The organism is Arthrobacter sp. TJ-178 (assembly GCF_058269275.1).
Window position 1 is genome coordinate 166,417 of sequence record NZ_JBZCNK010000005.1, and the last position, 115,343, is coordinate 281,759.

Genomic DNA, 115,343 nt, shown 5'->3' on the forward strand with positions numbered 1-115,343 from the left:
TTCGCCAGATCGACACCCGTGAACAGCATCGCGTGGGTCATCGCGGAATCCCGGTACCGCACCCGGTCTTCCTTCGTGGAGACCATGTCCACTCCGTAGACCCCGGAATAGTCGAAGAGGTCCCCCGCCCACACTCCGTCCTTGCCGGACATCTGCGGTGAGACGTCGCAGCCGAACCACACCGGCTCTCCCCCGGCGATCGCTGCTGCCGTCAGCTCCCGCATAACGGCAATATCGGCATTGAGGTAGAGCACCGGATCTCCGCCGAGCACATTGCCCAGATGAGCCACAGTCAGCGGGGTGTTTTTGGGATGCTCCGGACGCGGATCATCGACCAGGCAGACGTATTCGTCCAGAGCAATTTCGGTAAACTCCGTGAGGAATTCCTGCGGAGTGAAGGATCCGGCATTGTGATATTCCTTGTTGTCATCATTCCAGGCCCATTCAAATTCCTGCGGCGGCGTACCCAGATGAATGGTCAGGATGGCATGGAAATCCTTCAGGATCCGCTCCTTGTGGGCGGCCACCTCAACAGGTCCTGCGCCCGAGGCAGCAACGTCGCGCAAAACCCGCGCTTCCTTGCGCAGATAGCTCCTCAGCGACTGGTTCATGGCGGAGGTGTTCGAGGATGACTCCGTCTCGGGCATGACCTCCTTCGGCACCACGCCGTGCTTCTTGAACACGCTGACTGCCATGTTCCACTGCCCGCCGTCGTTCATGACGTCCCCCAGCAGAAAGGACAGCAGCCGGTCATCCGGGCTTCGGTCCGTGAGCGTGATCATGTCCTCCAGGAAGCTGTTGGCCCGCTCCAGCTTGTCCCAATACATGGCGTGGTTCTGGCTGAATTCAAAGTTCTTGACCGACAGCTTCTTCCGGGCGTCTGCGCGAAGAAGGTTCAGTGCCGCAAAGAGCCAGCAGCGGCCGCTCTTCTTCTGGTCCGCCGCATCCCAGTCGTCCAGCCGGTGGGACATGGTCTTGGTAACCGTGAGCAGGCGGCTCCGGTTCAGGGCCACGTCATTGACCGGGACAGCTGTCACCGCGTTCTGCGCGCGTACCTGCCGCGGATCCGAGGTAAAGCCCTTGCTGAGTGCCTCCACGAATTCCGGGTTCAGCTTCCGTTCCCGTTCCTGTTCCACTTTCGGGGCCTGATGCTCTTTTGCGGTGGCGTTAATCGACAAGGTATTTGCTCGCTTCCACGTTCGGGACAGCCGTTCCAACAGCGGCAGGCACCGAGTATACGTTTTGAATATTTCGATCAACAAGGACTTTCCGAAATTCCTTTTCCGTCAACCGATTTTCAAAACCCCCCTAATCTTTTACTGCACAAGATTCAGGGGCCTCTTGCGGCTGGAGGTGCTGGCAGCATCTGCAGTGTCCGGGGTAGGACTAAGCTGTCCGCATGACTGCAACAATCGTGGTGCTGACCGAAGAGTCCCTCAACGACGTGGACATCTCCAACCTGCGGTATCTGATCCAGGACAACCCGGCCCGGTTCGAGGTCCTGGTGCCGGCTGATACCGGACGCAATCTGCTGGTCGATATCCTGGACAACCTGAGCATGCTGGATTTCTCCGCAGCGCTTCGCAACCTGACCGGTGAAAAGCCCACAAAGGACCAGGAAACCAAGGCCGCGGAAGTGGAGCTGGCCGAATCGCTGAAGCTGCTCGCGTCGTCGGGCCTGGACGCCACCGGCTCAGTGACCGGAGAGGACCCGGTCCGGGCCGTGGTCACCGCAGCCAAAGCCTCCAACGCGCAGCAGGTGGTGGTCATCACCATGCCGCACGCGGTGGAAGATACCTTCCGCACCGACTGGGCGAACGAGGCGCAGGACCGTCTGGGAGTGCCGGTGCTGCATCTCTACTCCGGTTCGGGATTTATTGGCGACTCTTAAGCGTTGACGCGAATATGACTGAAGACACCACCGGCACCGTGCCCGTACAAAAGACCGACGATCAATGGCGTGAGGAACTGACCCCCGAGGAATATCAGGTCCTGCGCAAGGCCGGAACCGAACGCCCCTACACCGGCGAATACTGGGATACCAAGACTGCCGGCGTGTACCAGTGCCGCGCCTGCGGCAGTGAACTGTTTACCTCCAGCGAGAAATTCGACTCGCACTGCGGCTGGCCGTCCTTCTTCGCCCCGCTGTCCGAAGGCAAGGTCCGCTACCTTCATGACCGCAGCATGGGGATGGACCGGATTGAGGTCCGCTGCGCGAACTGCGACTCTCACATGGGCCACCTTTTTGAGGGCGAAGGCTTTGATACGCCCACGGATCAGCGCTTCTGCATCAACTCCGTGTCCGTGAAGCTGGTTCCCGCGGATTCCGCTTCCGGCGACAACGCCAAGTAGCACGGTGGAACACGGCGTCTTCCGGGGAGAGCTGGTGCCCTCCCCGGAAGTGTCCGATGAGGCGATCGACAGCTACCGCCTGCTCAGCGCCGATATTGCCTCCGGCGTGGCTGTTGTCTCCACCCGGCTGCGCGGAAGAGACTACGCGGCCACCGTGAGCGGCTTCCTTTCGGTTTCCTACGACCCGCCAACGCTGCTGGTCAGCCTGTACGCCGAGTCACGGATCGCTGAGGCCGTGGTGGACAGCGGCACGTGGGCGCTGAGCCTGCTCTCCGCCCGCCAGCGGGGCACAGCAAACTGGCTGGCCAGCCCCGGGTCTCCGCTGGAAGGTCTGCTCAGCCAGGTGGATTACGGCCGCGGCCCCGTCACCGGCGCGGCCGTCATCGAGGGCTGCATTGCCTGGTTTGAAGTCCGCACCACCCAGGTGACGACGGCGGCCACCCATCAGTTGGTGGTGGGTGAAGTGGTGGCGATGGGCCGCCGCGCCTCGGCCGACGACGACGCCGACCCGCTGGTGCACTTCGCCTCGGCTTACGGACGTCTCGCCTAGCATTTCCGTTCTTTCGCACCGCTTCGTTTCAGAACCCGTCCGTTCAGACCGGACCATTCCCACCGATGCCAGGCCCGGATGCGCTGTACCTCTTCAGTGCATCCGGGCCTTTTTGCATGTCACCGATGGACCCCGGGCCTGCGCCATTGTTTCCCTGCAGGGCCCACCCTAACCTCGGATAACAGGCAACCACGGGGGATGCATCGGAAGAGTGCCGTACTTTGCGGGCTCTTCTCCAACCCGGACACGCGCCTGAACCGGGCCGCATCAGGAGATCATCATGGGAACAGAGCAGTACCACGAGCCGCCGTCTGAACTTCCCGCCGAAACCAGGACTTTTGCGCGGATGTGCGCCAGCCTGAGCGAAGAGGCCGAGGCCATCGGCTGGTATGTGCAGCGCATGGCAGTAGAGCCAGACGCGGAATCACGGGCCATCATGCATGACTCCCTGGGCGAAGAATTCAAGCATTTCAGCATGGAACTTGAGTTCCTGCTGCGAAGGACACCGCTGTGGCGGGAAATTGCCCGCGGCATCCTCTTTACCGACGGGGACATCGTCCAGCACGGCGAAGCGTCAGAGGCTCAAGCCACAGAAGACAGCACCGGGGGTTCCGGCGCACAAACCGGCGGCTAAGTCCGCAACATCCGCACAACTGCTTCCCGGGAGGTGCCCTGATGGCACGCAACAGCTTGCTGGACCGGTTCCGTCCTGTGGGTGCCCCGGGGCCGGCCGGACCAGCCGGAGTTCCGGCCACGGACAATCAGGGCCCTGAGGCGGAACTCGTCCCGGTCTTTGAGGCGCTGGATCCCACTGTCCGGGAAACCGAAGCACTGACAACAGACGCGGTGAGGCGGGCAGTGCAGAGTGTAAAACAGGCCCGCGAGGAGGCGGCAGCCATGGTGGAAAAGGCCCGCATGGAATCCGGAGCAGTGCGCGCAGAGGCTGCCGCCGCCGTCGCCCGGGAAGCCGCGGCTGCTGATGAGGAGATGCTCCAGCGGGCCCGTGAAGAAGCGGACGAAATCAAGCGGCGGGGAGAATCACGGGTGCCGCAGCTGGCAGCGGTGATTGTGGCCGACTTGGTGCGGAACCTGCTCAGCTCCGCGTCAGGTGCAGGGGCGGAGAACAGCACCGAATGACTCACGGGGAACAGCCAGTGAAAGGTACCTGCACATGAGGAATGTTCGGCGATGAGATCCGACTGGGTAGCGGCATCAGTGCGTGCGCGCTCGATGGCTCAGCGCCGGGCCGGAGCAGGAACCTGCCGGATTGTCGCCGCAGCCCCCAATCTGCAGGCCGGCCTCGAGCGGCTTTCCGAGAGCGCGTACAGCGACGAGCTGCGCGCGGCACGGACACTGCCGGAAGCGAACCTTGCCACCCGGCGAACGGTGCTGTGGCAGCTGCGCGTCATGGCGGGCTGGCTTCCCGCCGGCGGAGCACGGCTGGTCCGCGCCGCGGCAGCAGCATTCGAGGCGGACAACATCCTTGCCCTGGATCTGCTTCTGCGCCGTGGCCAGCAGGCGCCGGACGCGGGTCCATCTGCCGGCGACCGGCATGCTGCCGCAGCAAATCGGGACCAGCAGTTCTTTGATCTCGGCGGGCTGGCCACAGCGTGGCCGCGGCTCCGGACGGCAGGCTCCGAGCAGGACCTTCGGCTGATCCTCTCGGCGTCGCCCTGGGGCGATCCCGGGACGGAAGCCGCCCTGGCGGACGTGCTGACCGTTGTCTGGCTCCGGCGACTTGCCGCCGAAGCCGCTGAAGTCCGGCCCTGGGCAGCCTCGGCCGGAGCACTGCTCTGTGCCCGCCTGGTCCTGGTGAACAGGACGGCCCCGGACCAGCGGCTGCTGACTCTGCTGCGCCCGCTGATCGGAACCGGGTGGACGGGCGCTGATACCCCCGAGGCCCTGCGCGCTTCCCTGCCGCCGGCAGCAGCCCGGGTGTTGGAACCAGTGGCAGACCCCATGGACCTGTGGCGGGCTGAGGCGGCTCTGGCCACGCGCGTGGAGACGGACGGTTTTCACCTGCTCCGTGCCGGGCTGCCGGGGCCCGACGTCGTGCTGGGCGCCATGGCGGTACTGGCAGTGGACGCCTGGCGGGTGAGGGCCGCGCTCGCTGCCGCAGCCGTGAATGCCGGATCCAGTGAGGTGCTCAATGCCGTGGCGTGAAACCCTTAGCCCTGTGCGGATGGAACGCATTGCCCTGGTGGCGCCGCTGGAGGCACAGCACAGCATGCTGGTTGATGTGGCGCGCACCGATGCAGTGGAACTTGACCTGCCGTACGAGGCGGGAACAGGCCCGGAGGAGATCGACCGGGCAGCGGAAGCCGCCGTCGTCCACGGCCCTGTGGCCGCCCTGGTGGGCTGGTCACCGTCCCGCGAACTGCCCCAACTGCAGGCGGCGCTGGAACCGCACGGAGCCTCCGCCGTCGTGCTCCGGCGCCCGCGCGGCGTGCAGCCGCCCACCCTGCTGACCGGCGACGACAGAAAACGCCGCCAGGTGCCGGTGCTGTCCCGCCTGCTCGTGGACACCTACACCACCGTTCCGTACGCGGATCTGGACCCGGCCAGGATTGCCGGCGTCGCCTACGTGGTGATGTTCGGCGTGATGTTCGGCGACGCCGGGCAGGGAGCCCTGCTGGTGATTGCCGGACTGCTGATCCGGTTCCTGAAGGTGCCGTGGCTGGAACGGTTCCGCCGGACCTGGCTGTTCATTACCGGGGCCGGGGTGGCCGCCGTCTTCTTCGGCTTCCTCTACGGTGAGTTTTTCGGACCCACCGGCGTGATCCCGGTGCTGTGGCTGGAGCCCCTGGAAGAACCGATCCCGCTGATGATCGCGGCCGTGGTGCTGGGCGCGGTCCTGCTGGCCGGCTCCTACACTCTGGGCACCATCAACCGGGTCCGTGAGGGCGGCTGGGCCTACGCACTGTACGCCCGCTCCGGCCTGGCCGGAGCACTGTTGTTCGCTGCGGTGGGCCTGCTGGCATGGGGGCTGCTGGCTTCCAATGCAGGCATCCTCGTCATCGCGGCCGTGGCCGCACTGATTGCCCTGGTGCTCATGTTCATCGGCCTCTTCACCGAGTCCGGAGGCGGAGCCACGGGCGGGCTGCAGGCCAGCGTCGAACTGGTGGACTCCGTGGTGCAGCTCGGCTCCAACTTGGTGTCCTTCGCCCGCCTGGCGGCCTTTGGCCTTACGCACGCCGCCCTCCTGATGGTGGTATGGCAGGCGACCACAGCTCTCTGGGCACCGGACTGGCGGGCGGTTTTGGCCATCCTGGTTTTCATCGTCGGCAACATTCTCACCTTCGCGTTGGAAGGACTGGTGGCCGGCATCCAGGCTCTGCGGCTGGAGTATTACGAGCTGTTCTCCCGCGTGTTCCAGGAAGAGGGCCGACGTTTCCAGCCATGGCATCCCGACACCGGCGAACAGCCGCGGACGCCCCTCCCGGCGGCCTCCGCCCAACCGTTACAGGCACAGCAAGCTTCCCCGTCTCCGGCTGAAAGGCACCTCCCATGAATCCCTGGTTTGCCGGCCTTCCGCTGGTCCTCGTCCTCGTTATCGCGCTGATGGCCGGAGCGGTGATGCTGATGCGCCGCAACAGGCGCACCGGCATCAAGGCGCTGCTCGGCGTGAACGCACTGCTGATGGCCGGAGCGCTGGCCCTGTTCGCGGCCGCGTTGAATGCCGCCCCGGCCTCCGCAGGGGTGGGCGACGGCGGCGCCGCATCCACCGCCGTCGCTGCGGCCACTGAGGGAAGCGACAGCAGCGGTGCCGCGCTGATCGGGGCCGCGATCGCCGTCGCCGGCTCCTCGATTGGTGCCGCCATTGCAGTGGCCTACACCGGCTCCGCTGCTCTGGCCGCCATGAGTGAACGGCCCGAGATCTTCGGCCGGGCGATGGTGGTGGTGGGTCTGGCCGAAGGCATCGCCATCTACGGGCTGATCATTTCCATCATCCTGATTGGGCAGGCATGACCAGCCCCGGCACCGTGGCCGCACTCGGCGAACCGGCGCTGCTTCAGGGATTTCAGCTGGCCGGCGCCGTCCTGTATCCGGCGTCTGACGCCGTCCAGGTGCGTGCCGCGTGGCGCAGCCTGCCGGACACCGTGGCGGCAGTAATCCTGACACCGGCGGCCGCGGGCGTGCTCACCGCGGAACGCGATGACCCGGCAGCACCCCTGTCAGCGGTGCTGCCCTGATGAGCCGGTTGCCAGCGGGGTCGGATGCCGCTCTGGAACCGGTGCGTTACGCCCTGCGCCGCGGTGCCGAAATGCAGGCCCGGGGCGACGCCGACGACGCGCGGCGGCAAAGCGCCGAGATTCTCGCCTCGGCCCGGGCCGAGGCAGAACAAATCCGGCAGGAAGCTGTGCGTCAGGGCAGCGAGGCAGCACGCACTGAAGCGGCCGGGCGATCGGCACGCATCCGCCGGCAGGCACGCCGCACTGTCCTGGCACAGCAGGAAGCGCTGCGCACCGAACTCATCCGCAGCGTCATGGAACAAGCCGGCCAGCTGCGCAGCGACCCCCGCTATCCCCAGATGCTCCGGCTCCTGACGGAGCGGGCGGACGCGATCCTGGGGCCGCTGGCTTCGGTGACGGAAAGCTACAAGGGCGGTGTGACCGGATCGGCCGGTTCACGGCATTTGGACCTGTCGCTGCCGGCGCTGGCTGAACAGGCCCTGGAGAACCGTGCCGGGGAGGTGAGCCGGTTATGGACCGACGAGTGAGCGCCTCGGGCAGCAGCTCCGCTTCCGGCAACAGTTCCGCATCCGGCACGGGGACCATCACGCGGGTCAGCGGCCCCCTTGTGGAGGTCACCGGGCTGCCGGGTCTTTCCATGCTGGAAGTTGTTGCCGTGGGGCCTGACCGGATTTCCGCCCAGGCCGTTGCCATCAACGGTGCGGATGCCACCCTTCAGGCGTACGAGTACACCGGCGGACTCAAAGCCGGTGACCCCGTGGAGCGCACCGGACGCCAGCTCTCCGGTCTGCTGGGCCCGGGGCTGCTGGGGACGGTGTTTGACGGTTTGCTCCGGCCGCTGTCCTCCGCACCCCTGTGGCTGACCCAGGATCGCCAGGCCTCCGCAGAAGATCCAACGGTGCTGGGAACCGAATGGGGGTTCACGCCGTCGGTCTCCGTGGGCGACACGGTGCAGCCGGGGCAGGTTCTGGGCACAGTGCCGGCCGCGGGGACGGTGGAGTTCCGGGTCCTGCTGCCGCCGAACATTGGAGGGGAAGTTCAGTGGCTGGCCGACGGCCCGGTGCGTCCGCTGGATCCCGTGGCCCGGGTGGGCGGAGTGGACGTGCCGCTCGCACAGCAGTGGCCCGTGCACAGCCCGCGGCCCTTCGGCGAGCGCCTGAGCGAGGCCGTGCCCCTGCAGACGGGCCAGCGCGTGCTCGATCTGCTCTTTCCCCTCCCCCGGGGTTCCGCAGCTGCCGTGCCGGGCGGCTTCGGAACGGGCAAGACCCTGACCCTGCAGCAGATCGCCAAATGGTCCGACGCCGATGTCATTGTCTATGTGGGCTGCGGCGAGCGCGGCAACGAGATGGCGGACGTGCTGGACGGGCTCTCCGACCTGGAGGACCCCCGGACCGGCGGGAAGCTCATAGACCGGACAGTGATCATTGCCAACACGTCCAACATGCCCATGATGGCGCGTGAAGCCTCCATTGCCACCGGGGTCACGGTAGCCGAGTTCTTCCGGGACATGGGGTACGACGCCGTGGTCATTGCGGACTCCACCTCCCGCTGGGCCGAAGCGCTGCGCGAGTTCGCCAACCGCAACGGAGATCTCCCCGCCGAAGAAGGCTATCCCGCCTCCCTGGCCAGTGAGCTTGCGGCGTTCTACGAGCGGGCGGCGCGGGTGCGCACCCTGGGCGGGGCGACGGCGTCGGTCACCGTCATTGGTGCGGTCTCCCCTCCCGGCGGAGACATGAGCGAACCGGTGACCACAGACACCCAGCGCTTTGTGCGTTCCCTCTGGGTGCTGGACCGTGATCTGGCCTACTCCCGGCACTACCCTGCCGTCAGCTGGCGCGGTTCCTTCTCCCGGGATGCGGAGGCACTGGCCCTCTGGCACGCAGCACACGGGGATCCGCTCTGGGCCCAGCGGCGTGCCTCCGCCACCCTGCTGCTTTCCGAGGCGGACCGGCTGACCGCGCTGGCCGACATCATCGGCACCACGTCCCTGCCCGGGCATGAGCAGATGGTGCTGCTGGGCGGGCGCCTGATACGCGACGGTGTCCTGCTGCAGAACGCCCTCAGCCCCAATGACGGCTACTCCTCCGCCGAAAAGGGCTCCGCCCTGCTGCAGATTGTGCTGGAGGTGGTGGACGTCTGCCAGGCCCTGGTGGCGCGCGGGGTGCCGCCTGCCGACGTCGAACGCGTTGACTTCACCCCGATTTTGAGGCTGCGTGAGGACACCGGTCCCACCGATGCCGACGGCGTCGTGGCGCGGGGACGCGCGTTCCTGCGCGAACTGCAGCAGCTGGACGGGCCGGCAGAAACGGCCGCGAACTCACCTGGAGGCGCACATGGCGGAACCTGACGGCACTGCAGTCCCCCGGGTGGGCCACAGCGGCGTGCGAGAACTGCGCGGGCCCCTGCTGGTCCTGGGCGACGCCGCCGGAGTGGGCTGGGACGAGTTCGCCGCCGTTTCCGTGGCAGGGCAGCCGGACCGCCACGGGCTGGTGCTGGAAGTGGACGGGGATGAGACCACGCTGCAGATCCTGGAAGGCACCGAGGGCATGTCGCTGGGCGGCATCGAGGTCCGTTTCTCCGGGCGGCCGCTGGCAGTTCCCACCGGCACCGGCTGGCTGGGCAGGGTGTGCAACGGACGCGGTGAGCCGCTCGACGGCGGGCCGCCGGTTACCGCGGAGACCTCGGCCCCCGTGGGCGGCTGGCCGTTGAACCCGGTGTTCCGTGAACCGCCCAAGGATCCGGTCATCACGGGGGTCTCCGCGATCGATGCCCTGACCACGCTGGTGCGCGGACAAAAGCTCCCCATCTTCTCCGTGCCGGGCCTGCCGCACCTGACCCTGGCCACGCAGATCGCCGCCCAGGCGGCCACCTCCGCGGGCCGGGCGTTCCGCGTGGTGTTCGCCGCCATGGGCATGACGCACGCGGACATCGCCTTCATCCGCGACCGGCTGGAGGAACGCTCCGCTGCCGGGGAGCTGGTGCTGCTGCTGAATGCAGCGGATGATCCCGTGATCGAACGCATCCTTACTCCCCGGATTGCCCTGACCGTGGCCGAGTCCCTGGCCTACGACCATGACTCCGACGTATTGGTGATCATGTCGGACATGACCAGCTACGCCGAAGCCGTCCGTGAAGTCTCCGCCGCACGCCGGGAAATCCCTGCCCGCCGGGGTTATCCGGGGTATCTGTACAGCGACCTGGCCACGCTGTATGAGCGCTGCGGCCGGGTGCAGGGCCGGGAAGGTTCCGTCACCATTGTGCCGGTGCTGACCATGCCGGCCGGGGACATCACTCATCCCGTTCCGGACCTCACCGGATACATCACCGAAGGGCAGATTGTGCTGGAACCGGACATCGATGCGCGCGGCATTTATCCTCCGGTCGATGAGCTCTCCTCCCTGTCCCGCCTGATGCGCAGCGGTGCCGGAAAGGGCCGCACCCGGGAAGACCATCTGGACGTCGCGGCGCAGATCCTCTCCGCCATGGCCCGCGCAAGATCTGCAGCGGAACTGGCGGAGCTGGTGGGAACGGCGGCACTGAGTGAAACCGACAATGCCTACATCAAGTTCCGCAACGTGGTGGAGCACGACCTGCTGAACCAGGGCCGGGACGAGCTGCGGACCTTCGAGGAAACCATGGACCGGGCCTGGCGGGCGCTGTCGCTGCTGCCGCGCCGGGAACTGAACATGCTGTCCAACGAGTTCCTGGACAAGTACCTGCCCGGTCCCGAGGGTGATGCCCGGTGAGCGCGGACGCGTCGTGAGCGGGTTCCGCAGCAGCGGCAGCCGGGCGGACAAGGCCGACATTGAACGCCGCCTGGCCACCGCCACCCGCGGAGCTGAACTGCTGGACCGCAAACAGCGCATCCTGCAGCGCGCCATTGAAGGGCTGCAGGGCGAGGCCGACGCCGCGCGGCTGGCCTGGCAGGAGCAGGCAGCCCTGGCGGCGGTGTGGCTGCAGCGGGCTGCCGGGCTCGACGGCTCGGACCGGATCAGTGAAGCCGCACCGGATACGCCCGCAACCGTACAGGTGCAATGGGGAGGGGCCATGGGCATTTCCTATCCCCAGGGTGCTGAATGCGTCCTGCCCGCTGCCGCACCGACGGGCGGAAGTTCAGCCCTCGCCTACGCCGGCGCCACGCATCGGGACGCCCTGCAGGCAGCCGTGGCGGCGGCGAGCGCCGAACGGGCCCTGCAACTGGTGACCCGTGAACTGGTGGCCACCCGCACCCGGCAGCGCGCCGTGGAGAACAGGTGGATTCCGCTGCTTCACGAACAGCTGGCGGAGATTGGCCGGAAGATCGCGGAACAGGAGCTGGAGGAGAGCCTGCGGCTGCGCTGGTCAGCCGGGCTGATCTGATTATTGTGCTGATCCGGCTTTCCTCATTCAGGTAACCGCCAGCAGCCGGTCCATTTGTCTGCACCCCGCTCTCACCCGACAAACCGTTGGTGCTGAACCTCTGGGGTAGATTGCGACCATGTCCTCCCTCCGACGAGCGTCCTTCCCGGACCGCTCCGTGACCTCCCGCCGGCTCCTGCTGGCCGGAGCGGCCGTCACAGTAGTGGGCGCAGGACTCTGGGCACGCGTCGCCCTTGCCGGATCCGCCGGAGATGCCGCGGGCGGAATCCTGTACGCGGTGCTGATCTACCTTCTGCTGGCATTTGCGGCACCCCGGGCTCGCTGCTCTGCAGTGGCCGCTGCCGCCGTCGTGCTCTGCGTCCTGGTCGAGCTGTTCCAGCTCACCCCCTGGCCCGCGCAGTGGGCCCTTGAGTGGCCGCCGCTGCGTCTGGTGTTCGGAACAACGTTCAACCCCTGGGATCTGCCCGCCTACGCGGCCGGCGTTGCCGCGGCCTGGTGTGCCGATTCGGCGGTGCAGCTCATTGCAAACAGAAGATTGGCGGGAACGGTTCCGGGTGTTCGGATTTCCGGCTCCAAATCGGAACAGTAATCCTCAACGACCTCCGGCGCCATGTTGGCCCTGAGAATTCGTCTTTTAGTGAGCCATCCTCCAAAACTGCTCCGGCGTTATGGCAGGTTGAGCGCATCGCATGGCGCGGTGCACTCACCGTTTGCGAATGCGATGGCATCACTCGCAAAGGGGATAATCGAATGCATTTCAAACGCTCAGCGTTATTAATTTGCGTCACCTCATTATCAGGCGCCCTGCTCACCTCCGGACATGCACCGGTGACATCTGCCGTGCCACGGACCGTAGCCGGTGTGACATCCCTGTCGGATACCTCCGCGGATGAGCTGAAGAGGACCTTGGAGGAAGCCCCCACCAGCATCCAGGACACCTCGGTCCGGGCAACGGCTGCGAAGGTCCAGGACCTCAGGACGCCGTTCGAGATCAGCAACGGCGCGGCATGGACGTCAGTGGCTGAAGCCCGGAAGTTCAACCAGCAGCTCGACGACAGCAGTCCACGGGTCAAGGTGGAACGGATCGGAACCTCGGGGGCCAAACAGCCGATTCAAATGGTGTCAGTCGGATATCCGGAGCCCAAACCCGTTTCCGAGGCCGCTAAAGGATCCGTGATTCTCTTCAACTGCTCCATTCACGGTGATGAGCCTTCCGGCAGGGAAGGCTGCATGCAGCTGGCACGGGACATGTCTACTACGACAAATCCTTCCTGGATCCGCCTGCTGAAAGAAACCACGGTGCTGTTCACCACCATTAATCCTGACGGGTGGCAGGCCGACACCCGCGGCAATGCTGCCGGTGTTGATATCAACCGCGATTTCCTTGCACTCTCCACACCCGAAGCCCGCGCCCTGGCCAAGGTCATGCGTGACTGGAAGCCGGATGTCCTCAATGACCTGCACGAATTCGGCCCAAGGGAGTTTTATGACTCACAGGTGCTGGCGTTGTGGCCGCGCAACCGCAACGTGGATCCGCAGATTCACGATCTCTCCAAGACCATGGTGAATGACTATTCCCTGGCGCAGGTCGCATCCGACGGCTACACCACGGGCATCTACGGACAACTGGTCAAGGACGGTGTTCCCTTCCAGCAGATCGCCGGCGACGGGCAGGGCAGGATCCTCCGCAACTACGCTGGTCTCCGGCACATCACGGGCCAGTTGACCGAAACCGCCAGCGATGCTGTGACCCCGGAGGAAGAAAGCGACGTGACGCTGCTCAACCGGCGCCGCGTGGCGGGTCAGTATGACAGTGCCGTGGGCTCGGTCTCCATGCTCATCGAGAACCGGCAGACCCTGGCGCAGGCATCAGTCGATGCCGCGAGCAAGGCTGCCCAGGCCGGTGCCGAACGCTCCGGTGTTGTGTACTTCGACGGCCAGGATGACATGCTGCCCACCACCCCTGACGGTGCAGAGCCCCACCCGATGTGCGGTTACCAGCTCTCCGCCACTCAGTTGACGGATCTGCGGCCGGTTCTGGAACTGCACGGCATTACGTGGAAGAGAAACAGGGACGGAGCCATTGTCACCATGGCCCAGCCCGCCAAGACTCTCATTCCGCTGATCTTTGATGCGCGTGCACCGTTCAACGTCAGCGAAGCCACCCCGCTGGACACCTGCCCCTAAAGGAGAACGCGTCAAGAAGATCGGATTCTCCGGACAGGACCACGCCGGAAAGGGAGACCGTCATCGGTGATGGCGGTCTCCCTTTCTGCCATGCGGGTGCCATGCCGGCTCTCGGACCGGTCCGGTGATGGCACGACGCTCTCACTCGTAGCGCGTGCCCATCGCCGTCCGAACCTCATCCAGGGTTTGCTCGGCCACCTGATTGGCCCGATCATTGCCCTGCTGCAGAATCTTCCCGATGAAACCCGGGTCTTTGGCCAGCTCAGCCCGCCGCTCGCGGTGGCCGGCAAGGAAGCCGTTGACCGCCTCCGTTGTTCTTTTCTTGAGCGCCCCGCTGCCGGCGTCCCCGATGCTTTCCGCCACCTCCTCCGGCGTCTGCCCCAGACACAGGGCTGCAGTGGAGAGCAGGGCTGACACTCCGGGACGCGACGCGGGGTCAAAACTGATGCGGCGCTCCGAATCAGTGGGAGTTCGGCGAATGACCTGCGCTGTTTCGTCAGCAGACATCCCCAGCGAAATCGCGTTGCCGTAGCTTTTGGACATCTTGCGCCCGTCCAGCCCCGGCACCTCGGGAGCAGAGGTGATCAAAGCCTCCGGCTCCGGAAAAACCCTGCCGTACCGTTCGTTGAAGCGGCGCGCAATGACGCGCGTCATTTCAACGTGCGGCAGGTTGTCCTTCCCCACCGGCACCAGGTTTCCTTTGCAGAACAGAATGTCCGCAGCCTGATGCACGGGATAGGTCAGCAGGAGCCCGCTCAGCGCCCGCCCGGAGGCAGCCAGCTCCGACTTCACCGTGGGATTGCGGTGCAGCTCTGCTTCAGTGACCAGGCTGAGGAACGGCAGCATCAGCTGGTTCAGTGCCGGAACCGACGAATGGGTGAAGATCGTCGTCCGGTCCGGATCCATCCCGGCGGCAAGATAATCGAGAACGGCACTGTAGACGTACTCGCGCACCCGCGGCAGGGAATCGCGGTCCGTAATCACCTGATAGTCGGCAAGCACCAGAAAGGCTTCCACCCCGGCGCGCTGGAGCCTGATCCGCTCCACGATGCTTCCGAAAAAGTGACCGAGATGCAGGAAGCCGGTGGGGCGTTCACCGGTGAGGACCCGATAGTCCCGGGGCGATTGCAGGATGGTCTGCGAAAGCTGTCGGGAACGCTGTTCCGCAGCGGCAAATGAATTCATGGCTATTCCTCTAACTGAGCGTGGAGGGCTGCACAGCGCTGCGGACAGCGGAGAAGGAACGCGTCGCGGGCTGCCGTGCAGCCCGCGGACATGATGAATGAACCGGCTGCCTAGTGCAGCCGCCACCAGCTCATGGGGCAAAGGTTCATGCGCCCCATACTAACCCCGGCCGGAGAATCTGCCCTACAGCCGGAAGCTCTCATCGAGGCGTTCAATGATGGTGACGTTGGCCTGGCCGCCGCCTTCGCACATGGTCTGCAAACCGTAGCGTCCACCGGTGCGCTCGAGTTCATGCAGCAGGGTGGTCATGATCCGCGCACCGGTGGCACCAATGGGATGCCCCAGGGAAATACCGCCGCCGTTGACGTTGACCTTGTCCAGGTCCACATCGAGTTCGCGCTGCCAGGCCAGCACCACGGAGGCGAAGGCTTCGTTGATTTCCAGCAGGTCAATGTCGTCCAGGCTGATGCCTGTCCTGCCCAGGGCGTGCCGCGTGGCTTCGATGGGCGCGCTGAGCATCATGATGGGGTCGTCGCCGCGGGCCGAGATGGAATGGATGCGTGCCCGCGGCTTGAGGCCGTACCGGCGCACAGCGTCCTCGGACGCGAGCAGCAGCACCGCAGCGGCGTCCGAAATCTGCGACGACGTGGCAGCGGTGAGACGGCCGCCGTCGGACAGCGGAGCCAGGGACTCGATCTTGGCGCGGTTCGGTTCCCGCGGGCCTTCGTCCGCGCTGAGGCCGTTCAGCGGCAGGATCTCCCGGTCAAAGCGGCCCTGGGCCTGGGCGGCGAGCGCCCGGACATGGGATTCGACGGCGAAGTCCTCCATCTCGGAGCGGGTCAGGCCCCACTTGTCCACCATCATTTCCGCCCCGATGAACTGGGAGACCTGCTGGTCCCCGTAGCGCTCGGCCCAGCCGGCGGACCCGGCGAAGGGATTCGGGAACCCGAGCTCGCGGGCAGCGGTGTTGGCGTAGCCGATGGGAATTGAGGACATGCTCTGCACTCCGCCGGCCAGGACCAGATCGCTGGTGCCGCTCATGACGGCCTGCGCGGCATAGGACACCGCCTGCTGTCCGGAACCGCACTGGCGCTCCACCGTGGTGCCGGGAACCCGTTCGGACAGCCCGGCCGCCAGCCAGGAGGTGCGCGCAATATCCATGGCCTGCGGACCCACCTGGTCGATGGCGCCGAGGATGACCTCGTCAAACTCCGCTGAATCGATTCCGGTGCGCCGGACGGTCTCGGCAATCACATGGGCGGCCATGTCGGCCGGGTGAATGGTGCTCAAACCGCCGTTGCGCCGGCCCACCGGGGTGCGCACTGCGTCGATAATGAATGCTTCAGCCATGGAACAGGCCTTTCGTCGTCGTAAGAGCTGCTGCTTTCCCCCCACAGTAAAGGACGACGGCGACGGCGGCACCCGACTGCCGGTATGCGCGCCGGCAAGCTGCCGCGAGCTGCGCCGTCGGGCCCCGGCCCCGCACCGGCTAGAATGGAAAGGCTGCCATCACTGGCAGCACCGCCGCGAGTGTCCAACCCCCGCGGCCACCTACCCACCACACGTGAAAGCAGCGGAGTGTCCTTACAGGTTCAGCCCACCGTCAGCGCCACCACCAGCCCGGCCGGCAAATCGGCGAATCAGGCCATCGCCCGGGAGTCCTCCCGGCGACGCACCTTTGCGGTGATCTCACACCCCGACGCCGGTAAGTCCACGCTCACCGAAGCGCTGGCCCTGCACGCCCGCGTAATCGGCACCGCCGGTGCCACCAACGGCAAGGAAAACCGCCGCGAGACGGTTTCCGACTGGATGCAGATGGAAAAGGACCGCGGCATCTCGATCAGCTCGACGGCCCTGCAGTTCGCGTACCGCGACACTGTAATCAACCTGCTGGACACTCCGGGCCACGCCGACTTCTCCGAGGACACCTACCGTGTGCTGGCCGCCGTTGACTGCGCCGTCATGCTGGTGGATGCAGCCAAGGGCCTGGAAACCCAGACCATGAAGCTCTTCGAGGTGTGCCGCGCCCGCAACCTGCCGATCATCACCGTGATCAACAAGTGGGACCGTCCCGGACTGGATCCGCTGGCCCTGATGGATGAGATCACCGAACGCACCGGGCTCACCCCCATGCCGCTGACCTGGGCCGTGGGCATCGCCGGGGATTTCCGCGGTGTCTGGGACCTGCAGAAGGACGAATACGTCCACTTTGAACGGCAGAACTCCGGCGCCTCCCTGGCCAAGGAAGAACACCTCAGCCCCGAAGACGCCCTCGCCCGCGAAGGCGACGTGTGGGAAGACTCCCTGGGCGAAGCCGAGCTGGTCATCGACGGCCGCGAGTTTGACCGCGATGCGTTCCTGGCCGCCAAGGCCACTCCCATCCTGTTCTCCTCCGCCGCACTGAACTTCGGCGTGAAGCAAATCCTGGACGCACTGGTGGATCTGGCGCCCTCCGCCGGACCGCGCGAAGACAAGGACGGCGGACTCCGCCCGGTCGAGGCCCCGTTCTCCGGGTTCGTCTTCAAGGTCCAGGCCGGCATGAACAAGGCCCACCGCGACCACGTTGCCTTCATCCGTGTCTGCTCCGGCATCTTTGAGCGCGGAATGGTGGTCACGCATTCCAACACCGGCAAGACCTTCGCCACCAAGTACGCCCAGCACCTGTTCGGCCGTGAACGCGAAGTGATCGACCAGGCCTACCCGGGCGACGTCGTCGGGCTGGTAAACGCTTCGGCCCTGCGCGTGGGCGACAGTCTGTACGTTGAGGAGCCGGTGGAGTACCCGCCCATTCCGTTCTTCAGCCCGGAACACTTCCGCGTGGCCCGGTCCAAGGACCCCAGCCGCTACAAGCAGTTCCGGCGCGGGATCGACCAGCTGGAGCACGAAGGCATCATCCAGGTGCTGCGCTCGGACCGGCGCGGAGATCAGGCTCCGGTGCTGGCCGCCGTCGGCCCGATGCAGTTCGAGGTGGTGGAGGACCGCATGACGCAGGACTTCAACGCCCCCATGCGCTACGAGCAGCTCTCCTACTCGCTGGCACGGCTCACCACGCCTGACGCAGCGGAGATCCTCTCCAACGTGCACGGCGCCGAAGTGCTGCAGCGCACCGACGGTGCGTTCCTGGCGCTGTTCAACGACGTCTGGGCACTGCGGCGCGTGGAAAAGAACCACCCCGAAGTGTCGCTGAGCGTCATCGGCACCGAATCCCCCAACAGCCGGAGCTACTAGGGCGTGTTGCTAAACGTGGCCTGATTGCTTTTCCATAGCATGAGCCCATGGACAAGGTTGTTTGGTGGGAAGTCGAGACGACCGATCCGGAGCTCTTTCAGGAGTTTCATGCGGCGCTGTCAGGTTGGTCTTTTGAGCCTGCCTTCGGGGACACCGAGTTGGGTGCGGACTACTGGATCATCAAGGCAGGCGATCGCGGAATCGGTGGGCTTCAACGGGCCGAACCGGCGGCATCTCCTCCGTCTGCAGGACCACGATTGTATGTGGCTGTCGATGATCTTGAGTCAGCACTCGACCGTGTTGCTGCGCTCGGCGGCCTGATAGAGCGATCCCGGGTTGCTTTGGGTGCCGACGATCGGTGGTTCGGCATTTTTCGAGATCCAACCGGGGTGTCCTTCGGCATGTGGACCGAGCACGCCAGACGGCCGTGAGACATGGTGTCGCGTGAGGTGATGTCTGACGAAGTGTGGGCTGTGACCGGCGTGCCGCACCAAAACGGACCGCCCCGTATAGGCTCGCTGACGAAAGCGACATACGAGCCGGCGGAGGACGCAATGAGACAGATAAAGCAGCTCGCGGGAACCGTGCTCTTCGTGGTGGCGCTGGCCGGTGCCCTCACTGGGTGCAGCGCCGACGGCGACCTCGAGTTCAGCAACGAGGGCCCTGAGGCCGTGACGGTCTCCACCGGGGACCAGGAATTCACCGTCGATGCCGACGGCGGAGTGGTGATCCTGGATTACGGCTGCAGCGAGGATGACATCAGCGTTCAGTTCCCTTCCGGCCAGGAGACTGTCCTCAGCGAACGGGTGTGTCCGGGGCAGCAGGTTGTCATCGGGGACGGCACGGTTGATCTGCAGCCCTCTTCCTCCTCCTAATACGCCTGTGACCCGCAGCACACGTTACGGTCACGGCCCTGACCGGGAACCCCGAGCATAAGGAATGCTTACCTCTACCCCGAAACAGCGTAAGCGTTAGTTTTTCGTGAGTATGCTCTTCGCAATACTTCACTGCCGCTCCACTGCTTCGGGGCGGCCTCCCTCTGGAAGGTCGCAGCCATGTCTGTCCACGCGTTCCCCTCGCTTTCCCGCCCGGATTTTGCCGCCGTTCCCGCCGGCACTGCACCGGAAACCTCCGAGGCCTGGCAGGCGCTAAAGCAGGCCGCCACCGACCTGCAGCCGCTGCAGAACAAGAACGGCTCGGTCGACCCGGAAAACCGCAGTGCAGCGGAAGATTTCATTTCCGTCATTGCCGCCGCCGTCCAGGCTCTGGCTCCCGCTTTTGAGCACGACGCCGAATACCTCCGCCTGCTGGTCAGCGACCTTGAGCGCTGGGTTGCCGACGGACTGGGCGAACCGGATTTCCTGGACTCCCTGCTCGCATTCTCCCCGCAGCTGGACCGCACGGACGGACTGCAGCACCTGGTCCTGTTCCCGATGTACACGCAGAACGGTTCCACCAACCGCTACGTGGAAGCCGTGCTGATCGAAGTGGTATGGCCGGAGTTCGTCAGCGAGCTGGAAGCCGGCGAGTACTCCAACAAGCTTTTTGTCCCGATCCGGTTCCTCGATTTCACCCCCGGCTATGACACCAACTCCGCCGTGCTGTTCCCCGAAACCGTGGCCGTCCGCGAAACCCCCAGCTTCACCTGGGGCGCCATCTTTGCCGACCGCGAGGCTGCCCGGTTCCGACGCGTGCTGCGTGCCGCAGCGGAGATCACCTCCCTGCAGCTGCCCGAGGACGCCGCCGCCCTGCTGGATGACCAGAAACTGGCCCAGGACACCTTTGTCATGTGGGATCTCATCCATGACCGCACCCACATGCGCGGCGATCTTCCCTTTGATCCGTTCATGATCAAGCAGCGCATGCCGTACTTCCTCTACTCCCTGGAGGAACTGCGTTGCGACCTCACTGCTTTCCGTGAAGCCGTGAAGATCGAAAAGGACGAGGACGCTTCCCCCGAAGCTCGCAAACATGCCACGCTGGTCCAGTACGCGGTGATTTTTGACCGGATCTTCCGGTTCGCCATTACAGGCAGCCGGGTGCGCAACTATGACGGCCTCGGCGGCCAGCTCCTGTTCGCCTGGATGCACCAGAACCACGTCCTGCACTGGACCGACGGCAAGCTGAGCATCGACTGGGAAGACGTGGCCGACGTCGTTGTCCGCCTGGGTGCAAACATTGAGGAACTGTACTGGCGCTCCATCGACCGGCCGAAGACCGCCCACTGGTTTGCCGCCTACGATCTGGTGTCCGCCACACTGACGCCCAACCCGGCCTCCGTTTGGGCCAAGGGCCCGGACGCCCTGCCGCTGGACGGCCCGCCGCGCGGGCTCACCGACCAGGTCCTGGACGACGAATTTCCGCTGTCCATGTTCTACGAAGCGCTGTCCAAGAAGATGGCTCCGGTCATCGAGTCCACCTCGGGAATTACAGGGAGTTCAAAGTAAATGAGCACTGAGCCGGCCGCAGGATCTGTTACCGCGTCCTCCGTCCGCGGACGCACCGTCCTCGTGGCCGGCGCCGCCTCGCCCTCCGGCGTGGCGGTCTGCAAGGCACTGGAAGCCGCCGGGGCCAAGGTGGTGGCAGTGGGCCGCGACGCCGCCCGGCTGGAAAACACCCTCTTCGACCTGTTCGACGCGGACCTTCGCACCTGCGATCTGTCCCGTCCCGGCGACGTGGACGCACTGTCTCAGGATCTGCAGGAGATGTACGGCGGCATCGACGGCCTGATCCATCTGGTGGGCGGCTGGCGCGGCGGCGGCGGCATCACCGGACAGAAGGAAGATGACTGGGACTTCCTGCAGACCAACATCCTGCAGACGCTGCGCAACGTCAGCCGCAGCTTTTATGACCAGCTGGCCGCGTCCGACGACGGCCGGCTGGCCATTGTGTCCTCCACCGCCGTGGAATCCCCCACCGCCGGCGGTGCCGGATATGCGGCAGCCAAGGCCGCGGCCGAGGCCTGGGTCCAGGCCATCGCGCAGGGGTTCCGCCGGGCCCAGTCCGGCGCCAAGGAGAACCCGCAGCCGCAGCACTCGGCCGCCGTCGTGTTTGTGGTCAAAGCCCTCGTGGACGACTCCATGCGCGCGGCCGAGCCGGACCGGGACTTCAGCACCTACACCGACGTACAGACCCTGGCCGATGCCGCCGTCGGCCTCTTTGGCCAGGATGCCGCGCAGCTGAACGGACAGCGCATCTCGCTGGTTCCGCAGCGCTGAGCTGCACTGGCTGCGCCGGACCGCCTGCACACTCCGGCACTGCCCGGACAAAACCGAACACCCCGTAAGAGATACTGGACACTGTGACCAACATTTCCCCCCTGCATGACATATCCATCCGCGCGTTTGCCTCCGACAACTACTCCGGAGTGCACCCCGAAATCCTGGATGCGCTGACCGCCGCCAACCAGGGCCACCAGGTGGCCTACGGCGAAGACGTGTACACGGCCAAGCTGCGCGAGGTCCTGTCCGCGCACTTCGGCAGCCAGATGCGTGCCTTCCCGGTCTTCAACGGCACCGGCGCCAACGTCACCGCCCTGCAGTCCCTGCTGCCGCGCTGGGGTGCCGTCATCTGCGCCTCCACCGCCCACATCAACGTGGACGAGAACGGTGCACCGGAGCGGATCGGCGGCATGAAGCTGCTGCAGATCCCCGCCGCGGACGGCAAGCTGACGCCCGAGCTGATCGACCAGGAGGCCTGGGGTTGGGGAGATGAGCACCGCGCCCAGCCGCTGGCCGTGTCCATCACCCAGTCCACGGAGCTCGGCACCCTGTACACCGTGGAGGAAATTACCGCCATCGCGGAGCACTGCCACAAGCACGGCATGCTCCTGCACATGGACGGCGCCCGGCTGGGCAACGCCGCTGCGGCGCTCGGCGTGGGCATGGGTGCGATGACCACCGACGCCGGCGTAGACATCCTGTCCCTGGGCGGCACCAAGAACGGCATGATGTACGGCGAGTGCATTGTCTCGCTGAATCCGGAGGCCTCCCCCGGCCTGGATTACCTGCGCAAGATGAACATGCAGCTGGCCTCCAAGATGCGTTTCATTTCCGCCCAGTTCGTCACCCTGTATGAGAACGACCTGTGGCTGCGCTCGGCCTCGCATGCCAACGCGATGGCGCAGCGGCTGCGTGCGGCCGTGGAGAAGATCGACGGCGTGGAGCTCACCCAGCCCACCGAGTCCAACGCCGTGTTCGCGAAGCTCCCGGCAGGAGTTGCCGACCGCCTGCGCACCGCCTTCCGCTTCTACGACTGGGACCAGGCCACGGGTGAGGTGCGCTGGATGTGCACCTTTGACACGTCCGAAGCCGACGTCGACGCCTTCGCCGAAGCAATTGCCCGCGAGGTTGCTGCGGATCCCGACGTTCCAGGGGACTCGTGACACAGCTAATGCCGGTCCTGAGGTCTGGCGAACTAAACTTAGACTTTCACGACACTGCCGATACTGAGCTACAAATACGAAGTTTCAGACTACTCGTCGATCTCTAAGTCTATCGTCCTACTAAAACGCTGAAGTGATCCCAGACCAGAAAGACAGGCCACGTGCTTACACCCCCCAAACAAAGTGGGAAAAGACTGACTGTTATAGTACAAAACCGGGAATTTTTGCCTGCGCAAAACCAAACGTACCCTTGTCTTGTCCTCATCGTCGACAAATGGGACGATTTCGGATACAAAACGCTCTTTGACGCAACTCTACATTTGTCATTTGGTCAGTCCGTCGATCTTGGCGGAGTAAAAATCCTCCATTACGACTATCCGAATGAGCCTTTTACTACACGGCTGCCTAGCACCTTTAATCAACTAGGCGTAGAGTTTTGCTCGCTAGGAACGCTTGACTATTATGAGAAACTGAACGATCTCAGCAAGGAAACTCGCGACCTTTATCTTCGGTCAATGAATGACGTCGTTTTCGATCAAGCCATCAGGGACCGTTTTTCTGATAGGCCTGGATTTGAGGAGTCTCTACTTCGGAGCTCGTCTGCAGCCGCAGCACTTGCGAATGCATCCATTTTGATATCACCCGGTGATCCAGTAGATCAGGAACTCGGACTAACGTATGTGACGCCTGATGGAGCCTCACTTCCACTACACTTCACAAGCAGCCCTATTGTGCCCGGCCGTATAAACGCAGTGATCGGATACAACGGTGTCGGAAAGACAACAGTACTAGCGAATATTGCTCAAATTGCTGCTTCAACGCTTAAGCGCCGCGATGAAAAGGAAATCTCCGAGACATACGGACGCTTCGTTGGTAGCCTACAAAGGTTTCCAACCACTATTGCTGTGTCATACAGCGCCTTTGACACATTCAGAGTTCCACCGATTGGCTTTCGTGAACCGACGGAAGACGACACAAACGAGGAACCCTTTGGATACTTCTATTGCGGCCTTCGACGACATGATGACCCTTCTTCACCTAATGAACTAAAGTCTGAAACGGAGCGGCTAAGCGAACTTCGTGAGGCAATCTCACTCATTACAACGAGCGCCAGGAACGAAGCTTTGGATGAGGCTCTTGAGCCGCTTCTCAATGAGCCGTCATTCCGGAGGTCGGGGACAGACTTTTCGTTCCAAGACAGTTCTTGGGAAGAGAATTTCAGATTGTTAAGTAGTGGCCACCAGATCGCGCTGGCTATGATCGTGCAGCTGGTCACCCACATGAGGATAGGCTCATTAGCGCTTATAGATGAACCTGAATCCCACCTTCACCCGCCGCTACTTGCAGCTCTAATGAAGGGCATAGGAGTGGCTCTAGACAAGACATCATCGTTCGCGGTAATTGCGACCCACTCTCCAGTGGTTATCCAAGAAGTACCAAAGTCTTGTGTCCACGTCCTGAGGCGAATCGATACTGTAAGGAGATTTGAAAAACCCGTTCGGGAGACATATGGAGAAAACTTGGAGATTCTTACCTCTGAGGTATTCAACTTGGACAATATGGAAAGCTCCTATGAAGGGGTACTTCAAGCCATGGCTTCGAACATGACCCTAGCTACGATTGAAGACTTGTTTCCCGACGGCTTGAGCGGACAAGCACGCGCGATTTTGATGCAAGAGGGCATTCAGTTCTAATGCTATCGAAGACACCGCAGCCTGCATATGACTCAGAGGCCCTATTTCTGTCGATGTTCCCCACGGCCGACAATGTCGACCTAGCGAATCTCAGAAGCGTGGAGAGGCGGATTTTAGCTGCGTACCGCACATACGATGCTCAACAGGGAAGCAGTGCAAGTATTCTGCCAATGTCTAATATTAGTCAAGGTCTAGAAGATGCATTGACACGATGTTTCAATCGTCTCGGGAATAAAGGTATAAATCCCTCGAACGTGCGCCAATTACTCATTGACGCTGTACCCGTTTGCCCTTATTGCGGCTTTGGCGAGAGTGCCGAACTGGACCATGTTCTTCCGCGTTCGGTTTGGCCTGAATTCATGATCCATATAAGCAACTTGGTGCCCATATGCGGTAAGTGCAATAAGCATAAACTGAATCGTAGTTTTCTCACTTCCGGATGGTCGTACCGTCATCCTTATTTCAGCCGTGAACTGCCAGACAGATTCTTATTCGTTGACGCCATCATTACAGGTTCTAATGTAAAGTACGAGTTTTCAGTGCAAGATCCTTCAGGAATGCACCCCTTTACTTTATTGGAAGTCAGTTCCGCCTTCGAGTCTTTTCATTTGGATGAGCGTTTTAGTAGGCGGAGTATCCAGCTATTAAGCGGCCGTTCCCAGAAAATTAAATCATTGCATTTTACGTTGGGACCCAAGGGGGTTTCAAAATATTTCATGAGCGAAGGTTATTCGATCGCTCAATCGCGGGGAGTAAATTATTGGGAGGCGGCACTGTATATCGATTTATCTAAGAACGAGGAATATTGTGACTTTGGCTCGTGGCAATGACTTGCTAGGATTAAGATATTGCAGTGTCAGGCCATCAGTTGTAGAACTCTCGAGCTAGTAAGTAAGGCTCTACTGGATGAGTCATCCAGCACCTCATCCTCGTGTTGAGGAGGGACTCTTACAGCCCGATATAGTCAGTCTGTGTACCATTAGGTCGCCAGTGACTCTATCGCCCTTGCCCTGGCCTACTCAGTCGCGCACGCACGCACATATTTGCCGTGCTAGCGGCTGACACGGGGCTCCCGGTCTTCACGCATAAATATGTACAGCGCTGCAGTGAGACGCAATTAAAGGCTACCCAAAGCCTATGGCACCGAATCCTCCGAGGCGACTGGAGTCTTCCCCAAAGACAGACCCCGAGGCCTACGCTGGACAGGTAACGAATGGGTCACGGCGGCGAGCCCGTCCCGTGGTCTGAACCGCGCGCCCGTAGTCTGCGAAGGTGAGTGCAATCGGTGACTTATCACAAGTACCCCCAGACTTCCTGAAAGCCCTCGGTTCCCTGCGGCGTGCACGGTGCCGCCCGGAGCTGCATCTGAACGAGATTCCGGCTCCGGCCCGGCTGGCGCCGTTTGCCGTGTCGCTCGGTGCGGAGATCCTGGCGAGCGGACCGCTTGCGCGCGATGAAGGACTCGGCCACGGCCCGTCCGGGATCGTGATTCCGGAGCAGACCGAGCTGGCCACCGGCCGCTTTATCCTCCTGCACGACCCCGAAGGCTCCCCCGTTTGGAACGGCACTTTCCGGATCGTCACCTATATCCGCGCCGAACTTGAACCGGACATGGGCAACGATGAACTGCTGGGCTCTGTGGCGTGGACCTGGCTTGTGGACGCCCTGCAGGAACACAACGCCGGATACTCCCATGCCGGCGGAACTGCCACCCGCATCCTCTCCGAAAGCTACGGGACCCTGGCCGGCCGCGGAGACGCCATCGACATTGAGCTGCGTGCCTCCTGGACCCCGGATTCGGCTGATGTGCAGGCACATTTGGAGGCCTGGTCGGACATGGTCTGCACCTTCGCCGGACTGCCTCCCCTGCCCGACGGCGTCACTCCCCTCCCGCGGGTACGCCGAAGCTAACCCTGTGCACCCCAACTCCGGCACCAAACCGGTGCCCAACCCCGCGCAGAACGCCGCCCGCAGGCACCGACTGTCAGCACGGCTCTGCCGGACTCGATAGACTGGACTCCTTATGACCGCGCAGATACCCGGCTCCGCCACGCACACCTCTTCCGCTGACCAAACCGCCGACCCGAACGCCGAGCCCGTTGCGCTCCCGCTGCTGGAGGCACCGAAAGACGGGGTGCCGCTGGTCATCGATACTCCCCGCGGACTGGAACGGGCCGCCAAGGCACTTGCCTCCGGAACCGGCCCTGCCGCCGTCGACGCCGAACGCGCCTCCGGTTTCCGCTACGGCCAGCGGGCCTTCCTGGTCCAGATCCGCCGCGAAGGTTCAGGCACCTGGCTGATTGACCCGGAACCGTTCGACAACCTGGACATCATCAACGATGCGTTGAAGGGCGTGGAATGGATCCTGCACGCAGCCACCCAGGACCTTCCCTGCCTGTCCGAACTGGGCATGTGGCCGGACAAACTCTTCGACACGGAACTCGCCGCACGCCTGGCGGGCCTGCCGCGCGTGGGCCTGGCCGCCGTCATCGAAAACCTGCTCGGCTTCACCCTGGCCAAGGAACACTCGGCCGCCGACTGGTCCACCCGCCCGCTGCCCGAGCCGTGGCTGCGCTACGCCGCCCTGGACGTTGAGGTCCTCGCGGAGCTTCGGGTGGAACTGATCAAGGTGCTCGACGACGCCGGGAAGCTCGCCTTCGCCGAAGAGGAGTTCGAAGCGATCCGCACCGCACCGCCGTCGGCCCCGCGCGTGGACCCGTGGCGACGCACCAGCGGGATGCACCAGCTGCGTGACCGGCGCCAGCTCGCCGCCGTCCGCGAACTGTGGACTGAACGCGAACACCTGGCGGAAAACCGCGACACTGCGCCGGGACGGCTCATTCCTGATTCCGCGATCGTCGCTGCCGCACGGGCCATGCCCACCACGGTTCCGCAGCTGCTGGGCACTCCGGGCTTCCACGGCCGCGCCGCGCAGAAGGAAGCACCGCGCTGGATGCGCTGCATATCGGCGGCCCGGTCCACGAGCGACCTGCCGCCCCTGCATATCCCCACCCACGCCCCGCCGCCTCCGCGGGTCTGGGCCAAGAACGATCCGGCCGCCGCAGCCCGCCTGCAGACGGCCAAGCCGCGTCTGGCCGCACTTGCGGAGAAGCTGAATCTGCCCATCGAGAATCTCCTGACCCCCGACACCCTCCGCCGGGTCGCCTGGCGTCCCCCGGCTCAGATCAATCTGGAGTCCATCAGCGCGGCGCTGCGTGATCTTGGTGCCCGTGAATGGCAGATCGAGCAGACGGCTGCCGTGCTCGCCGTCGCGTTCCTGGATCCGGATCCGCTGGTGGAGAAGGAAAAGGACGCCGCCGCGTCCCGCTAAGGCTGTCGGTCGTCGTGGACCGCTTCAGTGCGGCCGCGGCGAACAAACCGTCAAAGTCTGCGGCCAGGGACTCGGCGGGCAGGTCCACGGCCACCGGAAGGTCCGGCTGGATTCCGCTGAAGTCCACGGCAGTTCCCCAGTCATTGGCCTGGGAGGACAAGCGAATTTCCAGCCCGCTGGCCGGCAAAATGTACGGTCCGGCATTGCCGTAATCGATGATGCCGTAGCTGGGCGCACCCACGAGGGCAGCGCCGAAAGATGCCCGCAGCATCAGCGCCGCGGATTCTCCCGATGACCCGGTGCCGCCGTCGATCATTACCATCATCCGGCCGTCCCATCCCGCGGTGCCGGCCGCTCCCGGATCCCCGGTGCCGTCGTCGCCGTTCCAGGGCGTTTCCGCACTGTCACTGATCCTGATTTCGTCGTCGCGAGCAGGCGGAGCGGACCCCTGCCGGAGGGCATCGGGAACCCCGTGTCCGGTGAGCCGCAGCCACACCAAGTGATTCCAAAAGATGAGCGGCGTGCCGTCCATCAGCGTCATCCCGCGTTCCCTGCAGACCGGAGCGGACTGCCGCGCATACGGCGCCAGCCAGGACTGGACATAGGAGTCGTCGCCACCCCCGTTCCCCCTCAGATCAACGAGGATTTTCGCGTGGCTGAAATCTTCAGCATGGTTCGCAGCCCCGGCCAGCAGTTCCTGCTCTGCTCCGTCGGATCCATCCAGGCTTCGGGCCCGGATGATCCTGACACCCATACTGGTCCATGCCTCCCAGGCCGGACCGGGGTCAGAGCCCTGCTGCGCTTTCCGGGCCGAATGGGCACCCGCACTGTGGCGGACATGCAGGTGTCCGTCCTGCAGGGCAAGGGCGAGGTCCCGGCCAAGGGTTCCGGCACATCCGGCGCGGGTGGACGGACGGGTCTCCCGCAGATAGCTGACCCAGCGGTCCACCACCTCGTCGGTGAGCCGTCTTTTCGCCGGATCCAGCACCACGGCCATGTGCCTCTTCGCCAGCAGGTCCCGGAGTTCAGCTGCGTCACGGAGGTAGTCCTGCCAGCAAGCCGGCGTGTCCGGTCCGTCAGCCGTGTCCTGCAGGCGGCGGATCAGTTCAGGGCTAGCGGGGTCCAGCATCCACGGCAGGCCCGATTTGTTGGCCGGGAGGTATCCGGTCCCCCGGCCGGGCGGTCTTCCAGGCGCGGTGGTCTTGGTCGTGCTGTCCGCTGGCGCGCTGCCGTTCCGTGTTACGTTCCCCATGACAGAGAACTATGGCAGAAGAGTCCGCGCAGGCGCATGACGACGCAGCGCGGGTACCTATACCGCCAGCCCGTCAGGCTGACCGAGCCGCCGCTAGGCTGGGGCCATGGAACTTGAATACTCCGACGGATCAGACCTGCCCCTTGCCGCCGTCGTGCGGCTTTATGATGCGGTGGGCTGGAGCGCGTACACCGAAGACCCGCCGAAGCTGGCCGCTGCCCTCGCCGGTTCCACGCTGCTGGCCGTGGCCCGCGACGGGAACGATCTGGCGGGTCTGGCCCGGGTTATCTCTGATGGTCATTCCATCTGTTATCTCCAGGATGTCCTGGTTGATCCGCGGTACCAGCGCACCGGGCTCGGCAGGAGTCTCGTCGAGCTCGTTTTGGCGCCCTATGCGCATGTGCGGCAGAAAGTCCTGCTGACGGATACCGAGCCGGGGCAAAAGGCCTTTTACGAATCTCTCGGCTACCGGCAGGCGGGCGGAGACGCCGACGACGGCGGGCTGCCGCTGCGGGCGTTTGTCCGCTTCGATGCGTGAAACATGGCAGGAGGAACCGGGGCAGGGGACGACCCGGTGATGGTGCGGCCCTCCGACCTTGCAGGCCTGCGCAAGGCGCGCGCCTCCGAATTCCAGTTCCGCTTCAGCTCTGTCTGGCGGGCCGTAAAACGGCTCTCGGCCAAGTTGACAGAGAGAAGCCGAAGCGGGCTGAGATCCACTGCCCGCTTCGGCTTCGCTGCTATGTTCCGGTGTTTTCTTCCGGTGTTACTCGAAGACCGGCACGCCGTTGCGCACCAGCTGCCAGTTGTTTTCCGCGAAGTCCGCGGGGTTAACCGATCCCTGGGCCACCACGTAGTCGATGAGCAGCTGACGGATTTCCGTCTGCTGGTTCACGAGCACCGGAGCGCCGGCGATGTAGGGGAAGTTTCCGCCGCCGGACTGCCGGTAGTTGTTGGTGGCCACGGCGAACCGCTGGGCCGGGTCCAGCGGAGCCCCGTTGAAGCTGAGGTTCTGAATGCGCTGCCCTACCGGCTTGGAGATGTCGATGTCATAGGACACTCCGGACATGATGTCGTAGTTGTAGTCCGGGGTTCCGTCGGCGTTGGTCAGCGTCTCGGGATCCACCGGGGCTCCCGGTGCGGTCTGGACGAAGTACTTGGCCGAGTACTCCAGGTACTCCCGAACCTGGGCTCCGGTCATTTCCACTCCGAAGAGCGTATTCGGGAACACGTACAGTCCGGCAAGGTCGCGGATCGTGACCGGGCCGGCGGGGATTTCCGCGGTGCGGCTGAAGGGCGCGGCAATGGACAGCACCGGCAGGTCCGCGTTGGGTCCGCCGTCGAGCGCGCGGTCCACCGCCTGAGCCTGCACGTAATTCACGAAGTCCATCACCGCGGTGTCGCGGTAGCGGGATTCACGCGCGGGCATGGTTTCGGTGGCAGTGCCAACGGGGGTGTTGACGTAATCGATGACACGCTGGTGCTGTTCGGCCACCAGCTTGGAGATTTTCGGATCGGCAACTGCCGTGTTGGCGTTGAGCAGGGACGACGACGCCGCCGTCACGTCCCACTGGCCGCGCACCTTGGTCAGTTCAAAGTCCATCACGGACAGGCGCATGCCCCAGTTCAGCGGCTCGGTGAGCAGCACCTGCTCGCCCGTGGTTTTGTTGGTGACAAAGCGCTCCGGTATTTCCTGATGGGCATGTCCCACCAGGATGGCGTCAATGCCGGGGACTGTTTCGGCCAGCTGCGTGGACGCGTTTTCCAGGGGCAGCTCACTCCCATAGGACGAGGTTCCGGAGGTTCCCGAATGGGAACTGACCACCACAACGTCGGCGCCGCGGGCCTTCATTTCCGGCACGTATTTCTGTGCCTGCTCAACAATTCCGGGGAAGACAAGCTTGCCCTCCACATTGTTCTTGTCCCAAATGGCCACACCGGGGTTCGTCACTCCGAGGATGCCAACCTTGACGGGCTTGTTGCCCTTGGTTTTGACCGTTTTGATGATGTACGGAGTAAATGCGGGCTTGCCCGACTTTGCATCAACCGCGTTGGCACCGAGCAGCGGGAAGTTCAGCTGCTTTTCAAATCCGCGGAGCATGTCCAGCCCGTAGTTGAATTCGTGGTTCCCCAGCGCGGCAGCGTCATAGTCCATGGCATTCATGGCCGCCGCCATGGGGTGGATTTCGCCGGTCTCGGTGATCGGCTCCGTGTTGGCAAAGTAATCAGTCAGTGAGGTGCCCTGAATCGTATCCCCGGCATCAATCAGGAGGGTGGATTCCCGCCCGCGGTCGGCGCGGACGGAATTCACCAGGGTGGAGATCTTGGCGAGGCCCACGTCATTGTGTGCGGCGTCGTCGTATTCGCCGTCCTTGAAGTAATCCCAGTTCTCCACGTACCCATGCAGATCAGAGGTGCCCAGCACGGTGACGCTGGTCTTTTGATCCTTGCCTGCATGCTCCGGCGGCGCCGCTGCCGCAGGGGTCATGGAAACAAGTGAAACTGCCACGGCGGCGGTGACTGCGGTGGCAGCACCCCGGCGTCGGGCGGATGAAAACAGCAATGTAAACAACTCCTAGTAGTACGTATAAAAGTCCCCCTAGGCACCCTTACAGGTTAAAGGACAATTCCAACAGAGGCGCGTGCCAAATGACGATGATTTTTGCGGAAATTACTTCCAAAGACACCCCGGGTTTCACGGTTTGGTTCTCCGGACATACTTTTATTCCACCTCACTTCACACCCGTTCTAAGGGGACCAATTGGTTAAGAAACACGGCAATGCCCGGCAGGCGGCCATACTGGCCGTCAGCGGAGCCCTTCTTCTTTCTCCGGCGACGGCCGCTTTCGCGGCTCCGTCCGCTCCGCCGCCGGCACCTGAAAACAGCAGCTCCTTCGGAGCCCCGGGAGCCAACGGCACCGCTGCCAAGGCCGATGACCGCACGGACACCGCCGAGGAACAGCGGCGCACGCTCAACCAGCAGGCGGTGGAAAAGGTGGTGCGTGGCGAAGCTCCCGTGCAGCAGCGCGGCGGCTCGAAGTCCGTCCAGGTGGCACCCGGGCAGTGGGCCCAGTACGGGCTGGAGGACAGCGACCAGATCCTGTCCTTCCTCATTGATTTCGGCACCCAGGTGGACCCGCGCTTCCCTGCCTCCACACCCGGTCCGGTGCACAACCAGATCCCGGAGCCGAACCGCAGCGTGGACAACTCCACAAACTGGCTGCCCGATTTCAGCCGTGACCACTACCAGGACATGTTCTTTGACACCGAGGGCGAGTCGCTGAAGACCCTCTATGAAGAGATGTCCAGCGGACGCTACACGGTGGACGGCGATGTCAGCGAGTGGGTGACGGTCCCCTACAACTCCGCCAGCTACGGCCAGACCGAAAGCCAGGCGGACATGACCCGCTTTGTCCAGGACGCTGCGGACGCCTGGTACGACGCACAGCTGGCCTCCGGCAAGTCAGCCGCCGACATCGACACGTATCTGGCCGGTTTCGACAAGTGGGACCGCTACGACTACAACAACAACGGAAACTTCGATGAGCCTGACGGCTACATCGACCACTTCCAAGCCATCCATGCCGGCGAAGGTGAAGAAGCCGGCGCACCGGAATCGACCATCTGGTCACACCGCTGGTCCGTGGGCCAGGCCGGCCGGGGCACGCAGGGCCCGGCCGCCAACCCCTTCGGCGGCATCCGCATCGGCGACTCCCAGGTGTGGATCCGGGATTACACCACCGAGCCCGAGAACGGCGGCCTGGGTGTCTTTGCCCACGAGTACGGCCATGACCTCGGCCTGCCCGATCTCTACGACACGGCCGGCGGAGACAACGGCACCGGCTTCTGGACTCTCATGAGCTCCGGTTCCTGGCTTGGCCGCGGCACCGGTTCCATCGGGACCACCCCCAACCACATGGGCGCCTGGGAGAAACTGCAGCTGGGCTGGCTGGACTATGACGTAGCCACCGCCGGCGTGAAATCCACGCACATGCTTGGCCCGTCCTACCACGCCACCAAGAAGCAGCAGGCCCTCGTGGTCAATTTGCCCAAGGACGCCCAGGGCAACGGCCGGTATTACCTCGCGGAGAACCGTCAGTACGTCGGATACGACGCCACGCTGCAGACCGGACCGTACAACTTCGGCTGGGCACTGAGCTCTCCGGACCGGGTGGAGCACTTCCCGTACCAGAACGGCCTGCTCGTGACGTACTGGAACGCCGGACAGCGCAACAACAACACCAGCCAGCACCCCGGCGCCGGACTGGTCCTTCCTGTCGACGCCCGCCCGCAGGCCCTGAAGTGGTCCGACGGCGTGGTTGCCCGCAACCGCTTCCAGAGTTTCGACGCCACGTTCGGCAAGGAAGCCACTGATCCGCTGAGCCTGCACCGGGAGACCGCGGCCGGCATGACCACCCTCAATGTTCCGTCGCGTCCCGGCGTTGCCGTCTTCAACGACAGCAACCCCAATGCCTACTACGACCCCGCCAACCCGCAGGGCAGTGTTCGGGTAGCCGGGTCCGGCACCAGCATCGAGGTTATTCAGAGCAATTCCAAGGGCATGATGACCGTCAAGGTCAAGTAGCACCACACCCCGGGGGCCATCAGCAGAGGCCCTGAACCGGAAGCCCGGGCGGCAGGTGTCGGAGAGCAGATCTCCGGCACCTGCCGCTTTTTCATGGAGCAGTTCCGGTTCCCGGCGCCGGCAGGCCGCCCTCCCACCGTTCCTCGCCGTCGTCGTCCATCCGCCCGGTGGGACTGAGGCCGAGCTTCCGCGCCACGGCGGCCGAGGCCCGGTTCCCCGGATGAATAGAGGCCGCCGCGGACCCGCCTGTGCGCGGTGCCAGCCAGAGCAGCATGGCCCTGGCTGCCTCGGTGGCAATTCCCTTGCCCTGGTGCGCCTCGCCCACCACCCAGGCGATGTACGACGTCGGTCCCGCGGCCTCCGTGACCACGGTGGCCTGCACAAAACCTACCGCTGTGCCCGTTTCCCGGATGATCCAGTTCAGCCACGTCTCGCCGCTGTCCCTGGACGCGCCCACGCACTGGGAGGCGTAGCGGCCGGACAATTCCTCCACTGTTGGGGCCCGGCCTCCGATGTACCGGTAGATGCCCGTTCCGGCCAGCACTGCGGTCATCTCTTCTGCGTGATGAACGCCCAGCGGTTCCAGCGTCAGACGGGGTGTGGTGATGAGCCCGGCCCTCAGGGCTGGATCCGCGCCGGTCAAAGGATCCGCTGGAACAGCAGGTGGTCCTGCCATTGCCCGGCAATCTTCAGGTACTGCGGCGCCAGGCCGATCCGCTCGAAACCGGACTTCTCCAGAATCCGCTGGGACGCGGCGTTTTGCAGCAGCGTGGCCGCCTGGATGCGGTGCAGGCCCAGGATTTCCCGCGCAGTCTCGACGACGGCGGCCACTGCTGCGGTGCCCACACCCCGTCCGGCGCAGCCCTCGTCAATCCAGTAGCCGAGATTGGCTGACTGGAAAGGTCCGCGGACAATCCCGGTCAGGGTAATGGTGCCGATGATCCGCCCACCCTCGGAAAGGATCATCGGCACCTCGCTGCCCGCCTGATGCAGGGCCAGCTTGGCGTCGATCACGGCCTGCTGGCCTGCCTCGGTAAAGAAGGAGTCCGGCCGCACCGGCTCCCACGGCGCCAGATAATCCCGGTTGCGCCGGTAGGTGGTCGCGAGCCGGTCAGCGTCATCGGGGCTCAGTACGGTGAGCGTGATGCTGTCCAGCAGCGTGGCGGCGGGGAAGTCCTGCGAGTTGGTAAGCACGCCACAGCCTACCCCGGCGCTTGCCTGCCGACCCGGCAAGTTGCTTACTGACCCGGCAAGCTACCGCAGCGTCTGCAGGGCAGCGGTCAGGTAGGGAGCGGTCCGGCTGGCTTCGCAGGCGGCCACCTCGGCGGGGGTGCCCGCACAGATGATGCGGCCGCCGTCGTCGCCGCCGGACGGTCCCATGTCGATCACCCAGTCCGCCGCGGCGACCACGTTCATGGAATGCTCCACCACCACCACGGTGTTGCCCGCGTCCACCAGCCGGTTGAGCTGCGCGAGCAGCAGGCGCACATCCTGGGGATGCAGACCGGTGGTCGGCTCATCGAGCAGGTACAGGGTGTGTCCGCGGCGGGCACGCTGCAGCTCGGTGGCCAGCTTGATGCGCTGGGCCTCGCCGCCGGAGAGTTCGGTGGCGGGCTGGCCCAGGCGCAGGTAGCCCAGACCGACGTCGAGCAGGGTCTGCAGGCTCCGCGACGCCGCCGGGACGTCCGCGAGGAATTCCGCAGCTGTTTCCACCCGCATGCCCAGCACGTCGGCGATGTTCTTGCCGCGGTAGGTCACTTCCAGGGTTTCCTCGTTGTAGCGCGCACCGTGGCACTGCGGGCAGGGGCCGTAGGTGCCGGGCAGGAACAGCAGTTCGACGGCGAGGAAGCCTTCACCCTGACAGGTGGGGCAACGTCCGCTGGCCACGTTGAAGGAGAAACGGCCTGCGGTGTAGCCGCGGGCCTTGGCCTCGTCGGTGCCGGCGTAGAGCTTGCGCACGGCGTCGAACAGCCCGGTGTAGGTGGCCAGGTTGGAGCGCGGCGTGCGGCCGATGGGACGCTGGTCCACCCTGACCAGGCGGTCCAGGTGCTCCAGCCCGGCGATGTCGCGCACCGTGGCACCGGGATCGACGTCGTCCTGCGTTTCCACGTCCGGGTCTTCCTCCCGTTCTGCTGCCGTGGCGGCGGAACCGTTGACGTGCACGCCCACGGTTTCGGCCAGCACCTGGCTGACCAGGGTCGACTTGCCGGAGCCGGAAACACCGGTGACGGCAGTGAGGACACCGAGCGGAATTTCGGCGTCGAGTTCGCGCAGGTTGTGCCGGCTGATGCCCTTGAGGTTCAGCCACTGCTCGGGCGTGCGGCCTGCGGACGCCGGCTCCTCCGCCTCACGGAACAGGAACGGACGGGTGGCGCTTTCCTCCACCTGCGCCAGACCCTCCACGGGACCGCTGTAGAGCACGGTGCCGCCGCCGTCGCCGGCCTGCGGACCAACGTCCACGATCCACTCGGCGCTGCGGACCACATCCATGTTGTGCTCGACGACGAACACCGAGTTCCCGGCATCCTTCAGTTCCTGCAGGACGGCCAGCAGCGGCTCGGCATCGGCCGGATGCAAACCCGCGGAGGGCTCGTCCAGGACGTAGATGACGCCGAACAGGCCCGACCGGAGCTGGGTGGCGATGCGCAGGCGCTGCATCTCACCGGGCGACAGGGTGGGCGTGGACCGGGACAGGCTCAGGTACCCCAGGCCCAGGTCGATGAGGATCTTAAGCCGCGACAGCAGGTCGCGGGTGATGGTGACGGCAACCTCGGTGTCCTCGTTGGACGCCGCTGCACGCGAGGCCGTTCCCGCGGACTTCAGCTCCGCCGTCGGCCGGATGATTTCCGCCAGTTCGCTCAGGGTGGCGCCGTTCAGCTCGGCGATGTTCCGCCCGGCGAACGTTACGGCGAGCGCTTCGGGACGCAGCCCGGCACCGCCGCAGACCGGGCACGGTCCGGAGACCATGAATTCGAGCACGCGCTTGCGCATCTGCTCGCTGCCGGAGTCGGCCAGGGTGTGCATGACGTACGACTTTGCACTCCAGAACCGGCCCTTATACGGCTTGGCCACGCGGTCCCGCTGCGGGGTAATCATCACCACGGGCTGTTCCTCGGTGAACAGGATCCAGTCGCGGTCCTTTTTCGGCAGGTCTTTCCACGGCACGTCGACGTCGTAGCCCAGCTGGATGAGGATATCGCGCAGGTTTTTGCCCTGCCAGGCGCCGGGCCACGCAGCGATGGCCCCGTCCCGGATGGTCAGGTCCGGGTTCGGCACCAGCGAATCCTCGGTCACCGTGTGGGCAATCCCCAGACCCGAGCACTCCCGGCAGGCGCCGGCCGCAGTGTTGGGCGAGAACGCGTCCGAGTCCAGGCTGCCCGGCTTCGCATCCGCCGGGTAGGTTCCTCCGCGGGAGAAGAGCATGCGCATGGAGTTGGAGAGTGTGGTCAGGGTGCCCACCGTGGAACGGGAGCTGGGGGTGCCGCGGCGCTGTTGGAGCGCGACGGCGGGAGGCAGCCCGGTAATTTCCTCCACCTTGGGCGTGTGGCCCTGGGCGAGCAGGCGCCGCGCGTAGGGCGCGACCGACTCGAAGTAACGGCGCTGGGCCTCCGCGTAAATGGTGCCGAACGCCAGCGAGGACTTGCCTGAGCCGGACACCCCCGTGAAGGCGACAATCGCATCGCGGGGAATGTCGACGTCGACGTTGCGCAGGTTGTTTTCCTGCGCGCCGCGCACACGGACCATGCCGCTGGCGCTCACGTCGGTGCTGACAGCTTGGGCAGTTTTCGGGGAGGAATCAGCAGTACTCATCGGTTTAAGCCTACCGAGGAGACGGCCGCGGGACTAAACGATCAGCAGGCTTTCCGCCTAGAGCGTCACGCCGTCCGGCAGCTGCACGGTTTCGCCGGGGCCGGCGTCTCGGGTGAATCCTTCGTGCACATACCGGGCTCAAAGAGCGGTCCCGGAGATCCTTCGTGCACATACCGGGCCCATAGAGCAGGCCCGCAGATCCTCCGTGCAGATACCTGGTTCAAAATCGTCAAACAGCCGCGTTTGAGCCCCTGATCTGCACGAAGGATTTCGGCACGTCCCGTTATCTGCCCGAAGGATCCGGACCACAGATTCGGGCCTCCAAGTTCGGATCCTGGATCAGCCAAGACCCCAGCCCAAGTATCGGCAGGTTAGCCCTGGACGGTGAGTGTGTCGGGCAATTGCACGCCGTCCGGCAGCTCAGGGGCTTCGAACTTCTGCCGCTCGCACTCATCGCGGAGCAGCGGATAGGTATCTGCGATGAGGTCCAGGATGCGGTTGCGGACCACAAGGTACGCCTCCCCCACGCCGACAACTCCCTTGAATTCCTTCAGCTCCTCCTCGTAGGAGGTCTGCTTGTGCCGCAGGTAATTCACGGTCAGCCGGTCCAGCCGAGCCTTGGAGGTGTTCCGGCTGGCCGGGGACTGGCTGCGGCGGAGCCGGCTGTTGAAGTGCGCAATAGCCTTGTCCTGCATCTCCTGCCACGGCTCCGGCACGATGCTCAGCTCCAGCGCCTCCGCTGCGGCAACGGCTTCCTTCTTCTTCACCAGGGCACGGGTGCGGGCGGCAATCTGCCGGGTCCGTGATGCTTCCCGGGCTTTTTGATATTCGGGAGTGGCTTCGATGGCCTCCACCCGTTCCAGCGCGTACAGCTTCATCGGAGCAGCCTTGCGGGAAAACGGGTTGCGGGCAGTCTGGTCCGGTTCGGGCAGGAAGGTCTTGATCTGCGTGTCCGTCCAGCCCCGGTCCTTTTTCAGGTCGTTGGCAATCAGCAGCCCTTCGCTGTTGGCCGGCTTGGGCCTCGGCGGATGGTGTTTTCCTCGGGACAATGCAGACTCCACAATTCTGAACGTGCGCGGGGGGGGACCCATCCATTCTAGGGATTGCGTTCACCGCACCGAAAACGGGGAAAGCGACGACGACGGCGGATACGGCGTCCGTGCCATGAGAATGCGCTCGGGGCTGTCCGCCGTGACCGGGGACCCGTCCCAGTTGCCCCAGGACCGTTCCATCTGCAGACCGGCGGCAGCGAGTCCCCCAAAGATGGCGGCGTCGTCCGGAAAGCGGAGTGTCTCCCGTGTGGTGAAGGTCCGGCCGCCGATGGTCCATTCATCAACATGGGTGGCACGGTCCCCGGCCATTGTGGTGCGCTGACGAACCGATCCGCCGCCAATCGGCCGGGGCTCGTCATCATTCCACTCACGCCATGCTTCGGCGGCAGCGTTCCTCACCTCGAAGACGAGCCGACCGCCCGGCACGAGGGCCCGGGCGATCTGCTGCAGGACTTCGATCCAGGCGCGGTCATCAAGGAAATACTGGGCCACGTGTCCGGTCATAAAGACCAGATCGAACGCTGCACCGGGCAGGTCCGCTGCCGTGCCGTGAATCCAATCCACCCGGTCGGCAAGCGGCTGCCGGCGGGCGACGTCGAGCATGGTTTGCTGCGGTTCCACTCCGAAGATCCTGATTCCGGGCACTGCTCCCGGCGAAGGGGCCGCCGCCCTCGCCCCGGAGCCGGCCAGCAAACTGCAGAACAGCCCGGTTCCGGCGCCGACGTCGGCCACCGAGGCAGGCATCAGCTCCCGGGCCAGAGCGAGGTAAAAGGGAAGGTCGGCGCGGTCCTGCGTGTCGGCGTCGTACCGCTGAGCGAGCTCCGGCCGGGCGTAGTAGTTCTCCTCCATCGCCGTCACTCCCCCGTTTGTTTGGCTCCTACAGTTCCCGGGATCGTATCAGCGGCTGCAAACCTGGCCTGCGTTAAGGAGATCCGCCGGCCACCCGGAGGGGCAGCCGGCGGAACCGGTAGTTGAAGGAAGGGATCAGTGCCGGACGCTACACAGTGGTGGCGTCCCGCACCTCGCCCACGAGTTCCTCGATGATGTCCTCCAGGAACAGGACACCGGTGGTGTTGCCTTCGGCGTCGAACACCCGTGCCACGTGGGCGCCGCTGCGGCGCATGGTGGCCAGGGCATCCTCGAGCTCGCTGCCGACAAAGGCGGACGCCAGCCGGCGGATGCGCTTGGCGGGCACCGGGGCGGCGAACTTCTCCGGTTTGGTCAGGTCCATGACGTCCTTGAGGTGCAGGTAGCCGCTGGGGTCGCCGTTGTCGTCCGTGAGGATGTAGCGGGAGTAGCCGTGGCGGCTCACCGCCTCCTGAATGTCCGCGGGCGTGGCGGTTTCCGGCAGGAGCACCATCCGGTCGATGGGCACTTCAACATCGGCAACGGTCTTGCTGGTGAATTCGAAGGCCGCGCTCAGGGTGCCGCTGGCGTCGGCCAGCATTCCCTCGCGGGTGGACTGCTCCACAATGGTGGCCACTTCATCCATGGTGTAGGCGCTGGTCGCCTCATCCTTGGGCTCCACCTTGAACAGGCGCAGGACGCTGTTGGCAATCCCGTTCAGTGACCAGATCACCGGTTTGAAAATCCGGGCCACCATCACCAGCGGCGGGGCCAGCAGCAGGGCGGCGCGGGTGGGAACGGAGAAGGAGATGTTCTTGGGGACCATCTCGCCGATGACCACGTGCAGGAATGTCACCAACAGCAGCGCCACCACAAACGCAATGATGCCAATCGTTTCGCCGGACAGCGAGGTCAGGCCCAGCGGGATTTCCAGCAGGTGATGAATGGCCGGTTCCGAGACGTTCAGGATCACCAGCGAGCAGACGGTAATGCCGAGCTGGCTCGTGGCGAGCATCAGCGTGGCGTGTTCCATCGCCCAGAGAGTGGTCTTGGCAGCCTTGGAACCGGCTTCCGCCTTGGGTTCGATTTGGGAGCGCCGGGCGGAGATGACCGCAAACTCCGCTCCGACAAAGAAGGCATTGACGACCAGGAGAACAACCAGCCAGATGATTCCGGGAAGATATTCGCTCATGCCAGGTCCTTCGTCAGTTCGTCAATGATCTGGTCGTGGGTGCTCGGCAGCGATCCCTCCGTGGGTGTGAAGCGCAGGCGCTCCACGTGGGTTCCCACCACGCGTTCCACGCGCAGGACACCGTTTTCCAGGGATACCTCGTCGCCCAGTTCCGGAATCCGGTCCAGCCGGTCGGTGACGAAGCCGGCAAGCGTGTCGTATTCCTCGCCGTCGGGCACGACGACGCCGGTGCGGTCCCGCAGCTCGTCCGGGCGCAGCGACGCGTCAAACGTGAGCGAGCGGCCGGAGCGGACGACGCCGACGCGGGCGCGGTCATGTTCGTCTTCCAGTTCACCGACGATTTCCTCAACGAGGTCTTCCAGGGTCACGATGCCGGCGGTTCCGCCGTGCTCGTCGGAGACCACCGCCACCTGCAGGCCCTGCTGGCGCAGCAGCCCCAGGAGGGAGTCGACGCCCATGGATTCGGGCACCCGGAGGGCTTCAACCATCAGGTCTCCGGCGGTGATGCCGCCGCGTTCTGCGAGAGCGACGGCGAAGGCCTGCTTTACGTGCAGCACGCCCAGGATGTCGTCGGAGTCGCGGCCGATCACCGGGAACCGGGAGTAACCGGTGGAAACGGCTGCCTCGATGACCTGTTCGGCCGTGTCCGTTGCTGCAACCGAGCGCATCCGGACGCGGGGAGTCATGACGTCGGCCGCCGTGTGGTCCGAGAACCGCAGGGTGCGGCTGAGCAGCTGTGCATGGTCCAGGTCCAGGACGCCTTCCAAGGCGGAGCGGCGGACCAGAGAGCTCAGTTCCTCGGCGCTGCGGGCACCGGATAGCTCTTCCTTGGGTTCGATGCCGAAGGAACGGATGATCGCGTTGGCGGTGTTGTTGAACAGCAGAATGACAGGCTTGAACACCGTGGTGAACAGGGTCTGGAACGGGATAACCACCTTGGCGGTCGCCAGTGGAAGGGCCAGAGCGAAGTTCTTGGGCACGAGTTCGCCGATAATCATCGAGAACACCGTGGCCAGGAAGATGCCGATAACGGCACCTGCTCCGCCGACAACTGCTTCCGGAATTCCGACGGCCAGCATCGGCTCACGCAGCAGGGAGCTGATGGCCGGTTCAAAGGTGTAGCCCGTCAACAGCGTGGTGAGCGTGATGCCCAGCTGCGCACTCGAGAGGTGCGTCGACGTGATCTTGAGGGCGTTGATGGTGGGGCCGAGGCGTTTTTCGCCCTGTGCCTGCCGTGCCTCCAGGTCGTTGCGGTCAAGATTGACCAGCGAAAATTCCGAGGCAACGAACAACCCGGTGCCAACCGTTAGAACGAGGCCAACCGCGAGCATGATCAGCTCATACATTGGGGCGCCCCTCTCTGGTTGTGGCCGGGAATCCGGTCAGAGCGTGGAGGGGCAAGGGTTTATGTGAGGGAGGGTCATCCATAGTCCGACGATAATACGTGAAAAGTCTGGACGAATGCTGAGCCGGCAACCGTTCGCTTACAGATGAGGACATTTCGGTGCGGCAATGACATCCGTTACGCCTGCCGGCGGTATGTCGGTAGTGTCGGGGGCACGGCGTTTGCAGGCTATGTTACTGGCGAGTAACATCAAGGCCGGACAGTGTTCCGTTTCATATCTCAAAGAGGAGTTGCACGTGAGCCCACAAAGCCGAGCACGGCAGATCAGGGACGTAGTTTTCGTTGACGGAGTGCGGACTCCCTTCGGAAAAGCCGGCGAAAAAGGCATGTACGCCGGCATGCGCGCCGATGATTTGGTGGTCAAGTGCATCCGCGAGCTGATGCGCCGCAACCCCTCGCTTCCGCCGGAACGGATCGACGAAGTGGCCATCGCCGCCACCACGCAGACCGGTGATCAGGGCCTGACCATCGGCCGCACCGCAGCACTGCTGGCCGGACTGCCGCAGTCGGTTCCCGGCTTCGCCATTGACCGCATGTGCGCCGGGGCCCTGACGGCCGTGACCACCACTGCTTCGGGCATCGGCTTCGGCGCGTACGACGTCGTCATCGCCGGCGGCGTGGAGCACATGGGCAACCACCCGATGGGCAAGGACGCCGACCCCAACCCGCGCTTCGTCACCGAACGGATTGTGGACCCGGCCGCCCTGAACATGGGCAATACCGCCGAAAACCTGCACGACCGCTTCCCGGACATCACCAAGGAACGCACCGACGCGTACGCCGCCTCCAGCCAGGAGAAGCTCGCCAAGGCCTACGCCAACAACCAGATCCAGCCGGACCTGGTGCCGGTTGCCTCCAAGAAGCCCGGCAAGGGCTGGACGCTGAACAGCGTTGATGAGGGACCGCGTCCCGGCACCACGGTGGAGGACCTCGCCGAGCTGCGCACCCCCTTCCGCGCCCACGGCCGCGTCACCGCCGGCAACGCATCGGGCCTGAACGACGGCGCCACCACCGCGCTGCTCGCTTCCGCCGACGCCGCCGAGGAACTGGGCCTGCCCGTGAAGATGCGCCTGGTTGGCTATGCCTTCGCCGGCGTCGAACCGGAGGTCATGGGCTACGGCCCCGTTCCGGCCACCGAGAAGGTGCTGAAGCAGACCGGCCTGTCCATCGAGGACATCGGACTGTTCGAGATCAACGAAGCCTTCGCCGTCCAGGTGCTCTCCTTCCTGGACTTCTACGGCATCGCCGACGACGACCCCCGGGTCAACCGCTACGGCGGGGCGATCGCCGTCGGACACCCGCTGGCCTCCTCCGGCGTGCGCCTGATGAACCAGCTGGCCCGCCAGTTCGAAGAAGACCCCACGGTGCGCTACGGCATGACCACCATGTGCATCGGCCTGGGCATGGGCGCCACCATCATTTGGGAGAACGCGTTCCACCCCGACTACAACACCGACACCGAGTCCACGGAGGCCACAAAGTAATGACTGCAAGCGATTACCAGCGGCTGGCAGGCCTCTTCCCCACCGAGGTTGTCACCCACTCCTACGTTTCGGACATCGCCCTGCCCGGCGGTGCCGGCACCTTTGCGCTGATCACCCTGGACAACGACGTCGACCACACCCGCCCCACCACGCTGGGCCCCAACACCCTGCTGGAACTGGGCCAGGTCCTGGATTCCCTGAAGGCGCGCGCCGAGGCGGGCGAAATTGCTGGCGTCGGCGTCACCGGCAAGCCGCACTACCTGGTGGCCGGCGCCGATCTGTCCGCCACGCAGAAGCTGGCCTCCTACGAGGACGGACTGGCCATGGCCCGCCTGGGCCACGAGGTCTACGGCAAGCTGCACACCCTGGGCGTACCCAGCTTCGCGTTCATCAACGGCGTGGCACTGGGCGGCGGGCTGGAAATCGCCCTGCAGTCCCAGTACCGCACTGTCTCCACCGGCGCCGGTGCACTGGCCCTGCCGGAGGCCTTCATCGGCCTGGTTCCGGGCTGGGGCGGCGTGTACATCCTGCCGCGCCTGATCGGACCCGAGAACGCCGTCAAGGTCATGATCGAGAACCCGCTGAGCAACAACCGCACCCTCTCCGGTCCGGCAGCGTTCAAACTCGGCATTGCCGATGCCATGTTTGAGCCGGCCGATTTCGTGGAGCAGTCCCTCGCCTGGGCCGCCCGCGTCATCACCGGTGAAGAAACCGTCTCACGGCCCAACGCCGCGGATCCCTCCGCCACCCCCGAAGCCTGGGACGCCGCCGTCGCACACGGCCGTGCCGTGGTGGAGGCCCGCACCTCCAACGCAGCCCCGGCTCCCGCAAAGGTGCTGGACCTGCTCGAGGCCGGCAAGAACTGGACCGCCGAGCAGTCCCGCGACGCCGAGTGCGAAGCCCTGGCCGAACTGATGCAGACTCCGCAGTTCCACTCCACCGTCTACGCGTTCCTGGACCTGGTCCAGAAGCGCGGCAAGCGTCCCGCCGGTGCACCGGATAAGAAGCTGGCCCGCCCGGTGTCCAAGGTGGGCGTGGTGGGTGCCGGCCTGATGGCCAGCCAGCTCGCACTGCTGTTCGCCCGTCAGCTGAAGGTGCCCGTGGTGATGACGGACATTGACCAGGCACGCGTGGACAAGGGTGTGGGCTACGTGCACGCCGAGGTGGACAAGCTGCTGGCCAAGAAGCGCATCTCCCCCGACGCCGCCAACCGCACCAAGGCGCTGGTCTCGGGATCGGTGTCCAAGGAAGCGTTCTCCGACGCCGACTTCGTCATCGAGGCCGTGTTCGAGGAACTCTCCGTGAAGAAGCAGGTCTTCGCCGAGGTGGAGGCCGTGGTCTCCCCCGAGTGCATCCTGGCCACGAACACCTCCTCGCTGTCCGTGACGGAGATGGCCGCTGACCTGCAGCACCCGGAGCGCGTGGTGGGCTTCCACTTCTTCAACCCGGTGGCCGTCATGCCGCTGCTGGAAATTGTGCGGGCCCCCAAGACCGACGACGCCGTGCTGGCCACAGCGTTCGTCCTGGCCAAGGCGCTGAAGAAGACCGCCGTGCTGGTCAAGGATGACGCCGCGTTTGTGGTGAACCGTATCCTGGGCCGCATGTTCGGCGAAATCACCGCCGTCTTCGACGAGGGCACCGACGCTGCAACGGCCGACAATGCACTGCGCCCCATGGGCCTGCCAATGTCACCGTTCACCCTGCTGGCTTTGGTGGGGCTGCCGGTGGGACAGCACGTGCAGGAATCCCTGCACGCTGCCTTCGGCGAACGGTTCTGGCTGTCGAAGAACTCCCAGAAGATCATCGACGCCGGCATCAAGTCGCTCTGGCAGAAGGACGAGGACGGGAAGCCCTACATCCCGGCCGAAACCCTGGAAATGCTCGACTTCGGCAACACGCCGTCCACTTCCGAAGAAGTCCTGACGCGCACGCAGGATGCCCTGGCGGATGAAATTGGCCGCATGCTGGACGAAGGCGTTGTCGCAGGTCCCGAGGACATCGACCTATGCATGATCCTGGGCGCCGGCTGGCCGATGCACCTGGGCGGGATCACGCCGTACCTGGACCGCGTCGGTGCGTCCGAGCGCGTGAACGGCAAGAAGTTCCACGCCGAGAAGGAGCCGGCTCAGGCCGCTTCCTAGTCTGTTGGGAAGGAGGGCTCCCGCCGGTTTTTGGCGGGAGCCCTCCTCTTTGTCCGTACGGGCGCGACCGGAACGGTCCGTCCGCCGCTTTCGTTACCTCCCTGCGCCCGTCCTGTTCTGAAGATGGATGCGGGCCTACGCTGGAGTGAGTATGGCCGGAAACCAGGCGAAGGGTGGAATCCGATGTCATTCCAGGCGTACCTCGACACCATCGAGGACAAGACCGGGCTTACGCCCCGTCAGCTCCTTGAACTGGCACGGCAAAAAGGCTTCGACCAGAGCGACACTAAGGCCGAGCAGATCCTGGAATGGCTCAAGTCCGACTACGGATTGGGCCGGGGCCACGGCATGGCACTGGTCCACGTCATCCGGAACGGTCCGCAGATCGACGCCAAACATGTTGGCACCGACGGGCCGCACCGTGATGAGACCGAGCTTCTGTGGCTTGACGGCAGAGCGAGCAGGCCCGCCTAACGGGTGCCACGTTTCGCTCACCCCTGCGGGTCAGATCCGCGGCTAGCATAGGGCCGTGAATGAAAACCCAGCTCAGCTGACGCAAGCTCTTCCGGCAATGGAACAGGCCCTGATCGATCTGGCCCGGACGACCATCGACGCGACCACCGACGCCGGACCCGGCGAAGACGGCATCCACACCATGGGTGCAGCCGTCCGGTCCGCAGACGGCCGCATGTTTGCCGGCGTCAACCTCTATCACTTCGCCGGCGGTCCGTGCGCCGAGCTGGTGGCACTCGGAGCGGCAAGGGCTGCAGGCGCCACCGAGTTCACGCACATCGTTGCCGTGGCCAACCACGGCCGCGGAGTCAAAAGTCCGTGCGGACGGGACCGGCAGGTCTTCGCGGATTACTACCCCGACATTCAGGTCATCATGCCGACGCCGGACGGACTCACCTGCATTGCCGCCCGCGAACTGCTGCCCTTGGCCTTCGACACCCGGGGTGAGCAGGGCTAGGACCCCTGGGATGTCTTTTTTGGCACGGAACACACGGATAAGGTCCTCAACATGTTCTTTTCCCGCAGGACATCACGGAGCGGTTCCATCATCTGGCCGGTGGTGCACGAAGAGCGCCGGGCATTAATCCAGGATCTGGAGGCCTTACCGCCCGTCCAATGGCAGACGCCGTCCCTGTGTCCGGGCTGGACTGTCCACGATGTGCTGGCCCACCTCACTGATACCGCAAAGACCACCAAATTGAGCTTTGTGCGCGGCATGGTCGCTGCCGGATTCGACTTCGACCGCGCCAACGCCTCGGGGATAGCACATGAGAGAAGGGCACATTCCGGTGCTGCTCTTGCCGGGTTCAGGGCGGTTCAGATGCGGCGGACCGGGCCGCCGGTGCCGCTTGCGACCCGGCTGGTCGAAGCCTTCATTCACGGTGAGGACATCCGGCGTCCGCTGGGAATCCGCCGGACGTATCCAACTCCCCACGTACTCACCGCCCTGCAATACCAGCTGAAAACGACCGTCAAAATGGGAGGCGGGAAAGAACCTGCCGAGGGCTGGCGGCTGGTGGCCACTGACGCGGCGTTTTCGCACGGGTCCGGCCCCGAGGTCCACGGTCCGGCCATCGTCCTGCTGCTTGCAGTCTCCGGGCGCCCTGTTCACTCCAACGAGCTCTCCGGCCCCGGGGCTGCAGCATTTCTTTCCGCCATTGCGAAGTAACCTGGCCGCGGAGGGCCCGGCTTAGGCGAGTGCCCGGGAGCATTCGGAGGGCCCGGGTTGGGCGAGTGCCCGGGAGCAACCGGAGGGCCCGGGTTAGGCGGCTTTAATAATCCCGGCGAGCTCTGCGAGCGAGGGATTTTCGTTGCCGCCGTTCCGGACCCTCCGGCGCGCCCAAGGCGACCAATGGCCACCAAGGGAGGAAACGAAGCCTTAGAACAAAGCAACCTTCGGCGTCTGCGGGAAGATCCGGTCCAGTTCTTCCAGATCCTTCTCCGACGGCTCCCAGGAAACAGCCTCGGCGTTCTGCTGGACCTGCTCCACCTTGGTGGCTCCGGCAATCACGGAAGCCACGGACGGCTGAGCGGCGAGCCAGGAGAAGGCCACCTGAATTTCGGTCAGTCCGCGGTCCTTCGCAAACGAGCCAAACTCTGCCAGCTGGTCGAAATCAGCATTTTCCAAGAGGTTGGTCCGGGAGTGCGAGAGGCGGCTGCCTTCGGGGGCCTTGCCGCTGCCATATTTTCCGGTCAGCAGGCCGTTGGCCAGCGGGAAGTACGGCAGCACGCCCAGTCCGTAAGCCTCGGCAGCCGGGGTCACCTCGAGTTCGGCGCGGCGGTCCAGCAGGTTGTAGTGGTTCTGGGCGGAAATGAACGGCGTGTAACCGCCCATCCGGGCAGTGAATTCGGCTTCGGCGATCTGCCAGCCGGAGCGGTTGGAGTGCCCGATGTACCGGACCTTGCCGGCGGTGACCAGATCATCGAGCGCAGCGAGCGTCTCCTCGATGGGGGTCAGCGGGTCCGGGGTGTGGAACTGGTACAGATCAATCCAGTCCGTGCCCAGCCGCCGCAGCGATGCTTCGGCTGCCTTGACGATGTAGCGGCGGGAACCGCGGGCATCGAAGTCGCGTCCGTTGACGCCCTTCATGTCCATGCCAAACTTCGTGGCCAGCACAACGTCGTCGCGGCGGCTGCCCAGGGCCTTGCCCAGCATTTCCTCGCTCAGTCCGGGCGTGCGGCCGTAGCTGTCAGCGACGTCGAACAGGGTGATGCCGGCGTCGATCGCTGCATTGACGACGGCGTCGGTCCCCTCCTGCGTTTCGGTGGGCGTGCCGGGACGGCCGAGGTTGTTGCAGCCCAGCCCGACGGTGGAGACGGTGAGGCCGGAATTTCCGAGTCTGTTGTATGAAGTCATGGTGCCCACGGTACCGAATTTCCCGGCCCGCTGCGGCAGCACCTGTACACGACCCGCGACATGACGCCCGGGGAAGCCTCAACCGGTGAAGGGGAACGGATTCGTGTTCGGTCCGGGGGCCTTGTCTGTCTCCATGATGTACTGAATTGGAACGGGACCCGTGGGAACCACACCTTCATAGACCCGCTCCGAGCGCCGCCGCGATTCGGGCAGGCCTGCCTTGCGGGCAGCATCATGGAAGTGGTGTGCGGATGCCGGCTCCCTGCCGGAGTTCTCGCACCAGACCATGTACATGCCGTAAAGGTCGGCGGCAGGCACGGTCTCGGTTTCGTCGAGCCCCGCCAGGGTGCACTCGTCAAAGAACAGGGAGATGGGATCGGGAATCTGCTCTGACATGCTTCGACCCTAGGCAATAACCCCGGCATCCGGAAGCCGCTGTGCACCAATCAGAGAGATAAACAGCAGCTGCTGTTTACCTCTCACCCCTGAAGCAGGTATTCCTCCAGCGCCAGCGGCGCAGTTCCGGTGAGGCGCTCAATGTCAGAGCTAACCTCCGCCATCTCACCGGCCGCGACGGCGGAGTAGGTGCTGACCCAGGCCTCTATTTGCCATTTCTCCACATCACTGCCCCGGCGGGATTCCATCGCTTCTTCCACAGTTTCATTGTGGAAGCGCACCTCTGAACCGGTCACCCGGGTCAGGATCTCGGCGATTTCTTCAAAGGTCAGCGCCTCCGGACCGGTGAGCGTGTACACCGCATTGGCGTGGGCCTGCGGGTCCACCAGAATCCGGGCGGCGGCACGGGCAACATCCGCACGCGCCACGGCGGCCAGCCGGCCGCTGCCGGCCGGACCGCGGAGCACTCCGTCGCGCCCCACGAAGGAGGGCAGGACATCCTGGTACAGGCAGTCCCGCAGGAACGTGTACCCCACTGACTTGGACCTGATGTATTCCTCGGTGTCCCAGTGGTCACGCGAAAGCGTAAAGACTGCATCCGGCGCTGCTCCCATGAAGGAGGTGTACACGATGTGCTGCACACCGGCGTCGACGGCGGCGTCCACAAAGGTGCGCTGGTCCTGGCGCCGGTACCGGCTCTCCGCCGCGGAGACCATGAACAGTGTCCGGACGCCTTCCAACGCACGGGCGGACACTTCACGGTCGGAGTAGGCAATGGCGTACGACGGCGTGCCGGGAAACTCCGGGAGCTTGGCGGTATGCCGCGCCAGCAGCCTCTGCCGGATGCCTGCTTCTGCCAACAGCCGGGCCACAGCACCGCCGAGTGCTCCGGTGGCGCCGGTGACAGCGACGTCGGGTTGTTCCTGTGCCATGGTGTCCGCTCCTCGCCGTTGCAGTTGCCGCTGACTGTGCCTACTGGATTTTCGGGATTTGTCCGGTGGGCATTTCCTGCCCGGGAAGCGGGCGGGCAAACGGCACCTTTGTCCCCAGGACCTGGGCGACGACGTCGTTGGCCACCTGCCGGGCAGTCAGCCCGACGCGCTCCAAAACTTCCCCGCGGGTGCCGTGGTCAAGGAATTCCACCGGAAGACCCACCTCGTTCAAAGCGGTATCCACACCCGCAGCACGCATTTCCTGGCGGATCCTGGAACCGACGCCGCCGGCGCGCACGCCATCCTCGATCACGATCACAATCCGGTGCTCGGCTGCCATGCGGATGATGGAGCGCGGCACCGGCAGGACCCAGCGGGGATCCACCACTGTGGAACTGATGCCCTGGTCCCCAAGCCGGCCTGCCACCTGCAGTGCCATCTCGGCCATGGCACCGACACTGACGATCAGGACGTCGTTGGACTGCTCACCGCTCGGACGGCGGGCCAGGATATCGACACCGTCGGAGGTGCGTTCCAGCGCATCCACATCCGGTCCGACCGTGCCCTTGGAGAACCGGACCACGCTGGGCGCGTCGCTGATGGCGACCGCCTCGCGCAGCTCTTCCTTGAGCCGGGTGGCATCTCGCGGAGCGGACAGGTGCAGTCCCGGAACAATCTGCAGCATGGACATGTCCCACATGCCGTGGTGGCTGGCGCCGTCGGGCCCGGTCACCCCGGCGCGGTCCAGGACAATGGTGACACCTGCCTTGTGCAGGGCCACGTCCATGAGCAGCTGGTCAAACGCGCGGTTCAGGAACGTGGCGTAAAGCGCAACGACGGGGTGCAGCCCGCCGAAAGCCATGCCCGCCGCCGAGGTGAGGGCGTGCTGTTCGGCGATGCCGACGTCGAATACCCGTTCCGGATGCTTTTCAGCGAACCGATGCAGGCCCACCGGAATCAGCATGGCGCCGGTGATGCCCACGATGTCCTCGCGCTCATCGGCGATGTCAGCAATTTCCGTGGCGAAGACCGAGGTCCAGGACTGCTTTCCACCCGGTTCAACAGGCTTTCCGGTCTCCGGATCAATAATGCCGACGGCGTGGAACTGGTCCGCCACGTTGGCGCGGGCCGGCGCATAGCCGCGGCCCTTTTCCGTCATGGCGTGGACCAGGACGGGACCACCGTAATTCTTCGCCTTGGTCAGTGCGCGTTCCACGGCGGCCATGTCATGTCCGTCGATGGGCCCGATGTACTTCATGCCGAGGTCCTCGAACAGGCCCTGCGGAGCCCACCAGTCTTTGATCCCGCGTTTGGCTGCATGGAGGCTGTGGTAAGTGAATTTGCCGACCGGGCCGCCGTGCTGGAGCCGGTTCTTCCACCAGCCCAGGGTGTTTTCGTAGGCGCGGTGGGTGCGGACGGCGTCGAGGGTGGGGCGCAGCGACGCGAGGTAGTCGGCGACGCCGCCGATGGTGGGGGCGTAGGAACGCCCGTTGTCGTTGACCACGATGACGACCCGGCGGCGCTGGTCAGCAGCGATATTGTTCAGGGCTTCCCAGGCCATGCCGCCGGTCAGGGCGCCGTCGCCCACCATGACCACGGTGTAGCGGTCGCCTTCGCCGGTGAGCTGCCGGGCGCGGGAGATGCCGTCCGCCCAGGACAGCGAGGAGGAAGCGTGGGAGGATTCCACGATGTCGTGCACGGACTCGGCCCGCGAGGGGTAGCCGGACATGCCGCCCTGCTGGCGCAGGGTGGAGAAATCCTGGCGTCCGGTGAGGATCTTATGCACATAGGACTGGTGGCCGGTGTCAAAGACGATGCTGTCCCGGGGCGAGTCGAAGACCCGGTGGATTCCCACGGTCAGTTCCACCACACCCAGGTTGGGGCCCAGATGACCGCCGGTTTGGGCGACATTGCTGATCAGGAAGGACCTGATCTCTTCGGACAAACGTTCCAGCTGCTCCATGGAGAGTTTGCTCAGGTCCCGCGGATCACGGATGGTTTCCAGAAGTCCCAACGGGCGTCTCCCTTGCTTTCAGGCAACGGCACTGCACACCGTCACAACGGTTTAACTCTAACGCTTGAGGAAGCGCCGCCAGTTCCATAACAGGCAAAGAGCCCCGCCTCCCGAGGTCAAATACTCGTGAGGCGGGGCTCCGCGTTTTCCGGCTCCGCGTCAGCGGCTCCGGACACGCTGCGTGTTACTTGGCGGTGATCTGTCGCAGTACGTACTGCAGGATGCCGCCGTTGCGGTAGTAATCCGCTTCACCCGGGGTGTCGATGCGCAGGACGGCATCGAAGGTGATGGCTTCGCCATTCTCCGGGGTGGCGGTAACCGTCACGGTCTTGGGCGTGTTGCCGTTGTTCAGTTCGGTCACGCCGGTGACTGCGAAGGTTTCCGTGCCGGTCAGGCCCAGGGACTCGGCGTTGACGCCGGCCGGGTACTGCAGCGGCAGGACGCCCATGCCAATGAGGTTGGAGCGGTGGATGCGCTCGTAGCTCTCGGCAACAACAGCCTTGACGCCCAGCAGTGCGGTGCCCTTGGCTGCCCAGTCACGCGAGGAACCGGAACCGTACTCCTTGCCGGCCAGGACAACCAGCGGAATGCCGGCGGCCTGGTAGTTGACCGAGGCGTCGTAAACGGCTGCCTGCGGTGCATCGGCCTGGCTGAAGTCGCGGGTGAAACCGCCTTCAACGCCGTCGAGCAGCTGGTTCTTGATGCGGATGTTCGCGAACGTGCCGCGGATCATCACTTCGTGGTTGCCACGGCGCGAACCGTAGGAGTTGAAGTCCTTGCGCTGAACACCGTGATCCAGCAGGTAGCGGCCCGCGGGGGTGTCGGACTTGAAGGAACCGGCCGGGGAGATGTGGTCGGTGGTGACCGAATCGCCGAGCTTCAGCAGGACGCGGGCGCCCTCGATGTCGGTGACGGGCTCCGGCTGTGCCTTCATGCCCTCGAAGTACGGGGGCTTCCGGACGTAGGTGGACTCCGTATCCCACTCGAAGGTTGCGCCTTCGGGGGTGGGCAGGGACTTCCAGCGGTCGTCACCTTCGAAGATGGTGTCGTAGCTGTTGCTGAACATCTCCTTGTTGATGGAGGCGTCGATGATTTCCTGGACCTCGACCGGGTTCGGCCAGATGTCCTTCAGGAAAACGTCGTTGCCGGCTTCGTCCTGGCCCAGCGGGTCATTTTCGAAGTCGAAGTCCATGGTGCCGGCCAGGGCGTAGGCAACTACCAGCGGCGGCGAAGCCAGGTAGTTCATCTTCACGTCCGGGTTGATCCGGCCTTCGAAGTTGCGGTTACCGGAGAGGACAGCGGTGACGGCGAGGTCGGCTTCCTGGATGGCCGTGGAGATTTCGTCTTCCAGGGGGCCGGAGTTACCGATGCAGGTGGCGCAGCCGTAGCCGACCACGAAGAAGCCAAGCTTCTCGAGGTAGGGAATCAGGCCGGACTTCTCGTAGTAGTCGGTGACTACCTTGGAACCCGGAGCGATCGAGGTCTTGACCCACGGCTGCGTGACGAGGCCCTTTTCGACGGCGTTGCGGGCCAGCACTGCTGCTGCCATCATCACCGACGGGTTGGACGTGTTGGTGCAGGACGTGATCGAGGCGATCGACACGGCGCCGTGGTCCAGCTCGAAGCTGCGGCCGTCGGCCATGGTGACCGGAACCGAGTTCGTGGAGCGTTCGGCCGGAGCGTCAGCCTTTTCCACCAGGTCGTGGCCGTGGTCTTCCACCTGAGTGGCGTTGGCGTTGAACGACGGCGCATCCGAGGCCGGGAAGGTCTCTTCCAGCGCCTCGTCAACAGTGCCGCTCTCGGCTTCAACCGTCTCGTGGACGTAGTTCTTCAGGTCCTTGCGGAACTGTTCCTTGGCGTTGGTCAGTTCCACGCGGTCCTGCGGGCGCTTCGGTCCGGCGATGGAGGAAACCACCGTGGACAGGTCCAGTTCCAGGTACTCGGAGTACTGGATCTCGACGGACGGATCGTGCCACAGGCCCTGCTCCTTGGCGTAGGCCTCAACGAGGTCCACGCTTTCCTGCGAACGGCCGGTCAGACGCAGGTAATCCAGCGTCACATCGTCGATCGGGAACATTGCGGCAGTGGAACCGAACTCGGGGCTCATGTTGCCGATGGTGGCGCGGTTGGCCAGCGGAACAGCTCCGACGCCTTCACCGTAGAACTCAACGAACTTGCCCACGACACCGTGCTTGCGCAGCATTTCGGTGATGGTCAGGACGACGTCGGTCGCGGTCGCGCCGGCCGGGATCTCACCGGTGAGCTTGAAGCCGACAACGCGCGGGATGAGCATGGAGACGGGCTGGCCAAGCATGGCAGCCTCGGCTTCGATGCCGCCAACGCCCCAGCCCAGCACGCCCAGGCCGTTGACCATGGTGGTGTGGGAGTCGGTGCCGACGCAGGTGTCCGGGTAGGCACGCAGGACGCCGTCAACTTCACGCGTCATGACAGTGCGGGCCAGGTACTCAATGTTGACCTGGTGGACAATGCCCATTCCCGGGGGAACTACCTTGAAGTCGTCGAAGGCCGTCTGGCCCCAGCGAAGGAACTGGTAACGCTCGCCGTTGCGCTGGTATTCGATTTCCATGTTGCGCTCGAGCGCACCGGAATTGCCGAAGGCGTCAATCTGGACGGAGTGGTCAATGACCATTTCCGCAGGGGCCAGGGGGTTGACCCGCTTGGGATCTCCGCCCAATTCGGCAACGGCTTCACGCATGGTTGCCAGGTCCACAATGCAGGGAACGCCGGTGAAGTCCTGCATGATCACCCGGGCCGGGGTGAACTGGATTTCGGTGCTGGGCTCCGCGTTCGCATCCCACTGTGCAAGTGCACGTACGTGATCCGCGGTGATGTTGGCACCATCTTCGGTGCGCAGCAGGTTCTCCAGCAGGACCTTGAGGCTGAACGGAAGGCTCTTTGCACCTTCGACGGAATTCAACCGGAAAATTTCATATTCGTTTCCGCCGACGTTTAGTACGCCCTTGGATCCGAAGCTGTCCACATTAGTCATAATAGGACTCCTCTCGCCACCGTTTTATCTTTGTCCAGCGGTCCGCGGCATGCCAGTTAGGTTTCCCTAACCGGCGGCCACGGGGGACGGCCGGAAAATGGTGGAGTATTTTCGCAGCCGGGAAGCCCCCTGCCGGACGAAAAATCTTTTCCGCTTAAGCGGATAAAGCTCCCCAACACGGCGCGGATCTGCACAACTGCTCTTATACTATCCGTTACACGGGCCTGTGAGCCCGAAGACACCGCCGAGCCGCCCGCCAAATTTGGCCGGCGGCCCGGGGAACCTCCCAATTCTGCGGACGGCCCCTCGAGCCGGGTCCGGCTACGGGCGGGTCAGAACCGCAAAGGATTCCATGTGGTGGGTGTGCGGATACAGGTCGAAGACCCGCAGTGAGTCCAGCTGCCAGCCGAGGTCCTGGAAGTAGCCCAGGTCGCGGGCAAACGACGCCGGATCGCAGGACACGTAGCCCACGACGCGGGGCGCGGCGGCGTCGATCCGGGCCACCACATCCTTGCCTGCGCCCACGCGCGGCGGATCCAGCAGGACGACGTCGAGCCGGCCCTCGTAGGCGGCCAGCGCTTTGTCCACGCGTCCCTGCAGGATCTCCACCTGCGGAGCAGCAAAGAGATTCTTGCGGGCGTCGCGGCTGGCGGAAGGAGAACCTTCCACCGACAGCACGCGGCCGGTCTCGCCGACGGCGTCTGCCAGCGGTGCCGTGAACAGTCCGGCACCGGCGTACAGGTCCGCTACCTGCTCGCCCGGCTGGAGCTGCAGTCCCTCCAGGACCGCCCCTGCCAAGGTGGCGGGCGCGCTGCGGTGAATCTGCCAGAAACCGGCACCGGTCACCCGGTAGTCATGCCCCAGCACGTTTTCTGACACCCAGGTGCGGCCGCGGAGCCGGTTCAGGGTGGACGTTTCGGGATCCCAGGAGGCAATGGAAGTTCCCTCGGGAAGGGCGGAAGCAATCCGGCCCAGGGCCTTGGGATGGGCGCCTTCAGCAGGAATAAGGAGCACCAGCGGAGCGCCCGAGGACGGAACGGCCACCTCAACGCGGGAGACGCCGCTGAAGTCAACGTCCCACAGCTGCAGATCATTGACGGCGTCAACGGCCAGCGGCATGCGCTGGACCGGGATCAGTTCATCGGAGCGGTGGGCGTGCATGGCCAGCCGGCCGCCCGGAGCAACCGAGAAGCTGGCGCGGGTCCGCCAGTGCAGTCCGTCTTCGCGTTCGTCCAGCGCCGGTTCCACCATGACATCGCGGTCCACTTTGGCGAGGCGGTGCAGCTGCTCTGCGAAAATCTGTCCCTTGAGCTCGCGCTGCACGGACAGGTCGATGTGGCCGAATTCGGCGCCGCCCACCGGCAGGCGCCCGCGGGAGGCCGCACGCAGCGCGTCGGCTTCGGGCCAGAAGTGCTCCACCCGGCCCGGAGCTGCTTCGAGGACCTCGGTAACGTCCGCGCGCCAGAACTTGGCGCCGTCGCCCGCTTCCGTCAGGCGGGCGCGGACCCGCTCACCCGGCAGCGCATGGCGGACAAAGACCACGCGGCCTTCGTGCCGGGCCACAAAGTGGCCGCCGTGTGCGGGCGCGCCGATGGTGAGTTCGATCTCGGATTCGGTGGTGTCGGTCGTCATAGTGCCGGATACTTCCTGATGGAGCCTAAAAGACCATCACACCATGTCCCGGACCCGGGTGCATATTCGCCCGGGTCCGGGGTCTATGCTGGCGGTTGGGTTTTTTCGCAGCAGATCATCAGGAACCGAGGTAGCAGGTGGCCCATTACGTCATCATGGGGTGTGGACGCGTAGGCGTGTCCCTCGCCCACACACTGGACAATGCCGGGCACACGGTGGCCGTCATTGACCAGGACGAGAGGGCCTTCCGTCGCCTGCGCCACACGTTCACGGGCCGGAAGGTCACCGGCGTCGGCTTTGACCGGGTCACCCTGAAGGAGGCCGGGATCGAGGAGGCCTACGCTTTTGCGGCCGTGTCGTCGGGCGACAACTCAAACATCCTCGCCACCCGCGTTGCCCGCGAGACGTTCCACGTTCCCCACGTTGTGGCGCGGATCTACGACCCGGGACGCGCTGAGATCTACCAGCGCCTGGGCATCCCCACAGTGGCCGCGGTGCGCTGGAGCGCGGATCAGGTCCTGCGGCGCATCCTGCCGGAGCAGAGCATCAACGGTGACTTCCGCGAGTCCTCCGGCCGGCTCATCCTGGGCGAACTGTCCCTGCATGAGGGCTGGATGGGCGCCACGCTCACCGGCATTGAACAGGCCGCCGGTGTCCGCATCGCGTACCTGACCAGGTTCGGCGAGGGAATACTCCCCCGGCCTGACACCAGCTACCAGCAGGGCGACGTCCTGCACGCCATGATGAACGTGGAACGCACCAGCGAAATCAGCCGTATTTTGTCCGTTGCGCCCGTCAAGGAGATCCAGTGAAAGTCGTCATAGCCGGGGCCGGCAGCGTAGGGTCCTCCATCGCCAAGGAGCTGCTTTCCCACAAGCATGAAGTTCTTCTGATTGATGAGAAGCCGGAGGTGGTGGGACGCAGCGGGCTGCTGGGCGCCCACTGGCTGATCGGGGACGCGTGCGAGCTGACCACGCTGAAGGATGCCCGGCTCGAGGAGGCCGACGTCATGGTGTCCGCCACCGGCGACGACAAGGTCAATTTGGTGGTGTCCCTGCTCGCGAAGAGCGAGTTCGGCGTGGCACGCACCGTGGGCCGCGTGAACAATCCCAAGAACGACTGGATGTTTGATGATTCCTGGGGCGTGGATGTGGCGGTCAACACGCCCCGCCTGATGACGGCCCTTGTGGAAGAGGCAGTGGAGGTGGGCGACCTGGTGCGGCTGCTGACGCTGCAGACCGGCGTTTCCTCCATGGTGGAATTCACCGTTCCGGCCGATTCGCCGCTGACCGGCCGGACGCTGGGGTCCATCGACTGGCCCCTGGACGCCGCCGTCACCGCCATCCTGCGCGACGACGCGCCCATCACGCCCAGCAACGACGACGTCATCGAGCCCGGCGACGAACTCTTCTTCATCTGCACGATTGCCGCCGAGGACCAGCTGCGGGCGGTCCTGCTGCCCTAGGAGTTCTGCTTCTCTAGGGGTTCCGCTTCTCTAGGGGTTCTGCTGCGGCAGCGGCCGGGAAACCACCCAGGCCAGCCAAAGCCCCAGCGCGTAGAGGGGCACTCCCATGGCCAGGCGCATGGTGCCGAGGGCACCAACATTGTCCGCCAGATAGAGCGGCAGCTGGACCCCCAGGCGCAGCGCAAAGACGGCAATAATGATCCAGGTGGCCAGCGCGTAGGCACGGGTCCGCTTGCGGCTGGCGCGCCATTCAACGTTTTCCCCCCGGATAAACCCGAAGAGCAGGCCCGCCACCGGCCAGCGGACGGCAATGGACAGGCCGAACGCCAGGATGTAGGCGGCGTTGAGGTAGAAGCCCGGCAGGAAGAATTCCGTGCCGCTGCCGCTGCGCAGGGCGACGACGGCGCAGATCACCACGCCGATCACCCCGGTCAGCGACTGCATCAGCGGGCGCTTCTGGACCAGGTTGGCCACCGAGAAGACGCCAGCCGAGGCCACGGCCGCGGCCAGCGACAGGTAGAGCCCGGACGTCAGGGTGAAGAGCAGGGTAAAGAGCAGGCCGGGAACAATGGCTTCCGCCAGGCCCCGGACTCCGCCCACGGACTTGAGCACATCAATCTGGCCGTCGTCCTTGCGCTCCACACCGGCACGGGCGGCGTAGGCGCCGGCTACGTCGCCGAAACTGGGCTGCTCGCCGCTGTTGCCCTTGCCCGTCGAGGGTTCGGGCCCGTCGCTGCCGGGTCGCTCAGTCATGTTTCATTCTCCGGACGTCCGATGATTTCATAGCGGGGGTTGTAGATGGTGGGGTAACTTCCCACGGTGCTGACCATGCCTTCGAAGGCCAGCTGGGTACCGGCTTCCACCCCCGGCACCCGCCGCTGACCCAGCCAGATAAGCCGGACACGTGCACGCGGTTTCCGGGATGCCGGATCCCGGTACGCCGCTTCCCGGTCCTCCACCATCGCCGTGAAGCGCGGAGGTTCCGTCGCCGGAACCACGGTGATGGACTCCACGTAGCCGCCGCTGTACACCCGGCCGCGGTCCGGCAGGGCGCTGACGTGCACCGGCTCCTGCTTGCCCGGCGGGAGGGATTGCTGGGAGGGCATCAGGTCAGCCGATGGTCGTGATCTCGGGGCCCCGCTCGGGAGGAGCGGGCCGGTCCGAATCGTCGGTGCGCTTGGGCAGGGGTGAGGCATCGCGCGGCAGCCGCAGCTGCAGCAGGTCCCGCGGCGGCAGCGGCTGTTCGCCGCGCACCACCACTACGTCGCGGAAGACCGTTTCCAGCGGCTTGGCGGCCTCGGGGTTCAATGCTGCAGGTCCGCCGAAGACACCGCGCAGGAACCAGCGGGGTCCGTCAAAGCCTACAAACCGTGCCACCCGGTAGCCCTTGGAGCCGTCCTGTGCCTGGGCAGGGACCTTGGCCAGCAGCTCGGTGCCGAAGACGCCGGCAATCTCGTCCACGGTGCCGCCCTGCGAGCCCACGGATTTGCCGATCTGGCCGCGGATGTCGTCCCAGAGGCTCTCCGAGCGCGGCGCCGCGAACGCCTGAAGCTGCAGACTGGATCCGTCGAGGTCCAGTGTTACGGCCACGACGCGCTGGGTTTTCTCTTCCACTTCCAGACGCAGCTGCAGACCCGGGGTCGCAGCGATGCGCAGCGCGCCCAGATCCACGTAGCCGTCCAGGGACGGCTTGTCGGCGGCGTCCCAGGGGCCCGCGGCCGCTGTTGCCGCCGAACCGTTCACAACGTCTGAGGATGCCGAACCGGCAGCCGCAGATCCGGCATCCCCGCGGGCTTCGCTCTGCTCCTCGCCGCTCAGTTCCTGCTGATCTTGTTCCTGCTTGTTTTTCTTCCGCCCAAATGCCATGACCGGGTTCCTCTCTCGTATGGGGAGGGCCGCGCGCTGCTGGCCCCCGGGGACAGCCGCTCTAGGCAGGCAGTGCAGTAAAACCGCCGGTGGAACCGAATCCTCCGACGCCGCGGACGGACTCGGACAATTCATCAACCAGTTCAAAAGACGCCGTCTCCACCCGCTGGATCACCATCTGGGCGATCCGGTCACCCCGGCTCAGGGTGATGGAATTGGAGCTGTCCGTGTTAAGCAGCGTGACACTGATCTCGCCCCGGTAGCCGGCGTCGACTGTGCCGGGAGCGTTAACCACAGTGAGGCCGTGCTTGGTGGCAAGCCCGGACCGGGGGTGAATAAACGCCGCGTAACCAAAGGGAAGCGCCAGGGCCACGCCGGTGGGAACAAGCTTGCGCTCCCCCGGTTCAAGGACAAAGTCAACGCGTGTGCGAAGGTCCGCTCCGGCGTCGCCCGGGTGGGCGTACGACGGCGGTTCCAGCCCGTCGTCGAGCATTTTCAGCTGCACGGTCATGGTGGGGCCTGCTTCAAACACCAGTGTCTCCGACTTTCCTTGTGTGATTCCTGGTACGCGTTCCAAGCGGATCAGCGCGCGCCCCGGATGCCTCCCGGGAATACCGAACCTCACTTTAGCGCGTTTTCCTGACGCTTCTCCGTACGCGTCGAACCGGCAATCCACCCGCCCGGGTCCAAGATGAAATACCGGCACAAAAGTGCCAAGCTAAAGGTATGTCATCCCCCTCTTCCCAGACCCCGGCCAGCACCGTTTTATACACGGAGCGGCTCCTTCCCTCATTTTGGATCTGGGTGATGGTCTTCGGGGCCTCCTGCGCCAGCATCCTTGTGTTCCTGCCGATCAGCGTCGAAACCGGGATTATTGCCGCCATCGTTTTCGCGGCAATCCTGGTGACCCTTTTGCTGCTGTCCACTCCCACCATCCGGGTTACGGCGGACACCCTGCAGGTGGGCAAGGCCGAAATTGAGCGGCGCTACGTGGGCGCTGTGGAGGGCTTCCGGGGAGACGACGCCACATACCAGCGCGGCCGCGGATTGAACGCCACGGCCTTCATGTGCTTCCGCGGGTGGATTTCGCCGGTGGTCAAAATCGAAATCACCGACCCCGCCGACCGCACGCCATACTGGCTCACGTCCACCCGCCACCCGGAAGAGCTGGTCCGCGCGCTCAGCAGTTAGGACTGCCGGTGCAGGTGGCGGTTACGGCCGGCCGCCTGCGCACTGAAGGCTCGGGTGAGCCTTCAGCCCTCACAGTCGATGCAGTAGTACAGCCCGTCTTTCTCAGCAGCTATCTGAGATCGGTGCCGAACCAGGAAGCAGGATGCACAGGTGAATTCGTCAGCCTGTGCAGGCAGGACCCGGACCAGGAGTTCTTCGCCGGAGAGGTCCGCGCCGGGCAGTTCGAAGCTGTCTGCCGCTTCAGCCTCATCTTCGTCCACAACCGCCGACTGCGTGGTGGCAGTCCGGCGTGTTTTGAGTTCCTCGAGAGATTCCTCGCTGATGTCCTCGTCGGTCTTACGCGGCGCATCATAGTCAGTCGCCATAATTAGTACTCTCACCATCCGGTCGAGTTGTCGGGAGGGTTAATCGGGCCGACCTGCCGGCTGGACCGGCAAGCTTCTTCGGCTCTGAGGTATCAACGCAATGAGCTGGGGTTTTGTGCCCGTAAACCCGAGATTTTTGCGGACCCGGAAGCAAAACACCACACCGGGGCTCCGCCCGGGCTGCGGGAGGCCAAAAACACATGGCTCCCGCCGGGGCGAATCCGCGCCACACCCGCGCAAACAGTAGGCTTTCGGCCCGCCGGGTGGCATTGTTTCCAGAAGGAATTGCTATCGGGTGGAGGATTGGTTCATGCAGGATCTACGTCTCGTGGGTGTCCATGAGGGTGGCGAGCATTTGCTGCTCAGCGGCAAGGGCGGAGAGACATACCGCCTGCGCATGGATGAAGCGCTTCGGGTGGCAGTATCCCGCTCCATGCACCGCTCCACCGCCGCTGCCGCACGCCCCGAGGGTCCGGCCATGGCGCCGCGCGACATCCAGGCCCGGATCCGGTCAGGAGCCAGCGCCGAAGAAGTCGCTGAAGCTTCCGGCCTGGACCTCGCCCACATCCGCCGCTACGAGGGCCCGGTCCGCGCCGAACGCGACTACGTCGCCCGGCAGGCACAGTCCGTTGAGGTGGCAGCCCCCCTGCCCGCCGCACACGACGGCTACCGCAGCACTTTTGGGGACAGCCCGGTAAATCTTGGCGATATGGTCAATCACCGGCTCAAGGCCTTCGGCGTGGACCCGGACAGCGTCAAGTGGGACGCCTGGCGGCGCCCCGACTCCACCTGGGATGTGGTGGCCCGGTTTGATCTGCAGGACGGCTCACAGGTCTCAGTAGGTGAAGAACCACCGGCCCGCTGGACCTTCAGCCCCCTGCGGAAGAGCATTTCCAATGCCAACCGCTGGGCGCAGCTGCTGAGTGAACTGGAACCCCTGGACTCCCCTCTCCCGTCCCGCAGGCTTACCGCTGTTGCAGACCGTGTCTTTGATTTTGAGGCCGCCGCGGCTGAAGAAGACGGAGCAATCGTGGAAGGCGACGAGGACAACGCCAACCTGCTGGAGGTCCTGCGTTCCCGCCGCGGTCAGCGGCTTGGTGCCGATGAAAACGGCGATGATGCTCTGGCCGCCCTGCTGGCCAAGGGCAGCATCCCGGCAGCCCATCCCCGTGACGGACATTCCGACGCGGATGACTCCGCTTCCAGCCGTCCCCGCACCGGACATCTCACCCTGGCGGCCCCTGGCGTGAATACCGCGGCGGATGCACCAGATGCCGTGGATGCGGACCGGCTGCCCGGCGAAGTCAACCGGGACACCCGCGAACTCAGCGTCTTGACGCGGCCGCTCCGCCGTCGCAGCGAGGCAGCGGCCGGTGCCGGTGACAAGCCGTCGACGGATGGAAACGCCGCGGCATCGAGTGCAGAAGCTCAGAACTCCAAACCCGTGAAGAACGCCGTCCAGGCGGCCGCGCCCGCAGCAGAAGCCGACAGCGGCCTCACGGCAGCCGCGAATACGGCACCTTCCCCTGCCTCAGAGGATGCCGCTGCTTCAGACACCAACACCTCATCCGAGGCAGCTGCGGCCCGAGGCAAGGCCAAGACCGGGGGCCGCAAGGGCGGCCGGACCGACTTCCCCTGGGACCGGATGGGTTCCGGTGCCGCCCGTACTGACGCCGGAACAGGTGAGGACGGTTCCGGCAAGGATGAGAACGGCACCGACCGCCGTGCAGTCAAGCCCAAGCGCTCCTCCGTACCCAGCTGGGACGACATCGTCTTCGGCACCAAGGGCGACTAGCCTTCACGCCTGGGGCGCACCCGGTGCTTGGGATGTTCCGGGCGCGCCTGAGGAGTAGTCGTCGGGGATAAACAGGTCTTCGATGGTACTGCCGAAGAGCGACGCAAGCCGGAAGGCCAGCGGCAGGGACGGATCAAACCGTCCGCGTTCAATGGAGATGATGGTTTGGCGCGAGACGCCGAGCTCATCGGCGAGGTGCTGTTGGGACCACTCACGGTTCGAGCGGAATTCCTTAACTCGATTGCGCACGTCAGCCTTGGCGCCGCTGCAGCAGATAGCGCACGCCAAAGAGCACGGCGCACAGGACCAGCACGGCCGGCAGCACAAGCTTCAAGTTCACGGTAATTTCCCCCGGCAGGAATGCGAGAACAGTCCCCGCGACTCCGAGTATCAGGATGAGATCGGTGAAGGAACGGGACGCCGCCTTGTCATACCAGCCAGCCTCGATCGAATCGTCCGGCCGTTCGACCGCTCCCTCGATGGTGTTGCGGTCAACAACTGCCGCGTACACCAGCAGGGTTGCGGGCATCGTGAGCATAACCGCGAAGACGCAAAAGCCGAGCACCGGATTCGCCTCTGTGACGCCGGTGACCACGGCCAGCCATCCTCCGCCTGCTCCGAGGAGCAGCCCGCAGGGCAGAGCGACTGCCATGGCTGGCACCCGGCCGGAACCAAACCTCGCCTGTCCCCACTTGGTGCGCGTTTCAGTCTCCATCCCGCTCTCCCCTTCCGATGTTTAGCCCGCTTGTCATGTACAGACTGCTTTACATGTACAGCCTGCTTTACACGCGAGCTCTCGTCAAGGGTTCCGGCCAGCCCCGGCGCAGCCAGGCGCTGCCGTAGCGGTCCCGCAGGATACGTCCTCAGGATGTCCCTCACGGCCAGGTGATTGCCGAACGTTCAGCGTGCCGGCCACGCAGAGATCGACGTGGCGCGCCGGTCTGCCATGACTTCACGCGAGGCCACGGGACCTGAGCTCCTTAGGGGATGCGGGGATGAACCGCGCAGACGTCCAGGTCGGCCGGAGAGTCATCAGCAGCGGAGATCGACTCCGCCTGGTGGGCCGTGACCCGGCGCATGTAGTGCCGGCGGCAGAGGGTTTCATATCCCACGACGGGCGCTGTTTCCACGGCTTCCGCGGAGAACAGCGGTTCCTCGGTGACACCCGGTGCCGCTCCGGCCGGTGCCGCGGCGGGAGCATGCTTGCCGACGTCGCCCACCACCACCTGGTCGCCTTCCACCACCATCACGCCGTCCACGGTCCGGGCGTTGTGGGTGGCCCGCCGGCCGCACCAGCACAGCGCGCGGACCTGGAGCACTTCCGTCCGGTCAGCGAGTTCGATCAGCCGCTGGGAGCCCGGGAAAAGACGTGTGCGGAAGTCGGAGGTGATGCCGAAAGCAAACACATCCACGCACAGCTCATCCACGACACGCGCCAGCTGCTCCACCTGGTCCGCGGCGTAGAACTGGGCTTCGTCACAGATGAGGTAATCCACCCGGAAACCTGCCTGGCGGCGGTTCGTCACTTCGTCCCAGAAATCCGTGGCGTCCGTGACCTCCACTGCGGGGGTGCGCAGACCTAACCGGGAGGAAATCATTGACTCCCCCGCCCGGTCATTGCGGCTGAACAGGATCCCGCCGCGGCCGCGGGCACTGTGGTTGTAGTCCATCTGCAGTGCCAGCGTGGATTTTCCGCAGTCCATGGTTCCGGAAAAGAAAACAAGCTCAGCCACTGTTACTTCTTTCTCCCGCCGGCAGAAGCCCCGGGGTTGCGCTTGGCGGCCGGTGCAGCGAGCTGCAGCAGCGGAACTTCCCGCTCCGCGCGGGTCAGGGAGCCGTGCTGGCCCACCACTTCCAGCGAAGCCGGCCGCATGCGGCGCAGGTCATACAGGGCAATAGGCTCCCGCGCCAGCACCAGCACGTCACCGATGCGCGGCAGCACGGCCTCCGTCACGACGGCGCCGAAATAGCCTGCCGCAATGGCTTCCTGCCGCGTGGCGATCCAGATTTTATTGCCGTACGCGCTGCGCCAGGCAGCCATCAGCTTGTCGCGGTCCTGCTCGTCGGTGCCGGGTTCCAGATAGAGGTGCACCATCCGCGGCTCCCCCGCCGTGTGGCGGACCCCCGCGATGAGTGCGGGGTCTTCCGAGAAGTCGTAGCGGTGCTCGGGAGCAACATCGACCATGCCGTGGTCCGCGGTGAGCAGCAGCAGCGTGTCAGCCGGCAGGCGGGCGGCCAGGAGCTTGAGCGCACTGTCCAGCTCTTCCAGCTGGAAGCCCCACTGCTGTGACTGGGCGCCGTGCTTGTGTCCGGCTTTGTCCAGCTCGTTCCAGTACAGGTACATCAGCATTTTCGGGGATCCGGCCAGGGCCTGAACCGCGGCGGCAACCCGGGCGTGGACACCGGTGGCGCCGATGAAGTCGCCCCCGCGCAGGGCGGCGCGGGTCATGGCGGAATCCTCGAAGCGGGGAAGACTGACCGATGCCACCGGAATGTGCTCGGCCGCCCGTTCCAGGACCGTGGGGCAGGGCTGCCACCGTGCGGGGTCCACCCCCGCATCCCAGTTCCCGAGCATGTTGACGACTTTGTCCTGCTCCGGGTCCAGCACGTCGTATCCGACCATGCCGTGCTCACCCGGCGGGCGTCCGGTGCCCAGCGAAGCGAGGGACGCCGCCGTCGTCGTCGGGAAAGCGGCGGTGAGGACGCGCGCCGTGGGCAGAAAGCCCCGCAGGAAGGGTGCGTGGCCGCCGCGCTGCTTGAGCAGGGACCAGCCAAGGCCGTCCACCATGACGACGCAGACGCGTTTGGCGGCCGGCAGGTTCAGGGTGTTTTCGAACCCTGGCACTCCGAGCACGGCGGCGGAGCTGGTAAGGACATCGGCAACGCTGCTGCGTCCGTAGCCGGGAGCGGGAGGCAGCGGTTCACCGGAGGGCGAGCTTGTTCCGGAGGGCGAGTTCATGGCCCCTTACCGCTGGTGGTGGCCGCGGTTGAAGCGGCTGCCGAGGCCGGCGGCGCGCTGGCGCGCTTCCCCGGTGTCCAGGGCGCGCAGATTCACGGTGTCCGTGTTGACCTTTCGCAGGGCCCGGGCAAAGTCCTTGGCATTCTGCACCGCCTGGGCTCCGTCCGCCTCGGCGCTGACCCGGAGCACAATGTCCTCCTGGGCGATGCTGCCGGTGTAGCCGTGGTCGGCGTCGCACTGCGGGTCCGCGCATCCTGCCGGCCCCATGTCCAGCCGCTGGCCGCCGGACCAGGCGATGGCCAGGGTCAGTTCGCGGGCCTGGTCGGAGGGCTTGTAGTTCTGCGGCTGGGCGTACATGTAGCCCAGGACCACGGACCGGATCTGCGTTACCGGAACCGATTCGGTGGAAACCTGCGCCATCATCTGTTCCCCGGCCTCGTCCAGCTGCTGGTCATCCACGTGGGTGATCACCAGCATGTCCTCGGTGAGCACCAGCACGGTGATGTGGCGGTGCACCTCGGTGCGCTCGAAGTGGGTCTCCAGGTGAATCAGGTGGGACAGCGGTTCCCGGCCGTCCAGGGCGTCGTGGACGACGTCGGCCAGAAGCGTGGGGTAAAAGCCGGCCCGCTCCATGGATGCGTCCAGGCTGCGGCGTTCAGAAGAAAGTAACGGCGACATGGTTCCAGTTTCCCCCAGACAGCGCCCCAGCACCTAAATGGCGCGCGGGAGCACACCAAGTGAGTCCTGGATCGCTTTGCGCCTTCCCCCGGATCCCGCGTGGTCCGGCCTTAATCCCGCATGGCACGCCGGGCGCTGTCGGTGCGCTGCTGCGGGTTGCCGACGCGGACGTCGGCGCTGAGGACGGTGACTCCGGTGGTGGAAACCAGCACCGGGTTGATCTCCAGCAGGGCGATCTCGGGGTGTTCGTCCTTGAGCAGCGCCAGCCGGGAAATCAGGTCCTCGAGGGCCGCAACGTTGGCCTTGGGCAGCCCCTGGTAGCCGAAGAGCTTGCCGGAGGCGCGCGGGGCGCGCACCAGGTCGGCAATATCGGTGTTGGTCAGCGGCGGAATGCCATGTGCCCAGTCGTCCAGCAGGTTCACCGCATCCCCGGCCAGGCCGAAGGACAGCACCGGTCCCAGCAGCGGATCTTCGATGGCCCGCACGGTGCAGCCCTGCCCGGCGGGAGCCATGGTCTGCACTTCAAGCTCAAAGCTGCCGTAGGGTTCCAGCGCCTGCTTCATCTGCGCAATGTTGGTCCGGAGCTCCTCGGGCGTGGAGATGTTCAGCCGCACTCCGCCCAGATCCAGGCGGTGCCGCAGGTGTTCGTCCATGGTTTTGATGGCAACCGGCCAGCCAAGGGAATCCGCTGCCGCCACTGCCTCCTCCGCACTGGTAAACGGAACCGAGGGCAGCAGCTGCACGCCGTAGTGGCCGAGCAGCTGCGTGGCCGCCGCCGAGGGCAGCCGCATCAGCTCATCACCGGTCACGCCGGTCAGCTGTTCCTCAATCAAGGCGCGGGCGGCCTCCGGATCCACGCCGGCCGGCTCCACATAGTGGCCGTGGTCCCGGGCGGCCCATTCGGTGTATCTCATCAGGGCGGCGAGCGCGGCAACGGCGGCGCCCGGGCTGGCGAAGCACGGCAGGCCCGACTGGCGCCCGTCCTCCTCCCGGCCTCCCGCCGTGAACAATCCCTCCACATGCGCACCGGGATCCATGATGCCGGTGAAGGCGGCGACGATGGGCTTACCCGTTTCCGCCACGCATTCCTGCAGGCACTGGGCAATTTTCTCGGTGGTCAGCCCGACCGAAGGCAGCAGCGTCACCACGCCGGCATGCACGCCGTCGGCCGCGAGCGCCTTGGTGACGGTGGCCCGCAGCAGCGGCAGGGCAACACTCATGCCGCTGTCCAGGGAAAGGTCAGTCTGCAGGCTGCCCACTTCCAGTTCCAGGCCGACGGCGGCATCGGCCACCACGCGTCCCAGCGCGGCGGAGTTGCTGAAAACCGCCAGGGAACGGCCGGCCGGAAGCGGCTGGCTCACGGCAATCTGGGCCACATCCATCAGCTGCTCGTTGGTGTTCACCCGGATGACCCCCGACTGCCGCAGCATGGCATCCAGTGCCCCGGCCGGCGCCTGGGTGGTCCGCACGGCATGGCCTGGGGGAAGCTGCAGCCCGGTGACATCGGACTTCGCCACGATCACGGGTTTGGAGGTGGCCAGCCGCCGGGCGATGCGGGAGAACTTGCGGGGGTTGCCCACGGATTCCAGGTACATGCCCACCACCCGGGTGTCAGTGTCATCCTCCCAGTACTGCATGGCGTCGTTGCCGGAGACGTCGGCCCGGTTTCCCGCGGAGATGGTGGAGGACAGCCCCAGGCTGCGCCGCTGCGCCGCCGCGTAGAGCAGCACCCCGATCGCCGCGGACTGGCTGAACAGTCCCAGTCCCCCGGGCACCGGCATGGACGGCGCCATGGAGGCGTTCAGATTTACGTCCGGCCGGGTGTTGATCAGACCCAGCGACGCCGGGCCCACCACGCGCATGCCATTGGCGCGGGCGTGCCGCACCAGCCGGCGCTGGCGGGCCAGGCCGCGTTCGCCGTCGCCCGCGAAACCGGCGGTGACCACCAGCAGTCCCTTGACGCCGGCACGGCCGCACTCCTCCACCACAGGCAGCACCTGGTCATAGGGGACGGCAATGACGGCCAGCTGCACCGGTTCCGGCACATCCGCGATCCGCGCGTAGGACACCATTCCGGCCAGCTCGAAGGCCTCCGGATTCACCCCGTAGACGGCGCCGGTGAACCCGCCCTCGATGATGTGTTCCAGGAGCTGGTAGCCCACCTTGCCCCACTCCCGGCTGGCTCCGATGACCGCCACGGACGACGGCGAGAGCAGGTCCGCCACGCTGCGGGCCTCCGCTCGGTGTTCGCGTGCTTCCATCACGGCCCGGGACTTGTCCGTGGGGTCGATGTTGAAGTCCAGGGCGATGACGCCGTCGTCGAAATGCCGGCGCACCTCGTAGCCGGCGTCCGCGAAGACCCCGATCATTTTGCGGTTTTCGGGGAGCACTTCCGCGGAGAACCGGCGGATGCCGTTTTCCCGCGCGGCGGCGGCCAGGTGTTCCAGCAGGATGGAGCCCAGCCCGCGGCCCTGGTGGCCGTCCGAAATGTTGAAGGCGACCTCGGCCTCGGTGGGGTCATCGAGGCGGTCGTAGCGGCCAATGCCGATAATCTCCGAGCCGATGGTGATGACAAAGGCCACCCGGTCCTTGTAGTCCACGTTGGTGAACCGTGCCAGTTCCTTGTTGCTGAGCTTGGCCTTGTAGGTGAAGAAGCGCAGGTAGATGGAGCTTTGGGACTGGCGCATGTGGAACTCCTGCAGCGCCTGCGCGTCCCCGGGTGTCACAGGTCTCAGATGCCCTGTGCCGCCGTCCCGCAACACCACGTCAGCTTCCCAATATTCGGGGTAATGTCCCTGCTCCGCCATAGACTCAGAGTAGTGGGAAATTTTCTCCGCTGTCTGCAGGACGCTTCGGCCGCCGCGCCGAACCCGCCTGCACCCCCGTTTGCCCCCTACCAATGCAAGGACCCGACAACAGCATGGCCCGGCGCCAACCCGTCTCCAAAACCGCACCCGGCGAGAAAATCGCCGAGAACATCATCGACATTGATGTCACCACCGAGATGGAAGGTTCCTTCCTCGAGTACGCGTACTCGGTGATCTACTCCCGCGCCCTTCCCGACGCCCGCGACGGCCTCAAGCCCGTCCAGCGCCGCATCCTGTACATGATGGCGGACATGGGTCTGCGGCCGGACCGCGGCCATGTGAAATCCGCCCGGGTGGTGGGCGAGGTCATGGGCAAGCTCCATCCGCACGGTGACTCTGCCATCTACGACGCGATGGTCCGCATGGCCCAGGACTGGGCGCTGCGCCTGCCGCTGATCGACGGACACGGCAACTTCGGTTCGCTCGACGACGGCCCCGCCGCCGCGCGGTACACCGAGGCCCGCCTGGCCGCACCGGCGCTGACGCTGACGGATCACCTGGATGAAGACGTAGTGGACTTTGTCCCCAACTATGACAACCAGCTGATGCAGCCCGAGGTGCTTCCGGCGGCCTTCCCCAACCTGCTGGTCAACGGAACCACGGGCATCGCCGTCGGCATGGCCACCAACATGGCTCCGCACAACCTCGGCGAGGTCATTGCCGCCACCCAGCACCTGATCGCCAATCCGGACGCCACACTGGATGAGCTGATGCGCTTCATCCCCGGCCCGGACCTGCCCAGCGGCGGCCGGATTGTGGGACTGGACGGCATCCGCGACGCGTATGCCTCCGGCCGCGGTTCCTTCAAGACCCGCGCCAAGGTGGAGGTGGAGCAGCTCTCCGCCCGCCGCACCGGCCTGGTGATCACGGAACTGCCGTACATGGTGGGTCCGGAAAAGGTCATCGAGAAAATCAAGGATGCGGTGACCTCCAAGAAGCTGCAGGGCATCTCGGACGTGGTGGACCTGACCGACCGCAGCCACGGACTGCGCCTGGTGATTGAGCTGAAGAACGGCTTCAATCCCAACGCCGTGCTGGCCCAGCTGTACCGGTACACGCCCATGGAGGATTCCTTCGGCATCAACAACGTCACCCTGGTGGACGGGCAGCCCCGGACCCTGGGTCTGGTGGAGCTGCTGCAGGTCTATGTGGCGCACCGCCTCGGCGTCGTGCGCCGCCGCACCGCTTTCCGCCTGCGCAAGAAGCAGGACCGGCTGCACCTGGTCGAAGGCCTGCTCATTGCGATTGTGGACATTGACGAGGTCATTCAGATCATCCGCACCTCGGATGAGACGGCACAGGCGCGTGAACGCCTGATGGCCGTCTATGACCTCACGGAAATCCAGGCCAACCACATCCTGGAGCTGCGCCTGCGCCAGCTCACCAAGTACTCGCGCATCGAGCTGGAGAAGGAAAAGGATGACCTGCTCCTGGCGATCAAGGAGCTGCAGGCCATCCTCGATTCAGAGCCGCGGCTGCGCGCCCTGGTCTCCGAGGAGCTCGGCGAGGTGGCCGCGAAGTACGCCACCCCGCGGCGGACGGTGCTGCTCGAATCCGAGGCCGCCTCTCCGCTGAAGGGTGTGGCCGCTGCTCCCGCCGTCACCGGCAAGGGCGCCAAGGCGGCAATGCCGCTGGAGATCGCAGATGACCCCTGCTGGGTTATCCTCACCAGTTCCGGCCAGCTGGCCCGCACGTCCAACCAGGAGCCGCTCACCGAAGCCGGCCAGCGGGTGCGCCACGATGTGTTCCGGTCCGTGGTGAAAACGACGGCGCGCGGCGAGATCGGGGCGGTGACGTCGTCGGGCCGGATGATCCGCGTCCAGGTACTGGACATGCCGGCCCTGCCTCCCACCGCGGGCCTGCCCAACATGGCCGGCGGGGTTCCGGTGAAGGACTTCATGACCCTGGCCAAGGGCGAGAAGCTGATCGGCCTGGTGCCGCTGAACGAGATCATTGCGCTGGGAACGCGGAACGGCATCGTGAAGCGGGTCAACCCGGAGTACCCGCTGAACCGCGACGACTGGGAAGCCATTACGCTCAAGCCCAAGGACGAAGTCGTGGGCCTGGGGGTAGCCGCACAGGACACCGACGAGCTGGTGTTCATTACCGAACAGGCCCAGCTGCTGCGCTTCAGCGCGTCGCTGGTCCGTCCGCAGGGACGTACCGCCGGCGGTGTGGCCGGCATCAAGCTCGGTGCCGATGACCGGGTGCTGTTCTTCGGCGTGGTGGCGCAGAATGATCCGGCCGCCGTCGTTGTGACCGTGTCCACGGGCGCCGAGACCCTCCCCGGGACGCCCGGGGGTTCGGTGAAGGTGACCGAGTTCTCCGAGTATCCGGTGAAGGGCCGGGCCACCGGCGGCGTGCGCGCCCACCGTTTCCTGAAGGGCGAGGATGCGCTGGCGGTGGCGTGGGCCGGGCACGGTCCGGCGAAGGCTGCCGCTGCCAACGGTGTGGCCCGGGCACTGCCCACCGAACACGGACGGCGGGACGGCTCCGGCATTCCGCTGACCAACCAGGTGGACCAGGTGGGGCCGAGCAACACGCCGGTTGAGCCGGGCGAGGATCCGGCCGCGGGCTAGGTCCGGCACAGGCGAAGGCCGGGTGGTCTGCGGACCGTCCGGCCTTCGCTGTCTCCTGAGGCCACTACGAATCCGGCGCGGGATCTCTCGTGCAGCTAACGGGCTTAAACTGCCGGCCCCCGGATCCTTCGTGCAGCTAGCGGCGCTAAATCGCCGGCCCCCGGATCCTTCGTGCACGTAACGGGCTGAAAAACGGTCCTGTGAATTTCTTCGTGCAGATAACGGACTCAAACACGTCATATCGGCCTTGATAAGGGCCTAATCTGCACGCAGGAATTCCGCAAGGCCCGTTATCTGCACGAAAGATGCGGCGAAGTAACCCTGTGCGTAGATCCGGCTGGTTGAAAGTCCCCAAAAGGCTGAACACTGGATCCGCCACGGACTCCACAGCGTTCCGCTGTCCGTTAACGCACTGCGCCCGCCGGCCCAGAGGGACCGGCGGGCGCAGTTCTGACTGCATGATTCGATATAGGAGTGATTCCGCCGGAGATCTGCCGCGGCAGGACTTGCCCCGCCTAGCTGTGCTGCTTGCCGAAGTTGCGCAGCCGCAGGGAGTTGCCGACCACCAGCACGGAGCTGGCGGCCATCGCGGCGCCGGCAATCATCGGGTTCAGCAGCCCCAGGGCCGCCACCGGAATGCCCACTGCGTTGTAGAAGAAGGCCCAGAACAGGTTCGTCTTGATGGTGCCCAGGGTGCGCCGGGACAGTTCGATGGCCGTGGCCACCTGACCCAGATCGTTGCCCATCACGGTCAGGTCCGCTGCCTCGATGGCGACGTCGGTGCCGGAGCCCATCGCGATGCCGAGGTCCGCCTGCGCCAGCGCCGGGGCGTCGTTCACGCCGTCGCCGGCCATGGCCACGGTGGCTCCTTCGGCCTGGAACCGCTTCACGGCTTCCACTTTGCCCTCGGGGCGGACGTCAGCGAGCACGTCTTCCGGGGCGATCCCCACGGCGGCCGCCACCCGGCCGGCCACCACCGCGTTGTCTCCGGTGAGCAGCACGGGCCGCAGTCCCAGGGTCCGCAGGCGTGCAATGGCAGCCACGGAACCGGGCTTGAGGTTGTCCTGCAGGCTAATGATTCCGGCGGCCCGGCCGTCCACGGCCACCAGGACAGCCGTGGATCCGGCTTCCTGCTCGGCCCGCAGCATTGTCCGGGCCTCCTCGGGCAGGTGGATCCCGTTGTCTTCCAGCCAGCCGGGGCGTCCGGCGACGACGGCGCGTCCGTTCACTGTTCCGCGGACACCGCCGCCGGGCGCCGAATCGAACCCGCTCACCGGGGCGAGTGCGCCGTCGGGTGCTGCATTCTGAGCAGCGGCGGCGACGGCGACGGCGATCGGATGCTCCCCCGCCGCCTCCACGGATCCGGCCAGCTGCAGCAGTTCCTGCTCATCAAAGACCGGATCCAGGGTCACGGTCCGCACCACGGACAGCCGTCCGTCCGTCACCGTGCCGGTCTTGTCCAGCACAATGGTGTCCACGGTGCGGGTGTCTTCGAGCACCTGCGGGCCCTTGATGAGGATGCCCAGCTGGGCTCCGCGGCCGGTGCCGGTGAGCAGGCCAACGGGAGTGGCCAGACCCAGGGCGCACGGGCAGGCAATGACCAGGACGGCGACGGCGGCGGTGAAGGCTGCCTGCAGGTCGCCGCTGAAGACCAGCCACAGCACGAAGGTCAGCACGGCAATGCCAAGGACAATCGGCACGAAGACGGCGCTGATCCGGTCCGCCAGCCGCGCGATCGGTGCCTTGCCGGACTGCGCGTCGCTGACCAGGCGCCCCATCTGGGCCAGGGTGGTTTCACTGCCCACCCGCGTGGCGGTGACCAGCAGCCGGCCCGAGGTGTTGACCGTGGCACCGGTGACGGTATCCCCCGGACCCACTTCCACCGGAACGGATTCTCCCGTGATCAGGGAGGCGTCCACCGCCGAGTGTCCGTCGGTGACCACGCCGTCGGCCGCGATCTTCTCACCGGGACGGACCACAATGACGTCGCCAACCACCAGGTCCTGCGCCGGAACCCGGACCTCGGCGCCGTCGCGCAGCACGGTGGCATCCTTGGCACCCAGGCTCAGGAGTGCTTTCAGGGCGTCGCCCGCGCGGGCCTTGGCATTGGCCTCCAGATACCTTCCCAGCAGCAGGAAGGTGACCACCACGGAGGCAACTTCGAAGTAGAGGTTGGCGTGCCCGCCGTCGGCCATTCCCTGCATATCCGACATGCCGCCGTGGGCGGTCAGGGCAGGATCGGCAAGGAGGATGCCCAGCGAAAACAGGTAGGACGCGATGACGCCCAGGGACACCAGGGTGTCCATGGTGGACGCGAAGTGCCGGGCGTTGATCGCCGCAGCCCGGTGAAAGGGCCAGGCGGACCAGGTGACCACCGGCAGGGACAGCAGCGCAGCAACCCAGCCCCAGTTGCTGAACTGCAGTGCCGGAATCATGGAAATGAGGAACACCGGCACCGTGAGGACGGCGGCCAGGATCAGCCGCGGACGCAGCGTGGCCGCCGTTCCGCCGTGAGCCATGTGGTCCTCGCCGGTTTGCTCCATGCCGGGGCCATCATGGTCTGCATGCTCCTCGGCGCTCCCGTGCGCCCCGCCGTCGTGCGCTGTGCCGCCGTGCGCTCCGACGGCGGAACGCGACGATCCGGCGGGCCCGACCAGGCTGGCCTTATAGCCGGCCGAATCCACGGCCTGCAGGATCTGCTCGTCCGTGACACCGTCCGGAACACGCACCCGCGCGGATTCCAGCGGAAGGTTGACCGTGGCTTCGACGCCCTCAATCTTTCCCAGTTTCCGTTCCACCCGGCCCACGCAGGAAGCGCACGTCATGCCTTCAACCTTGAGGTCGATGACCCGCGGCTGCGGCTGCTGGAGCAGTTTTTCGGTACTCATGGGGATGCTGTCCTTCCAAAGGTATTGCGGTGCGGGCACGGGCCCGCAGGTGCGGGACGCGCCGCCGTCGAAACCGTTGCTGCTAGGCGGAGGGTTCCACCACGAGGTAGCCCGCCTCTGCCACGGCTTCGCCGAGCTCGACAGGTGAGAGTTCGCGGCTGGAGGTGACGACGGCGGTGGAGATCCCGCCGGCGTTGAGGTCGACGCTGACGTTCTCTACGCCGTTAAGGGCTTCGAGTTCCTCAGTCACGGAGGCGACGCAGTGTCCGCAGGTCATGCCGGAGATGTTCAGTGTGGTTTCCATGGGGTTCCTCTTTCGGTATGGGTTGCTTTGGCAGGCGTTGAAAGCTGCGGTGCAGGGAGATGTCAGCGCAGGAGCCGGCCGATGGCGTCCGTGGCTTCCTGAACCTTGGCCTGCACCAGTTCCGGGTTGCCGGTGGCGTCGGCCTCGCGGGCAGCACCCACGACGCAGTGGGACATGTGGTCCTGGACCAGGCCCAGGCTCACGGCATGCAGCGCCTTGTTGATGGCCGCGACCTGGGTCAGGATGTCAATGCAGTACTTGTCTTCCTCGACCATGCGGGCAATTCCGCGGACCTGGCCCTCAATGCGCCGAAGCCGCTTGAGGTAGGCCTCCTTGTCCGAGGCATACCCGTGGGCACCGGAGTGATCCTGCTCTGCGAGGCCGCCGGCGGCCGGTTCCTGGGTTGTGCTCATCTGCGCTCCTAAGGTTCGATCTACCACGAAGATATACCCCCTTGGGGTATGCGTCAAGTACCCCTAGGGGGTATCTACCAGCTGTTGGGGTGGGCAGCATCGGGGGCTCAGGCGGTGATGCTCATGTGCGCGGTTACGCGCGCTCGGCGTCACTGCGCAGGATGCAGAATTCATTGCCCTCCGGATCCGCGAGGACCACCCAACCGGTCCCGTCGGGCATCCGCCGGTCCGCAACTTCCCGGGCCCCCAATCCCAGCAGGCGCTTCAGCTCCCGGTCGCGGGTGTCTTCGGCCGGCTTGAGATCCAGGTGCACCCGGTTTTTGACCTGCTTGGCGTCCGGAACTCTGATGAACAGCAGGCGCTGGGAACCGTCGTCGGAGGCAATCATGCACTCCTCGTCGCCGGGATGATTCGGGTCGTGGGGATCGTCATGGAAACCAAGCGCCTCTTTCCAGAACACTGACTGGGCGAAGGCATCAAGGCTGTCAAAGGACGTATGTGAGATCAGGGCTGTCATGGAGGTCAGCGTAACCGGCGAGCGCCGCAGGCTCAGGAGCGCGCTGCGGCTTCCCCCCCCACGGGTCAATCGCCGGAGCTGACGGCGGACTGAATGGTGCGGATGGCCGCCCCCAGCTCACCGGTTGCGAGCAGCCCCGGGCCCAGAGGTCCGGCCCTGTCCTCCCCCACCGGCGGAAGCAGGCGGAGAACGCTCCGGGTTTGTGGGCTCATGCGGGCGACCTGCCATTGGAGTTCTGCGCCCGCGGCGGACCGGTCAGTGTCGGCGAGGGCGGCGGCCTTGGCGGCATACGCCGCAGCACCCAGGGCATGTGCTCCCATATGTGCAACAGCTGCGGCCTGCGCCGCCGCTCTGGCGGCAGCAGCACCGGCAGGCGTCGCGGCGGCGCCGGCGGCCCTGAAGGCAAGAAAACGACGCCGGATCTCACCGGCGGCGCTGAGTTCACCGGAGCCAAAAGCCCGGGCGCGCTCGATGGCATCCCGAGGCCGACCATCATCGGGAACGTCCGCTTCGAACAATGCCAGGACGCGTTCGGCGCAGTCAGCGGCCCAAACAGCCAGAGTGCGCCGGTCTGCTTCGCTCAGCGATTGAGGAGAACCCATGGCATCACCTTTGCATACCGGGTGCCTGCCGTCCCGCGTTTCTCCTGCGGTTCACCTGCACGGCTTCTCCTCCTTGCATCTGCAGCGTGCAAGGATGACCGAATGAACGCAGAGACTGAACCGCTGCTCGCCGGCCCACGGGGCCGCCGGATGTGCCTGCAGCTCGCGGCGGAACTCGACCCGGACGTCAGCACGGCCGTGTTCCGGCTGGGTTACGAGCTCGATCCCGGCAAAGGAACTTCCACGGTGATGTTCGGCCTGATGAGTCCTGAAGAAACAAACGACGGCACCAAAGAGGACGACGCCGGTGTCCCCGTTTCTGCCTCGCCCGAGGAGCTGGCCGCCGCGCTCTTCTCTCTTGATTTTTCGGGCCTGCGTAATGAGCTGATTCAGCCGGCCCTCGAGGCTGCGGTGGATGCTGCCAGGTATTGGCAGGCCCCCGACGGTGAGGATGTGCTCGCCGCGCTGCCGGTCATCCGGAAGGCACTTGTCCCCTTGGCCGTCCGGGTCGGGACCATGCCGGCAATGCAGCACAGTGCAGCGCCCCGCGGCACTGAACAGTGGGCCATCGACTGGCGGGGCCCGGATGACCCGGCGCCGCTGGGGAGCGCTCCGCAGCGGAAACTGGCCCAGTGGGGGCGGAACATCCGTGCCGAGGAAATGAAATGGAAGGCAAGTGCACGCGGACTGCACTCGAATTGGACCGGTTCATGGTGGTCGTTTCCCCTTGGGCTTGTCGGCACTGTCAGCCGGATCCCCGCTGCCCTGAACCTCATTGAGGATTCCCTTGGCTGGCTGGACGCCACCACCATCCCGGTCCGCGGTGCAGGCCGGACGTATGAAATCCGCACCGGAGAAGACTGGATAGCGCTCTGCCGGAAATTTCCGCTCGACGTCACCGCATCCCGCCGCAACGATTGGTTCCATGTCACTGGACGTGACGGCCGGTGGCTGATTCCGGATTGGGAGCGTGTGGCTGGGGAATGGGATGCGGTTCATTTGACGGTGGCGGGATATCTCAGCAGCGCAGGGCGGGCTCTCGACGTCGATGAGGAGTGGGCTTCCGTGATTGCCGGCTGGGATCCGGACCGGACCATTTGGCTGACCGACGTCGTCCGTGAAATCGACAGCCCCCGGCAGCACTGGCACCGGGCGCAACACGGCGATGCCTGGACGCTGGTGGACGAAGATAAAGTCCATTAGGCTCCGCCCATGCCTCTGACCAGCCGTTTGATGGACACCCCGTCCGGGTGTGTGACCCTGCAGTGGTCCCTGCCCGCGTCTCCGGACCGGGTGTGGCACGCACTGACAAGCCCGGAAGCGCTGCCGCATTGGATGGGGACCGTCACCTCCGGTGAATTCGCTGCAGACAGCGTGGTCACCGTCCAGCACTCCGTGGGCTATTCCTGCATCAGTGAGATCCGAGACTGGGAACCGGGAAGGCTGCTGGCGATGACCTGGTCGTTTCCGGATGAGCCGCTCTCCGTTCTGCGTATTGAGCTGACCCCGGTCGGCAGCAGCACGCAGCTTTTGCTGGTCCACGAGGGGCTGGGAGATGAGACCGCCAACTACCTGCCCGGCTGGCAGACGCATCTGCTGTACCTCGAAGATCTGCTCCGGGGCTGCCCCCGGCCCATGAGCGAGTTCTGGCTGGTGTACGAAGGGCTGGATGACCGCAGGAGCCCGGCCAGCCGCAACACGTAAGGTGGAGGCGTGGGTACCAATTCGCTTTCAGCCGCTTCCGAGGACTATCTCAAGGTCATTTGGACCGCCCAGGAATGGACCGACGCGCCGGTCACGGTTTCCGCGCTGTCCGCACACGTGGGGAATTCGCCGTCGTCGGTCTCAGAGGCCGTCAAAAAGCTGACAACCCGGGGATTGCTGACCCATGCGCGCTACGGCTCGATCGCGCTGACGGAAGAGGGTACGCGTGAAGCGGTGGCCATGGTGCGCCGGCACCGGCTGATCGAGACATTTTTGGTGGAGTACCTGGACTACGGCTGGGACGAGGTCCACGACGAAGCCGAGCATCTGGAACACGCCGTCTCGGAAAAGCTGGTGAACGCCCTGGACCGGCGCCTGGGTTATCCCGTCCGCGACCCGCACGGAGACCCCATCCCCACACGGGACGGCAGCTTTCCGCCGCTGGCAGCAGTGCGGCTCAGCGGCTGCGAGCCGGGCAGCAGAGTGAGCATCGCCCGGGTTTCGGACTCCGACCCGGAACTGCTGCGGTATCTGGCAGGGCTGGGACTGCATCTGGACGTGCAGGTGCACGTTCTCTCGCGCCAGGCCTACGCCGGAACCCTCACCGTTGCGGCACACGGCAAACAGCTGGAACTGGGCCTTCCGGCAGCACAGTCCATCTGGGTCCTGCCGGCGCCCGCCGCGGCGGACAGCCGGCAGGACGCAACAGCGGGATGAGCCAGCCCGGCGGATGAGCTCACCCGCCCGGCTGAGCTCACCCGCCGGCAGGACTCACTCCTGGGGCAGCACGTGCAGGTCGAAGACCACCTCGCGGTAGGTGGGCGTGTAGCCCAGGCTCTCATAGAGCCCCAGGGCTCCCGACGGATTCTCGGTGTCCACGCCCAAACCGGCACGTTCCATGCCCGATGCCTTGTACCGGCGCATTGCTTCGCCGAGCATCGCCGGAGCCAGGCCCAGGCCGCGGTAGCTGCGCCGCACGCCGAGGAGTTCGGTGTAACCCTCGCTGTAGCCGTTGAGCTTCTGCCCCTCAGGGTCGAAGGAGGCAATGTTGTAGCCGGCAATTTCCCCGGCTGACGTATCCATCACCACGAAGGTCCAGTCAGGCCGGAAATGCGGGTGTTCGACGTTGTGCTGCCAGCGCTCGGGATCCCGCTCTTCGCTCCCCCAGTGGTCCTGGAAGACTTCGTTGTGGGCCACGCGCAGCGCCTCGGAAATGTCCTCGTTGAAGGTCACGTATTCCAGTCCCTCCGGCAGCGTGGCATCCGGAATGTCCGCTTCCAGGGGCCGGCTCATTTCAGTGAAGTAGCGAACTACTGACGCATTGGCGGCGTGGAACAGTGCAATGTGCGAGGCGTTGTCCTCTTCCGCCATGAACCGCAGCAGGCCTTTTTTATGGCCTGTTTCCAGCAGCCGCTCGCGGGCGCGCTGCTGCTGCCAGCGCAGCAGTGCGGTGCCGATCCCGCGCCGGCGCCACTGCGGGTCCACTCCGCCGGCACCGTGGATCTTGTCCGACCCCTCGGTCCGGACCAGGTATCCGTAGGCGCGCGGCACGCCGTCCCGGTCCAGCCCCAGCAGGGTGTCGCGGGCGGGGGTGTCGGCACTGGCTTCCAGCACGTGTTCCAGATCCGCACGCTGCTGGATAAAACCGGGTTTGTCGACTGCGGCGATGCGCCGAACCAGCTCCAGCCAGGCGTCTACGTCCTCCGCCGTGATGGCCCGCCAGCGCAGACCCGTTGCAGGACCAGGAATTTCCGGTGGTGTCGAGATACTCATCTTTCCAGACTATGACACCTGCTTCGGGCGTTTCCTACCGGTGTGACCCCGCGCATACCGGCTGTCCCAGATCCAGTCTGCGGTCGCACCAGACGGTGTCCGCCGGATTGTGGGTGACCACCACCACGGATTTTCCGCGCAGGCCCGCAGCGAGATCGGCCATCAGCTGTTCGCCTGCTTCCGCATCCAGATGCGCCGTGGGCTCGTCCAGGAGGACGACGTCGGCTTCCGTAAGGAGGGCGCGCGCAACGGCAAGGCGCTGGCGCTGTCCGCCGGACAGGAAATGTCCGCCGCCCCCCACGCGGGTATCCAGTCCCTCCGGCAGGCCGGCGAGGAACGGACCGAGGCCGACGGCGTCCAGGGCCGCCGCCATTTCCGCTTCGGTGGGCGCGTGCCGGCGGTCCCGGGCCAGCAGCAGATTGCCGCGCAGCGTGGAGTCGAACAAGTGGGCTTCCTGCGGGCACCAGGCCATCCGCCGTGCCGCCGGGGGCAGGTCCGCGGCTCCCCGGCCGTTGATCCGGAAGGTTCCCTCCTGCGGGGTCAGGAAGCCCAGCAGGACGCCGAGCAGCGTGGACTTTCCGCTGCCGGAGGGGCCGGTGACGGCCAGCCAGCTGTCCGGGCGCAGGTCCAGGTCCAGATCCTCGAACACCGGAGTGTCGGAGCCGGGATAGTTGTAGCTGATGCCGCGCAGTTCAACGGTTTCCACGGCGGGGACCGTAGCCGGGTCCCCGGATTCCGCCTCGGGCTCCACGGTGTCGGTGCCCAGGTCCGGCAGCACCTTGTCACCGAGGGTCCGCCAGGCAAAGAACTGCTGGATGGATCCGTTGACGGCCACGAAGGCTTCGATCAGGGCCAGCTGCATCAGTACGACGACGGCGGCGACGGTCGCGGAGACGTTCCCGGCCACGGTCAGCATGTACAGGGCACCGAAGGAGCAGGCCAGTGCCGTCAGCGCGTTGGCCAGGCCCTGAGCCCAGGCGCTGCGCCGCACGGCAGCAGAGGCCCGCGCGTCGAGCTCCTGCTGGCGGGCAAACACGGGTGCGGCACTGCGGTTGGCTTCCAAATCCGGTGCGGCCTCGAGCAGCCGCGCCATGGCTGCCATGGACCGGGACTGCAGCCGCACGGTTGCAGCGCGTGCGGCTGCGTCGGCTCCCACGGCCGCGAGGGGGGCAACAACGAGCCCGACCACGCACACCAGGATCTGCGCACCAAGGGCCCCGGGCAGCAGCAGGCCGGTGGCGATGCATGCGGCCACTGCGGTAAAGAAACCGGTCAGCGGTGCAAAAACGACGCGCGGTGCAATATCGCGCAGCTCGTCCACGTCGCCCACCAGGCGTTCCAGTGCTCCTCCGCCGCGGGCCAGCCGGCGCCAGCCCTCGGGGCGCTGCAGAAGTCCGTTCCACAGGCGGATCCGGATGGCGTTGGTGGCCCGGAAGACGGCGTCGTGCAGGCGCAGCCGCTCCAGGTATCGCAGCACGGACCGGCCGATGCCGAAGAACCGGACACCCACAATCACGCCGAGCAGCAGCAGGATGGGAGGCTGTTCGGAGGCCCGGACAATCAGCCAGCCGGACAGCGAGGTGAGGGCCACGGCAAACAGGGTGGCGCCGGTGCCCAGCAGCAGTGCCAGCAGGAACTGGCCGCTCCAGGGCCGCAGGACCAGCAGGTTCTTCCACAGCGGCTGATGCACGGGATGAAGTTCGGTCTCCGCGAGTTCATCCTGCCAGCGCGCGGTTGCCCCGCCGGCAGCGGCACTTGTGCCGGCAAAAGTCGCAGCTGTTGCGGCGGGCACGGCCGCGGTGTCCTCGGCGGCGCTGGCTGCAGCGCCGGAAACCGCCGGCGCCGGGGCATCTGGTGCCGGCGCCTCCGGGGACCCGGCATCCACCGGGATCATCCGGTCGGCAATGGCCGCTGCCGCCTTGTCATGGGCCACGAGCAGTACCGTGACGGTTCCGCGCAGGCTATCCAATGCGCGGATGACGGCCGCGGCGCTGGCGGCATCCAAGTGGGCGGTGGGTTCGTCGGCCAGCAGTACGTGCACCTGCGGCTGGCAGGCAAGGCGCGCCAGCGCCCGGGCAACTGCCACGCGGCGCTGTTCACCCGGGCTCAGGTCAGCGGTGCGGGTGTCCAGCAGGTGCGCCGACCCAATGGCGGCGAGCGCATCTGCGGCTGCCTGCCGTCCCTCCTCCGCTGAGTCCAGGCCGGAGTACAGGGCAATTTCTTCCACGGTGGTGTCTTCCACGAGCACCGGGTGCTGCGGAATCCAGGCAATGCCGGAACGGTCGACGCCGGTGACGGTGCCTTCCAGCGTGGTGTCGCCGCCGCTGCGGCGCAGTCCGGCGAGGGTTTCCAGGACGGAGGTTTTACCGCTGCCGCTGGATCCGGTCAGTGCCGCTATGCTGCCCGCGGGCACGTCGAAGCTGAGGCCGGACACTGCGGGACGGGGACGCCCGGCGTATCGGATGGTCAGCCCTGTGACGGACAGTGCGGCAGCGGCGGGAGCAGCGGCAGGACCTGTGATGCCTGAGGCATCGGCGTCAGCCGGAGCATCGGTGTCAGCAGCGGCCGGGATGAGCGGCGTTGCGGCCGGCGCGTCCAGGACGGCGTTGGTGCGCTTGAGCGCTTCGAGCCCGTCCTCGCTCGCGTGGTGTGCGGTGCCCAGGTCACGCAGCGGCTGGTAGCACTCGGGGGCCAGGATCAAGGCCAGCAGGCCCAGTTCCAGGGACATGGAGCCGTGCACCAGGCGCACGCCGATCACCACTGCCACGAGGGCCACGGAGATGGTGGCAATCAGTTCCAGTGCCAGGGAGGACAGGAACGCCACCTTCAGGGTTTCCAGGGTGCGGGTGCGGTAGTTCTCGGCTACGTCGCGCAGGGCCCGGGTCTGGGCCCGGGCGCGGCCCAGGCCCACCAGGACGGGCAGCCCCTTGGCCAGCTCCAGCATGTTGTCCGAGAGCCGGTTCAAGGCGTCCACGGCTGCGGCGGTCTTATCTCCCGTGTGCAGTCCGATCAGGATCATGAACACCGGAATCAGCGGCACGGTCAGGACAACCACCACCGCGCTGAGCCAGTCAGCGGAGAGGATCCGCAGGCCCACCAGCAACGGCACGACGGCGCAGGTCACCAGGGCAGGCAGGTACTTGGCGTAGTAGTTGTCCAGCCCGTCCAGTCCGCGGGTAATCAGTACGCTCAGCGCACCGCTGCCCATGCCGGGAACACTGCCGCCGTCGTCGAGCGCCCGCGAGGTGAGGGATGCCCGCAGTTCCTCCTTGACGCCCGCCGCGGCGCGCTGGGATACCGTTTCGGTTCCCCAGACCGCGAGGGACCGCAGCACGGCACCGGCGATGCCGTTGGCGAAGACCCAGCGCCAGTCCGGTTCGCCGGATGCAAGACCGGCAACCCCGGCGGCCACGCCCGTGGCCAGGAGCACCAGACCGGCCGCCTTGACGGCAGCCAGCAGCCCCAGGAGATACAGCGCCCGCCGGCTGGCGGAACTGACCGGAAGAACCGGTTTCACTGGGCGGTCACCGAGTGGGCAGCGGGGATGGAGTCAGCGCTAATGCGCTTGCGGAAGACCCAGTAGGTCCAACCCTGGTAGAGCACGACCAGGGGCAGGCCGAAGAGCGAGACCCAGGAGATCACGGTCAGCGTGTAGTCCGAGGACGACGCATTGTCCACGGTCAGGTTCCAGGCCGGGTTCAGGGTGGAGGGCAGAACGTTCGGGTACAGCGAGGCGAAGATGGTGAACACACCTGCCACCAGGAACAGCCCCATCCACGTGAAGCTCCAGCCTTCGCGGCCGCGGCGTGCCGTGACCCAGGCCAGCACCACGGCCACTACGGCGATCACCAGCGGAACCAGGGTCAGTACCTTGCCGTTTTGCTGCTGGACCACGATGGCCCAGGCCGCCATGGGCAGCACGCCCAGCGGCAGCCAGCGGACGACGGCGCGGCGGGCCCGCATTTCGATGTCGCCGCGGGACTTCAGCGCCAGGAAGGCGCAGGCATGGACCAGGCAGAATGCGACGACGGCCAGGCCGCCCAGGACCGCATAGCCGTTGAACCAGGCGAAGGCTCCGCCCACCCGGTCGCCGTTTTCGTTCAACGGCAGCCCGGTGGTGGTCAGCGCGAGGGCTGCCCCGACGCCGAAGGCGGAGACAAAGGAGCCCAGGGCCATGGCCCAGTCCCAGCGGCTGCGCCAGCGGTCATCGTCGTGCTTGCCGCGGTATTCGATGGATACGGCCCGGAAGATCAGTCCCAGCAGGACCAGCACCAGCGGGATGTACAGTGCCGAGAAGAGTGCGGCGTACCAGAGCGGGAAGGTGGCAAACGTCATGGCCCCGGCAGTGATCAGCCAGACCTCGTTGCCGTCCCAGACCGGGCCGATGGTGTTCAGCATGACCCGGCGGTCCTTCTCGCTGCGGCCCATCAGCTTCATGAGCATGCCGACGCCGAGGTCGAAGCCTTCGAGGAAGAGGTAACCGGTCCAGAGGAAGGCCAGGACGATGAACCAAAGGGTGGGTAGCGAAATCACTTCTGTGCTCCAGATCGCTTAGTAGGCAAAGCCGAGGACATCGTCGGGCTGCTTGGTCTTGGTGTCGGACCCGTCGCTGCCCGTTCCGTCGTCACCGCCGGCGGAATCCATGCCGCCGGAGGAACCGCCGTCGTGCCCCCCGCCGTGCAGCAGTTCGGGCATGGCGGACGGAACGCCGCCGCGGGTGAACTTGAACAGCAGCCGCACTTCCACCACCAGCAGCACCAGGTACACCAGGGCGAATGCGCAGAGCGAGAAGATCAGCTCAGCCATGGAGACGCCCGGAGACACTGCGGCCGCCGTGAACATGAACACCTGGTCAATGCCGGTGAAGCTCGGGTTGGGAGCCACGACGAACGGCTGGCGTCCCATCTCGGTGAAGATCCAGCCGGCACTGTTGGCGCCGAAGGGGGCCAGGATGCCGAACACGGCCAGGCGCATCAGCCACTTGGACTGCGGCACGGTGCCCTTGCGGGTCATCCAGAGCGCGGCGGCGGATGCAGCGGCGGCAATGCCGCCAAAGCCGATCATGATGCGGAAACCCCAGTAGGTCACTGACATGACCGGCAGGTAGTCAATCTCCGTACCGGCCTGTGCACCGTACTTGGGATCATCGGGAATGTGGGTGCCGTAGGCTTCCTGGTATTCCGGAATCAGCGTGTTGACGCCCTTGATCTCGGTGTCGAAGTCGTTGTTCGCCAGGAAGGACAGCAGACCGGGCACCTCGATCACGGCGGTGACGTCGTCGCAGTTCTCTGCCCCGACATCGCCGACGGAGAGGATCGAGAAGGAGGTGCCGTCATGGCAGGCGGCCTCGGCGGCGGCCATCTTCATGGGCTGCTGCTCGAACATGAGCTTGCCCTGCAGGTCACCGGTGATGGCGGTTCCGGCGAAGGACACCATGGCCACCACTGCGCCGATGCGAAGGGACTTGATCCACACGCTGTAGTCCGACTTGTCCCGGCCGGTTTCCGGACGGGAGCCAACCACTACCTTGCCGTTTTCATCAACGGTGTCGATGCCGTCGCGGCGGCGCTTCCACAGGTGGTACCAGGCGATGCCCAGCAGGAAGCCGCCGGCAACAGACAGCGCTGCCGTGATCTGGTGCGGGAACGCGGTCAGGAGGGTGTTGTTGGTCAGCACGGCCCAGATGTCGGTCAGGACCGGACGGCCGTCCACCATCTCCACACCCACGGGGTGCTGCATCCAGGAGTTGGCGGCCAGGATGAAGTAGGCGGAGAGGACGGAGGCCAGCGTGGCAATCCAGATGGTGGCGAGGTGAACCTTCTTGGGCAACCGCTTCCAGCCAAAGATCCACAGGCCCAGGAACACGGATTCAGTGAAGAATGCCAGCAGCGATTCCAGGGCCAGCGGGGCGCCGAAGACGTCTCCCACGAAGCGGCTGTACTCGCTCCAGGCCATGCCGAACTGGAACTCCTGGACCAGGCCGGTTGCCACACCCATGATGAAGTTGATGAGGAAGAGCTTTCCCCAGAACTTGGTCATCCGCAGGTATTCGTCTTTGCCGGTGCGCACCCACATGGTCTGCAGGGTGGCCACCACAAGGCCCAGTCCGATGGTCAGCGGCACCATGAGGAAGTGGTAAACGGTGGTGATGCCGAACTGCCAGCGGGCAATGTCGAGTGCTTCCAAGGGGGGATTCCTTCAGTAGGACCATAACTTCTACAGAGCGTAGAATTTCATTCTGCTTCCGATCGTAGATCAGATGCAAAAAGATTTCTACGTGACGTAGAACCCAGCTCTAAAACCCTGTACATTAGAGAGTCAGACCTCTTCCGCCGCTCCCCCTGCCGTCCCCTCGGGACGCGGGACCAGGGAGCAGACTCGGGCGGATTGCAATGTGAAGGACAGGAACAAAAGATGGCTACCCTCGGCGAGCTGGAACGGGCAACCATGGACATCCTCTGGGAGTCCGCGGAAGCGTCCACAGCAAACGAACTGCGTGAAACACTGGCCGAGGCCAACCCCGCGGCCGGCTCGGGCGACGGCAAAGGCCTGGCGGTCACCACTATCCTCACCGTCCTCTCCCGGCTGGAGAAAAAGGGACTGGTGGAGCGTGAGCGGAACATCCGTCCGCACCGCTACCGTGCCATCACCACCAAGGCCGAGCACACAGCCGAACTGATGCACGAGGTCCTCGGATCCGTCAGCGACCGCGAAGCCGTACTGGCGCGCTTCATCGGTTCAGTGTCCGTCAGCGAGGCAGAGACCCTTCGCCGGCTGCTCGGCAGCGTCTAACCCGGTAGCGGCAGCTACTTTCCGCCCCGGTGTTCTGGGCCTCATATGCTCTGGCCGCGCTGGCCCTCGTGCTGGCGTGGCCTGTTCCAATAGCGCTGTCCCGGGCCAAGTGGCCTGCCCGCTCACCCTTCACCGCCATGGTGCTCTGGCAGGCAATCGCCCTCGCCGGCGGATTGTCCATGATCGGCGCCATGCTCACTTGGGGCCTTGAGCCCCTTGGCGACAACCTGGTCGATGCGCTCCGCGGGCTCTGGAACATCCTGATCAACGGCGCGCCGGCCACCACGCTGGGCCTGGTGCATGTATTTGCCCTCAGCGCTGCCCTGCTGCTCAGCGCCCACCTCATTTTCACCCTGCTGCTGACCTATTACCGGATCCGGCGCGGCCGCCGCAGGCACCGGGACATGCTGGCACTGCTCAGCTCTCCCTCCGCCACCCGGCCCGCCACCGTGGTCATCAACCACCCCGCACCGGTGGCGTACTGCCTTCCGGGCGGCGCGCGTTCAGTCACTGTCCTCTCGGACGGGCTGCTGGAAATGCTCTCCGACGAGGAGCTCTCAGCCGTCCTGATCCACGAGAAGGCCCATCTGGCCCAGCACCATCACCTGCTGCTCTGGGCCTTTGCCGCGTGGCGCGCCGCCCTTCCGTGGCTGCCCACCTCCCAGCTGGCCCAGCAGTCGGTCAACGAGCTGATCGAGATGCTGGCCGACGACGACGCACTGCGCACCGTTCAGCCCGAAACCCTGATCCGGGCCGTGGCAATCGTGGGAACCGGCGCAGCGGCCCCCGAGGCACTCAATGCGGCCGAACCCCGGGGCCTTCTGCCGGACAGCCCGGACCAGCAGGAAAAACTGGGTACCGTACACCGACTGAGCCGGCTGCTGACTCCCCTGCCGCCGCTGCCTGCTTGGCAGCGCGCGGGTGTGCTCATCCTGGCCGGCCTGCTGCTGGCCGTGCCCACCACGCTTCTGGTCACTCCGGGCATCCTCTGATTCCGGGCGGGATCTTCCGACCCCGCCCGGTCCCCTGCTGCCGGGCAGATTCATCCGGCCTGGTTCCTCCGGCCGATTTCCTCTGTCGGGTGACTGCTAGGCGTCGATACGGTCGCGGTCCAGCATGGCGGCACCGGCGATAATGAAGTCCTTGCGCGGGGCCACATCGCTGCCCATGAGCAGCTCAAAGGCACGTTCGGCGTCGGCTGCCTGATCAATGCGCACGCGCCGCAGCGTCCGGTGGCGCGGATCCATGGTGGTTTCGGCCAGCTGGTCCGCGTCCATTTCACCCAGGCCCTTGTACCGCTGGATGGGCTCCTTGTAGTTCTTGCCTTCCTTCTGCAGCCTGGCCAGCAACTGGTGCAGTTCCTTCTCGCTGTAGGTGTAGATCATCTCGTTGGCCTTGGAACCATGGTTGATGACCTCCACCCGGTGCAGCGGAGGAACCGCCGCGTACACGCGTCCGGCCTCCACCAGCGGGCGCATGTAGCGGAAGAAGAGCGTCAGCAGGAGGGTGCGGATATGGGCACCGTCAACGTCTGCATCCGTCATGAAGATGACCTTGCCGTAGCGGGCGGCTTCCAGGGCGAAGCTGCGTCCGGAACCGGCGCCCACCACCTGGATCAGGGCGGCGCATTCGGCATTGGACAGCATGTCCGCCACGGAGGCCTTCTGGACATTCAGGATTTTTCCCCGGATGGGCAGCAGCGCCTGGTAATCCGAGGAGCGGGCCAGCTTGGCCGTGCCGAGCGCGCTGTCACCCTCGACGATGAACAGCTCTGAGCGCTCACTGTCGTCGATGCGGCAGTCTGCCAGCTTGGCCGGCATGGTGGAGGTCTCCAGGGCGTTCTTGCGCCGCTGGGTTTCCTTGTGGACCCGTGCGGAGATGCGGGATTTCATCTCCGAGACAACCTTTTCCAGCAGCAGCGCGGACTGCTGCTTGTCCGCGCGGGCGGTGGAGTTCAACCGGGCTGTGATTTCCTTGTCCACCACCTTGGCAACGATGGCGCGGACGGCGGAGGTGCCGAGGATCTCCTTGGTCTGGCCCTCGAACTGCGGCTCGGCCAGCCGGACGGTGAGGACTGCAGTGAGTCCGGCAAACACATCGTCCTTTTCGATCTTGTCATTGCCGGCCTTGAGCTTGCGGGCGTTGGCCTCGATCACTTTGCGGAATGTCTTGAGCAGTGCCTGCTCAAACCCGGCCTGGTGCGTTCCGCCCTTGGGGGTGGCGATGATGTTCACGAAGCTGCGGATGTTGGTTTCGTAGCCAATCCCCCAGCGCAGCGCAATGTCCACCTCGCACTCACGCTCCACCTCGGCGATTTTGCTGTGGCCGGAATCGTCGAGGACGGGCACGGATTCCTTGAACTTGCCGCTGCCCTGCAGGCGCCAGATGTCGGTGACGGGAGCGTCCGCCGCGAGGAATTCGACAAACTCGGTGATGCCGCCGTCGTGCTGGAAGACTTCTTCCACCGGTCCTGCTTCGCCGGCGGTGCCGGGAAGCCGGCGCTCGTCCCGCAGGGTGATGCGCAGGCCGGGAACCAGGAACGAGGTCTGCCGGGCGCGGGACTGCAGTTCCGTGTAGGAGAACTTGGCGTCGGGGGTGAAGATCTGGCGGTCCGCCCAATAGCGGATCCGCGTGCCGGTGACGCCGCGTTTGGCCTTGCCGACCACCTCGAGCTTGGAGGTTTCAAGGAAGGGCGTGAATTTCGCGTCGGGGCGGGGAGTCTTGCCCGTGTCGGCAAAGTGACCCGGTTCGCCGCGCCGGAAGTTCATCTGGTAGGTCTTGCCGGAGCGGTCCACCTGGACGTCCAGGCGGGAGGAGAGGGCGTTGACCACAGAGGCGCCGACGCCGTGCAGGCCGCCGGAGGCAGCATAGGAACCGCCGCCGAATTTGCCGCCGGCATGCAGCTTCGTAAAGACGACCTCCACGCCTGACAGACCCGTTTTGGGCTCGATGTCCACGGGGATGCCGCGGCCGTCGTCGTGGATTTCCACCGATCCGTCCGGATGGAGGATGATTTTGATGCTCTGGCCGTACCCGGCCAAAGCCTCATCCACGGAGTTGTCGATGATCTCCCACAGGCAGTGCATCAGTCCGCGGGAGTCTGTGGAGCCGATGTACATGCCCGGGCGCTTCCGGACGGCTTCGAGCCCTTCCAGGACGGAAAGGTGGCGGGCGTTGTACTCAGTGTTCGGGGGCGCCACGTGTTTGAAACTCCTCAGGCCTTGGGACCGTTGGCCGGCAGATCGCCGATCCAGCTCATGCCCGGAGGGAACCGGGCTACTTCCTAGGTTAAGGCCCGCCACTGACACTGCACGCCAGCGACTCAGCCGCGGTGAAATACCTCACAACCATCCGCCGGGTTGGTACGCGCAGAGCGAAAGACCGGCCTGTATGCAAAGGCTTGGGCCTCAAAGATGGTTATATAAAGTATCAACACCCTTTAGGAGGCTTTCATGACAGCAGCAGTAGCTACTCGTGAACTGAATACGCTGGACCGCTGCGACCGGTGCGGCGCCCAGGCGTACGTACGTGCGGTACTTGAATCCTCGGGTGGGGAACTGCTCTTCTGCGGACACCATGCTCGGGCAGTGGAGACGAATCTCCGCCCGCTGACCTCGGAATGGCAGGACGAGACGTCCCGCCTGATGACGAAGGCAGAAGCAGTCCCGGCAGACTAGTGCCGCAGTGATGGTGAACCCGGTTACCCGGACACCGCGTACAGCTTGGAAGGCTCCTCCCGCCCGGCGGGGGGAGCCTTTTCCATGCCCGCGGTCCTGCGGATGCACGGCGTTCTAAGGTCCCGGCCGCTTAAAGCAGTGCGCCCCCTGTTCCACCGAGGCGGAACAGGGGGCGCATCCCCAGAGTTGCAGCTGGTACTGCTGATGCTTAGTCCAGGTAGTCGCGCAGAACCTGTGACCGCGACGGGTGACGCAGCTTGGACATGGTCTTGGACTCGATCTGGCGGATGCGCTCACGGGTAACCCCGTAAACCTTTCCGATCTCGTCCAGGGTCTTGGGCTGGCCGTCGGTCAGACCGAAGCGCATGGCCACCACGCCGGCTTCACGCTCGGAGAGCGTATCCAGCACGGAGTGCAGCTGTTCCTGCAGCAGCGTAAAGCTCACTGCGTCAGCCGGAACCACGGCCTCGGAGTCCTCAATGAGGTCACCGAACTCGGAGTCGCCGTCTTCACCCAGCGGGGTGTGCAGAGAGATCGGTTCGCGGCCGTACTTCTGGACCTCGACTACCTTTTCAGGCGTCATGTCCAGTTCCAGTGCCAGTTCTTCCGGAGCGGGCTCGCGGCCCAGGTCCTGAAGCATCTGGCGCTGCACGCGGGCAAGCTTGTTGATGACCTCGACCATGTGCACCGGAATACGGATGGTGCGGGCCTGGTCGGCCATGGCCCGGGTAATGGCCTGGCGGATCCACCATGTGGCGTACGTGGAGAACTTGAAGCCCTTGGTGTAGTCGAACTTCTCGACTGCACGGATCAGACCCAGGTTGCCTTCCTGGATCAGGTCCAGGAAGAGCATGCCGCGGCCGGTGTAGCGCTTGGCCAGGGAGACCACGAGTCGGAGGTTGGCCTCCAGCAGGTGGTTCTTGGCACGCTTGCCGTCGTGGACGATGAACTCAAGCTCGCGCTTGAGCTTGGGGTCCATGTTCGGATCGGCTGCAAGCTTCTCTTCTGCAAACAGCCCCGCTTCGATCCGCAGTGCGAGGTCGACTTCCTGCTCAGCGTTCAGCAGGGCGACCTTACCAATCTGCTTCAGGTAATCCTTGACCGGATCGGCCGTGGCACCGGCGGAAACGACCTGCTGGGCAGGTGCGTCGTCATCGTCGGCATCCGAATAGACAAATCCGGAGCCGGTCGGCGCTGCTTCGGGTGCGTCAGGCGCGTCAGCCTCCGGCTCGGCCTCGGACTCGTTGCGCGACTCTTCCTCTTCGGCTGCGGCAGCCTTCGCGGCCTTGGCAGACTTGGCGGGCGTCTTGCGGCCGGCTGCAGCGGTACCTGACTTTGCGGCAGGCTTACGCACCGCAGCCTTGCGGACGGTTTTTACCGCGGTCTTTTCGCCGGCGGCCGTTTCCATCGGAGCAGGCGTTTCCTCTACGGCAGTGCGCTTGCTTGCAGTGTCAGTCTCTTCGACTGCAGTTGACTTTCTCGGCGACACAGAAAACCTTTCATACGGCGGGCTGTGGAATCGCCATTAGGGGCAACACCACTATGACCCTGTCAAGTCCGTGCTTGGATTCAAGCGATCCCGTCTGCAGTGGTGCTCCTTGGGAGAACACTCACGCTCTGGTTTCTGTTCCCCTGCCGTAAGGCAAAGGAATCAAAAGCGACACTTGATACACGAACCCGACCGGGTCTCGGTTCCCATTGTCTCACGATTTCCCGCTGTTGCCAGCACCGGACCCGCATCTGGCGGGGCGGCGCGGTGCTCATGTCCGGGCGGCGCCGGGTGTTGTTCCTTACGACCCCTTCCAAGCTGTCTGCGCTGTCCGCGCCCAGAGGGGGAACAGGCCGGTTGCCAGCAATTCTTCCAGGAGCTGGGCCAGCCGGTATCCCGGATAGGCAGTCAGGCACCGGATCAGGTACACCTGTGCCCTGGATCCTCTCCCCCGGGCCCATTCAATCCAGGCCAGCAGGCTCAGCAGGGCCGCGGTTGCCTCCCGGTCCGCACACCGGTCAGCCGCAGCTGCCGCCAGGAGTTCCGTGAAGACGGAAAAAGCCGCGTCCATGCCGCGCCACTGCGGTGCCCGCCGGTACTGTCCCACCAGCACGTCGCGGAAGATCCGGGCTGCATTGTCCGGCCGCTGCCGGATACGTCCCCCGCCCTGCCCCCCGGCGTGTTCCGCGGCAGCGGCAGCACCGAAACCCGGAGGCACGAGCGGACGTTTCCCGTCTGCCGACAGGAGGTGACAGTCCGCAGCACCGGACAATGCCTGCTCCATGCCCAGGGCGGCCATGACCAGGAGCGTGTCCCGAACCGGCCGGGCGTGCAGACTCGCCAGCAGGAAGCCGGCGGCCTCAAGGTCGGCGCGAACGCTGGGGCAGCCAGGTCCGGCACCGGGCAAGGGGCGGGCATCCGCCGCCGCAGCGGAAAAGAACCAGTTCCAAATTTGTAAAGTGTCCGCAAATTGTTCGTACCCGCACCATCTGCCCTTCAACCGGCGCGCGTAGGCAGCACAGTGGGCCGCGGCTTCTGAAGCGTCCGCCCACAGCGGCGGCAGGTCCATGTCCACGGCCTCGCCCAATGACGGGGCAAAAGCGCTGCCGCGGTACACCATTTCGGCGCTAAGGGTACTGGCGCTGATCTCACCCAGCGGATGGCCCGGCCAGGGGCAGCAGCTGCCGTCAACGCAGAAGTACTCCCGCCACGTGGCGGCGGACACCACCCAGCCGTCCCGGAGGGGCATGCCTGCATCAGCCAGGCACTGGTCCAGGGCTGAGACGAGCCTGCGGTACGGCGGAACATCCGGACGCTTCCAGGCGCGGTCCGTATACAGGGCCATCAACACGCCGTCTGCCGAGAGGTCCGAGCGCAGAATTTCACAGACTTTTGCAGCAAAGTCCGAATAATCAAGGGCTGAGGCCGGGAGGTCCAGGCGCAGCGTTGCCCCCAGGCGGACGGCGTCGACGGTCATCAGGACCAGCGAGTTCCGCGGAACGAAACCAAGGCTGTGGGGTATGAAGGCCAGAATGTCCTCAGGTCCGCGAACTGGAAACGGTTCCTGGGGCCGCCGGCCGCTGGGAGAATTCGTCATGAACCCAAGCATTGCGGCGCGGAAGGCGCGCAGCGGTGCCGGAGCCGCTGCTGTGGAGGCAGCGCCTCCGCCGGCCGCGCTGCCGTCCCGGTGGAGGAGGACTCGTCCCGCCGCCGCAGGGTCCTAATCCGTGTCCGGACCGCCATCCGGGTCATGTCCGCCGAGTGTGCCGCTCCCGGCACTGGTCCGGCGTCCGGCAACCGCTTCGGTTTCGGAGTCAGTCCCGGCACCGGAGCCTGAGCCGCGGGCGGCCTGCCGGGCGGCACGTTCGGCCTGCTTGCGCTGCCGTTCGCGGGCCATTGCTTCGCGCAGGGGCGGAAGCCGCAGTCCGTCGTCGGCCATCCGTGCCCGCACCCGGGACCGGGTGCGCAGAATTCCGGCGACTCCCACAGCCATCACCACAAATTGGACTGCCAGCGCGATGCGGAAGGAATCCAGCGCATACAGGTCTCCGCCGGAGAAGCCGCGGGCGTTCAGGAAGTCCAGCACCACTCCGATCAGGTACATGGACACCAGGGAAGCGATGAACCCGCCAATGTTGACTATCCCGGTGGCGGTGCCCAGCCGGTGGCCCGGGTTGTATGTGCGGGCAAAGTCGAACCCAATCATGGAGCCGGGGCCGCCAATGGCCAGGACAGCGACGAGCAGGGCCAGCAGCCACAGTGGTGCCGGACCGGGATAAAGCATCACCGCGAGCCAGGCGCAGGCCATGGCGGCAGCGATCAGCAGGACCATGGTGGACCTGCGCAGCGGATGGCGCCCCACCCAGGATCCCAGCCAGGGCCCGCAGATGACGGCCACCACCACAAAGAGGGTCATCAGGGCCGATGCCCAGGAGGATTCCACTCCCTCGGCGCTGACCAGGTACGGGAAGCCCCACATCATGACGAACACGGTGCCGGGGAACTGAATGGTGAAGTGTGTCCACATTCCCAGCCGGGTGCCCGGCTGGCGCCAGGCCTGGCCCAGGGAGGTCGCGGTTTGCCGCAGGGGCAGCAGCACCGGCGCCTCAGCGCCGGAGGGCCGGTTGCGGACAAAGACGAGCGTGAGCGCCAGGACCAGCACGGACAGGGACGCCGCGGACACAAAGGCTGTGCTCCAGCCGAAGCGGTGCAGGACAAAGGCAAAAGGAACGGCGCTGGCAATCTGGCCCAGCTGGCCGATGATTCCCGTCCACTGCGTCAGTACGGGGATTTGCCGGCCGGAGAACCACGCCGGCAGAAGCCTCAGGACACTGATGAAGGTCAGGGCATCACCGGCGCCCACCAGGGACCGGCCCAGGATGCCGCCGCCCACAGTGTCGGCAGTGGCCAGCTGCAGCTGCCCGGCCACCATCAGTGCGGCCCCGGCGGCGATCAGCAGCCGGGGCCCAAAGCGGTCCACCAGCACGCCAACGGGAATCTGAAGCCCGGCGTAAACCAGCAGCTGCACCACCGTGAAGACCGAAAGAATGGACGCGGTGGCGTCAAAACGGGCCGTCGCTTCCAGACCGGCAACGCCAAAGGTGGTCCGCTGGGTCACCGCAACAAGATAGGCCAGGACGCTGACGCCCCATACAAGCCAGGCGCGTTTCGAGTTCATGGCCGAACCGCCGTCGGGCTAGTCCCCGGTAGCTGGCCCCGTTTCCCGGTCGGACGGGCCGGAAGAATTCGTTTCTCCGGATGTATCGGCATTCCCACGAGTTTCTGCGTCCTCCGTTGTATCCAGATTGTTTTCAGGCCGCAGTGCTTCGGATTCTTCCTCCGCCTGCGGGCTCGCCAAATAGGCTTCGACGGCGGCACCGAGTTCCTCTGCATCGGCCAGCTCGTCATTGTCCTTAACAAGCAGGGACCGGCGCACAGTGCTGTCCGTGTATTCGTCATAGCGCTTTTCGAGGGTGGCCACCACGCCCTTCACTTCCGCGGACGCTTCCACCTGTTCGGCAATCTGGCGCTCCACTTCACGGCCGGCTTCGCGGAGCCTGTCGGTGGGCAGCACCAGCGAGGCGGCAGCACCGAGGTACTCCAGGCCTGCCACGGCGGCGGGCGGGAATTCGGCTTCGGCCAGGTAATGCGGCACGTGCATGGCGTGACCGACGACGTCGAACCCGGCCTGCATGAGCCGCAGCTCCAGCACATGCCCCACGGCTGCCTGGATCTGCGCATTGGGACGCCAGGCGCTGATGCCGGCCATCAGGTCAGGCCGGTTCCCGTGGACGGTCACGCCCACGGGACGGGTATGCGGCACCGGCATGGGGATCGAATGGATCCAGCTCACCCGCTCCACCTCAAAGCTCTTGGCCAGGTGGACGACGGCGGCCGCGAAACGTTCCCACTGCACGTCCGGTTCAAAACCGGTCAGGAACAGGAAGGGTTCACCCAGGCCGTCGTGCAGCCGGTACAGATTCAACTGCGGCGGCTCGTAATCGGCCAGATGGTCCTGGACAAAGGCGATCTGCGGACGCCGCGCCCGGTAATCGATGAGCTGGTCCGAATCGAAGGTCGCCACCAGGTCATGGTCCAGGGTTTCCAGCAGCTCATCACGGATCTGGGAGACCACATGGCCTGCCTCGGCAAAGCCGGTAAAGCCCATCAGAAGCTGCAATCCGTGCAGGCCGGCGTCGTCGGCCACCTCCGGATTCAGATTGAACAGGGTCAGCGGATCAAGCATGTCTTCCCCTTCTGTGCTTCCATGCGCTTGGGTTTCGAGGGATATCAGGGTGTGCCGCCGATTTGGGAAAAACTGCCAAAAGCGGCGTGCCAGCGCTTGCTGCGCTCTTTACTCAAGGGTAAACGCCGCTGCCCCCGCGTTTCATTCCCGTCCGCCGCGGGCGCACGCCCGCGGCTTAGCAAAGCGGAGCACCACTGCCAAGAGACTACGATCGGTAATAAGGCGCCGCTCCGGCATAACGCGGGACGCGGGAAAGCGGCACCAGCCAATATTTCGGAATATTAAGGATGTAACTTCGTGGTCAAAACGAACGAACCAAATCTGACGGTGGTCTCCCGGGACGTGCAAAAGGTGCCGGCCCAGGCTTTGGTAGTGGGCATAGGCCAGACCCCCGGCGGTCCGGTTCTGATTGACAGCCCGCTCAGTTCCAAGGCAGCCACCGCCCTCGCGGCATCCCTTCCCCTGCTCGGAGCCACCGGTGCCGCCGACGAGGTCCTGCGCCTTCCGGGCCTGCCGGAACTCGACGCGCAGATGCTGGTCCTGACCGGCGTGGGCAAGGTCAGTGCAGGCGTTCCCCTGAGCTCCGAGGCACTGCGCCGCGCCGCCGGCTCCGCCGTCCGGCAGCTGGCCGGCACCGAGACCGTGGCCCTTGCCCTGCCGGCCGCCACTGTGGCCGACGCCGCAGCCGTCGCCGAGGGCGCCCTGTTCGGCGCCTACAGCTACACCGAACACCGCACGGACAAGGCCAAACTCAAGGACCCGGTGAGCAACATCATCGTTGTCACTCCGGCCGCGGACGACAAGGCACTGAAGCCCGCACTGGACCGGGCCCGGATCCTGGGCCGCGCGGTCAACGCCACCCGCACCCTGGTAAACCAGCCGCCGAGCCACCTGTACCCGGAGACGTTTGCCCAGGCAGCCAAGGATCTGGCCAAGCCCCTCTCGTCCAAGGTCAAAATCACCGTCATGGATGAAAAGAAACTGGAGCGTGACGGCTTCGGCGGACTGATGGGCGTGGGCAAGGGCTCTTCCCGCCCGCCGCGCATGGTCAAGGTGGAATACGCTCCCACGCGCGCCAAGGCAAAGCTCGCCCTGGTGGGCAAGGGCATCACCTTCGATTCGGGCGGACTCTCGCTGAAGCCTGCCGCCGGCATGCAGACCATGAAGTGCGACATGGGCGGGGCCGCCGTCGTTCTGAACGCCCTGCTGGCCATCGCCGAACTGGGCCTGCCGGTCAAGGTCACCGCATGGCTGTGCCTTGCCGAGAACATGCCCTCAGGCACCGCTCAGCGTCCGGGCGACGTCATGACCACCTACGGCGGACGCACCGTTGAGGTTCTGAACACCGATGCAGAAGGCCGCCTGGTCATGGCCGACGGCCTGGTCGCAGCCTCCGAAGAAGCTCCCGATGTGCTGATCGACGTCGCCACCCTCACCGGTGCGCAGATGATCGCCCTGGGCAACCGGGTCTCCGCCGTCATGGGCGAGGAAGGGGTGCGCGACGCCGTCAAGGTCGCCGCGGACCGCGCCGGAGAGCTGTTCTGGCCGATGCCCATCCCCGAAGAATTGCGTGCATCCCTGGATTCCCAGGTGGCGGACATCGCCAACCACGGCGAGCGGTTCGGCGGCATGATGACCGCAGCCAGCTTCCTGCGGGAGTTTGTCGGAGAAGTCGACGGCGTGAAGATCCCGTGGGCCCACCTGGACATCGCCGGACCGGCATTCAACGAAGGCTCGCCCTACGGCTACACGCCCAAGGAGGGCACCGGCGTCGCCGTCCGCACGCTGGTGGCCTACGCGGAAGACGTTGTCTCCCGCTCCGCCTAAGGCGTACCTATAGCACCGGCACCCTCCGGGGACTACCGGGAACAAGCAATACGGCTGGTGTTTCTCCTTACACTTCCCGCCGGCGGCCCATCAGCGAGTGGATGGAGCCCTGCCGGCGGGATAGTGTGAGAGACGATCACAACCGCCCAAATCACTAAAACGACGCGCCCATGTGCGTCACCGATTACGCGAGGGAGCGTCCAAGTGGCCGAAAAGGCAACTGCGCAAGAATTCGACATCCTGATCCTCGGAGGAGGAAGCGGTGGTTATGCCGCTGCTCTCCGTTCCGTGGAACTGGGTTTCTCCGTAGGACTCATTGAAAAGGGAAAGCTGGGCGGCACCTGCCTGCACAACGGCTGCATCCCCACCAAGGCACTGCTGCACTCGGCCGAAATTGCCGAGAATGCCAAGACCGCATCGAAGTACGGCATCAACGCCACTTTCGATTCGATCGACATGACGGCAGTGAACTCCTACAAGGACAACATCATTGCGGGCAAGTTCCGCGGCCTACAGGGCCTGATCAAGTCCAAGGGCATCACTGTCATCGAAGGCGAAGGCAAGCTCACCAGCGAAAAGACCATTGAGGTCAACGGCGAGACGTACACCGGCGCCAACATCATCCTGGCCACCGGCTCCTACTCCCGTTCACTGCCGGGCCTGGAAATCGGCGGCAAGGTCATCACCTCCGACCAGGCCCTGAAGATGGACACCGTTCCCAAGAGCGCAATCATCCTCGGCGGCGGCGTCATCGGCGTCGAGTTCGCCTCGGTCTGGAACTCCTTCGGCGTGGACGTCACCATCGTGGAGGGCCTGCCCTCCCTGGTCCCGAACGAAGACGCAGCAATCATCAAGCAGCTTGAGCGTGCCTACAAGAAGCGCGGCATCAAGTTCAGCACCGGCATCTTCTTCGACAACGTCCAGCAGAACGACGACGGCGTCGTCGTCACGCTGGCCGACGGCAAGAAGTACGAAGCCGACCTCCTGCTCGTGGCAGTCGGCCGCGGACCGGTCACCGCCAACCTCGGCTACGAGGAAACGGGCCTGACTATGGACCGCGGATTCGTCATCACCAACGAGCGCCTGCACACCGGCGTCGGCAACGTCTACGCCGTGGGCGACATTGTTCCCGGCCTGCAGCTGGCCCACCGCGGCTTCCAGCAGGGCATCTTCGTGGCCGAGGAAATCGCCGGCCTGAAGCCGGTCATCGTTGAAGACGTCAACATCCCCAAGGTCACCTACTGCGAGCCCGAAATCGCGTCGGTGGGCCTGACCGAGAAGGCCGCCAAGGCCAAGTTCGGTGATGACAGCGTCGAGGTCCAGGAATACAACCTGGCCGGCAACGGCAAGACCTCCATCCTGGGTTCCTCCGGCCTGATCAAGATGGTCCGCGAAAAGGACGGCCCCATTGTGGGTGTCCACATGATCGGCGGCCGCATCGGCGAGCAGATCGGTGAAGCACAGCTGATCGTGAACTGGGAAGCATACCCGGAGGACCTGGCCAGCCTGCTGCACGCCCACCCCACGCAGAACGAAGCCCTCGGCGAGGCCGCCATGGCACTCGCCGGCAAGCCCCTGCACGGCTAAAGCAAAGAATTACCTGCCCGGTGCACCCGGGTTCCCAAAACCCGGGTGCACTAGGCTTTCCACCACCAGCACCAGCGGTACGGCTGGTTCAAAAGATCTAATAAGGAGAAACGGGGACAATATGTCTGAAACCGTGAACTTACCCGCCCTTGGTGAAAGCGTCACCGAAGGTACCGTTACCCGTTGGCTGAAGGCTGTCGGAGACAGCGTTGAGGTAGACGAGCCGCTGCTGGAAGTGTCCACCGACAAGGTTGACACCGAAATTCCTTCCCCCGTGGCCGGCGTCATCGAGGAAATCCTCGTCGCCGAAGACGAAACCGCAGAGGTTGGCGAGGCGCTGGTGCGCATCGGCGACGGCTCCGGTTCCGCCGATGCCAAGGACGACGGCGGCAGCGCCGCCAACCAGGAAGCACCGGCCGAAGAGGCTCCTGCTGAGGAAGCCCCGGCTCAGGAAGCTCCGGCTGAAGAGGCTCCCGCCTCCGACTCGGGTTCCGGCGAAGGCACCGAAGTAACCCTTCCGGCCCTGGGCGAGTCCGTCACCGAAGGCACCGTCACCCGCTGGCTGAAGGCCGTGGGCGATGACGTCGAGGTGGATGAGCCCCTGCTTGAGGTTTCCACCGACAAGGTTGACACCGAGATCCCCTCCCCCGTGGCCGGCAAGCTGCTGGAAATCCGCGTGAACGAGGATGACACCGCCGAGGTGGGCGCCGTCCTGGCCGTCATCGGTTCGGGTGCAGGTGCTCCGGCCAAGGCCGAGCCGAAGGAAGCCGAGCCGGTAGCGGCCGCTTCCAAGGACGAGCGCGAAGCTCCGGCAGTTGAGCCGGAGAAGAAGGAAGCCCCGAAGCAGGAAGAGAAGAAGCCCGAGCCCAAGGCCGAAGCTCCGAAGCAGGAAGCTCCCAAGCAGGAAGCTCCCGCCGCTTCCGAGTCCGAAGGAACCTACGTCACTCCGCTGGTGCGCAAGCTTGCAAACCAGAACGGCGTGGATCTTTCCACCGTCAAGGGTTCGGGCGTAGCCGGCCGCATCCGCAAGCAGGATGTCCTGGAAGCCGCTGAAGCCAAGAAGGCTTCCGAGGCTGCTCCGGCCGCCGCGGCTGCACCGGCTGCTGCCCCGTCCTCGGACAAGGCTGCTGCACCGGCAAAGATCAGCGAAGAGAGCGCCAAGCTGCGCGGGACCACGGTCAAGGCACCGCGGATCCGCCAGACGATCGCCCGCCGCATGGTCGAATCCCTGCAGGTGTCGGCCCAGCTGACCCAGGTCCAGGAAGTGGACATGACGCGCGTCGCCAAGCTGCGCGCCTCGGCCAAGAACTCCTTCCTGGAGCAGAACGGCGCCAAGCTCACCTTCCTGCCCTTCATTGCCAAGGCAGTCACCGAGGCACTGAAGCAGCACCCGAAGCTGAACGCGTCCTACGACTCGGATGCCCAGCAGATCACGTACCACGACGCCGAGCACCTCGCGATTGCCGTGGACACCGAAAAGGGCCTGCTGGTTCCCGTCATCACCGATGCCGGCGACCTGAACATTGCCGGCCTGGCCAAGCGCATCGGCGACGTCGGTTCGCGCACCAAGGCCGGAAAGATCGGACCGGACGAGCTGTCCGGCGGAACCTTCACCATCACCAACATTGGTTCCGTGGGTGCCCTGTTCGACACCCCGATCATCAACCAGCCGCAGGTGGGCATCCTGGGCACCGGTGCGATCGTCAAGCGTCCCGTCGTCCTCACCGACGCCGAGGGCAATGACACCATCGCCATCCGCTCCATGATGTACCTGTCCCTGTCCTACGACCACCGACTGGTGGACGGTGCTGATGCAGGCCGGTTCCTGCAGACGCTGAAGGCACGCCTTGAAGAAGGCAACTTCTCCTCGGACCTGGGCCTCTAGTCCCGGTTTGATTGCCGCTTAGAAAGGGCGCTTCCCCTCGGGGAAGCGCCCTTTCCTGTGCTCCGCCGTCGTTGGCGTTGCCCTGTGGCAGCACGGCCGCGGGCTGATTTTCTACATGTTGTCGAAAAGTTACCGCAGGACGGTCCGGTGAGTTCAAGAATGCTGACAAGGTGTCCGTAAGCTGGAGGTATGGACTTCCTACAGAGCTTTCTCGTATTCCTGCACATCCTCGGCGCGGCAATCATTGTCGGCATCTGGTTTGCCAAGATCAAGAACCCCACCGTGATGCCCGGGCAGTTCCACGGCGCACTCCTGCAGCTGGTGACAGGCCTTCTTCTGGTGGGCCTGGCAGAAATGGATGACTACGACGTCAACCACCTCAAAATCGCCGTCAAGCTTTTGGTGGCTCTGGTCATCGCCGTGCTGGCGTTCGTCGGCCAGCGCAAGTACAAGAAGGGCGAGCCTGTGAGCTCCGCCCTGGCCAACGGCGTGGGCATCCTGGCCGTCGTTAACATCGCCGTTGCAACCATGTGGCACTAGGACAGTAGAACCCGCTCAGCGTCACTGAATAGGATGGGATGAAGTCCCGGCACCTGCCGGCCTTCATCCCATCCGCTTTTAAGGAGCTTCCCATGGCTACAGTCCGCTCAGCCCACACCGTCTGGAACGGCGACCTCTTCAACGGCAAGGGTGATGTCACCCTCGACAGTTCCGGCCTGGGCACCTACGACGTCACGTGGAAGGCCCGCGCAGAGGAAGCCAACGGCAAGACCAGCCCGGAGGAACTGATTGCCGCAGCCCACTCTGCCTGCTTCTCCATGGCCTTCAGCAACGGACTGGCCGAAGCCGGGAAGACCGCTGAGCGCATCCAGACCTCCGCGGACGTAACCTTCGTCCCCGGCACCGGCATCACCGAGAGCCGCCTGAAGGTCACCGCTGTGGTTCCCGGCCTGACCGCCGAGGAATTCGCGGACATCGCAGAGGCCGCGAAGAGCGGCTGCCCGGTGTCGCAGGCGCTCGCCGGAATCAAGATCTCGCTGGACGCCACGCTGGAGTCCTAAGTCTTGGAGTCCTAAGCCCGAGCCGGCTTGGCACCGGTGCGCAAACGACCCGTGTTCCCCTTGGAAAGTCAAGGGAAGCACGGGTTTTTTGTGCCTGTCCGAGGTACAGAATCAACACTGACATTTCTCTGCACCGTACCAACCCCAGTTCCGGATCACAGGGTGTTGGCTGCCAATTGCTGCGGGTAGCGTCTCTTCTACGCGGGTTCGGCCGGTGCGCCGAGCACAAACAAAGTGATCACAACTGCGGCTGAAGGTGAAGCAATGGACCTCACTCCAAAAGAAATAGACAAGCTGTACATATACCAAGTGGCCGATTTGGCCCGTAAACGGCGCGAACGCGGAACCAAACTGAATGTCAGCGAAGCCACCGCTCTCATTTGCGAGGCGATTCTGGAAGGCGCCCGCGACGGCCGGACCGTCGCGGAGGTGATGGAGCTTGGCAAGACCATCGTCTCTGAAAGCCAGTGCATGGACGGCGTCCGTCAGCGGCTGCCGCTCCTGCAGGTCGAGGCAACTTTTGTGGACGGCAGCAAGCTCGTCTCCTGCCACGATCCCATCGGGGTATGAGTTGACTCAGCTCCTCGAGTCCCAAGCGACCGTGGTGCTGGTCGGCGGACACGAGAGTAACAACGGAGCGGATCTCTCCTTCGCGGCGGATTTGGTTCCCGGTGCTCTCATCACCCCGGCCGGCCGGCCGTTGCACAACACGCTCACACACCTGCTCGCGCGCAGTCGTCAGGGGTCCGGCGCAGAGCCGGCACCGATCGTCGTGCTGCCCATGACTTTCGGCCGCAATCCGACCCTGGTGGCGGACATCGCTAAGACGCTCAGCTGGCTCGGCGTCCAGGCACCCTCGAGCAACGGCACCGCGTCCTCCCCCGTGCCAATGGTTCTGGCCGACGCCTTTGGCACCGGTGACCACCTGACGGCATGGCTTCGGGCTGCCGCCACCGAGGTGCGCCGGCGCGCACCGGAGGCGGCTGTCCTGATCTTCGCGGATGCTGCCAACCCCTTCGACGACGCCGAGCTCCACCGCATCGCACATCTGGTGCGCACTCACGGGGCCGGCAACCCTGTGGACACGGCGACCGTTGACGACACAGCCGGACTCCTGGCGGTCGTAAACCGGTTGCGGCTGCTCGGCAGCGCGCAGACGGTCGTCGTCCCGGCAGGTTTCCGACGGGTGGCGACCGTGCGCGGGGAACCCGTGCCGTTCGGGGAGGGCGGTTTCGCCGATGCCGGCTTCTACGGTGCACTGCTGAGCGAGCAGGCCGTGCTGCGCGTCATCCGCGAGCGGGTCCGCGACGCTCTGCACAACCTGCGCCACGGCCGTAACGGCATCGAGGCAGGCCTGACGGCTGACCACGGTCACGGCTATGCCCACTCGCATGCCTTCGAGGAAGCCAACGGTCACTCCCATACGCATCACCACGGCCAGGCCGACTCTCACACGCACCACCATCCCATCCCCATCCGTTCGAGCTGATCGGATCCCTCCTACACCGCAATGCCGCGCGCAGCGATCCCGCATCGCGCCGCAAGGGAAGGAAACACCATGCTGGGCAGCCCCACCTATCACCATAAAGACGAAGACATCGAGATTAACGCCGGCAGGCCAAGCGTCACGCTGCTGGTGAGCAACACCGGCGACCGGGCTATACAAATCGGCTCGCACTTCCACTTCTTCGAGGCCAACAAGGCACTTCTGTTCGAACGGGAACTTGCCTACGGCATGCATTTGGATGTGCCCGCGGGAACCGGCATCCGGCTGGAGGCCGGTGACACCCGGGAAGTGACGCTCACCGCGTACGCCGGAATCCGGCGGGTGATTGGCTTCAACAACCTCGTGGACGGCGGACTCGACTCCGCGGCAACGAAGATCCGGGCGATGGCACGAATGGAAGAACTCGAATTCAAAAACGGTAAACCGAGCGCCAAACCCAGTGCCAACGCAACCGGCGACGCATCTAAGGGGAACAAGTAATGGCTATCATCTCGCGCAAGCAATATACGGACCTCTTTGGTCCCACCGTCGGCGACCGGGTCCACTTGGCCGACACCAATCTGGTGATCGAGATCGAGAAGGATTACAACGAGGGCCATTACGGCGACGAGGTGGTCTACGGCGGCGGAAAAACCGCCCGTGACGGCATGGCAGCGGACCCGTCTGCAACTGACGCGGAGGGCGTGCTTGACCTGGTCATCACCAATGCCATCATCCTGGATCCGGTGCTCGGCGTTGTTAAGGGCGACATCGGTGTGCGCGACGGAAAGATCGCCGGCATCGGCAAATCGGGGAACCCGCACACCATGAGCGGAGTGGATCCGCGGCTTGTGGTGGGCCCGGGCACCGAGTTGCTGGCCGGCGAGCACCTTATCGCCACTGCCGGCGGCATCGACTCGCACGTGCACTACATTTCGCCGGAACAGGCCCTGGCCGCCCTCTCCAACGGCATCACCACCCTCTTTGGCGGAGGTACGGGTCCAACCGACGGCACCAACGGCGTCACGACCACCCCGGGTGTGTGGAATCTTGCCCGGCTGCTGGAATCAGCCGAGGCGATGCCGGTGAACATGGGTTTCCTCGGCAAGGGCAACGGATCGCTGCCCGAGGCCCTGATCGAACAGGTGCAGGGCGGGGCCTGCGGACTCAAGGTGCATGAGGACTACGGTTCCACACCGGCCGCGCTCAGCAACGCACTCTCCGTGGCTGACGCCTACGATGTGCAGGTTTCAGTGCACACCGACAGCCTCAACGAGGCCGGCTATGTCGAGAACACCCTCGATGCCATCGACGGCCGCACCATCCACACCTTCCACACCGAGGGTGCCGGCGGCGGGCACGCACCGGACATCATCAAGGTGGCCGGCCACCCCAACGTACTCCCGTCCTCGACGAACCCCACCCTGCCCTACACCGCCAACTCGGTGGATGAGCTGCTGGACATGGTGATGGTCTGCCACCACCTCTCCCATGACATCCCCGAAGACGTAGCCTTCGCCGACTCCCGCGTGCGTGCCGAGACGATCTCGGCCGAAACGGTTTTCCATGACGAGGGGATCATTTCGATGGTTTCCTCCGACTCCCAGGCCATGGGGCGCATCGGAGAGTCGTTCATGCGTACCTTCCAGATTGCCCACCACTGCAAGGACCAGCGCGGCACCCTTCCGGAAGACAGTGCCGATAACGACAACTTCCGGGTCCTGCGCTATCTCGCCAAGATCACGATCAACCCGGCCATTACCCAGGGCGTATCCGATTACATCGGTTCGCTGGAAGAGGGCAAGATGGCCGATATCGTGCTCTGGCCCGTGGGTTCCTTCGGCGCCAAGCCCAAGCTGATTGTCAAAGGCGGCCTGATCAACTGGGCCTTGATGGGCGACCCGAACGCCTCGCTGCCAACTCCGCAGCCGGTGTTCTACCGGCCCATGTTCGGTGCGCAGGGCAAGACACTGCAGAGCACGCGGGCGACGTTCATGTCCAAGTCGGCCATCGACAAGGGCGTTCCCGAGCGGCTCGGGCTGGAAAGCCAGATCCTTCCGGTGCACGGCTGCCGCGGCCTCGGAAAGGAGAACATGGTGCGCAACAGCGCGACGCCGCATATTGAAGTTGACCCCGAGACATACGACGTGACATACGACGGGACGCTGGCCACGATTCCGCCGGCGCAGACCCTGCCGCTGACTCAGCTGTTCTTCCTCGCATAGGGGCACCGCATGACGGATGTGAACCAGCTGCTGACCAGCCTGCAATTCGCCGACTCGGCCTTTCCCAGCGGCTTCTACACCATGTCCCACGGGCTCGAGGCCTACAGCCAGGCCCGGCTCGTGTCCCGGAACGGAGTGCAGCAGCTGCTCGCCGAGCTGCTGCTGCACTCGGTCGGGCCGGGGGACGCCACTGCACTTGCCGCCGCCCACCGCGCGGCGGCAGGCGGCGACGTCGAACTCGTCCAGGAGATCGACCAGCGGTTGTTCGCCTCAAAACTAAACGCCGAGATGCGCACCGCCTCCGTGCGCAGCGGGCACCAGCTGATCGATCTGGGCGCCGAACTGATCGACAACGCACTGCTCGCGGAGTACAGCGAACGGGTGCGGCTGCGCAGCACACCCGGCTGCCAGCCGGTCGCGACGGCGGTGGTGTATGCCGCCGCCGGGGTAACCACCCCGCAGGCCGTGGCATCAGACCTGTTCGCCTTTTCGGCGAGCTTTGTCGGAGCCGCCCTGCGGCTGAGGCTGACTGACCACCGGCACGCCCAGGCAATCCTGCTGGGGACGGCCGGGGTGATTGAGCAGGCGACGGATGAAGCCCTTGAGCGCGATCTTGCCGACCTTGGCGGCTGTGCACCCATGGCCGACATCATGTCGGCCCGGCACGAACGAGCCGAGGCTCGGCTGTTTGCCAGCTGACACCGGTACGGACAGACAGAAAGCGCGGCGCCTGAGACCCGGCGCGCAGGCAGAAGAACACCAGAGATCACTGAAATGAGGAACTGATGAGCGAGAACGTTTTGAGGATCGGCATCGGCGGTCCCGTGGGCAGCGGGAAGACTGCGCTGACGGAGGCGCTGGTGCCGCTGCTCATTGAGGCCGGGCGCACACCCGGTGTGATCACGAATGACATTTATACCCAGGAGGACGCCCACCACGTGCGCAGGGAGCTGGCGGGCATCCTGGACCCCGAGCGGGTGGTGGGTGTTGAGACCGGATCCTGCCCGCATACGGCCGTACGCGATGATCCGACCATGAACCTGGCCGTCGGCGCAGAGATGCTGGAACGGTTTCCCGACATCGACACCCTGATTTACGAGTCGGGCGGCGACAACCTCACGCTTACCTTCTCGCCGGCGCTCGCCGATGTGTTCGTCTTCGTGCTGGACACCGCCGAGGGTGAAAAGATGCCGCGCAAGCGCGGGCCCGGCATTACGGACAGCGACATCCTGGTGATCAACAAGATCGACATTGCGCAGTACGTGCGCACGAACCTGGACGTGATGGAATCCGATGCGCACCGGGTGCGTGAGAACCGGCCGGTGGTGCTGACAAACTCACTCACCGGACACGGGGTCGACGAACTCTACCGGGAGATCATGACGCAGTGGAACGGCGCCAGAACCGAGCTCATCGGATGACGGTCAAGGTGACGGAACCGCGAAACACGCCGGCACCTGCCGGGAATGCCCCCGCCGTCGGTGACGGGGTAGCCGGCGTGATTCCCGTGCCTCCCCCGCCGCCCAAGCAGACCGGCGGCCGGGAACCGAGCACCGGCGGTTACCGGCTCCAGCCGGCGTACTATGAGCCGGCCCGGGTGCCTGCCGAAGTGCTGCGCCATGCCGGTGCGCCCACCCTGCCCGTTGGCAGCCCCGGCAAGGTGGGCGTGCTGCAGCTGGGGTTCGCCCGCAACCGCGGCCGCACCGAGCTCGTGCAGCACTATCAGAAGTCTCCGCTGCAAATCATGCATCCGCTCTACTTCAATCCGCTGCGTCCGGACATGGCCTACACCTACCTCATGTCCTCCGGCGGCGGCATTCTGCAGGGTGACCGGCTGCGCACCGACCTGCATTTCGGCCCCGGAACGTCGGCGTACCTGGCCACGCAGACCCACACCCGGGTCTACCGCATGGACCACGACTACGCCGCCGCGATCATGAATATTGAGGTGGAGCAGGACGCCTATGTGGAGTACCTGCCTGAGCCCACCGTGCCCTTCGCGGATTCGCGTTTCTACCAGCAGACCTCGGTGGTACTCGATGAGTCGGCAACACTGCTGCTCGGCGAGACCGTGTATGCCGGCAGGCTCGCCCGCGGAGAGCGGCATGCCTACGACGTCTATGCCTCGGACCTCGAGGTGCGGCGGCCGGACGGCCGCCTGGTCGCCCTCGACCGGGTGCGGCTGTGCCCGCAGAACGGTGCGGAACCCGGCGCAGCGGCCGACGGCGTGAACGGGCTGGGCGTGCTCGCGGACCACGATGTGCTCACGATGCTCTACGTCCTCACACCGCTGGCCACCCCTGCCCAGCTCGCTGACACACTGCACCGGGCACTCGGTGGCAGCGGCGGTGACCTCATCTACGGGGTGAGCACGCTGCCACACGATGCCGGCGTGTGGATGCGCCTGGTGGGCAATGACACCGTTGCCGTGGCTGCCGCGAACACAGCCGCGGCGTCAGCCGTTCACGAACTGCTGACCGGGCGGCAGGCACCCGTAATTCGAAAGAGCTAGAGGGGACAAAAGGTGAGTGAACGGGCTACGGCGCAAGAGACGGCGATGAAACCGGTGCGATCCTACCGGGCGCAGGTGGTGCGCGCCTTCATTCCGGTCGCCCTCCTGCACATCGCGGGGTTCGGACTCTTCTTCTTCCTGGTCGAGCCGCTGCATCTGCGGCTGGGTTCCTCCGTTTTCGGGGTGGGGATTGCCGTGGTGGCCTATGTACTCGGCGTCAGGCACGCCTTCGACGCGGACCACATCGCCGCCATCGACAACACCACCCGCAAGCTGGTGGATCTGCGCAAGCCGGCCGCAGGGGTGGGCCTGTTCTTCTCCCTCGGGCACTCCACCATAGTCTTTCTGATGGCGGCGCTGCTGGCGCTCGGGGTGAGCTGGGCGGTGGGGCTGAGCAGCGACGGCAACGAAGTGCGCAACGGGCTCGGCGTGTTCGGCACTTTGGTGTCCGGCGTTTTCCTGTTGTTGATCGGACTTATCAATGCCGTGGCGTTCGTGGGAATCCTCAAGGTGTGGCGGGCATCGCGCAACGGCGACCTCGATGAGTTGGAGCTGGAGCGGCATCTGCAGGGCCGGGGCCTCATCAGCCGCCTCATCCGGCCGATGCTGCGGAGCATCGACCGGCCGGGAAAGATGTACGCCGTCGGCTTTCTGTTTGGGCTCGGCTTCGACACCGCCAGTGAGATCGCTCTGCTGGTCCTGGCCGGAACCGGGGCCGCGACAGGATTGCCCTGGTACGCCATCCTCTGCCTGCCCCTGATTTTTGCGGCCGGCATGAGCCTGTTCGACACTCTTGACTCTGCCGTGATGGTGAAGGCTTACGGTTGGGCGAGCGTCAACGCGGTCCGCAAGCTGTACTACAACCTCACCATCACCGGGCTTTCGGTCATGATCGCCGTCATGATCGGCGGCATTGAGCTGGTCGGGCTGCTGAACGAGAAGCTGGGGCTGCGCGACCCCCTCACCGGGTGGGTGGCCGCCATCGACCTTGAGAACGTGGGCTACATCGTCGTCGGCACGCTGCTGCTGGTCTGGTTCACCTCCACCGCCTACTGGCGGTTCGGCCATGTGGAGGAGCGATGGGCGCTGGCGGGCGGCGGCTCGACCGCACCGGGCGGTCCGGGGCCCGGCGAGGGCACGGGGACGCCGCCCGACGACATTCCGAACAGGAGCTGACCATGAGCAGCATTGGCGCAACCGCATCGAACTCTCCCATCTCGGGCGCGGGTTGGCTAAAGGGCTGGTGTCAGGGGCTCTCGCAGATCTTCTTCCAGAGCAATACCTACACGGCGCTGCTGATCCTGGCCGCCTTCGTCGTCGCTGACTGGCGCATGGCACTGCTTGTCCTGATCGGCTGTGCGGGAAACACGCTGGGAGGACTCCTGCTCAAGGCCGATCCGTCGTCCGTGACTTCGGGTCTGCAGGGCTTCTGCGGCGCCCTGGTGGGTGCCGGGACCTACTCTGCCATCGGCGGCCGGTGGGAGTCATACCCCATCGCGCTCCTGGGCGGGCTGCTGTGTGCCCCGGTCACATGGCTGGTGGTCGCACTGTTCACGAAGACGCCGCTGAAGGCCTATAACCTGCCGTCAACGACTGCACCGTTCTGCCTTGTTGCGACGGTCATACTGCTCAGCACCGAACCGCTGCGTGTAAGTGCGGCGCAGTCCGGCACCATAGACTCGGAGCCGCTCGCCTTTGCACGCTCCCTGTTGACCAATGTGTCCGAAGTGGTGCTGATCAACAATGTGTGGGCGGGGGCACTCATTTTGATCGGGCTGTTCGTGGCCGGGTGGAAAGTCGGCCTGGCCGGGCTGCTCGGCAGCGTGGTGGGCAGCCTGTGTGCCCTGGCAATGGGAGAGTCGCTCACCGAAACCGCAAACGGTCTGGCCGGCTACTCCGGCGTCCTCACCGCCATCGCGCTCGCCGTGGTGTTCCTGCGCAGCAGTTCAGTGTCCTGGGTGCTCGCCGTGATTGGAACCGTGGTGACCGCTGTGGTCACAGTGGTGATGCACCGCCTTGACGCTCCCACCTACACCTGGCCGTACATCCTCACCACCTGGGTGTTCCTGGTCATTGCCCATTACATTCCTGCGGCCAAGCGCCCCTAGGCGTGCAGGAGACCTCCAAGCTTATTCAGCCGCGGCGACCTGCACTCGCCGCGTGGAGAGTCTTTTGAGGTGTCAGCGGAATCGGACGGTGGCCGTGTCACGCCCCGGCGAGAGCGAGAGCGGTGCGCTTTGCCCGTCGCGCCTAATCACGTAATCACCGAAGAAACCCGTGATCGACAAGCGTGCGTCATGATCCGTGCGCATCGTCGTTTGCGGCAGCCACCATTCGCCCTTAATCAGGGACCGCAGCGCGTAAAAGGAGGGTTTCGGCGTGCCGTCGGCGCGAACAAACCCGCCCGGCGCGCCGAGCCACGCTCCGTCGTCGGTAAGCCCCCAGTAGGTGATGGCCTGCACCGCCGGGTGGCCAACGAGTGAGCGATAGTGGCGCACGATCTCGTCCGCTTGCCTGGCCTCTCCCTCGGGTGTCGATGGCCAGGAGGGGATCTGATAGTCGTTGAGGTCGGTGATCTCCGGCGGCATGAGGTCCCCCGACAGCAGGGTTGTCTCGGTCAGATGGAGGGGCAGCCCGAAGCGGGCGAATCGGTCGACCACCGCCAGCATGGTCTCTTCTCCCCAATATCCCTGATGCATGTGCGTCTGCAGGCCGATCGCGTCCACGGTGATCCCCGCTTCAAGCACGCGCTCGATCAGAGCTTCGTAGTCGCTGGACAAGTCGAAGTCGTTCAAGACGAGCGTCGCCGAAGGGTTGGAGGCGCGGGCTTCCTCGAACGCGAGCTGAATCATGGGCACGCGGCCAATGCTCCGGGCAAGCCGGGTGATACCGTTTTCCTCTGCAGTGAACACGGGCATGATGACGGCTTCATTGATGGCGTCCCATGTGTCGATGACCCCGGAAAAGTCGGTCACCTCGCGCCGGATCCGCTCGCGTTGCAGCCGCTCGATCTCCGCTGCCGGTAAACCGGTGAGCCACTCGGGCGCGAGCGTGTGCCAGGTAAGCGGATGCCCCTTCACCGCCACTCCGTGCTCAGCGAACCACGAGGCGGTCCGGAGAAGTCTTCGGGTGTCAGGCTTGCCGCGGGTCGGCTCAAATCCCCGCCAGTAGAACGGAAGGGTCGCCGTGTTGAAGAGGTCGAGCCACATCGCCTCGAGATCCGGCAGCCCAGCGAGCCCTGCCCCGCCGAAAACGGGCTCCGCGGCGGCATCCTGCTCGGTCTCCCCATTGGCGAGCGGGATGAAGTCGAAACCGATGTTGCCGAAGGCGAAGTGATGGCGCTGCTGTTCGACAGTGACTTCCGCGTTGGGCACAGGGTTGCCGACGGAGTCCAGCACGGTGACCTGCGCGCTTCCCCGACGGTGATCGACGCTCATGAGGCGCTCCGTGCGATCTCCTTAAAACTCGGGTGGAAGGCCCGGTCAAAGCCCACGACGCGGGCTTCACCGGAGAGCTGCACCGACTGCGTGATTCGCATGTCGGTGCTCGACGCTCCGAGACCAAGGACGATCTCCCCCGGTTCGACCACCCGCTCGCCGTTTCGGCCGGTGAAGCTGGTGACATCTGCGGGAATGTGTATCGAGAGCTCGACGGATTCGCCCGGCAACAGGTCAACGCGATGAAAACCGACCAGACGCTGCACCGGGCGCACCACTGACGCGACAGGATCGTGGACGTAAATCTGGACGATTTCTGTCCCGGAACGGTCACCGGTGTTGCGCAGACGGAGGCCGAGGGTCGCCGTGCCGTCGACTCCGATCGTTCCCGGCCCGTGCTGGCCGGCGCTCCAGTCAAAGGTCGTATACCCGATCCCGTGTCCGAACGGGAAGACGGCGGTCGGGTCAATGCTGGACACTCCGTTGGAGCGCCCCAGAGGAGCGGCCAGGTATGTGGACGGCTGCGTCCCCTCTGAGGCCGGGATGCTGACAGGCAGGCGTCCGCTCGGATTGACCCGGCCGGAGAGGATGCCGGCAAGCGCGGCGGTTCCTTCTTCTCCTGCGAAGAACGCTTGCAGGATCGCGCCGGCGCCCGTGACAGCGGATCCCAGCGCGTACGGTCGTCCGGCGAGCAGGGTGACGACGGCAGGAGTAGATGTTGCCAGGACGGCGTCGAGAAGGTTCTGTTGGGCACCGGGCAGACGGAGCGACTCGACGTCGCAGCCCTCACCGCTCGTGCCGCGGCCGAAGAGCCCGGCCCGGTCGCCGAGGGCGACGATGACGACGTCGGCCCGCGTTGCAGCATCCACCGCTGCGGAGATCCCGGCGGTTTCTCCTCCGTCGATCGTCGTCCCGGGAACGTATTCGATGTCGGCTTCGGGAAACTCGATGCGGAGGCTGTCCAGCAGGGTAGGCAGTTCGATACCGAGGGGCGTGTCAGGGTGCTGCACGCCGACATGCGCGGGGAACGAGTAGCAGCCGAGAACGGCGAAGGGGTCGTCGGTCGTCGGCCCGACGACAGCAATCCGGCGCGGGGCGGCGAGCGGAAGGATCCCGTCGTTGCTCAAAAGCACGATGGACTGTTCGGCGATCTGGCGGGCGACCGTCCGATTACCGGCGCTGTCCAGGTCGATGGTGCCGCGGATGCCTTCCGCGTTGTCCACGTCGGCGCCGCGCAACGCTGCAGGCGTGGCATCCCAGTCAGGATCAAGCAGTCCGAGTTCGACCTTCTGGCGCAGCACACGCCGGAGGGCACGATCTATGACCGCCTCGGACAGGGCACCCGACCGGACCGCTTCAGTCAGCGGCGCACCGAAGGTCTTCACCGTCGGCAGTTCGACATCCACGCCCGCAGTGAGCGCGAGAGCGGCGGCCTCGCCCCACGAACCCGCGACGCCGTGAAGCAGTTTCAGGAAGGCGATCCCGAAGTAGTCGGCCACGACGGTGCCGTCGAAACCCCAGGTGTCGCGCAGGACTCCGGTGAGCAGCGACTCGTCAGCCGCGGATGGCACGCCGTCGAGGTCGGTATAGGAGTGCATGACCGAACGCGGCTTGCCTTCGCGCATGACCATTTCGAACGGGACGAGCAGCACGTCAGCGAGTTCACGCGGACCGACCGAGACCGGCGCGAGGTTACGGCCGGCCTTCGACGCCGAGTATCCGACGAAGTGCTTGAGAGTTGCGACTATCCCTGCTGACTCGAGGCCACGGACGTACGCCGTTCCGATGGTGCCGATGAGATACGGGTCCTCGCCGATAGTCTCCTCGACCCGACCCCAGCGGGCATCCCGCACCACGTCGAGCACCGGGGCAAGGCCCTGGTGGATGCCGACCGAGCGCATGTCAGACCCGATGCGGTGTGACATGCGCTCAATGAGCTCCGGATTGAACGAGGCCCCCCAGGCGAGGGGCACCGGATAGGCGGTCGCCCCCCAGGTGGCGAAGCCGGCAAGGCATTCTTCATGCGCAACAGCCGGGATGCCGAACCGGTTGGATGCCGCAATCCGGCGCTGGCTGCGGAGGAGGGACAGCGCCCCGAGCGCCGGGTCGACCGGAGCCGAGCCGAACGGCCGGGTCAACTGGCCGAGCCCGTTCGGCAGAAGCGCATCGAGGTCAACGAGGTCGTCCATGTCGTTCTGGTGCGGGGCAACGTCCCCGCCCTCACTGGACGCGCCGACCCAGACGCCGAACAGTTGGGCAATCTTCTCCTCGAGCGTGAGCTCGGCCAGGAGTGCTTCGACGCGGTCCGAAGCGGATGCGCTGACGTCGTGCCATGCCGGCGTAGTCGTCGTGGATGTTGTGTTGCTCAAGGGAAGTCCTAACCTTTGACCGCGCCGGTGAGTCCGCCGACGATGCGACGCTCGAACAGCGTGAAAAATATCAGTGCTGGAATCATGGACAGTGAGGTGAAGGCAAGTACCTTTGCCGTGTCCACCGAATACTGCGAAGCGAACGCCTGGACTCCGAGCGGCAGGGTGTACGTCGCCTGGTCACTGAGGATGAACAGCGGCAGAAGATAGCTGTTCCAGCTCGCCACGAAGGCAAGAATGCCCGTCGTCACCACTCCCGGCAGCGACAAAGGAACGACCATCCGGAAGAAGAAGCCCAGCCGGCTGGTGCCGTCGATCGACGCCGCCTCTTCGATTTCATCGGGGATTGCCTTGAGGAACGGCACCAGGATGATGATCGTCACCGGCAGCCCGAAGGCGATCTGCGGGAGAATCACGCCGCCCAGGTTGTTCATCAGGCCCAGGTCCCTAACGAGGATGTACAGCGGCGTGATCGCCACGGTCATCGGGAACATGAGCCCGGCGGCGAAGAGTGAATACATGGCTCCGCGGCCGACAAACGTGTATCGCGCGAGGACGAAGCTTGCCATCAGGCCGAGCACCACCACACCGATGGTCGTAGCGAGCGCGGCAATCGTCGAGTTGCCGACCTGGTGCCAGAAGGTCGGGCTCGCGAGCACCTCCGCGTAGTTGCCGAAATTCCACGGGCTCGGGAATCCCGCGGG

General features: G+C 65.2%; 102 protein-coding genes and 1 pseudogene (2 of these 103 only partly in view). 57 read left to right on the top strand and 46 right to left on the bottom strand.

The features are described from left to right. Nucleotides 1-1,136: the 5' portion of a C1 family peptidase gene (locus tag AC4D2Q_RS14505; protein WP_490947218.1), read on the bottom strand. The gene continues 208 nt to the left of window position 1, outside the view; 1,136 of the gene's 1,344 nt are visible here — the first part of the coding sequence; it begins with the start codon at nucleotides 1,134-1,136; the stop codon falls past the left edge of the window. A 263-nt stretch (nucleotides 1,137-1,399) separates the two neighbouring features. Between AC4D2Q_RS14505 and AC4D2Q_RS14510 the strand changes: the two genes are divergently transcribed. The 15 genes from AC4D2Q_RS14510 to AC4D2Q_RS14580 all read left to right on the top strand — a co-directional run bounded on the left by AC4D2Q_RS14510 (nucleotide 1,400) and on the right by AC4D2Q_RS14580 (nucleotide 13,641). Beyond that, on the top strand, nucleotides 1,400-1,891 hold the full coding sequence (locus tag AC4D2Q_RS14510) for a hypothetical protein (protein WP_490925074.1): 492 nt from the start codon (nucleotides 1,400-1,402) through the stop codon (nucleotides 1,889-1,891). Nucleotides 1,892-1,905: 14 nt separating this feature from the next. Beyond that, entirely contained in the window at nucleotides 1,906-2,352 is a 447-nt protein-coding gene (msrB, locus tag AC4D2Q_RS14515; RefSeq protein WP_490925073.1) for a peptide-methionine (R)-S-oxide reductase MsrB, read from the top strand. Nucleotides 2,353-2,356: 4 nt separating this feature from the next. Beyond that, nucleotides 2,357-2,902: a flavin reductase family protein gene (locus tag AC4D2Q_RS14520; RefSeq protein WP_490925072.1), complete on the top strand. Its 546-nt coding sequence runs from the start codon at nucleotides 2,357-2,359 to the stop codon at nucleotides 2,900-2,902. A gap of 280 nt (nucleotides 2,903-3,182) precedes the next feature. After that, nucleotides 3,183-3,536: a ferritin family protein gene (locus tag AC4D2Q_RS14525; RefSeq protein ID WP_490947219.1), complete on the top strand. Its 354-nt coding sequence runs from the start codon at nucleotides 3,183-3,185 to the stop codon at nucleotides 3,534-3,536. Nucleotides 3,537-3,577: 41 nt separating this feature from the next. After that, nucleotides 3,578-4,039: a hypothetical protein gene (locus AC4D2Q_RS14530; RefSeq protein WP_490947220.1), complete on the top strand. Its 462-nt coding sequence runs from the start codon at nucleotides 3,578-3,580 to the stop codon at nucleotides 4,037-4,039. A 51-nt stretch (nucleotides 4,040-4,090) separates the two neighbouring features. Beyond that, the gene (locus AC4D2Q_RS14535) at nucleotides 4,091-5,065 is read left to right on the top strand and encodes a hypothetical protein (protein ID WP_490947221.1); all 975 of its coding nucleotides are present in this window, start codon (nucleotides 4,091-4,093) and stop codon (nucleotides 5,063-5,065) included. Between the two features lie 19 nt (nucleotides 5,066-5,084). Further along, entirely contained in the window at nucleotides 5,085-6,413 is a 1,329-nt protein-coding gene (locus AC4D2Q_RS14540; protein WP_490947222.1) for a V-type ATPase 116kDa subunit family protein, read from the top strand. Continuing rightward, complete coding sequence (locus AC4D2Q_RS14545) at nucleotides 6,410-6,871, top strand: ATP synthase subunit C (protein ID WP_400932619.1); 462 nt, start codon at nucleotides 6,410-6,412, stop codon at nucleotides 6,869-6,871. The genes AC4D2Q_RS14540 and AC4D2Q_RS14545 overlap by 4 nt, the downstream gene beginning before the upstream one ends. Further along, nucleotides 6,868-7,095, top strand: coding sequence for a hypothetical protein (locus AC4D2Q_RS14550; RefSeq protein WP_490947223.1), 228 nt, complete (start codon nucleotides 6,868-6,870; stop codon nucleotides 7,093-7,095). The genes AC4D2Q_RS14545 and AC4D2Q_RS14550 overlap by 4 nt, the downstream gene beginning before the upstream one ends. Continuing rightward, entirely contained in the window at nucleotides 7,095-7,622 is a 528-nt protein-coding gene (locus AC4D2Q_RS14555; RefSeq protein ID WP_490947224.1) for a hypothetical protein, read from the top strand. Before AC4D2Q_RS14550 ends, AC4D2Q_RS14555 begins: the two co-directional genes overlap by 1 nt. After that, nucleotides 7,607-9,442: a V-type ATP synthase subunit A gene (locus AC4D2Q_RS14560; RefSeq protein ID WP_490947225.1), complete on the top strand. Its 1,836-nt coding sequence runs from the start codon at nucleotides 7,607-7,609 to the stop codon at nucleotides 9,440-9,442. Before AC4D2Q_RS14555 ends, AC4D2Q_RS14560 begins: the two co-directional genes overlap by 16 nt. After that, nucleotides 9,429-10,841, top strand: coding sequence for a V-type ATP synthase subunit B (locus tag AC4D2Q_RS14565; RefSeq protein WP_490925064.1), 1,413 nt, complete (start codon nucleotides 9,429-9,431; stop codon nucleotides 10,839-10,841). Before AC4D2Q_RS14560 ends, AC4D2Q_RS14565 begins: the two co-directional genes overlap by 14 nt. A 13-nt stretch (nucleotides 10,842-10,854) precedes the next feature. Further along, the gene (locus tag AC4D2Q_RS14570) at nucleotides 10,855-11,454 is read left to right on the top strand and encodes a V-type ATP synthase subunit D (RefSeq protein WP_490947226.1); all 600 of its coding nucleotides are present in this window, start codon (nucleotides 10,855-10,857) and stop codon (nucleotides 11,452-11,454) included. A gap of 118 nt (nucleotides 11,455-11,572) precedes the next feature. Further along, on the top strand, nucleotides 11,573-12,043 hold the full coding sequence (locus AC4D2Q_RS14575; protein WP_490947227.1) for a DUF2809 domain-containing protein: 471 nt from the start codon (nucleotides 11,573-11,575) through the stop codon (nucleotides 12,041-12,043). Between the two features lie 272 nt (nucleotides 12,044-12,315). After that, a complete protein-coding gene (locus AC4D2Q_RS14580) occupies nucleotides 12,316-13,641 on the top strand; it encodes a M14 family zinc carboxypeptidase (protein ID WP_490947228.1) in 1,326 nt (441 codons plus the stop codon). A gap of 141 nt (nucleotides 13,642-13,782) precedes the next feature. Here the strand turns inward: AC4D2Q_RS14580 and trpS are convergent, their stop codons facing one another. Both trpS and AC4D2Q_RS14590 read right to left on the bottom strand, forming a co-directional pair. Beyond that, nucleotides 13,783-14,826: a tryptophan--tRNA ligase gene (gene trpS / locus AC4D2Q_RS14585; RefSeq protein WP_490947229.1), complete on the bottom strand. Its 1,044-nt coding sequence runs from the start codon at nucleotides 14,824-14,826 to the stop codon at nucleotides 13,783-13,785. A gap of 183 nt (nucleotides 14,827-15,009) precedes the next feature. Continuing rightward, on the bottom strand, nucleotides 15,010-16,176 hold the full coding sequence (locus AC4D2Q_RS14590) for an acetyl-CoA C-acetyltransferase (protein ID WP_490947230.1): 1,167 nt from the start codon (nucleotides 16,174-16,176) through the stop codon (nucleotides 15,010-15,012). A 297-nt stretch (nucleotides 16,177-16,473) separates the two neighbouring features. Here AC4D2Q_RS14590 and AC4D2Q_RS14595 point away from each other — a divergent pair, with 297 nt between their 5' ends. The 10 genes from AC4D2Q_RS14595 to AC4D2Q_RS14640 all read left to right on the top strand — a co-directional run bounded on the left by AC4D2Q_RS14595 (nucleotide 16,474) and on the right by AC4D2Q_RS14640 (nucleotide 27,463). Further along, entirely contained in the window at nucleotides 16,474-18,054 is a 1,581-nt protein-coding gene (locus tag AC4D2Q_RS14595) for a peptide chain release factor 3 (protein ID WP_490947375.1), read from the top strand. Nucleotides 18,055-18,101: 47 nt separating this feature from the next. After that, on the top strand, nucleotides 18,102-18,485 hold the full coding sequence (locus AC4D2Q_RS14600) for a VOC family protein (RefSeq protein ID WP_490947231.1): 384 nt from the start codon (nucleotides 18,102-18,104) through the stop codon (nucleotides 18,483-18,485). A gap of 123 nt (nucleotides 18,486-18,608) precedes the next feature. Next, nucleotides 18,609-18,929 carry a hypothetical protein gene (locus tag AC4D2Q_RS14605; RefSeq protein WP_490947232.1) on the top strand — a complete coding sequence of 107 codons (321 nt, stop codon included), beginning with the start codon at nucleotides 18,609-18,611 and terminating at the stop codon, nucleotides 18,927-18,929. 180 nt (nucleotides 18,930-19,109) lie between these two features. Further along, on the top strand, nucleotides 19,110-20,501 hold the full coding sequence (locus AC4D2Q_RS14610; protein WP_490947233.1) for a DUF6421 family protein: 1,392 nt from the start codon (nucleotides 19,110-19,112) through the stop codon (nucleotides 20,499-20,501). Further along, the gene (locus AC4D2Q_RS14615; RefSeq protein ID WP_490947234.1) at nucleotides 20,502-21,272 is read left to right on the top strand and encodes an SDR family NAD(P)-dependent oxidoreductase; all 771 of its coding nucleotides are present in this window, start codon (nucleotides 20,502-20,504) and stop codon (nucleotides 21,270-21,272) included. Nucleotides 21,273-21,355: 83 nt separating this feature from the next. Beyond that, nucleotides 21,356-22,438 (top strand): threonine aldolase family protein, encoded by a 1,083-nt coding sequence (locus AC4D2Q_RS14620; protein WP_490947235.1) that lies wholly within the window; start codon nucleotides 21,356-21,358, stop codon nucleotides 22,436-22,438. A gap of 515 nt (nucleotides 22,439-22,953) precedes the next feature. Then, nucleotides 22,954-24,132, top strand: a complete 1,179-nt coding sequence (locus tag AC4D2Q_RS14625) for an AAA family ATPase (protein ID WP_490947236.1) — start codon at nucleotides 22,954-22,956, stop codon at nucleotides 24,130-24,132. Between the two features lie 170 nt (nucleotides 24,133-24,302). Then, nucleotides 24,303-24,962: an HNH endonuclease gene (locus tag AC4D2Q_RS14630; RefSeq protein ID WP_490947237.1), complete on the top strand. Its 660-nt coding sequence runs from the start codon at nucleotides 24,303-24,305 to the stop codon at nucleotides 24,960-24,962. 451 nt (nucleotides 24,963-25,413) lie between these two features. Continuing rightward, on the top strand, nucleotides 25,414-26,043 hold the full coding sequence (locus tag AC4D2Q_RS14635) for a DUF3000 domain-containing protein (RefSeq protein WP_490925988.1): 630 nt from the start codon (nucleotides 25,414-25,416) through the stop codon (nucleotides 26,041-26,043). 112 nt (nucleotides 26,044-26,155) lie between these two features. Further along, nucleotides 26,156-27,463 carry an HRDC domain-containing protein gene (locus AC4D2Q_RS14640; protein ID WP_490947238.1) on the top strand — a complete coding sequence of 436 codons (1,308 nt, stop codon included), beginning with the start codon at nucleotides 26,156-26,158 and terminating at the stop codon, nucleotides 27,461-27,463. Nucleotides 27,464-27,566: 103 nt separating this feature from the next. Here AC4D2Q_RS14640 and AC4D2Q_RS14645 read toward each other — a convergent pair. Next, nucleotides 27,567-28,715, bottom strand: a pseudogene (locus tag AC4D2Q_RS14645) (S41 family peptidase); the annotation flags it as partial. Between the two features lie 106 nt (nucleotides 28,716-28,821). Here AC4D2Q_RS14645 and AC4D2Q_RS14650 point away from each other — a divergent pair. Continuing rightward, nucleotides 28,822-29,253 (top strand): GNAT family N-acetyltransferase, encoded by a 432-nt coding sequence (locus AC4D2Q_RS14650; RefSeq protein ID WP_490947239.1) that lies wholly within the window; start codon nucleotides 28,822-28,824, stop codon nucleotides 29,251-29,253. Nucleotides 29,254-29,478: 225 nt separating this feature from the next. Here the strand turns inward: AC4D2Q_RS14650 and AC4D2Q_RS14655 are convergent, their stop codons facing one another. After that, nucleotides 29,479-31,275, bottom strand: a complete 1,797-nt coding sequence (locus AC4D2Q_RS14655; RefSeq protein WP_490947240.1) for a bifunctional metallophosphatase/5'-nucleotidase — start codon at nucleotides 31,273-31,275, stop codon at nucleotides 29,479-29,481. 198 nt (nucleotides 31,276-31,473) lie between these two features. On the opposite strand from AC4D2Q_RS14655, the gene AC4D2Q_RS14660 reads away from it, so the two are divergent. Further along, the gene (locus AC4D2Q_RS14660) at nucleotides 31,474-33,297 is read left to right on the top strand and encodes an immune inhibitor A domain-containing protein (RefSeq protein WP_490947241.1); all 1,824 of its coding nucleotides are present in this window, start codon (nucleotides 31,474-31,476) and stop codon (nucleotides 33,295-33,297) included. Between the two features lie 91 nt (nucleotides 33,298-33,388). On the opposite strand, the gene AC4D2Q_RS14665 is transcribed toward AC4D2Q_RS14660, so the two are convergent. The 7 genes from AC4D2Q_RS14665 to AC4D2Q_RS14695 form a co-directional block, all read right to left on the bottom strand. Then, nucleotides 33,389-33,973 carry a GNAT family N-acetyltransferase gene (locus tag AC4D2Q_RS14665; RefSeq protein ID WP_490947242.1) on the bottom strand — a complete coding sequence of 195 codons (585 nt, stop codon included), beginning with the start codon at nucleotides 33,971-33,973 and terminating at the stop codon, nucleotides 33,389-33,391. Continuing rightward, nucleotides 33,937-34,491, bottom strand: coding sequence for a GNAT family N-acetyltransferase (locus AC4D2Q_RS14670; RefSeq protein ID WP_490947243.1), 555 nt, complete (start codon nucleotides 34,489-34,491; stop codon nucleotides 33,937-33,939). The genes AC4D2Q_RS14665 and AC4D2Q_RS14670 overlap by 37 nt, the downstream gene beginning before the upstream one ends. Nucleotides 34,492-34,551: 60 nt before the next feature. After that, entirely contained in the window at nucleotides 34,552-37,041 is a 2,490-nt protein-coding gene (gene uvrA / locus AC4D2Q_RS14675) for an excinuclease ABC subunit UvrA (RefSeq protein WP_490947376.1), read from the bottom strand. 437 nt (nucleotides 37,042-37,478) lie between these two features. Then, nucleotides 37,479-38,156: a hypothetical protein gene (locus tag AC4D2Q_RS14680; protein WP_490947244.1), complete on the bottom strand. Its 678-nt coding sequence runs from the start codon at nucleotides 38,154-38,156 to the stop codon at nucleotides 37,479-37,481. Between the two features lie 60 nt (nucleotides 38,157-38,216). Continuing rightward, nucleotides 38,217-39,008, bottom strand: a complete 792-nt coding sequence (locus AC4D2Q_RS14685) for a class I SAM-dependent methyltransferase (RefSeq protein ID WP_490947377.1) — start codon at nucleotides 39,006-39,008, stop codon at nucleotides 38,217-38,219. Nucleotides 39,009-39,156: 148 nt separating this feature from the next. Next, entirely contained in the window at nucleotides 39,157-40,197 is a 1,041-nt protein-coding gene (locus AC4D2Q_RS14690; protein ID WP_490947245.1) for a hemolysin family protein, read from the bottom strand. After that, a complete protein-coding gene (locus AC4D2Q_RS14695) occupies nucleotides 40,194-41,543 on the bottom strand; it encodes a hemolysin family protein (protein WP_490925045.1) in 1,350 nt (449 codons plus the stop codon). Before AC4D2Q_RS14695 ends, AC4D2Q_RS14690 begins: the two co-directional genes overlap by 4 nt. 295 nt (nucleotides 41,544-41,838) lie before the next feature. On the opposite strand from AC4D2Q_RS14695, the gene AC4D2Q_RS14700 reads away from it, so the two are divergent. The 5 genes from AC4D2Q_RS14700 to AC4D2Q_RS14720 all read left to right on the top strand — a co-directional run bounded on the left by AC4D2Q_RS14700 (nucleotide 41,839) and on the right by AC4D2Q_RS14720 (nucleotide 46,908). Then, on the top strand, nucleotides 41,839-43,086 hold the full coding sequence (locus AC4D2Q_RS14700) for a thiolase family protein (protein ID WP_490947246.1): 1,248 nt from the start codon (nucleotides 41,839-41,841) through the stop codon (nucleotides 43,084-43,086). Next, a complete protein-coding gene (locus AC4D2Q_RS14705; protein WP_490947247.1) occupies nucleotides 43,086-45,227 on the top strand; it encodes a 3-hydroxyacyl-CoA dehydrogenase NAD-binding domain-containing protein in 2,142 nt (713 codons plus the stop codon). The genes AC4D2Q_RS14700 and AC4D2Q_RS14705 overlap by 1 nt, the downstream gene beginning before the upstream one ends. Nucleotides 45,228-45,410: 183 nt before the next feature. Further along, nucleotides 45,411-45,701, top strand: a complete 291-nt coding sequence (locus AC4D2Q_RS14710; protein WP_490947248.1) for a DUF4287 domain-containing protein — start codon at nucleotides 45,411-45,413, stop codon at nucleotides 45,699-45,701. 55 nt (nucleotides 45,702-45,756) lie between these two features. Further along, on the top strand, nucleotides 45,757-46,197 hold the full coding sequence (locus AC4D2Q_RS14715; protein WP_490947249.1) for a cytidine deaminase family protein: 441 nt from the start codon (nucleotides 45,757-45,759) through the stop codon (nucleotides 46,195-46,197). Nucleotides 46,198-46,248: 51 nt separating this feature from the next. Continuing rightward, nucleotides 46,249-46,908: a maleylpyruvate isomerase family mycothiol-dependent enzyme gene (locus tag AC4D2Q_RS14720; protein ID WP_490947250.1), complete on the top strand. Its 660-nt coding sequence runs from the start codon at nucleotides 46,249-46,251 to the stop codon at nucleotides 46,906-46,908. Between the two features lie 210 nt (nucleotides 46,909-47,118). On the opposite strand, the gene AC4D2Q_RS14725 is transcribed toward AC4D2Q_RS14720, so the two are convergent. The 6 genes from AC4D2Q_RS14725 to AC4D2Q_RS14750 form a co-directional block, all read right to left on the bottom strand. Further along, entirely contained in the window at nucleotides 47,119-48,096 is a 978-nt protein-coding gene (locus AC4D2Q_RS14725) for an aldo/keto reductase (protein WP_490947251.1), read from the bottom strand. A gap of 78 nt (nucleotides 48,097-48,174) precedes the next feature. Continuing rightward, on the bottom strand, nucleotides 48,175-48,492 hold the full coding sequence (locus AC4D2Q_RS14730) for a primase-like DNA-binding domain-containing protein (RefSeq protein WP_490925038.1): 318 nt from the start codon (nucleotides 48,490-48,492) through the stop codon (nucleotides 48,175-48,177). An 83-nt stretch (nucleotides 48,493-48,575) separates the two neighbouring features. Continuing rightward, nucleotides 48,576-49,424: an SDR family oxidoreductase gene (locus tag AC4D2Q_RS14735; protein ID WP_490925037.1), complete on the bottom strand. Its 849-nt coding sequence runs from the start codon at nucleotides 49,422-49,424 to the stop codon at nucleotides 48,576-48,578. A gap of 40 nt (nucleotides 49,425-49,464) precedes the next feature. After that, on the bottom strand, nucleotides 49,465-51,438 hold the full coding sequence (gene dxs / locus AC4D2Q_RS14740) for a 1-deoxy-D-xylulose-5-phosphate synthase (protein WP_490925036.1): 1,974 nt from the start codon (nucleotides 51,436-51,438) through the stop codon (nucleotides 49,465-49,467). 184 nt (nucleotides 51,439-51,622) lie between these two features. Beyond that, complete coding sequence (locus AC4D2Q_RS14745; RefSeq protein WP_490925035.1) at nucleotides 51,623-54,448, bottom strand: aconitate hydratase; 2,826 nt, start codon at nucleotides 54,446-54,448, stop codon at nucleotides 51,623-51,625. A gap of 321 nt (nucleotides 54,449-54,769) precedes the next feature. Beyond that, nucleotides 54,770-56,080, bottom strand: a complete 1,311-nt coding sequence (locus tag AC4D2Q_RS14750) for a class I SAM-dependent RNA methyltransferase (RefSeq protein ID WP_490947252.1) — start codon at nucleotides 56,078-56,080, stop codon at nucleotides 54,770-54,772. A 137-nt stretch (nucleotides 56,081-56,217) separates the two neighbouring features. Here AC4D2Q_RS14750 and AC4D2Q_RS14755 point away from each other — a divergent pair, with 137 nt between their 5' ends. Both AC4D2Q_RS14755 and AC4D2Q_RS14760 read left to right on the top strand, forming a co-directional pair. Further along, nucleotides 56,218-56,892, top strand: a complete 675-nt coding sequence (locus AC4D2Q_RS14755) for a potassium channel family protein (protein WP_490925033.1) — start codon at nucleotides 56,218-56,220, stop codon at nucleotides 56,890-56,892. Continuing rightward, nucleotides 56,889-57,545: a potassium channel family protein gene (locus tag AC4D2Q_RS14760; protein WP_490925032.1), complete on the top strand. Its 657-nt coding sequence runs from the start codon at nucleotides 56,889-56,891 to the stop codon at nucleotides 57,543-57,545. Before AC4D2Q_RS14755 ends, AC4D2Q_RS14760 begins: the two co-directional genes overlap by 4 nt. A 30-nt stretch (nucleotides 57,546-57,575) precedes the next feature. Here AC4D2Q_RS14760 and AC4D2Q_RS14765 read toward each other — a convergent pair whose 3' ends face one another. The 4 genes from AC4D2Q_RS14765 to dut form a co-directional block, all read right to left on the bottom strand. Continuing rightward, nucleotides 57,576-58,298, bottom strand: coding sequence for a DUF3159 domain-containing protein (locus AC4D2Q_RS14765; protein ID WP_490947253.1), 723 nt, complete (start codon nucleotides 58,296-58,298; stop codon nucleotides 57,576-57,578). Continuing rightward, on the bottom strand, nucleotides 58,295-58,651 hold the full coding sequence (locus AC4D2Q_RS14770; RefSeq protein WP_490947254.1) for a single stranded DNA-binding domain-containing protein: 357 nt from the start codon (nucleotides 58,649-58,651) through the stop codon (nucleotides 58,295-58,297). Before AC4D2Q_RS14770 ends, AC4D2Q_RS14765 begins: the two co-directional genes overlap by 4 nt. A gap of 4 nt (nucleotides 58,652-58,655) precedes the next feature. Further along, the gene (locus AC4D2Q_RS14775; protein WP_490947255.1) at nucleotides 58,656-59,411 is read right to left on the bottom strand and encodes a DUF3710 domain-containing protein; all 756 of its coding nucleotides are present in this window, start codon (nucleotides 59,409-59,411) and stop codon (nucleotides 58,656-58,658) included. Between the two features lie 61 nt (nucleotides 59,412-59,472). Continuing rightward, nucleotides 59,473-59,922, bottom strand: coding sequence for a dUTP diphosphatase (dut, locus tag AC4D2Q_RS14780; RefSeq protein WP_490947378.1), 450 nt, complete (start codon nucleotides 59,920-59,922; stop codon nucleotides 59,473-59,475). Nucleotides 59,923-60,137: 215 nt separating this feature from the next. On the opposite strand from dut, the gene AC4D2Q_RS14785 reads away from it, so the two are divergent. After that, the gene (locus tag AC4D2Q_RS14785; RefSeq protein ID WP_490925028.1) at nucleotides 60,138-60,602 is read left to right on the top strand and encodes a DUF3093 domain-containing protein; all 465 of its coding nucleotides are present in this window, start codon (nucleotides 60,138-60,140) and stop codon (nucleotides 60,600-60,602) included. Nucleotides 60,603-60,664: 62 nt separating this feature from the next. Here the strand turns inward: AC4D2Q_RS14785 and AC4D2Q_RS14790 are convergent, their stop codons facing one another. After that, entirely contained in the window at nucleotides 60,665-60,967 is a 303-nt protein-coding gene (locus AC4D2Q_RS14790; protein ID WP_490947256.1) for a DUF4193 domain-containing protein, read from the bottom strand. Between the two features lie 310 nt (nucleotides 60,968-61,277). On the opposite strand from AC4D2Q_RS14790, the gene sepH reads away from it, so the two are divergent. Beyond that, nucleotides 61,278-62,762 carry a septation protein SepH gene (gene sepH, locus AC4D2Q_RS14795; protein WP_490947257.1) on the top strand — a complete coding sequence of 495 codons (1,485 nt, stop codon included), beginning with the start codon at nucleotides 61,278-61,280 and terminating at the stop codon, nucleotides 62,760-62,762. Nucleotides 62,763-62,765: 3 nt separating this feature from the next. Here sepH and AC4D2Q_RS14800 read toward each other — a convergent pair whose 3' ends face one another. The 6 genes from AC4D2Q_RS14800 to AC4D2Q_RS14825 form a co-directional block, all read right to left on the bottom strand. After that, nucleotides 62,766-63,011: a helix-turn-helix transcriptional regulator gene (locus AC4D2Q_RS14800; protein ID WP_490947258.1), complete on the bottom strand. Its 246-nt coding sequence runs from the start codon at nucleotides 63,009-63,011 to the stop codon at nucleotides 62,766-62,768. Nucleotide 63,012: 1 nt separating this feature from the next. Beyond that, complete coding sequence (locus tag AC4D2Q_RS14805) at nucleotides 63,013-63,477, bottom strand: hypothetical protein (RefSeq protein WP_490947259.1); 465 nt, start codon at nucleotides 63,475-63,477, stop codon at nucleotides 63,013-63,015. Between the two features lie 265 nt (nucleotides 63,478-63,742). Further along, the gene (locus tag AC4D2Q_RS14810) at nucleotides 63,743-64,495 is read right to left on the bottom strand and encodes a thymidine kinase (protein WP_490947260.1); all 753 of its coding nucleotides are present in this window, start codon (nucleotides 64,493-64,495) and stop codon (nucleotides 63,743-63,745) included. 2 nt (nucleotides 64,496-64,497) lie between these two features. Beyond that, nucleotides 64,498-65,721 carry an alkaline phosphatase family protein gene (locus AC4D2Q_RS14815; RefSeq protein ID WP_490947261.1) on the bottom strand — a complete coding sequence of 408 codons (1,224 nt, stop codon included), beginning with the start codon at nucleotides 65,719-65,721 and terminating at the stop codon, nucleotides 64,498-64,500. Nucleotides 65,722-65,727: 6 nt separating this feature from the next. Then, entirely contained in the window at nucleotides 65,728-66,399 is a 672-nt protein-coding gene (locus AC4D2Q_RS14820; RefSeq protein ID WP_400932723.1) for a DUF5998 family protein, read from the bottom strand. 110 nt (nucleotides 66,400-66,509) lie between these two features. After that, complete coding sequence (locus AC4D2Q_RS14825; protein WP_490947262.1) at nucleotides 66,510-69,206, bottom strand: bifunctional acetate--CoA ligase family protein/GNAT family N-acetyltransferase; 2,697 nt, start codon at nucleotides 69,204-69,206, stop codon at nucleotides 66,510-66,512. A gap of 113 nt (nucleotides 69,207-69,319) precedes the next feature. Here AC4D2Q_RS14825 and AC4D2Q_RS14830 point away from each other — a divergent pair, with 113 nt between their 5' ends. Continuing rightward, nucleotides 69,320-71,845: a DNA gyrase/topoisomerase IV subunit A gene (locus AC4D2Q_RS14830; protein ID WP_490947263.1), complete on the top strand. Its 2,526-nt coding sequence runs from the start codon at nucleotides 69,320-69,322 to the stop codon at nucleotides 71,843-71,845. A 515-nt stretch (nucleotides 71,846-72,360) separates the two neighbouring features. On the opposite strand, the gene AC4D2Q_RS14835 is transcribed toward AC4D2Q_RS14830, so the two are convergent. From AC4D2Q_RS14835 to AC4D2Q_RS14855, 5 genes are all read right to left on the bottom strand, one after another. Beyond that, entirely contained in the window at nucleotides 72,361-74,733 is a 2,373-nt protein-coding gene (locus AC4D2Q_RS14835; protein WP_490947264.1) for a heavy metal translocating P-type ATPase, read from the bottom strand. Nucleotides 74,734-74,815: 82 nt separating this feature from the next. After that, complete coding sequence (locus AC4D2Q_RS14840; RefSeq protein ID WP_400932731.1) at nucleotides 74,816-75,037, bottom strand: heavy-metal-associated domain-containing protein; 222 nt, start codon at nucleotides 75,035-75,037, stop codon at nucleotides 74,816-74,818. 62 nt (nucleotides 75,038-75,099) lie between these two features. Beyond that, nucleotides 75,100-75,450 carry a metal-sensitive transcriptional regulator gene (locus AC4D2Q_RS14845; protein WP_490947265.1) on the bottom strand — a complete coding sequence of 117 codons (351 nt, stop codon included), beginning with the start codon at nucleotides 75,448-75,450 and terminating at the stop codon, nucleotides 75,100-75,102. Between the two features lie 133 nt (nucleotides 75,451-75,583). Next, nucleotides 75,584-75,967, bottom strand: a complete 384-nt coding sequence (locus AC4D2Q_RS14850) for a VOC family protein (RefSeq protein ID WP_490947266.1) — start codon at nucleotides 75,965-75,967, stop codon at nucleotides 75,584-75,586. A gap of 65 nt (nucleotides 75,968-76,032) precedes the next feature. Then, the gene (locus AC4D2Q_RS14855; protein WP_490947267.1) at nucleotides 76,033-76,569 is read right to left on the bottom strand and encodes a putative immunity protein; all 537 of its coding nucleotides are present in this window, start codon (nucleotides 76,567-76,569) and stop codon (nucleotides 76,033-76,035) included. Between the two features lie 102 nt (nucleotides 76,570-76,671). On the opposite strand from AC4D2Q_RS14855, the gene AC4D2Q_RS14860 reads away from it, so the two are divergent. The 3 genes from AC4D2Q_RS14860 to AC4D2Q_RS14870 are packed head-to-tail and all read left to right on the top strand — an operon-like array spanning nucleotide 76,672 to nucleotide 78,990. Next, nucleotides 76,672-77,772 (top strand): hypothetical protein, encoded by a 1,101-nt coding sequence (locus AC4D2Q_RS14860; protein ID WP_490947268.1) that lies wholly within the window; start codon nucleotides 76,672-76,674, stop codon nucleotides 77,770-77,772. A gap of 9 nt (nucleotides 77,773-77,781) precedes the next feature. Beyond that, entirely contained in the window at nucleotides 77,782-78,273 is a 492-nt protein-coding gene (locus AC4D2Q_RS14865) for an SRPBCC domain-containing protein (protein WP_490947269.1), read from the top strand. Between the two features lie 9 nt (nucleotides 78,274-78,282). Next, nucleotides 78,283-78,990, top strand: coding sequence for a metal-dependent transcriptional regulator (locus tag AC4D2Q_RS14870; protein WP_490925014.1), 708 nt, complete (start codon nucleotides 78,283-78,285; stop codon nucleotides 78,988-78,990). A gap of 54 nt (nucleotides 78,991-79,044) precedes the next feature. Here AC4D2Q_RS14870 and AC4D2Q_RS14875 read toward each other — a convergent pair whose 3' ends face one another. From AC4D2Q_RS14875 to AC4D2Q_RS14890, 4 genes are read right to left on the bottom strand one after another with little or no spacing between them, the layout of a single operon-like run. Then, complete coding sequence (locus AC4D2Q_RS14875) at nucleotides 79,045-80,046, bottom strand: GNAT family N-acetyltransferase (RefSeq protein ID WP_490947270.1); 1,002 nt, start codon at nucleotides 80,044-80,046, stop codon at nucleotides 79,045-79,047. 34 nt (nucleotides 80,047-80,080) lie between these two features. Continuing rightward, a complete protein-coding gene (gene cydD / locus AC4D2Q_RS14880) occupies nucleotides 80,081-83,563 on the bottom strand; it encodes a thiol reductant ABC exporter subunit CydD (protein WP_490947271.1) in 3,483 nt (1,160 codons plus the stop codon). Next, nucleotides 83,560-84,579: a cytochrome d ubiquinol oxidase subunit II gene (cydB, locus tag AC4D2Q_RS14885; protein WP_490947272.1), complete on the bottom strand. Its 1,020-nt coding sequence runs from the start codon at nucleotides 84,577-84,579 to the stop codon at nucleotides 83,560-83,562. The genes cydD and cydB overlap by 4 nt, the downstream gene beginning before the upstream one ends. Nucleotides 84,580-84,597: 18 nt before the next feature. Beyond that, a complete protein-coding gene (locus AC4D2Q_RS14890; protein WP_490947273.1) occupies nucleotides 84,598-86,232 on the bottom strand; it encodes a cytochrome ubiquinol oxidase subunit I in 1,635 nt (544 codons plus the stop codon). A 228-nt stretch (nucleotides 86,233-86,460) separates the two neighbouring features. On the opposite strand from AC4D2Q_RS14890, the gene AC4D2Q_RS14895 reads away from it, so the two are divergent. Beyond that, on the top strand, nucleotides 86,461-86,838 hold the full coding sequence (locus AC4D2Q_RS14895; protein ID WP_490925009.1) for a BlaI/MecI/CopY family transcriptional regulator: 378 nt from the start codon (nucleotides 86,461-86,463) through the stop codon (nucleotides 86,836-86,838). A 29-nt stretch (nucleotides 86,839-86,867) separates the two neighbouring features. After that, a complete protein-coding gene (locus AC4D2Q_RS14900; protein ID WP_490947274.1) occupies nucleotides 86,868-87,830 on the top strand; it encodes a M56 family metallopeptidase in 963 nt (320 codons plus the stop codon). Nucleotides 87,831-87,926: 96 nt separating this feature from the next. Here the strand turns inward: AC4D2Q_RS14900 and AC4D2Q_RS14905 are convergent, their stop codons facing one another. After that, nucleotides 87,927-90,038 (bottom strand): DNA gyrase/topoisomerase IV subunit B, encoded by a 2,112-nt coding sequence (locus AC4D2Q_RS14905; protein ID WP_490925007.1) that lies wholly within the window; start codon nucleotides 90,036-90,038, stop codon nucleotides 87,927-87,929. A gap of 252 nt (nucleotides 90,039-90,290) precedes the next feature. On the opposite strand from AC4D2Q_RS14905, the gene AC4D2Q_RS14910 reads away from it, so the two are divergent. Then, complete coding sequence (locus tag AC4D2Q_RS14910) at nucleotides 90,291-90,515, top strand: DUF7455 domain-containing protein (protein ID WP_400932759.1); 225 nt, start codon at nucleotides 90,291-90,293, stop codon at nucleotides 90,513-90,515. 208 nt (nucleotides 90,516-90,723) lie between these two features. On the opposite strand, the gene AC4D2Q_RS14915 is transcribed toward AC4D2Q_RS14910, so the two are convergent. From AC4D2Q_RS14915 to AC4D2Q_RS14930, 4 genes are all read right to left on the bottom strand, one after another. Beyond that, the gene (locus AC4D2Q_RS14915; protein WP_490925006.1) at nucleotides 90,724-92,004 is read right to left on the bottom strand and encodes an RNA polymerase sigma factor; all 1,281 of its coding nucleotides are present in this window, start codon (nucleotides 92,002-92,004) and stop codon (nucleotides 90,724-90,726) included. A gap of 301 nt (nucleotides 92,005-92,305) precedes the next feature. Beyond that, nucleotides 92,306-93,601, bottom strand: coding sequence for a DUF4192 domain-containing protein (locus AC4D2Q_RS14920; RefSeq protein WP_490947275.1), 1,296 nt, complete (start codon nucleotides 93,599-93,601; stop codon nucleotides 92,306-92,308). A 123-nt stretch (nucleotides 93,602-93,724) separates the two neighbouring features. Then, entirely contained in the window at nucleotides 93,725-95,182 is a 1,458-nt protein-coding gene (locus AC4D2Q_RS14925) for an MFS transporter (RefSeq protein WP_490947276.1), read from the bottom strand. Between the two features lie 18 nt (nucleotides 95,183-95,200). After that, nucleotides 95,201-96,250 (bottom strand): proteasome assembly chaperone family protein, encoded by a 1,050-nt coding sequence (locus AC4D2Q_RS14930; RefSeq protein ID WP_490947277.1) that lies wholly within the window; start codon nucleotides 96,248-96,250, stop codon nucleotides 95,201-95,203. Nucleotides 96,251-96,547: 297 nt separating this feature from the next. Here AC4D2Q_RS14930 and AC4D2Q_RS14935 point away from each other — a divergent pair, with 297 nt between their 5' ends. The 14 genes from AC4D2Q_RS14935 (at nucleotide 96,548) to AC4D2Q_RS15000 (ending at nucleotide 110,941) form a co-directional block, all read left to right on the top strand. Then, on the top strand, nucleotides 96,548-98,077 hold the full coding sequence (locus tag AC4D2Q_RS14935) for a leucyl aminopeptidase (protein ID WP_490925002.1): 1,530 nt from the start codon (nucleotides 96,548-96,550) through the stop codon (nucleotides 98,075-98,077). 204 nt (nucleotides 98,078-98,281) lie between these two features. Then, complete coding sequence (gene lpdA / locus AC4D2Q_RS14940; RefSeq protein WP_490925001.1) at nucleotides 98,282-99,664, top strand: dihydrolipoyl dehydrogenase; 1,383 nt, start codon at nucleotides 98,282-98,284, stop codon at nucleotides 99,662-99,664. A 121-nt stretch (nucleotides 99,665-99,785) separates the two neighbouring features. After that, complete coding sequence (gene sucB, locus AC4D2Q_RS14945; RefSeq protein ID WP_490947278.1) at nucleotides 99,786-101,549, top strand: 2-oxoglutarate dehydrogenase, E2 component, dihydrolipoamide succinyltransferase; 1,764 nt, start codon at nucleotides 99,786-99,788, stop codon at nucleotides 101,547-101,549. A 189-nt stretch (nucleotides 101,550-101,738) separates the two neighbouring features. Next, the gene (locus AC4D2Q_RS14950; protein WP_490947279.1) at nucleotides 101,739-102,089 is read left to right on the top strand and encodes a hypothetical protein; all 351 of its coding nucleotides are present in this window, start codon (nucleotides 101,739-101,741) and stop codon (nucleotides 102,087-102,089) included. Between the two features lie 92 nt (nucleotides 102,090-102,181). Next, nucleotides 102,182-102,610, top strand: coding sequence for an OsmC family protein (locus AC4D2Q_RS14955; protein ID WP_490924998.1), 429 nt, complete (start codon nucleotides 102,182-102,184; stop codon nucleotides 102,608-102,610). Between the two features lie 264 nt (nucleotides 102,611-102,874). Next, nucleotides 102,875-103,180, top strand: a complete 306-nt coding sequence (locus AC4D2Q_RS14960) for an urease subunit gamma (RefSeq protein WP_104054653.1) — start codon at nucleotides 102,875-102,877, stop codon at nucleotides 103,178-103,180. A 1-nt stretch (nucleotide 103,181) separates the two neighbouring features. Next, complete coding sequence (locus AC4D2Q_RS14965) at nucleotides 103,182-104,099, top strand: sirohydrochlorin chelatase family protein (protein ID WP_490947280.1); 918 nt, start codon at nucleotides 103,182-103,184, stop codon at nucleotides 104,097-104,099. Nucleotides 104,100-104,168: 69 nt separating this feature from the next. After that, the gene (locus AC4D2Q_RS14970) at nucleotides 104,169-104,597 is read left to right on the top strand and encodes an urease subunit beta (protein WP_490947281.1); all 429 of its coding nucleotides are present in this window, start codon (nucleotides 104,169-104,171) and stop codon (nucleotides 104,595-104,597) included. Continuing rightward, entirely contained in the window at nucleotides 104,597-106,321 is a 1,725-nt protein-coding gene (gene ureC / locus AC4D2Q_RS14975) for an urease subunit alpha (RefSeq protein WP_490947282.1), read from the top strand. The genes AC4D2Q_RS14970 and ureC overlap by 1 nt, the downstream gene beginning before the upstream one ends. Before the next feature lie 9 nt (nucleotides 106,322-106,330). Then, on the top strand, nucleotides 106,331-107,020 hold the full coding sequence (locus AC4D2Q_RS14980) for an urease accessory protein UreF (protein ID WP_490947283.1): 690 nt from the start codon (nucleotides 106,331-106,333) through the stop codon (nucleotides 107,018-107,020). Nucleotides 107,021-107,106: 86 nt separating this feature from the next. Further along, nucleotides 107,107-107,742, top strand: coding sequence for an urease accessory protein UreG (gene ureG, locus AC4D2Q_RS14985; protein WP_490924993.1), 636 nt, complete (start codon nucleotides 107,107-107,109; stop codon nucleotides 107,740-107,742). 8 nt (nucleotides 107,743-107,750) lie between these two features. Further along, a complete protein-coding gene (locus tag AC4D2Q_RS14990) occupies nucleotides 107,751-108,833 on the top strand; it encodes an urease accessory protein UreD (protein ID WP_490947284.1) in 1,083 nt (360 codons plus the stop codon). A gap of 45 nt (nucleotides 108,834-108,878) precedes the next feature. Then, nucleotides 108,879-110,009 carry a HoxN/HupN/NixA family nickel/cobalt transporter gene (locus AC4D2Q_RS14995; RefSeq protein WP_490947285.1) on the top strand — a complete coding sequence of 377 codons (1,131 nt, stop codon included), beginning with the start codon at nucleotides 108,879-108,881 and terminating at the stop codon, nucleotides 110,007-110,009. A 2-nt stretch (nucleotides 110,010-110,011) separates the two neighbouring features. Then, nucleotides 110,012-110,941, top strand: coding sequence for an urea transporter (locus AC4D2Q_RS15000; RefSeq protein WP_490947286.1), 930 nt, complete (start codon nucleotides 110,012-110,014; stop codon nucleotides 110,939-110,941). 72 nt (nucleotides 110,942-111,013) lie between these two features. Here the strand turns inward: AC4D2Q_RS15000 and AC4D2Q_RS15005 are convergent, their stop codons facing one another. The 3 genes in view from AC4D2Q_RS15005 to AC4D2Q_RS15015 are tightly spaced (at most 8 nt apart) and all read right to left on the bottom strand, a layout consistent with a single transcriptional unit that may run on beyond the window. After that, nucleotides 111,014-112,270 (bottom strand): endo-1,4-beta-xylanase, encoded by a 1,257-nt coding sequence (locus tag AC4D2Q_RS15005; RefSeq protein WP_490947287.1) that lies wholly within the window; start codon nucleotides 112,268-112,270, stop codon nucleotides 111,014-111,016. Continuing rightward, entirely contained in the window at nucleotides 112,267-114,639 is a 2,373-nt protein-coding gene (locus AC4D2Q_RS15010; protein WP_490947288.1) for a beta-xylosidase/alpha-l-arabinosidase, read from the bottom strand. Before AC4D2Q_RS15010 ends, AC4D2Q_RS15005 begins: the two co-directional genes overlap by 4 nt. 8 nt (nucleotides 114,640-114,647) lie before the next feature. Next, nucleotides 114,648-115,343 carry the 3' portion of a carbohydrate ABC transporter permease gene (locus AC4D2Q_RS15015; RefSeq protein ID WP_490947289.1) on the bottom strand. The gene runs 177 nt beyond the window's last position, so the window shows 696 of its 873 coding nt (coding positions 178-873); its start codon lies off the right edge, out of view — the gene reads right to left on this strand; it ends in the stop codon at nucleotides 114,648-114,650.

Coding starts and splice junctions, on each gene's coding strand:
- AC4D2Q_RS14865 (WP_490947269.1), top strand. CDS start 77,782: ATGCCTCTGACCAGCCGTTTGATGGACACCCCGTCCGGGTGTGTGACC.
- AC4D2Q_RS14630 (WP_490947237.1), top strand. CDS start 24,303: ATGTCTAATATTAGTCAAGGTCTAGAAGATGCATTGACACGATGTTTC.
- AC4D2Q_RS14640 (WP_490947238.1), top strand. CDS start 26,156: ATGACCGCGCAGATACCCGGCTCCGCCACGCACACCTCTTCCGCTGAC.
- AC4D2Q_RS14835 (WP_490947264.1), bottom strand. CDS start 74,733: ATGAGTACCGAAAAACTGCTCCAGCAGCCGCAGCCGCGGGTCATCGAC.
- AC4D2Q_RS14750 (WP_490947252.1), bottom strand. CDS start 56,080: ATGACGACCGACACCACCGAATCCGAGATCGAACTCACCATCGGCGCG.
- AC4D2Q_RS14895 (WP_490925009.1), top strand. CDS start 86,461: ATGGCTACCCTCGGCGAGCTGGAACGGGCAACCATGGACATCCTCTGG.
- AC4D2Q_RS14525 (WP_490947219.1), top strand. CDS start 3,183: ATGGGAACAGAGCAGTACCACGAGCCGCCGTCTGAACTTCCCGCCGAA.
- AC4D2Q_RS14605 (WP_490947232.1), top strand. CDS start 18,609: ATGAGACAGATAAAGCAGCTCGCGGGAACCGTGCTCTTCGTGGTGGCG.
- sucB (WP_490947278.1), top strand. CDS start 99,786: ATGTCTGAAACCGTGAACTTACCCGCCCTTGGTGAAAGCGTCACCGAA.
- AC4D2Q_RS14610 (WP_490947233.1), top strand. CDS start 19,110: ATGTCTGTCCACGCGTTCCCCTCGCTTTCCCGCCCGGATTTTGCCGCC.
- AC4D2Q_RS14695 (WP_490925045.1), bottom strand. CDS start 41,543: ATGTATGAGCTGATCATGCTCGCGGTTGGCCTCGTTCTAACGGTTGGC.
- AC4D2Q_RS14510 (WP_490925074.1), top strand. CDS start 1,400: ATGACTGCAACAATCGTGGTGCTGACCGAAGAGTCCCTCAACGACGTG.
- AC4D2Q_RS14860 (WP_490947268.1), top strand. CDS start 76,672: ATGAACGCAGAGACTGAACCGCTGCTCGCCGGCCCACGGGGCCGCCGG.
- dut (WP_490947378.1), bottom strand. CDS start 59,922: ATGACCGTGCAGCTGAAAATGCTCGACGACGGGCTGGAACCGCCGTCG.
- AC4D2Q_RS14555 (WP_490947224.1), top strand. CDS start 7,095: ATGAGCCGGTTGCCAGCGGGGTCGGATGCCGCTCTGGAACCGGTGCGT.
- msrB (WP_490925073.1), top strand. CDS start 1,906: ATGACTGAAGACACCACCGGCACCGTGCCCGTACAAAAGACCGACGAT.
- AC4D2Q_RS15000 (WP_490947286.1), top strand. CDS start 110,012: ATGAGCAGCATTGGCGCAACCGCATCGAACTCTCCCATCTCGGGCGCG.
- AC4D2Q_RS14615 (WP_490947234.1), top strand. CDS start 20,502: ATGAGCACTGAGCCGGCCGCAGGATCTGTTACCGCGTCCTCCGTCCGC.
- AC4D2Q_RS14970 (WP_490947281.1), top strand. CDS start 104,169: ATGCTGGGCAGCCCCACCTATCACCATAAAGACGAAGACATCGAGATT.
- AC4D2Q_RS14925 (WP_490947276.1), bottom strand. CDS start 95,182: ATGAACTCGAAACGCGCCTGGCTTGTATGGGGCGTCAGCGTCCTGGCC.
- ureG (WP_490924993.1), top strand. CDS start 107,107: ATGAGCGAGAACGTTTTGAGGATCGGCATCGGCGGTCCCGTGGGCAGC.
- AC4D2Q_RS14910 (WP_400932759.1), top strand. CDS start 90,291: ATGACAGCAGCAGTAGCTACTCGTGAACTGAATACGCTGGACCGCTGC.
- AC4D2Q_RS14625 (WP_490947236.1), top strand. CDS start 22,954: ATGAATGACGTCGTTTTCGATCAAGCCATCAGGGACCGTTTTTCTGAT.
- AC4D2Q_RS14995 (WP_490947285.1), top strand. CDS start 108,879: ATGAAACCGGTGCGATCCTACCGGGCGCAGGTGGTGCGCGCCTTCATT.
- AC4D2Q_RS14840 (WP_400932731.1), bottom strand. CDS start 75,037: ATGGAAACCACACTGAACATCTCCGGCATGACCTGCGGACACTGCGTC.
- AC4D2Q_RS14690 (WP_490947245.1), bottom strand. CDS start 40,197: ATGAGCGAATATCTTCCCGGAATCATCTGGCTGGTTGTTCTCCTGGTC.
- sepH (WP_490947257.1), top strand. CDS start 61,278: ATGCAGGATCTACGTCTCGTGGGTGTCCATGAGGGTGGCGAGCATTTG.
- AC4D2Q_RS14820 (WP_400932723.1), bottom strand. CDS start 66,399: ATGTCGCCGTTACTTTCTTCTGAACGCCGCAGCCTGGACGCATCCATG.
- AC4D2Q_RS14565 (WP_490925064.1), top strand. CDS start 9,429: ATGGCGGAACCTGACGGCACTGCAGTCCCCCGGGTGGGCCACAGCGGC.
- AC4D2Q_RS14535 (WP_490947221.1), top strand. CDS start 4,091: ATGAGATCCGACTGGGTAGCGGCATCAGTGCGTGCGCGCTCGATGGCT.
- AC4D2Q_RS14960 (WP_104054653.1), top strand. CDS start 102,875: ATGGACCTCACTCCAAAAGAAATAGACAAGCTGTACATATACCAAGTG.
- AC4D2Q_RS14560 (WP_490947225.1), top strand. CDS start 7,607: ATGGACCGACGAGTGAGCGCCTCGGGCAGCAGCTCCGCTTCCGGCAAC.
- AC4D2Q_RS14955 (WP_490924998.1), top strand. CDS start 102,182: ATGGCTACAGTCCGCTCAGCCCACACCGTCTGGAACGGCGACCTCTTC.
- AC4D2Q_RS14545 (WP_400932619.1), top strand. CDS start 6,410: ATGAATCCCTGGTTTGCCGGCCTTCCGCTGGTCCTCGTCCTCGTTATC.
- AC4D2Q_RS14815 (WP_490947261.1), bottom strand. CDS start 65,721: ATGAACTCGCCCTCCGGAACAAGCTCGCCCTCCGGTGAACCGCTGCCT.
- AC4D2Q_RS14650 (WP_490947239.1), top strand. CDS start 28,822: ATGGAACTTGAATACTCCGACGGATCAGACCTGCCCCTTGCCGCCGTC.
- AC4D2Q_RS14850 (WP_490947266.1), bottom strand. CDS start 75,967: ATGACAGCCCTGATCTCACATACGTCCTTTGACAGCCTTGATGCCTTC.
- AC4D2Q_RS14720 (WP_490947250.1), top strand. CDS start 46,249: ATGTTCTTTTCCCGCAGGACATCACGGAGCGGTTCCATCATCTGGCCG.
- AC4D2Q_RS14790 (WP_490947256.1), bottom strand. CDS start 60,967: ATGGCGACTGACTATGATGCGCCGCGTAAGACCGACGAGGACATCAGC.
- uvrA (WP_490947376.1), bottom strand. CDS start 37,041: ATGGTCCGTGTGCGCGGCGCGCAGGAAAACAACCTGCGCAACGTCGAC.
- AC4D2Q_RS14530 (WP_490947220.1), top strand. CDS start 3,578: ATGGCACGCAACAGCTTGCTGGACCGGTTCCGTCCTGTGGGTGCCCCG.
- AC4D2Q_RS14930 (WP_490947277.1), bottom strand. CDS start 96,250: ATGCTTGATCCGCTGACCCTGTTCAATCTGAATCCGGAGGTGGCCGAC.
- AC4D2Q_RS14730 (WP_490925038.1), bottom strand. CDS start 48,492: ATGTCAGAGCAGATTCCCGATCCCATCTCCCTGTTCTTTGACGAGTGC.
- AC4D2Q_RS14920 (WP_490947275.1), bottom strand. CDS start 93,601: ATGACGAATTCTCCCAGCGGCCGGCGGCCCCAGGAACCGTTTCCAGTT.
- AC4D2Q_RS14875 (WP_490947270.1), bottom strand. CDS start 80,046: ATGAGTATCTCGACACCACCGGAAATTCCTGGTCCTGCAACGGGTCTG.
- AC4D2Q_RS14590 (WP_490947230.1), bottom strand. CDS start 16,176: ATGGCTGAAGCATTCATTATCGACGCAGTGCGCACCCCGGTGGGCCGG.
- AC4D2Q_RS14710 (WP_490947248.1), top strand. CDS start 45,411: ATGTCATTCCAGGCGTACCTCGACACCATCGAGGACAAGACCGGGCTT.
- AC4D2Q_RS14705 (WP_490947247.1), top strand. CDS start 43,086: ATGACTGCAAGCGATTACCAGCGGCTGGCAGGCCTCTTCCCCACCGAG.
- AC4D2Q_RS14665 (WP_490947242.1), bottom strand. CDS start 33,973: ATGGCAGGACCACCTGCTGTTCCAGCGGATCCTTTGACCGGCGCGGAT.
- AC4D2Q_RS14765 (WP_490947253.1), bottom strand. CDS start 58,298: ATGACTGAGCGACCCGGCAGCGACGGGCCCGAACCCTCGACGGGCAAG.
- AC4D2Q_RS14745 (WP_490925035.1), bottom strand. CDS start 54,448: ATGACTAATGTGGACAGCTTCGGATCCAAGGGCGTACTAAACGTCGGC.
- AC4D2Q_RS14950 (WP_490947279.1), top strand. CDS start 101,739: ATGGACTTCCTACAGAGCTTTCTCGTATTCCTGCACATCCTCGGCGCG.
- AC4D2Q_RS14980 (WP_490947283.1), top strand. CDS start 106,331: ATGACGGATGTGAACCAGCTGCTGACCAGCCTGCAATTCGCCGACTCG.
- AC4D2Q_RS14855 (WP_490947267.1), bottom strand. CDS start 76,569: ATGGGTTCTCCTCAATCGCTGAGCGAAGCAGACCGGCGCACTCTGGCT.
- AC4D2Q_RS14770 (WP_490947254.1), bottom strand. CDS start 58,651: ATGCCCTCCCAGCAATCCCTCCCGCCGGGCAAGCAGGAGCCGGTGCAC.
- AC4D2Q_RS14575 (WP_490947227.1), top strand. CDS start 11,573: ATGTCCTCCCTCCGACGAGCGTCCTTCCCGGACCGCTCCGTGACCTCC.
- AC4D2Q_RS14775 (WP_490947255.1), bottom strand. CDS start 59,411: ATGGCATTTGGGCGGAAGAAAAACAAGCAGGAACAAGATCAGCAGGAA.
- AC4D2Q_RS15005 (WP_490947287.1), bottom strand. CDS start 112,270: ATGAGCGTCGATCACCGTCGGGGAAGCGCGCAGGTCACCGTGCTGGAC.
- AC4D2Q_RS14785 (WP_490925028.1), top strand. CDS start 60,138: ATGTCATCCCCCTCTTCCCAGACCCCGGCCAGCACCGTTTTATACACG.
- AC4D2Q_RS14735 (WP_490925037.1), bottom strand. CDS start 49,424: ATGGCACAGGAACAACCCGACGTCGCTGTCACCGGCGCCACCGGAGCA.
- trpS (WP_490947229.1), bottom strand. CDS start 14,826: ATGAATTCATTTGCCGCTGCGGAACAGCGTTCCCGACAGCTTTCGCAG.
- AC4D2Q_RS14725 (WP_490947251.1), bottom strand. CDS start 48,096: ATGACTTCATACAACAGACTCGGAAATTCCGGCCTCACCGTCTCCACC.
- AC4D2Q_RS14805 (WP_490947259.1), bottom strand. CDS start 63,477: ATGGAGACTGAAACGCGCACCAAGTGGGGACAGGCGAGGTTTGGTTCC.
- AC4D2Q_RS14685 (WP_490947377.1), bottom strand. CDS start 39,008: ATGGAGGAGAACTACTACGCCCGGCCGGAGCTCGCTCAGCGGTACGAC.
- AC4D2Q_RS14550 (WP_490947223.1), top strand. CDS start 6,868: ATGACCAGCCCCGGCACCGTGGCCGCACTCGGCGAACCGGCGCTGCTT.
- ureC (WP_490947282.1), top strand. CDS start 104,597: ATGGCTATCATCTCGCGCAAGCAATATACGGACCTCTTTGGTCCCACC.
- AC4D2Q_RS14845 (WP_490947265.1), bottom strand. CDS start 75,450: ATGAGCACAACCCAGGAACCGGCCGCCGGCGGCCTCGCAGAGCAGGAT.
- AC4D2Q_RS14540 (WP_490947222.1), top strand. CDS start 5,085: ATGGAACGCATTGCCCTGGTGGCGCCGCTGGAGGCACAGCACAGCATG.
- AC4D2Q_RS14600 (WP_490947231.1), top strand. CDS start 18,102: ATGGACAAGGTTGTTTGGTGGGAAGTCGAGACGACCGATCCGGAGCTC.
- AC4D2Q_RS14830 (WP_490947263.1), top strand. CDS start 69,320: ATGGCCCGGCGCCAACCCGTCTCCAAAACCGCACCCGGCGAGAAAATC.
- AC4D2Q_RS14825 (WP_490947262.1), bottom strand. CDS start 69,206: ATGGCGGAGCAGGGACATTACCCCGAATATTGGGAAGCTGACGTGGTG.